The sequence below is a fragment of the Thermocrispum agreste DSM 44070 genome (assembly GCF_000427905.1).
GTDB classification, from domain to species: domain Bacteria; phylum Actinomycetota; class Actinomycetes; order Mycobacteriales; family Pseudonocardiaceae; genus Thermocrispum; species Thermocrispum agreste.
Genome location: NZ_KE386604.1, coordinates 825278 through 938279 on the forward strand (window position 1 = coordinate 825278; position 113002 = coordinate 938279).

The window sequence follows — 113002 nt, forward strand, 5'->3', positions numbered from 1 at the left end:
GGTCATCGCGCACAAGCATCCGCACTTCAAGATGCTGATCTTCCCGCTGCTGATCGGCGCGATCGTGGTCGCCGCCGCCATCTGGCTGGGGTTGCTGGCCAGTGACGCCGCCGCACCGTGGGACATGGTCGCGCTCGTGGCCATCGTCGCGGTGGCCGCCGTGCTGCTGATCTGGCTGGTGCTCACGCCGTTCGTACGCTGGCGGACCACGCACTTCATCGTCACCACCGACCGGGTGATCGCGCGCGAGGGCGTCATCAGGCGTACCGGCATCGACATCCCGATGGGCCGGATCCACAGCGTGCGGTTCGAGCACGACCTGGTGGACCGGATCTTCGGCTGCGGCACGCTGATCATCGAGTCGGCGTCCGAGGAGCCGCTGGAGTTCTCGGACATCCCGCAGGTGGAGAAGGTCCACACGTGGATCTACCGGCAGCTCAACGACAACCCGTACGACGACTACGACGCCGAGCATCCCGAGCAGGGTCAGCAGGGTACGCAGCGCCTGCCGCGCAGGGGGCGGTAAGCGTGGGCGGTGCGCGTGACGTCGGTCTGCCGTCCGTGCATCGGTCCGGGCGGCTGCCGGAGCGGGTCACGATCTGGGAGGTCGGACCGAGGGACGGGCTGCAGAACGAGAAATCGACCGTCGCCGTGGACGTCAAGCTGGAGTTCGTCCAGCGGCTGGCCGACGCGGGGCTGACCACCATCGAGACGACCAGCTTCGTGCACCCGAAGTGGGTGCCGCAGCTGGCGGACGCCGAGCAGCTGCTGGAGCGGCTGGAGCGCCGCGCCGGTGTGCGCTATCCGGTGCTGGTGCCCAACGAGCGGGGGCTGGAGCGCGCGCTCGCCGCCGGGGTCGAGGACATCGCGGTGTTCGCCAGCGCCACCGAGACGTTCGCCAAGCGCAACTTGAACAACACCCTGGACGGGCAGTTCGCGTTGTTCGAGCCCGTCGTCGCGCGGGCACGGGACGCGGGCATGCGGGTGCGCGGCTACGTGTCGATGTGCTGGGGCGACCCGTGGGAGGGTGACGTCCGGCCGGAGCAGGTCGCCGAGGTCGCCGGGCGGCTGTACGACATGGGCTGCTGGCAGCTGTCGCTGGGCGACACCATCGGGGTGGCCACGCCCGGGCACGTCGAAGCGGTGCTGGCCGCGGTCACCCAGCGCGTGCCGGTGGACGCGGTGGCGGTGCACTTCCACGACACCTACGGTCAGGCGCTGGCCAACACGCTGGCGGGGCTGCAGCAAGGTGTCACGACGGTCGACTCGTCCGCGGGCGGACTTGGCGGCTGCCCGTATGCGAAGTCGGCGACCGGGAACCTGGCCACCGAGGATCTGGTGTGGATGCTCGACGGTTTGGGTATCGAGCACGGGGTCGATGTGGACGCCCTTGTCGGCGTCAGCACGTGGATGGCCGAGCAGCTGGGCAGGCCGGCGCCTTCTCGCGTGGTGCGTGCGCTGGCCGAGTGAGCCCACGTCACGACCGAGGGTACGAAGATCACGCTGTTCGTGCTCGGGTCATTGATGGCTGGCATGCTCGTCGGCGGATCGATCTTGCTGCTCGTGGGGCTCGCACAGCACCACCGCATCGACGACGTCTACGTCGTCGGAATCGTGCCGGGAGTCGGCTGCGACGACGCACACGACGTGCATGTCCGGGTCGAAGACGGTGCCGTCCTGGACTGTCTGCCGTCGGCTGTGTCGTTCGCCTCCGGCCGGGTGCACGTCGAGGGCTTCATCGAGGCTCAGCAAGACCACGCGCAACCTGGTCAAGGAACTCGCCGTGGACGGGGCACCAGGTCGGAGCGGGCCAAGCTGCAGAGCGCGGTCGACGCACCGCCGCCACGATCCACCGGAACGACAGCCGTACGGGGAGCTGGGTCGTCCGGGAGAGACACTTGCCTGGATCGGCGCTGCGATGGTCTCCGTCGCCGCCGGGCGGTTCTTCGCCATTGCGCGGCTGGGCAGGCAGCGTGGCCGCCAGGTCCCGCGGCCTGGCACCGAGGTTCCAGCTGCGGAGTTCGGCCTGGTAGCGGGCGTGCGGGCGAAGACGTGGCCCGGCAGCGCCGTGCGCTCGATCACGATCGAGGGACGACGACGAATCGGTGGGAACCGTCCCGGGTGCGTTAGCGTCTAACCGCTTGCGCACCGCGCCGTACCCGGGTGCGGGGCGCCATGACCGACGCTGTGCTGCAGGACGCACTGGACCGGGAGGGCGCCGTGACCGAGTACCGAGCACGGGTCGACGAACTTCTCGGCGAGTATCGGCGCGGCCGCGAGCAGCTGGCCGGGCTGCACCGCACGCTGCGTTCGATCACCGCGACGGCGAGCACTCCCGACGGCTCGGTCAGCGCCACGGTGGGGCCCCGCGGCACGCTGACCGGACTGACCATCACCGAGCAGGCCTACCAGCGCTTCACGCCCGCGGAACTTGCCGAGCAGATCGTCCGCCTGGCCGGGCAGGCCGCCGCGTCGGCGGTCGCCAAGGCCGGCGCCGTGCTGGCGCCCGCGCTGCCGTCCGGGGTGGATCCCGAGGCGCTGCTGCTCGGCACCGGTGACCTCTCCCCGGCCGAGATCCGTGCCGGTGACGACCGGGCCGCCGAGCCGGCCGAAGGGGCGAGCCGGTGACCGCCGACCACGGTGCCGACGTCGAACGGCTCGCGGCGCGCGCCGCAGAGTTCGACGAGCACGCACAGCGCGCAAGAAACCTCGCCGACGACCTGCGCGCGGCCCTGGACGGTCCAGCCCCGTGGGGGAACGACGACATCGGCAGGCGGTTCGCCGACCAGCACGCCGATGCCGCCGAGCAGACCGTGCAGCGCCTGACGGACCTGAGCGCGAAGCTGGCTGACATGGGCAGCGCGTTCGCCAAGGCCGCACGGACGTATCGAGCCACCGACGGTGCGTCGGCGGACGCCGCGGACCGGATCAGGCACGGCCTGGGGGAGGGCTAGCGGCGTGGGTATCGAGCTTCCTGCGGAGCTGGCCGGCATCGCTCGGCGCGTCGGCGCGCACTGGCCGGAGGCCGACGAGGACGCGATGCAGAAGCAGGCCGACGCCTGGCGGGAAGCCGCGCGGGGACTCCGTTCGCTGGCGTCCGAGGCGGATGCCACCGCGGCCGCCGCCGTGGCCAGCATGACGGGAGAGGCGGCCGAGCAAGCGGCACGGGCCTGGTCGGAGTTCGTCGCACCGGACGCCGGGCTGCTGACCGGTACCGCTCGGGCAGCGGAGCAGGCGGCCGACCGGCTGGAGCACGCCGCGCGGCAGGTGGGCGCCGCGAAGGTCGAGATCATTCGGCAGCTGGCCGACGCCGCGCGCACCGAGGAGGCCGCGGCCGCTGCGGCCGACGGCGGGCATCCGGAGGCGCTGTTGACCGTGCGGAACCTGCATACCGCGGTCGCCGCGAACGTCACCGCGATCACCGAGTCGCTGGCCGGCGCGGTGGCCGACACCGCGCGTGAGGTGGATGCCTCGCCCGTGCTGGATCCGCTGACCGGGAGCCGTGGGCCCGGGTCGTTGCTGGCGGCGGTCAGCGGGGTGCCGGATGTGGTGTCCGGCTCGCTGGACGCCGTGGACCGCACGGCCGATCGCTGGACGGACGAGGCCGCCGACGCGCTCGACGAGCTTGCCGACTTCGACGACGGCCCGCTGGGACTCGTGCGTGATCGGGTTCCCGACGTGGCAGGCCAGGTGGCCGACGTTTCCGAACGGGCCGTCGATGTGCGCGACCGCCTCTCCGATGTGCCCGCATCGGTCGACGAGGTCGCCGACCGGGTCAGGGAGGCACCGGACCGGATCGGTGACGTGCACGACCGGGTCGCCGGCCGCGTCGCTGACGTCCTGCACGGCCGGGAAGTCGTCGATGCAGGCGAGCGTGCCGTTCCGGACGACGTCGTGTCGCGGGACGATGCCGGAGGGGGCCATGAGCCATCACACGGTGTCGAGCCCGGCGGTGGCGACGTGCCCACCCCGCCGATGGGGAATCAGGTGCCCGCGTGGATGAGCGCACCCACACCGCCGATGGGGTTCACCGCGCCGCATCCGCACCAGGGTCCTCCTGGGCAGACATCGCTCGCCGGGTTCGTGGAAGGCGTTTCCGCGCCTGGTCCGCCGCTCGTGCCGCCGGCAGGCGGGCCACCGCAACCGGCAGGCGGCTTCGGCAGCGCGCCGGTCACCGGCTTGGGCGGTCCGCCGTTGGCCGCGCCCGGGGCGGCACCGCCCGCGGGCGGGTATCCCGGCGTGGTGGGGGGCACCCCTGGCCAGCCAGGGCAGCAGCCGCATCCGGCGCAACCACCCGGCAGGCCGCCGGGAGGGGGTGCGCGTGCGGCGGACGGCAACGTCGCGAACCGTCCCGCCCCGCCCCCTGCAGGCTGGCAGGGACCGATCACCGGCCGGCCGGTGGCGCCGAACGTCCCCGCCACGGGGTTGAAGTCCGGCGTCGTGCAGCCGCAACCCGAGCCGCACCCCCGGCCCGGCCCGCCGCAGGAGCAGCCCGCGTACGGCACCCCGCGCAAGGACCGGGCCAGCATCGTGGCGCTGTTCCGGGTGCACATGTTCCCGCTCGGCCATCTGCCGGTGGCGTCCAGCAAGCCGAGCCGCCAGCTGCCGCCCCGGCGCCACGATCCGGACGAGTTCCTGTCCCGCTTCCCGCCGTACGACCACCCGAGGTCGTCGGTCTTCGACGATGCGGAGGTGCTGCCGGAACGGGCGGTCCCCTCGCCGGGCCTGCCGTGGGATCATCCCGCGCTCACGGCCTTGTTCGAGCGGTACGACCCGCTGGCGGGCATGGACTCGGACGAGTGGCAGCGTCGCTACCTGGTCGCCGACCGCGAGCCACCGGAGTACGCGTGGCCGCCTGCCGAGGCGTGCCCGGAGGGCTGCCACGAGCCAGGGGAAGCGGTGATGCTCGGCGAAGGCACGGTGATCGACCGCTTCGGCACGCCGCGGGGCCGGGTCTTCCACCCCGGCGGCACCGCTTATCGCCTGCGGTCCCTCCCTCCGCCCGGCCCGGACACCCGCTACCGGCGCTACCGGGTGCTGCGGCCGATGCCGGTGTGGCGCGGCACGGTGGCGCCGTGGTTCGGCCAGCCGGGCGGTGCCGAGCGCCTGCGCGCGGTGTATCCCGCGGACGACCTCGTCGTGCTCGGGTACCTGCGGGAGATCACCGACGAGCTCACCGGCGACGACACCGGGCAGGCCACCGGCGCGGGCGCGGCAGGTCAGGCCGGCGATCGAGTGGAAGCGAGCGGCGCCGCGAGCGAGGCCGCCGCGGCGGACACCGGCGCGGGCGGCGGCAGCGGGCAGGCGCCCGCGGAGCAGACGGAAGGCACGCGATGAACCTGGAGTCACTGGCCAGCTGGCTGGACGCGATCGGGGTCCCGCACGAGGTGATCTCGATCGGCAAGGAGGCGGACAACACGTGGTGCGTGCTGCGCACCGAGCAGGTGCAGCCCGCCGCCCAGCCCGGCGACCCGCAGCCGGCCGAGCAGACGGTGGTGACCTGGGAGGTGTTCTGGCGGGAGCACGGCATCCGGTACGACTGGGCCAGCTTCACCAACGAGCAGGTGGCCTGCCACTACCTGTTCGGGCGGCTGGCCTGGTCGCAGGTCGCCCGTGGCGCGGTGGGTCTGCTGCCGGAGCGGGACCCCGGCCGGTCACCTGTCGACCAGTCGTGACGCCGGGCACCGAGCACCGCAGGCCGGTGACGCGCAGGAGACCGGTGACGCGCAGGAGCGACGGGAACCGGGCACGCGGAACGACCTAACGGGAGAGGATCCGCAACGCCGCTTCGTGCAGCACCCCGTTGGTGGACAGCGCGTTGCCACCGTCGAACCGTTCGGCGCCGGTCAGGTCGGTGAACCGGCCACCGGCCTCGGTCACCAGCACCTGCACGGCGGCCACGTCCCACGGGTTCACGATCGGTTCGGCGGCGATGTCGATCACGCCCTCGGCGACCAGGCAATGCGACCAGAAGTCGCCGACCGCCCGGTTCTCCCAGCACGCCGCCACCAAATCGAGGTAGGCCTGCTTCGAGTGGTACTCGTCCCACGTGTTCAGGTTCGTCGTCGACACGTAGGCGTCCGACAAGTCGCTCACCTGGGACACCCGCAGCCGCCGCTCACCCGAGGCGTCGGCCACCCATGCGCCGCCACCGGCGTCGGCCCACCACCGGCGGGCCAGCATCGGCGCGGAGATCACACCGACCACCGGCACTCCGTCGTCCACCAACGCGATCAGCGTGGCCCAGACGGGCACGCCGCGCAGGAAGTTCTTGGTCCCGTCGATCGGGTCGAGGACCCAGGTGCGGCCGGAGCCGATCTCGCCGCCCCCTTCCTCCCCGGCGATGCGATCCTGCGGTCGTTCGGTGGCCAGCACGCCGCGGATGGCCTCCTCCACCGCGAGGTCGGCATCGGTCACCGGGCTGCGGTCCGGTTTGGTGCGCACGGTGAGATCACGTACCGAGTAGCGTGGAACGGTGATCGCGTCCGCGGTGTCGGCAAGACGCTTGGCCAGGTGAATGTCGTCGGCATACGGGCGTGTCACGGTGTGATCCTCGCATGGAGTAATCGGCAGGTCGCCGTATGGTAAAGACCGTGAGCAAGGTTCTTCTCGCCGAGGACGATCCTGCCATCGCCGAGCCCTTGTCCCGGGCGCTGGACCGGGAGGGCTACGAGGTCGAGGTCGTGACCGACGGCCCGAGCGTGCTGGAGGTGACCCAGCAACGGCCGGTGAACCTGCTCGTGCTCGACCTCGGCCTGCCCAAGATGGACGGCCTGGAGGTCTGCAGGCGGCTGCGCGCCCGCGGTGCCGAGCTGCCGGTGCTGATGCTGACCGCCCGCACCGACGAGGTGGACTTCGTGGTCGGCCTGGACGCGGGCGCGGACGACTACGTGGCCAAGCCGTTCCGGCTGGCCGAGCTGCTGGCCAGGATCCGCGCGCTGCTGCGCAGGCAGGCGCCCGAGGTGCTGGAGGCCAACGGTGTGCGGATGGACCTCGGTGCGCGCCTGGTCACCGTCGACGGGGTCGAGGTCCAGCTGGCCAACAAGGAGTTCGAGCTGCTGCGGGTGCTGATGAGCCGGGCGGGGCAGGTGGTCAGCAGGGAGGAGATCCTCGCCGAGGTGTGGAACGACCTGGACTCCAAGACCACCAAGACGCTGGACATGCACATCTCCTGGCTGCGCCGCAAGCTGGCCATCGCGTCCGGCGAGATCGACGGCAAGGGCGGTACCAAGCCCGCGCAGGCCACCGACACCGAGCGAATCTCCACCGTCCGCGGCGTCGGCTTCCGGTTCAACGTGGAGTGAGGCGACACTAGCGCCGTGCATCGCCGCATCCTGCTCGCCATCCTGTTGGCCGTCGCGGTCACGGCAGCGGCGCTGGGCATCCCACTCGGCTTCACCGCGTGGGAACTGGTGTCCAGCCTGGCGAAGGAAGACCTGGCCACCAGGGCGCAGCGTATCGCCAAGAGCCTGGACACCACCATCGCCGCCGGTGAGGTCATCGACACCCGGCAGGTTCGCCTGGCCATCCCGGACGACGGGTACCTGCTGGTGCGCGGGCAGGACGGACGCGAGTACCGGCATGGCACGAAACCGCGGGGCGACGTGCTGACCGAAACGGCGAACCTGGGTGGTGGCGGCCAGGTGCAGCTGACCATTCCCGCCGGCCCGGTGCGCACCAGGCAGACGCAAGTGACGCTCGCGGTGGTGCTGCTGGCCATCCTGTCGGTGGGCACCGGAATGGTGGTGGCGAGCGTGACGGCACGCAGGCTGGCCCGGCCGATGCGCAGCATCTCGGCCAGGGCGGCGCGGCTGGGCGCCGGGGACTTCCGGCCGGATTCCGCCAGGTACAGCATGCGCGAGCTGGACATGATCGCCGAGGCGCTGGACACCTCGGCGGAGGCCCTGTCGGCGTTGATCCGGCGGGAGCGGCAGTTCGTCGGTGACGTGTCCCACCAGCTGCGCAGCCGGATCACCGCGCTGCAGCTGCGGCTGGACGCGCTGACCGCGCACGAGGACCCCGGCGTGGTCGCGGAGGCGCGCGCCGCGCAGGACCAGGCGGATCAACTCACCGCCGCCTTGGACGACTTGCTGGCCGCGGCCCGCGCGGCGCGGGAAGCCGGGGCGGAGCCGGTCGACGTGGGCGCGCAGCTGCGCGAGATCGCCGACGAGTGGCGAGCGGTCTTCGCGGCAGGCAACCGAGGCCTGAAGCTGCGTGTCCCGTCCGGGTTGATCGCCAGGGCCACACCCGCCCGGCTGCGCGAGGTCGTCGGCGTGCTGCTGGACAACGCAATCAAGCACGGTGCAGGCACCGTCACGTTGTCGGCGCGCCCGGGCGACGGGAGCGTCGTGGTGTCGGTCAGCGACAACGGCCCCGGCGTGCCGGACGACCTCGCCCCGCACATCTTCGACCGCGGCGTGTCCGGGGTGGGCTCGACCGGTGTCGGCTTGGCACTGGCCCGGGCACTGGCCGAAGCCGACGGCGGGCGACTGGAGCTGGCCAGCCAGCGTCCGGCGACGTTCAGCCTGTTCCTGCTGGTGCCCAAGCCGACCGACGTGACCGAGCGGCCGCTGCGGAGCAGCAACCCGCGGTGAGCGCGGCCGTCACGGCAGGTCGTGGCGGCGGCCGCCGAGCTCGTCGGGAAAGACCCACTTCCGCATCGCGACGAACCGGAACACCATGGCCAGCAGCATCCCGACGATCGATCCGCTGGTGAAGTCGGCGACCTCCTGCACCCACCGCTCGACGTGCGGCACCTCGAGGTCGAGCACGTACCGCGACACCAGCAGCGGGATCAGGTTCACGACCAGCGCCACCCCGCTGACCAGGAAGAACAGCGCGGCCTCGTGGTGGCGTTCCCGCCCGCCGCGGGTGCGGAACGACCACTCCCGGTTCAGCACGTAGGAGACGATGGTGGCCACCACGATGGCGAACGCCTTGGCCGTGGTCGGCTTCTCCTCCAGCACGGTGAGCTTCAGCGCGTACCAGATGACGTTGTCGATGACGAACGTGATCGCGCCGACGACCGCGAACTTGAGCTTCTCCCGGTGCTTGATGAGCACGCCGCGCAGCGGCTCGGGCACGCGCGCGAGCAAGCTTTCGATCACGGTCACGGCTCACGACTCCCAACGAACGCCTGACGCGGGCAGTCTATGAGCCCGGTGGTGTGACGCGCGTTGGGCCGGGCGCAGGGTGGCCGACGTCTCGGCCACCGTTCCCTGACGTCCGTGCCGGCACCAGGAACGTCGCCCTGTACGACGAATCGGGTGCCGGCGCGTGGTCGAAGTCACCAGGGCAGCCAGCGGTCGAACAAGTCCGTGCCGTGACCGGAGCGCGGCTTGGGATTCGGGCGCTCCCACGTCGGCTGCCAGCCCGGACGGGACGAGCTCGGCGGCCGCGCCGGTGAGCTCGGCTTGGTGCTGCTCGGCCCGTCCGGCTTCAGCTCCGGCGGAGACGGCGGCCGGGAGCTCGGCGGCTTTGGGGGCGTGGGCCGCACCGGCGACGAAGGCTTGCCGGATGCGGCGGGAGCGGGAACCGTGGGCCGGGCCGGTGTGCCGGACTCGGCCGGTGTGGTGGTCCCGGTGCCAGGAACCTGCTGCGGGACCAGGTTGGGCACGCAGGCGAACAGGCACCACGGGCGGACGGTCTGCGACGCCCTGGCGTCCCCGATGCGCGCGGTGACGGTGACCGAGGCCGGGAAGCCGCTGTGCAGCAGCGGGACCAGCAGCCGGGCGCTGGTGCCCGGAGCCAGCGGGCGATGGCTGCGGCAGGTGGTGGCGCTCGCGCCGCTGAGGCAGTCGAAGCCCAGCGCCGACCAGTCGTCGACCAGCATCGGGTGGTCGATCGTGACCGTGGCTTGCTTGGTCGTCCGACCGGTGTTGGTCACCGTGGCCGAGACGTACCACAGGTGTGCGCTGACGTCGATCGCGACGCCGTCCTTGGCCTCGACCCGCACCGGGATGCGGATCTTCAAGGTCGTGGTGGTCCCGCTGGACACCGTGCCGGTGATCTGACCGTCCCGCACCGATTCGTCGGCCACCAGCCGGAACACCAGCGTCGCCGACGCCTGCGGGGCCAGGCCGTCGGGGGTGCGGCAGGTGACCTCGCCGGTGCCGCCCGGGCACTTCACCACGTCGCCGGGGGCGCTCGCCGCTGCCAGGCGGGGCAGGGCGGCCGACGTCGCCCCGCCGGGCGTGCCGCCCCCGCCCGGCTGGTCGACGGCCGAGACACCGCGCGGCAGGGTCAGCGTGACGGTCACCGGTTCGGACTTGCGTCCGCCGTCGTTGCGCACCGTGATCGGGAGGTCGGTCGGTCCGCCGCCCGGGACGAGCTCGATGCTGCCGCCCGGCGGTTCCACGGTGATGTCCGCGGGGAGCGGCTGCTCGGCCGGTGGCGGTTTGGGCCGGGGTGCCGGCGGTGGTGGCTGCGGAGAATCCGGTCGCGGCCCCGGTGTGGTCTGCGGCGCCGGCGGCTGCGGCTGCGGGCGTTCCGGTGGCGGTGCAGGCTCGTTCGCCTGGGGGGTGTTGTTCGGCGCCTGCACCGCGGGTGGTGTCGGCTGGGCCTGCGGTTGCGCGTGCGGAACCGGTTGGGGACCCCCGGAGGCGAGCGCCACGGCCACCGCCGCGACCACTGCCGCTCCGGACGCGCCGACGCCGAGCAACTGCCGCGGCGCGGATGCCGCGGCAGTTGCCGCGGCTCCGCCCGACGACGAAGCGGCCGCGACTCCGGTGGTGGCCGCGGCGGCGCCTGCCGTGGCGGCCGCGGCCTTCGCGGAACTCGCCAGCGCCAGGTAGCCGAGTGCGGCCCCACCCAGCACCAGCGGCGCGACGACGGCGCGCAGGGCGCCGTTGATGTCGGCCAGCTCCGCGGCGAGGGCGCGGCAGTCCGCACAGTTGTCGAGGTGGTTCTCGACCTGGGCGCGTTCGCGCTTGGACAACCCGTCGCGCGTCCACGCGCCCAGCCGATCGGCGGTGGCGCGGCACCGCTCCGCGGCCGTCTCGGTCAGGTGCACCTGCAGGTAGGCCTGCCGCAGCGCTTCCCTGGCCCGGTAGGCCAGCGCGGACACCGCGTTGGGGGACAGGCCGAGCAGCGGCGCGATCTCGGCAGGCGTCTGCTGTTCGATCTCGGTGTGCCAGAGCACCATCTGCCACCGCTCCGGCAGCCGGGCGAACGCCTGCGCGGCCATGGAGCGCTCCAGCCCGGCCACGGCGGTGTCGGAGAACGGGACGGTCAGCGCGCCGCCGAGCGCACCGGTGACCTCGGACATGTCCTCGTTGAGGTCGATCCGCTTCTCCCTGCGCGCCTTGTCGTAGGCGACGTGCCGCAGCGAGGTGAGCAGGTAAGCGCGGAACGCCGAGTCCGGGCCCTTGCCGGCGCGCAGCGTGTCCAGCAGCTTGGCGAACGCCTCTGCCACCAGGTCGTCGGCTTCGGCGTTGGACCGCGCCAGCTGTCGTGCCAGGTTGTACGCCGCGCCCACATGCCGCTCGTACAGCGTCCCGTAGGCGGAGGTGTTCCCGTTGCGCACCGCGGCGATCAACTCGGCATCACTGGGACCGTGCTGCTCGGTGCCCCCAGTCGGTGCGGTGGTCACGGGCCCTCCTTGTCCCCAGTCCTGCGGTGCGGTCCCAGTCAGGCGGCGCATTCCTCAGACGCCGTCCGCGCACCAGTGTGACGGACCTAAGTCGCTACGTCACCACGAGGCTGGCAAGCGTAACCGTGGGTAGCGCTGCGCTCCAAGGGCCGGTGGAGTGTCGCACCGGCTTCCGCGGTCACCCGGAACCGTGATCTATTAAATGGCGTCACAATCCGTGGCTGAACTCGTCACTCCGGTGGACGCGACAATGCCGGGGAAGGGGCGGCAAGTGACGGACGGGCCAACTGTCGGTGCGCGTTTCGCCGGGGCGGATGACCCGGGCAGGGAACAGCGGCCGGTGCTTCGGCCGCTCGACCTCGATCCCCGGGTGCTGCGGGCGCGCTGGCGCTCGGCGAGCCTTGCCGCCGGATGGCGCTTTCCCAGCGACTGGGGAGTGCCCGAGGTGGACATGGTGTGCGCGGCCTTGACCGCCGGGGGCGCGACCGAGTCGGTGCTGTCGGCGTTGGGGCGCGCACGGGCGGCCTCGGGGGCCGGCCTGGAGGAGACGTTGACGGATCTGGCCGCCCTGCACGCGGTGCTGGCCGGTTCCGACGGCGACGGGTGGGTGACGCCCGACATCGACGCCACCCCGGTGCGGCTGGTCCGCATCACCGCAACGGCCTGGGCCGAGGCCGCGCTCGACCGCCTGGCCAATCCGGAGGTCATCGATCCGCTGACCGGCCTGCCGACCGGCTCGTACCTGCGCACCCGGCTGGCCGAGGTGTACCGGGCGGCTGCCCGGACCGGGCGGCCGGTGCCCGCGACCCACCTGCTGATCGTCGCCACGGTCGACGCGAGCGCGATGACCGGGTGGGCCCGGCTGACCGGGATGATCCTGACCGCGGACGCGCTCCGGAAGGTGTTCGACGGCGGGGAGACGGTGGCCTGCCTCGGTCCGTCCACACTGGCCGTGCTGACCGGCCGGGACGACGAGCTGCCCCGCAGGATGATGGCGGCGCGCCGGGAGATCACCGCCCGGCTGTCCCGTGACGAGCAGCTGCACGGGCTGCCGCCACCGGCGTTGCGCATGCTGCGCTTCCCGCCGACGTTCGCCGAGTCGTGTGCGGTGTTGAGCACCGTCGGCCGGGCCTGATCCGCCACGCCCTACTCTTGCTGCGTGCCCACATCGCTGCAGCGTCGGCTCCGCGCCCACCGTGGCGCGGTGGTGCTGATCGGCCTGCTGGCCGCGCTGCCGCTGGCCGTCGGCGTCATCGGCTGGCTGGCCGGGTGGCCGCTGGGCATGGACAGCGTGGTGTACCGGGCGGGCGCCAACACGCTGCTGGACGGCGACCCGCTCTACGACACCCCGACGCTGCCCGCGTACGAGCCCGAGTGGGCGCTGCTGCCGTTCACCTACCCGCCTGCCGCGGCGCTGTTGTTCGTCCCGTTGGCCCCGCTGGCCATCCCGGTGGCCTGGGGCGTGCTGGGCGCGGTCTCGGTGTCGTGCCTGGCCGTCGTGGTGTGGCTGAGCCTGCGCGCGACCGGGGCGCGGCTCTTCGCCACCACGGCCACCGCCACGGCGGCGCTGACCGCGGCGGCGATCCTGCTCGAGCCGGTGTGGCGGACCATCTCGCTCGGCCAGATCAACCTGGTCCTGATGGCCCTGGTGATGGTGGACGTGCTGGTCGTCGGCGCGCGGGGCAGCCGCTGGGGCGGGGTGCTGATCGGCGTGGCGTCCGCGATCAAGCTCACCCCGCTGATCTTCGTCGCGCACCTGGTGTTCATCGGCCGGTGGCGCGATGCGATCCGGTCGGTGGCGACCTTCGCCGGGCTGCAGGGCGTGCTGCTGCTCATCAGCCCCTACGACGTCGTGCGTTACTTCACGCACGCGCTCGGTGACCCGGAGCGGATCGGGACCATCCACTGGTCGGACAACCAGGCGCTGAACGGCCTGTTCCTCCGGCTCACCGGCGGGGCGTCGTGGTCGTTGGCCGCGGCGATCGCCGTCGGTGCCGTGCTGGCACCGTTCGCCGTGCTGCTGATGCGCCGCTACCAGCTGCGCGGCGAGCCGCTGCAGGCGCTGCTGGTGACCGCGTTCTACGGGCTGCTGGTCTCCCCGGTGTCCTGGACCCACCACTGGGTCTGGGCGGTGCCGCTGCTGGTCGTGGTGCTCGCGCACGGCGGGCGCCGCCGGTGGTGGCCGGCGGTGGTGCTCACCGCGGTCTTCGCCAGCTATCTGCTGCTCATCCTGCCCGGCGGCCGGGACCCCGATCTCGGCTGGTCGGTGGTCGACCACCTGCTGGGTAATCTGTATCTCTACGTGCCCCTGGTGCTCGGCGGCCTGCTGTGGTCGCGACGGTAGGGTTTGGTCGTCATGGATGCGCACACGGGGCTGCCGATCGTCGGCATGGTCGGCGGTGGACAGCTGGCCCGGATGACCCATCAGGCGGCCATCGCCCTCGGGCAGTCCTTGCACGTGATGGTGGCGGGCGAGAGGGATTCCGCCGGGCTGGTCGCGGGCAAGGTGGTGCAGGGCGACCACACCGACCTGGATGCCCTGATGGCGTTCGCGTCCGGGGTCGACGTGGTGACGTTCGATCACGAACACGTCCCCAACGAGCACCTGCGTGAGCTGGTCGACGCCGGTGTGGTCGTGCGGCCGGGTCCGGACGCGCTGCTGCACGCGCAGGACAAGCTGCGGATGCGCCAGCGGCTGGCCGAGGCGGGGTGCCCGGTGCCCGCATTCGCGGCGGTGACCCGCCCCGACGACGTGCGGCGGTTCGGTGACCAGCACGGCTGGCCGGTGGTCGTCAAGGCCGTTCGCGGCGGGTACGACGGCCGGGGCGTGTGGATCCCGGAGACGCCGGAGGAAGCCGGCACGCTGGTGCGCGACCTGCTCGACGCCGGCACGCCGCTGCTGGTGGAGGAAAAGGTGCCGATGCGGCGCGAGCTGTCGGCCCTGGTCGCCCGGTCGCCGTTCGGCCAGGGGGCCGCCTGGCCGGTGGTGGAGACGGTGCAGCGCGACGGGATCTGCACCGAGGTGCTGGCCCCCGCGCCCGGCCTGTCGGCCGACACCGCGCACGACGCCCAGGAGCTCGCGCTGCGCATCGCGGCGGATCTGGGGGTGGTCGGTGTGATGGCCGTCGAGCTGTTCGAGACCGACAGCGGCGTGGTGGTCAACGAGCTGGCCATGCGCCCGCACAACTCCGGCCACTGGACCATGGACGGTTCCAGCACGTCGCAGTTCGAGCAGCATCTGCGCGCGGTGCTGGACTACCCGCTCGGCGCGACCGACCCGCTGGCCCCGGTGTGCGTGATGGCCAACGTGCTGGGCGCCGAGCAGCCGCCGGCGATGGGCCCGGACGAGCGGCTCCACCACCTGTTCGCCCGGTTTCCGTCGGCGCGCGTGCACCTGTACGGCAAGCAGGAACGGCCCGGCCGCAAGCTGGGGCATGTGAACTTCCTCGGCGACGACGTCGAGAAGCTGCGCGAGCGCGGCCGGCTGGCCGCCCACTGGCTGTCCCACGCCGTCTGGCTCGACGGCTACCAAGTGCACTGAAGGAGACCACTCGGATGCAGGCAGCTCAGCCGTCGGTCGGCGTGATCATGGGCAGCGACTCGGACTGGCCGGTGCTCTCCGCCGCCGCCGAGGCGCTGGACGAATTCGGCGTCCGTTACGAGGTCGGCGTGTACTCCGCGCACCGCACGCCGCAGCGCATGCTCGACTACGCGGCGAGCGCGGCCGACCGGGGCTTGCAGGTGATCATCGCCGGGGCGGGCGGTGCGGCGCACCTGCCGGGGATGGTCGCCTCGGCCACGGTGCTGCCGGTGATCGGTGTGCCGGTCCCGCTGAAGCACCTGGACGGGCTGGACTCGCTGCTGTCCATCGTGCAGATGCCCGCGGGGGTGCCGGTGGCCACGGTGTCGGTCGGCGGGGCGCGCAACGCCGGCCTGCTCGCGGTGCGCATCCTGGCCGCTTCGGATCCGGCACTGCGGGAGCGGATGGCGCAGTTCCAGCGCGACCTCGAGCAGAAGGTCCTGGACAAGGACGCCAAGCTGCGCGAATCGCTGAGCTGACCCACGGGCGGCAGGCGGGCGCGGGCGCTGCGCGTCCGGGCACGGCAGCGTGCGCGATTCCCGTGCCGGTGCAGGGTGCGGGCCAACAGGCACAGGCACAGTGCTGGGCGTCGAGCGGAGCCGCCGTGTTCTCCACCTGGCGTCCTAGCCGCCATGCATGGCGCGGGGCAGACCGCCAGTGGCGAACCCGTAGGCCGGATCATTGCCAGCCGCCATGCACCGTGGGGCCAGAGACAGTGCTGTGTCCGGGTAACGGCAGCGCCCCGCGTGAACCCCGGGCAGGGCGCGGACAAACGCAGCGCCGGGCGTCGAGGGTCGAGCAGGCCGGGTACTTCCCCGCCCGGCGCCCTAGCCGCCGTTGGACGGCCGGTAGGCCGGCGCCGGGAACCGCAGCCGAGCCGACCTCGCCCCGACAGCGGAGTCCGCCACCGCATCCATGACCGTCCGGCCCAGCTGGGCACGTGCCCGCACCGCCGGATGGTTCGTGCTGAAGTCGTCGTCGACCGCTTCACCGCCGGTGAACTGCCCGGAGGCGAACAGCGCATACGTCGCCAGCGGCGTGCCGTCCTGGCCGAACACCACGCCCGCCTCGTTGCGCCCGTCGGCGAACCAACCCGCTTTCGTGGCCACCCGCAGGCGCTCCGGCGAGGTCAGATACAGCCGGAACCCGTCGGTGAACGAGGTGAGCGAGCGCAGCACGGTGAGCAGGTACTGGCTGGACTTCGCCGACAACAGCTCCCCGGTGACCAGCTTGCGCAGCAGGGTGTGCGTCTCCCTGGGCGTGGTCTTGCCCAGGAAGAACCGGTTCGGGTTCTCCACCGGGACCACCTGGGTGTGCTCGAAGCCCTTGGCGCGCAGGATCTCGTTGAGTTCCGCCGCCGGGCACACCAGGCCACACAGCCGCACGGCGGTGTTGTCCGACACCGTCAGCAACGTGGCCAGCGCGTGGCCGAGGGTGACCGACGACGGGTAGGCGCCGTCCAGGCCGAAGATGCCGTCGGTGTCCCGGATGACGATGTCCTCGGTGACGTCCACCCGCTGGTCCAGGCTCAGCACGCCGCGGTCGATCTTGTCCAGTACCGCCACCGCGACGGCGATCTTGTTGACGCTGTATGCCTCGACGACCCGGTCCGGCTGATCGAGCACGACCGGTCGCACCGTGTCGCCGTCGGCGATCGAGATCATCGACGACCAGGTGCCGCCCGCCGCCTTGGTGACGCGGCGGTACGTGCGGGCGATGCGGTCGGCGGGGGAGGCAGCGGCGGTGGCTTCGGCTTGCGACCGGGCGGCCACCACTCCGGTGCCGAGCAGCGCCCCGGAAGCCAGCGTTCCCCCGACCCCGATGGCCTTGCGGCGCGACATGGCGAATCTCATCGACCTGGCCTCGTCTTCTCCTGACGCACCCTCGCCGGGTGCTCGTCGTTCATGATCGATTCGGTGGGTGCGGGCATCGTACCGGTGAGCAGCTTCACGGACACTTCCTAGGACGTCCTAGTAAATGGCGATTAACCTAAGGGGCGGCAGACCCCGACGTGGGTCGATGTGTGGCAACGGGAGGTCCAGGTGTCCGAGCTGTACCGGCTGGCCGACGAGCACGAGGAACTGCGTGCCGCCGTGCGGGCGCTCGCGGAGAAGGAGATCGCGCCGCACGCGGCCGATGTCGACGAGAACGAGCGCTACCCGGTGGAGGCGCGCGACGCGCTCACCATGGCCGGGTTCCACGCGATCCACATCCCGGAGGCCTACGGCGGGCAGGGCGCCGACGCCATCGCCACCAACATCGTGATCGAGGAGGTCGCCCGGGTGTGCGCGTCCTCGTCGCTGATCCCGGCGGTGAACAAGCTCGGCACCATGAACATCATCCTCGGTGGCTCCGAGGAGCTGAAGAAGAAGGTGCTCGGCGACGTCGCGGCGGGCGCGATGGCCTCCTACGCGCTGTCGGAGCGGGAGGCGGGGTCGGACCCGGCGTCGATGCGCACCCGCGCGGTCAAGGACGGCGACACCTGGGTGCTGAACGGCACCAAGTGCTGGATCACCAACGCGGCGATGTCCGAGTGGTTCACCGTGATGGCGGTGACCGACCCGGACGCGCCCAGCCCGGCGCGCGGCATCTCGGCGTTCGTGGTGCACAAGGACGATCCGGGCTTCACGGTCGGCCCGAAGGAGCGCAAGCTCGGCATCAAGGGTTCGCCGACCAACGAGATCTACTTCGAGAACTGCACCATCCCGGAGGACCGGATCATCGGCGAGCCGGGGCAGGGTCTGAAGCTGGCGTTCCGCACGCTGGACCACACCAGGCACTCGATCGGCGCGCAGGCGCTGGGGATCGCGCAGGGCGCCCTGGACGCGGCGGTCGCCTACGCCAAGGAGCGCAAGCAGTTCGGCAAGCCGATCGCCGACTTCCAGGCCATCCAGTTCATGCTGGCCGACATGGCCATGAAGGTGGAGGCGGCCAGGCACCTGGTGTACGCGGCGGCGGCCAAGGTGGAGCGGGGCGAGCCGGACGCGTCGTTCGCCTCCAGCGCAGCCAAGACGTTCGCCTCCGACGCCGCCATGCAGATCACCACCGATGCGGTGCAGATCTTCGGCGGCGCGGGCTACACGCGGGACTTCCCGGTGGAGCGGATGATGCGCGACGCCAAGATCACCCAGATCTACGAGGGCACCAACCAGATCCAGCGGCTGGTGATGGCCCGCTCGCTGCTCAAGTAGGAGCAGTCGCCCGGCCGGGCGCCGGTGGGCGTACCTGCCCGCGAACGGGGCTTGACGCAGGCGTCACTGCTCGCGGCAGGCTTGCGCGAGCAGTGGTCGCCCGCGCTTGCCGTCAGGCGAGCAGGTCGGCCGTGGTGCGTTCGGCGTCCCTGCGGGCGTCCAGCTTCGCGGGGTCGGCGTTGGTGACCTGCACGACGGACGCGCCTGCCGCCAGCGGTCCCAGCAGGCCCCGGAGCAGGCCGTCCGGCAGCGTCCACTCCAGTGTCGACAGCACCCTGCTTCGGCGGTCCAGGCCAGTCTTCTCGGCGTTCCGGCGAGCCGTGTCGAGTACTTCCTGCGCGCTGAGCCCCATCAGGGCAGGGGAGTCGCCGGGCACCGGCTCCAGCGGCATGAAGTCGTCGGCGCACGCCCGGGACTCGACCAGGTAGTCGAGGGCCGGTGGGGTGACTCCGCCGGGCACGCCCCGGCCCAGCGGATCCAGAGCGACGATCGCTTGCGGAGCAGCGACGTCATGATCCCCGGGTGGCAGGAACACCACGCGTGCGTCGTCGGCCTCGGTGACCACGTGCGCGCCGCACCAGAACGCACCGAGCAGCACACCCGCGGTCTGCCAGTGCGTGGGCAGCCGCACGCACACCGGATCACCGATCTCGACATCGAACTCGTCCACCAGCCAGTTGGCGGTTTTCGCCGCCCAGTTGGCCAGCGTGGCCGCGGACAGCTCGATGCGGGTCTGGGCGGCGTCGTCATAGTGCGTGAGCAATGGACGGGCGGACGCTGTCGACAGCAGCGGGTGGAGCAAGGACTCGGTGACGTTCACACCGAGCAGGCTATCCGGGCGCCGTTGCCCGGGTGGCCCGCCAATCCGTGGCAGGACGTGCGGCGTCAGATGGTGCCTTCTCGTGCCCGCCGCGTTCTGTGCAGTGGCGGCGTCGATCTTCCTGGCCGGTTGCTCGACGGCCGGGGTGGCGGCGATCCGGCGTCGAACCTCCGGACAACCACAACGTCCCGTGTCGATCGCCCTCAGCTGCCGACGGCCGCCAGCCTCCCGGGCTGACGGCGGTCTGCCGGAGTGCCTGGCGACGGACCAGCCGAGCGAATCCACCGATGCCGGGCCCTTCGTCACCGCGACCCCGCCCGCTTCGTCCGGCGCGTCAGTTGACGCAGGGCGCGCGGCCGCCGCTGATCGGCTCGCCCTCCTGGGCGGTGAGCACCCCCAAGGCCGCTCCCGGAGAGCTGCCGCCGCCCCGCGGTGCCTGGCTCGACGAAGCGCCGGGCGCGCTCGGCCCGCTCGAGGTGCCCGCCGGGTTCCCCTTCGGCCGGATGAGGTCGCGGACGAACGCACGCACCTTCTTCTCGTCGACCACCACGATGCTCTGCTTGCCGTCCGGGCTGCGGCCGTTGATGTTCTCCACCGGGATGGTGACGAACGTGACTTGCCGGGACGACAGGCTCTGTGCCTTCTGGGCGAACTCCAGGATGTCCAGGTCGGGGTCCAGCACCACGGACCGTTCGACGGCGTTCACCAGCCTGCGCAGCTTGCGGTTGTCGGTGAGCGTGTCGGTGGACAGCACCTTGTGCAGCGCCGACGCCAGGAACGTCTGTTGGCGGACGATCCGGTCCAGGTCCCCACGCGGCAGGTTCTTGCGCTGCCGGACGTAGGCCAGCGCCTCGCTGCCGCTGATGGTCTGCCGTCCGGCCCGGAAGTTGGCCCCGGAGTCGGCATCCGACGTGGCCGCGTTCAGGCACACCTCGACCCCGCCCAGCGCCTCGGTGAGCAGGTAGAAGCCCAGCAGGCTCACCTCGGCGTAGTGGTCGATGTGCACCTTGGTGAAGTCCTGCACCGTCTGGATGAGCGCCCGGCGGCCGCGCTCGTCGGAGGCCCGTTCGATCTCCTCGGCGGACATGCCGCCGCGCTGGTGCAGCCGCGCGGCCTCGGCCGCCTTGGCGACCCCGTACGCCGAGTTGATCTTCGCCTTGCCGCCGGTGGGCACGCGCACCCAGCTGTCCCTGGGCAGCGACACCGCGCGCGGCGGCCCGCCGTCGTGGGGGAACCGCACGATGATCAACGTGTCGGTGTTCACCCCGACGCTCGCCGTGGTGCGCAGCTTGGCCAGCATCTCGCGGGACAGCGGCTTGCCCTTGGCGTCGGTGCGGCTGTCCGACCCGACCAGCAGGATGTCCTCCGCGCCGTCGTCCTCCGGCGGCGAGTTGGGGATCTCGTCCAGCGCAGGCGTGGTGGTGACGTTGTCACGGAAGTCGTCCACCTTCAGGTAGGTGTACCCGGCCGCGACGACGGTGGCAGCAGAAATCACGGCCACCACCAGGTAGCCCACCCGCCTCGCCATCTTCATCATCACGCTCTAGTGAACCAGGCAAAACGCCAACGCGTGAACATACCCCTAGACTGTCGCGCGGTTGGAGGTATTGCATGCGGGTGGTCGTCACGGGCGGCGCCGGGTTCATCGGCTCGCACTACGTTCGGCAAGCACTGACCGGGGCCTACGACTCGCTGGCCGACGCACAGATCGTGGTACTGGACAGCCTGACCTACGCCGGCAACGAACAGAACCTCGCCCCGGTGAAGGACTCGCCGCGGCTGGAGTTCGTGCGCGGGGACATTCGCGACGGCGAGCTGGTCCGCGCGGTGCTGCGCGGCGCGGACGCGGTGGTGCACTTCGCCGCCGAGTCGCACGTCGACCGGTCGATCGTGGGCGCGGCCGAGTTCGTCTCGACCAACGTGCTCGGCACGCAGACGTTGCTGCAAGCCGCGCTGGAGGCCGAGGTCGGCCGGTTCGTGCACGTCTCGACCGACGAGGTGTACGGCTCGATCGAGCACGGCTCGTGGCCGGAGGACCATCCGCTGGAACCGAACTCGCCGTACTCGGCGTCGAAGGCCTCGTCCGACCTGCTGGCCAGGGCCTACTTCCGCACCCACGGACTCCCGGTGTGCATCACCCGGTGCTCCAACAACTACGGGCCCTACCAGTACCCGGAAAAGGTCATCCCGCTGTTCGTGACCAACCTGCTGAACGGCAAGCGGGTGCCGCTGTACGGGGACGGCGGGAACGTCCGCGACTGGCTGCACGTCGACGATCACTGCCGCGGCATCCAGCTGGTGCTGGACCGGGGACGGCCGGGCGAGATCTACAACATCGGCGGCGGCACCGAGCTGACCAACAAGGAACTGACCGGCCTGTTGCTGGAGGCGGTCGGCGCGGACTGGGACATGGTCGAGTACGTGCCCGACCGCAAGGGACACGACCGCAGGTACTCGGTCGACATCACCAAGATCAGCACCGAGTTGGGGTATCGTCCCGCGGTGCCGTTCACCGAGGGTTTGGCCGACACCGTGCGCTGGTACAAGGACAACCGCAGCTGGTGGGAGCCGTTGCGCAAACGTGCGGGACTGGACGAATGACGGCGCTGACGTTGCTGATCCCGGGCGGGACCGGGCAGCTGGGACGAGAGTTGAACAGGCAGGCACAGCAGGCGGGTGCCGATGTCCGCGCGCCCGGCCGTGCCGAGCTGGACGTGACGAGCGCGGGGCAGGTCGTCTCCGCCGTGCGTGAGCTGGCCGAGCACGCCCGGCGGCGCGGCGGCCGCCCGGTGGTGATCAATGCCGCCGCCTACACCGCGGTTGACGCCGCCGAATCGGCCGAACGCAAGGCGTTCGCGGTCAACGCCGATGGCCCCCGCCTGCTCGCCGCCGCCTGCGCCTCGGCGCAGGTGCCGCTGATTCACGTGTCCACCGACTACGTCTTCTCCGGCGAGTCCGACCGGCCGTACGAGCCCGACGACCCGCTGGGCCCGCGCAGCGCGTACGGCCGCACCAAGGCGGCAGGTGAAGTGGCGGTGCTCGCGTCCGGAGCCGATGCCTGGGTGGTCCGCACCGCGTGGGTCTACGGCGTGGGCGGCTCGAACTTCGTGCACACCATCGCCCGGCTGGAGCGGGAGAAGGAGACGCTGCGGGTGGTCGACGACCAGCACGGGTCACCGACGTCGGCGGAGGCGCTGGCAGGCGGGCTGCTGCAGCTGGCGGAGCGCATCGCCGACGGCCAGGGGCCCGAGCAGCGGACCCTGCACTGCACCTGCCAAGGCAGCACCACGTGGTTCGGCTTCGCCAGGGCGATCTTCGAGGAGCTGGACGCCGATCCGGAACGCGTGCAGCCGTGCTCGACGCAGGACTTCCCGCGCCCGGCGCCGCGGCCGGCCCGCGCGGTGCTGTCGCCGAGGTCGTGGCTGGCGGCCGAGCTCGACCCGATGCCGGCATGGCGCGAGGCGTTGGCTGCGTACGTGCGCAAGCACCGCGACGAGCTGCGGGCGGCCGAGTAGTGGCTATTTGCCCGCTGCCTTTCGGTAGGCCGCTACGGTCAGCTCCGCACGGCGGCGCCGGGGCTGGCCTGCGCGGTGCTGTCGCCGAGGTCGTGGCTGGCGGCCGGGTTCGACCCGATGCCGGTATGGCGCGAGGTGTTGGCTGCGTACGTGCGCAAGCACCGTGACGAGCTGCGGGCGGCCGAGTAGTGGCTATTTGCCCGCTGCCTTGCGGTAGGCCGCTACGGTCAGCTCCGCGCAGCGGCGCCAGGTGTACGTGGCAGCATGGGCTCGTCGCGCGACGGACGCCTCCGGGGTGCGCGAGTCCGCCACGGCCGCGTTCATTGCAGCTATGAGGGCGTCCACGTCGCCGTAGGGCACCAGGTGGGCGTGCCCGCCGGAGACCTCCCGCAAAGCCGGGACATCCGTGCACACGACCGGAACGTCGCACGCCATCGCCTCCAGCACGGGCAGCCCGAACCCTTCGTCCCGTGACGGCAGCACCAACGCGCTGGCCCCGGCCATCACGCTGCGCAGGTCGACGTCGGAGACGTATCCGGCGTGCAGCGAGCGCGGCGATGCCTCGAACGTCCCCGGCCCGACGTAGACCAACGGCGGCAGGCCGGGATCCGCCTGATGCGCCTTGGCCAGCCAGCGCAGCCCCTTGCGTGGGCCCGCCGCGCCCACGAACAGCACGTACTTGGACGGCAGCGACAGCCGCTGGCGCAGCCGCTCGGTCGGTGGCTGGGCGGCGAACCAGGACGGATCCACCCCCAACGGGGTGACCATGATCTTGTCGCGGTCCACCTCCAGCCGTTCCGCCACCTTGTCCGCCACCGCGGCGGTCGGCGTGCAGATCACCTTGGCCCGGCGCGCGCTGACCCGCACCAGCGCGGGCAGGTCGGGCTGGCCCGCCGACTCGGGGCGGTCGAGGAACGCCAGGTCGTGGATGGTCACCACGCCTGCGGCGCGCAGCGTGCCGGGCAGGACGAAGTTCGTGCCGTGCACGACGTCGGCGAACCCGGCGAACAGCTCCACCGGTGGGATGCGGCTGCGGCGCCACGCCGCCCGCAACAGGCGGGCGGGTACCGGCATCCCGGCGGCGGTCACGCCGTGCGGCAGCATCCGGCGCAGCTTGCGCCAGCCACGCACGGTGAATGCGACGCCGCGGGATCGCACCTCCGGCATGGACGCCAGCTCTTCGGTGAGGGAGAACGTGTAGCGACCGACACCGGTGCGCTCGCCGATCAGCGGGGTGCCGTCGAACAGCACCCGCAGCGGGGCCGCCTCCCGCTCGGCGGAGGATTGCGACGACTTAGCCACGTCTGACGACCTTACGAAGCCGCCCGGCCGCTCGTCGGCCGAGTTCGCGGATTCCTCCCGTGGCCAGGTACTCGCGCGCCAGCGCGACGTCCCGACGCAGCTTGGCCAGTCCGCGCGGCTGCGGTTCGGTGGTCAGGTCCGCCGCGCCGGGCAGCCGGTCGGCCGCGGGCCTGGGGTCGCGGCAGAACTCGACCAGCGGGCGCAGCACCTCCGGCCAGGTGAACCGCTGGGCCACCGCGGCGATCCGCTCGGTGCACGCCGCCGCGAACTCGGTGTCGTACAGGCACTTCTCCAGCGCTTCGGCCAGCGCCACCGGGTCCTCCGGCGGGACGACCACGCCCAGCTGCTCGGCGCGCACCAGGTCGGCGAACGCGTCGCCGTCGGTGGTGACGATGGGCAGCCCCGCCCACAGGTAGTCCAGCACCCTGGTGCGGAACGCGAACGTGGTCTCCACGTGCTGGTAGTGGGTGGTGACCCCGCAGTCGGCGTCCAGCAGCCAGTTCTGCCGCTCGGCGTAGGGCACCCAGTGCTGGTTGAAGAACACGTGCTTGCCGGTCAGCCCGAGCTCGTCGGCCAGCCGGACGGTGCGCGCGGCGATGGACATCTCCCCGACCTCGGGGTTGGGGTGCTTCATGCCCAAGAACACCAGGCGCACGTCGCCGCGCCGCTCGCGCAGCCGGTCGATCGCGCGGATCAGCGTGAGCGGGTCGAACCAGCTGTACACCCCGCCTGCCCAGATGATCACGTGGTCGGTGTCCGAGATGCCGTCGATGCTGGCCCGCAGCCCGTCACCGGTGCGCACCGGCGGCTGCTCCGGCAGGCCGAACGGGACCACGGCGAGCAGGGACTGGGTGGTGGGATCGGCGTCGTACAGCCGGGGCGACAGCCGGCCGATCGCCGCCAGATGCCCGAGCCACAGGTGCCGCTGCCGTTCGGAGGCGCACAGGAAGAAGTCACCGCGCTCCAGCTGCGCGTCGAGCACCCTGGTCACCCCGGCGACGTCCGCGGCCCGCCGGTCGTCCGGGGTGTCCTTGGACTGCTCGAGCAGCTCCAGGTGCATCGGGTCGTACAGGTCGCAGACCACGATCTTGTGCGAGTGCCGCTCCTTGAGCGCCGGAGCCATCTCCAGCACGTGGCCCTGCAGGACGACGATCTCCGCCCACTCGACGGGTTCGGCCAGGTCGCGGTGCCTGGCCTCGGAGACCCGGAACTGCCCGGCAGGCAGCTCGCCGAGCGCGTTCGCCGGGTTGACCGTGACCAGCCGCACGTCGTGCTCGGCGGACAGGATGCGGGCGATGTTCCACGCCCGGATCGCCGGGCCGGCCATCCGGCCGGAAAGCGCGTCCCCGGTGATCACCAGGACCTTGCGGCGACGGCCGAAGGCATCGGCGATGCCGAACGCTTCGGCGAGCACGTCGTGCGCGGCCAGGTAGCGGGGCAACGGGTAAGCCGGCTCGAGTGCGTTGCGCAGCAACGGCAGCAGGTCCGCATCGGTTCTCCGCCTGCTCGCCTGGATGCGCTCCCGGTCCTCGCGCAGCCCGGGCAGCTGCTCCACGAACTGGTCGACGGCCAGCAGACCGGCGAGCGTGCTGCGCGGGATCGGCACCGGCGAGGTCTCCGGCGGCGTCACCCCGGCGGCGAGGTCGAGCTGCGTCGGGTCGAGCTCGCCCCGGGCGGTGGCCCGGCGCACGGCCAACGCGAGCGCGGCGGGCAGCGCACGGGCCAGCGTGTCGTCCGCCAGGTTCTTGTACATGGCGGCCAGCGCGTTGCGCTCGAGCAGGAACGTCTCGCGGCCGGACTCAGGCTTGTCCAGCGCGTTCATCGTCCCGTGGTGCTCGTGGTAGGCCACCGACGACGGCTCGTAGCGCACCCGCCAGCCGAGCAGGTTCAGCCGCCAGCCGAGGTCGACGTCCTCGTAGAACATGAACATGCGCTCGTCGAAGCCGCCGACCTCGGCGAACACCGACGCGCGCACGAACATCGCCGACCCGGTGGCGAACAGCACGTCCTTGGCCCGCTCGTGCTCCTCGGCGGGCAGATCGGCCAGCGGGCGCCCGGCGTGCCGCTTGTAGCCCATGCCGAACCAGGTCAGCCCGGCGTCCACGAAATCCACGTGGGTGCCGTCGGCGTCGAGCACCTTGCTGGCCACCGCCGCCACCGTCGGGTCGGTCTTGAGTACGTCGACCGCGGCGCGCGCCCAGCGCGCATCGGGCCGCGCGTCGTTGTTGAGGAACGCCAGCACGCTGCCGTGGGCGTGCTCGGCGCCCAGGTTGCAGCCACCGGCGAAGCCACGGTTGGTGTCGGAGCGCACCACGCGCACCCCGGGCAGCCGCTTGGCGGCCGCGGTGAGCTCGTCGGCGTCGCTACCACCTGAGCCGTTGTCCACGCAGACGACCTCGAAGTCCGGGTAGTCCAGGTCGCCGGTGATCCGCTCCAGGCACCTGACGGTGTCGGCCGCGCGGCGGAAGTTGACCACGACGACCGAGAGCAGCGGATCGACCTGCGCCACGAAGGCTCCCTTCTTGCGGACGATGTCCGAAGATTAGCGGGAGCTCACTCCGCGACGGACGCCCGCACCCTGCTGGGGTCCGTGTCGCCGGGCCCCACCGTCTGCCGCCACACCGCGACCGCCCGGCCGCTCCCGTCGACGGCCAGCCCGACGCTCCACAGTTCGTTCTCCGCGGCCACCGTGCCCGGCCCCGACCACGTCCCGGACGGCGGCCGGAGCACCGCTTCCACCCGGTCGTCCGCGTCGGTCGTGCGGTTGACCAGCCAGACGACGTGGACGGTGCGGCCGTCGTCCACACCGATCTGCGGGGCCGCCCCTGCCGTCGTCAGCTGTTCCGGGGTGCCCCACGTGCCCGAGGCGGGCCGACCGGCCGCGGCCACCCCCGACTGGGTGGAATCGAGGTTGACCTGCCAGACGGCTGTCGCGTTCCCCTGCCCGTCCAGCACGCCTTCCGGCCGGACGGCGTTGCGGGTCTTGTCGGAGATCGTCTGGACCTGCGACCAGCCGCCGGAGGTTCGATGCGCTGCCTGCACGACCCGGACGGAGCTCCGCAGCACCCACAGCACCTGGACCGTGCTGCCGTCCTTGCCGGTCACCACGGCCGGCTGCTCGCCGTGCCTGCCCGCCCGGGACAGCGTCGTGGCCGTTTCCCACGCGCCGTTGCGGGTGGCGCGAGACGCCTTGATCCGGTCGATGCCCTCGCTGTCGGTGTCCTTCCACGCGGCGTGCGCAGTGCCCGAGAAATCCAGGGCGACCTCGTGCTGGCGGCCGGAACCGGCGATCGGCTGCGGGGTACCCCAGCTGGTGGCGCCCGCGTTCAGCCGCGACGACCGCAGCCCGTTGCGCTGATGCCAGGCCACGATCGCGTCCCCGTGCTTGTTGCTCGCCAGCCGTGGCCTGCTGACCCCGCCCGCCGCCGAGACCGCTCGCGCCGCGTCCCATGACCCGCCCGGGCGCAGCGTGGCCGCCATGACCCGGCGCCCGTCCGCGGCGGATGCCGTGGCGTTCTCCATCCACGCCGCCACGACGAGGCCGTCGGGGGCGGCGACGATCTGCGGCTCGTCGGCGTCGCGTTCCGGGTTGGACAGGGTCACCGGGGCCGACCACGAGCCGCCCGGCGCCCGTCGCGCCGCCTTGATCACGTCGATGTCGGCGGTACGGCGTTCCGCCCACACCACGGTCGCCGTGCCCGCGCCGTCGATGGCCGCTTGCTGCTGGCTGGCCACCCCGTCCGGGGCGGACACCGTCGCCGGTGGTGTCCACGACGCCGCCTGTGCGGGAAGCGTGGTGACCGCGCTCGTGGTGGTGACCACCGCCGTCACCACGGCCAGCCTGAATGCGATGCGACTGCGCGCTTGCGTCATCGACTGTCCCTTTCCGGCCGCCATGGGTGGCGGCCTCCGCCCTCGAGCAGTCCCTCCCGGCCGGTCGTGCCTGCCGGGCGGAACATCGTGCGCCTGCTGTGCTCAGCGGCCGACCCACGCGCGCCAGACCCGGCGCCGCGTGGCCGCGGTGACCCCCGCCGAGCGCAGCGCCCGGCGGGCCCGCAACGCGGCCGGCAGCATCCGAAGCGTCTCGCTGAGCACTCGTAAACGCAACGACGGACGGAAGTTCGGGGTGCGTGGAGCGGGCCGGAAGGGCAGCAGCGCAGTGATGGCGGCGAACCTGGCCAGCTCGGTGACCGCGACGCGCGCCGGGGCGCAGCGCAGCAGCATCACGAGCCGGTTCCGCTCGTTCCACCGGTGGAAATCCGGTGACCCGATGGCCGCGCTGGCCCCGTGCAGGTGCCGCACGGTGGCGTGCGGCACGGACACCACGCGCCACCCGCCCAGCCGCAGCCGCCACGAGGTGTCGGTGTCCTCGTAGTAGCAGAAGAAGTCGGCGGGAACGCCGCCGACGGCGCGCAGCGAGCTGGTGCGCAGCAGGGCGGCACCGCCGCAGAACCCGAACACCTCGCTGGTGACCGTGCTGGCCAGGTCCTGCCCGTACCCGAGCGGGGTCAGCGCGACGCCGACCGACTGCGTGCGACCGGACGGATCGACCAGGCGGGCGCTGGCCGCCGCCGCACGCTCGTCGCCGTCGAGCGCGTTCTCCAGCAGCGACAGCCATTCCGGGCTTGGTACGGCGTCGTCGTTGAGCCAGGCGACGTAGCGCGTCTTCACCAGGGGAAGAGCGGCGGCGAGAGCCCCGGCGTAGCCGGTGTTGCGGTCGAGGCGAAGCACTTCGGGACGGGCGGGATGCCCGGCGAGCAGTTCGGCGGTGCCGTCGTCGGAGGCGTTGTCGACCACCAGCAGCCGATGCGGTCGCTGCTGGGCGGACAACGCGTCCAGGCAGTCGCCGATGTGGGCAGCACCGCGCCAGGTCACGACCACCACGGTGGTCGACACTTCGGTGTCCGCCACGACCAGGAGAATAGGCGCATGCCGGAGCTGCTGGTGATCGCGGAGCAACTGTTCGCCCCGGTACCCGGTGGCACCGGCCGCTACACCGAGCAGTTGATCCCCGCGCTGGTGGCCACCGCGCCGAAGGGGTGGACCGTGGGCACGGTGGTGTGCCGCCATGCGGACGTCACCAGGGCGAGGTTCCAGGGCGCAGGCGAGCCCAAAGTGCTGCGGCTGCCGCGACGGGCCATGACGCTGCTGTGGCAGTACGGCGTGCGGTACTGGCCGGGTGGGCGGGACGTTGCGGCCGTGCACGCCCCGACCCCGTTCGCGCCGCCCGCCAAACCGCGGGGTGCTCGGCTGACCGTCACGGTGCACGACACGGTGCCGTGGACGCACCCGGAAACCCTCACGCCGCGTGGCGTTCGCTGGCACAAGTCGGTGATCGCGCGGGCATTCCGGGTGGCTGACGCCGTGGTGGTGCCGACCCGGGCGGTCGCCGACGATCTCCGGATGCGGGTCGGCGGCCCGGCACGCATCGAAGTCGTGCCGCATGCCGCCGCGGATCTGTTCGCCGATCCGCAGGCCGGCCACGCCCGGCCGTCCGATCTGCCCGGCCGCTATCTGCTGGCGGTCGGCACGATCGAGCCGCGCAAGGGCATCGACGTGCTGATCGGTGCCCTGGCCCGGCTGCGCAGCGCGGGGGAGGAGCCGCCGCCGCTGGTCCTGGCAGGCCCGCAGGGCTGGGGCGGGCTGGACCCGCTTGCCCTGGCCGAGCGGCGCGGCCTGCCCACAGGTGCCGTGCGGGTGCTGGGGGCGGTGCCGGACGCCGCGCTGGCGGGCACGGTGCTCGGCGCGACGATCGTGGTCGTGCCGAGCCGGGCGGAAGGGTTCGGCCTGCCGGTGCTGGAGGCCATGGCCGCCGGGGTTCCCGTGGTGCATTCCGACGTGCCCGCCTTGGTCGAGGTCGGTGGTGGCGCCGGCGAGGTGGTGCCCGCCGGGGATGAGGGCGCGCTGGCCGCCTCGCTCCGCAAGCTGCTCGGTGACCAGCGCAGGCGCGCGGAGATGGCGGCCGCCGGGCGCCGCCGCGCCGCGGAGTTCTCCTGGCAGCGGACCGCAGAAGCCTTGTGGCGGCTGCACACGGACGCAAGCGGATTTGCCGGTTCCTGACCACCGCAGGGAACGCTCGTCGTAGTCTTCGGATCATGCTGGCCGAGCCCAAGGTGCTCATCGACGCCACGGCCGTGCCCGCCGACCGCGGCGGGGTCGGCCGGTACGTCGATGCGCTGATCGCCGCGCTGGATGCCGACGGGGCGTCCCTCGTGGTGGTCTGCCAGGCCCGGGACGAGCACTTCTACGGCGAGATCGCGCCGAACGCCGACGTGGTCGCCGCGCCCGCGGCGATCGCCCGGCCGCCGGTGCGGCTGGCCTGGGAACAAGTGGGCTTTCCCCGGCTGATCGCCAAGCTGGGCGTCGATGTGGTGCACAGCCCGCACTACACCATGCCGCTGGCGGCCAAGGCGGCGTCGGTGGTGACGCTGCACGACGCGACGTTCTTCACCGAGCCGGTACTGCACTCGGCGGTGAAGGTCCGGTTCTTCCGGGCATGGACGTCGATCTCGGTGCGGCGGGCGGACGGCTGCGTGGTGCCAAGCGAAGCGACCGCGCGGGAGCTGGCCGCGGTCGCCGACGCCGATCTCGGCAGGCTGGCCGTGATCCCGCACGGCGTGGACACCGACAGCTTCCACCCGCCGTCGGACGAGGAAGTGCGCCAGGCGCGGGCCGCTGCCGGGCTGGGCGAGCAACCGTACGTGGCTTTTCTCGGGGCGTTGGAGCCCCGCAAGAACGTGCCCGCGCTGATCCGCGGGTTCGTGCAAGCCGTGCGCGACCGGCCCGATCCGCCCGCGCTGGTGCTCGCGGGTCCGCCGGGATGGGACGACCGGATCGCCAAGGCCCTCGCGGTGGTCCCGCCGCACGTGCGGGTGATCCGCGCCGGGTACCTGCCGTACCGGTGCTTGGCCGGGTACCTCGGCGGGGCCGAGCTGGTGGTGTATCCGAGCCTCGGCGAGGGTTTCGGGCTGCCGGTGCTGGAGGCAATGGCCTGCGGTGCCTGCGTGCTCACCACCCGGCGGCTGGCGCTGCCGGAGGTCGGCGGGGACGCGGTGGCCTACTGCGGGGTGGGCGCCGGCGACGTCGCGGCGGCGTTGGCCGAGCTGCTCGACGACCCGGGCAGACGAGCCGAGCTTGCCGCCGCAGCCGTGCTACGGGCGAAGGAATTCAGCTGGCGGGCCAGCGCACAACGTCATCGTGACGTGTACGAGCGGGCCGCCCGAGCCCGGTCGAGGAGCAGATGAGGCCGCCGAGAACAATGTCGCGCGTGACTGCTGCCAGTACCCGCTACGGCGACCGGGTCGCCGTGGTCACCGTGACCTACACCTCCGGCGACGTCCTGGAACGGTTCCTGGACACGCTGGTGAAGGCGTCGTCGCGCGAGGTCACCGTGGTGCTGGCGGACAACGGGTCGTCCGACGAGGCGCCGCAGCGTGCCGCCCGCGAGCGGGAGAACGTGCGCGTGCTGCCCACCGGGGGGAATCTGGGCTATGGCACCGCGGCCAACCGCGGCGTGGCCGAGCTGGACGATTCCTTCGGGTGGGTGGTCATCGCCAATCCGGACCTGGAGTGGGAGCCGGGGTCGCTGGACGAGCTGCTGGCGGCCGCCGAGCGGTGGCCGCAGGGTGGCGCGTTCGGCCCGTTGATCAGGGAGGCGGACGGGTCGATCTACCCGTCGGCGCGCAGCCTGCCGTCGCTGGTGCGCGGCGCCGGGCACGCGATCTTCGCCGACATCTGGCCGAACAACCCGTGGACCAAGGCCTACCTGCAGACGACCAGCCAGCCGAGGGAGCGCACCGCCGGCTGGCTGTCCGGGTCCTGCTTGCTGCTGCGCAGGCAGGCGTTCGAGGACGTCGAGGGGTTCGACGAGCGCTTCTTCATGTACTTCGAGGACGTCGACCTCGGTGAGCGGCTGACCAGGCGCGGATGGCTCAACGTGTACGTGCCGAGCGCCCAGGTGATGCACATCCAGGGGCACGCGACGTCCCGGGAGACCGAGGCGATGCTGATCGCCCACCACGACAGCGCCTACCGGTACCTGGCCAACAGGTACTCGCATCCGTTGCTGCGGCCGATGCTGTGGCTGTTGCGGCTGGGGCTTGCCGTGCGCTTGCGGATCGCCTTGCGCAAGCGCACGCGCTCATCGTGACTCCGCGTTCGCGGCCACGTGAGTGGCGGCCGGGGTGATCGCTCCGCAAGCGGCGGACCGTCGGTGGTGTGCGTGGCGAAACCTGGGTGAGCGGTTGACCCGGCAGGCGTCACGGGCAGTGGCCTACGACGATGCCCCCGGTCGCTGGGCCGCGCCGGGTCAGCCGTTCAGCCGGTCCGCGACGTTGGTGCTTCGCCGCCGTTGCGTGGTGGTGGGCAGCAGGTCGTCGGTGTGCTCCTCGACCACGATCTCGTCCTCGGCCTGCTCGCCGTCCGCCTCGCCTGCGTTGTCCGAACCGTCGGCACCGCCGGCCTTCCCGGCCTGCTGACCGGGCGCAGGGATCTGCGTGGTCGGTGTCGACTCGGCCAAGTAGTCCTCGTCCTGTTCGCGGATCTCCTCGTCGGTGAGGATCGTCGTCGCATCCGGATCCACCGTGGCCGCCTCGGCGCCGCGCACCACCTCGCGGGGGATCTGCTGGGTGCTGGCGGCGTCCATCGGAGAGATCGCGTTGTCCGGCGTGACGACGTACGCGCCCCGCTCCCGGGCCCGCTTGAGCAACGCCTCTGCCCTGGCGAGAGGGTCCATCCCCGACCTCCTGCTCGACGGGCGCCCAGACGGTGAGGTGGTGCGCCCGTGCACCCCTCAAGAGTAGGCCGTCCAGGTGATCTCCGGCAGGGAAATCACGCCGTATCGGCCCACGTGTCGCCCATTTGGTGCTCGTGCAAACGTTGTGGAGCGATTGTGTCAGGATCGCTGGCATGAGTGACCACCCCCCAGCCGCGCTCCAGGCGAAACCCGACCCCGGAGCGGATGCCGTGGTGCTGGTCGGCGGCAAAGGGACCAGGCTGCGGCCGCTGACGCTGTCCACACCGAAACCGATGCTGCCGACCGCGGGTGTGCCGTTCCTGTCCCACCTGCTGTCCCGGATTCGCGCGGCGGGCATCCGCCACGTGGTGCTGGGCACGTCCTACCAAGCCGACGTGTTCTCCGAGTACTTCGGGGACGGTTCGCGGCTGGGGCTGGAGCTGGAGTACGTGGTCGAATCCGAGCCGCTGGACACCGCAGGTGCCATTCGCAACGTCGCGCACCTGCTGCGGGCCGACGACGTCCTGGTGTTCAACGGCGACATCCTCTCCGCCGCTAGCCCGCTGGATCTGCTGGCCACGCACCGCGACACCGGCGCGGACGTCACGCTGCACCTGGTCAAGGTGGACGACCCGAGTCGGTTCGGCTCCGTTCCGACCGACGCAGACGGCCGGGTGACCGCGTTCTTGGAGAAGACACCCAACCCGCCGACCGATCAGGTCAACGCCGGGTGCTACGTGTTCCGCCGGTCCGTCATCGACGAGATCCCGGCCGGGCGGCCGGTGTCGGTGGAGCGGGAGACGTTTCCGCAGCTGCTGGCCGCCGGACGGCACCTGCATGCCCACGTGGATTCGTCGTACTGGCTCGACGTCGGCNCCCCCGCCGCATTCGTCAAGGGCTCGGCCGACCTGGTCCGGGGCATCGCACCGAGCGCGATGCTGACCGACGTGCCCGCGGAGCGCCTGGTGGACCCCGCCGCGTCGGTCGACCCGTCGGCCGTGGTGGACGGCGGATCGACGGTCGGTGCCGACGGGGTCGTCGCCGCAGGCGCGCGCGTGACCTCCTCGGTGCTGCTGGACGGCGTGCACGTGGCCGAAGACGCTGTGGTCGTGAACTCGGTGCTGGGCAAGGGCGCCGTCGTCGGACCGCGGACCGTGCTGCGCGGTGCCGTGCTCGGCGACGGGGCGCATGTCGGCGCGGACTGCGAACTGCTCGACGGCGTCCGAGTGTGGCCCGGTGTCGAGCTTCCGGACGGGGGCGTGCGGTTCTCCTCCGACGCGTGAACGGCCAGCCTCAAATAAGGCGTCTGATCTTTAGCTGCGTGTATGGTGTGCGCCTTCGAGGGCCAAGCCGAGCGAGCCTGACGTGTGTCAGGAAGCCGTGCATTAGCGTAGCTGTGGGCGGGGTTCAACTCCACCGAGCCGCGTCGATCTTGTCTGCGGCCTCGCTGACAGCCTGAACGATAGTCTGCAGGTGGGAAATTTTGTCGTCAAGTGACGTGAGTAAGTCGGCGGCATTCATCAGTGTAGAAGTGTGGTCGCCTAGATATTCTAATCTTCCAGCAGCTTCGCAAAGCATTGATGCATAATCGGGTAGATTTGAAAGAATGTCTGATGCGCTGTAGAGGAGACCGACTATGTCGGGGTCCAATGCCGGTGTTCCGTGCCTCAATTGATTGAGTTCGTCGAGTAATTCGCGCATCAAAAGTGCTGCATCGGCGTCGATCCTCTCGAGGCGTTCTAGCGTTTCTTTGATGCCACGATCGCGGTCCTTGATGGCTTGCGTGATGAGATCTACCAGCCTGTCCTCCGTGATCCCGCGCAACCCTCGGAGTGTGGCCACCTTCCCTTTTTCTCGGTCTCGTTTCCATTTCTCTAATAACTCGATAGGATAGCGTCTTGCCGCGCCGGGTTCGTCGATTGTCTTGTGGTGGACTGTGCAGAGGAATATCAAATTGTCGAAGGAGTTGCGCTCCTCGTCGGTCATGCTGGCGACGTACCGTTCTCCTCGTTGCTTTGCTGCTCGAATATGAGCAATCTCCAGGGCCAGCTTGAACTTCCCGTCTACCTTTCTAAGCAATGGTTCACCGCAGTCTGGCCAATAGCATGTTCCTCCGCTCAATAGCGTAATGCCGCTCGGTCGGCGCGAGAATAGTTGCGGGAGTTGGTCACAATGTCTCCTTTTTGGGTAAAGCTTATTCTTACAAGTAATACTAGCGAAAGAGAAAGCGTGTCCAATATTTGATTCGGGTTCCACTCAATTGGCCTGCCCCGGTAATCCGGGGCGGCGAGCTCGCTCGGTAGGTCTGCTACGGTGACTTGCCGAAGTGAGGCCGGACGATGTCACAGCGATGCCCCGGGGAGGGGCACTGCTATTGCACCGTATGGAAGGTCGCTGCGAGCGCTGATTCCGTCATCTACTCGCGGGCCAGGGCTGCCTGCACGATGCGCAGGGCTTCCGCGCGGTCGAGGCCGAGGCCGTCGATGATGCGCACGTATTCGGCTGCGGCTTCCGCTGCGCGCTGCCTGGCCGCGTTGCCCTGCGCGCTGACGAACGTGCCTGCCCGGCCGCGGGTGTCCACCAGGCCCGCCGCCTCCAGCTCTCGATAGGCGCGCGCCACGGTGTTGGGAGCGATGCCCAGGTCGGCGGCGAGCGCACGAACCGTAGGCAGTTTCGTGCCCGCCGGAAGCCGTCCGTCGCCGATCTGAGCCGCCAGCGCGCTGCGGACCTGTTCGAACGGCGGCACGGGGGAGTCCGGGTCGATGTGCAGCCGCAGCGTCATCCGGCACCAACCCCCGCGGCCCGGTGAGCGGCACGCACCGCAGCCAGCAACGGCAGCAAGTCCTCGCTCCCGTCCGGCAGCCCGTCCACCGGCCACCAGCGCAGGTCGTCCGATTCGTCGCTGCGCACCGGCTGTGCACCTGGCGGCGCCCAGGCAACGAACCGCACGTCCAGATGCCGGGTCGGCACGCCCAGCGAGCAGGTGATCGGATGCACGTCGAGGTGGACCGGCTCGGGCGCGAACCGCAGCCCGGCGATCCCGGATTCCTCGGCCGCCTCCCGCGCGGCCGCCGCGGCCAGCGATTCGTCGCCCGGCTCGCAGTGGCCGCCCAGCTGCAACCACCTGCCCACCCGCGGATGCAGGGTGAGCAGCACGTTCTCGCCGCCGTGGTCGAGCACCACCGCCGACGCAGTGAGGTGGCCGGCCGCGCACGAACGGGCACACGCATCGGGGCGTGCGGCCAGGAACGCCAGGTACGCCTGGCGCAGCGACTCCTGCTCATGCGTCGGCGGATGCCACGAACCGAGCAGGTCGACGGCGGCGGAGTGCAGGCTCACAGCTCGATCAATCCCTCCTCGTGCGGCCGCGGCGGCCGTGGCTGGGACAGGTCCCCTGCCTCCGGCGCCGGCCTGCCGATCGCGACCGCGCCGAGCGGATACCAGTCGTCGCCCAGGCCGAGCACGTCGCGGGCGGTCGGCGCGGCGAAGATCGTCGAACCGACCCAGCACGAGCCGAGCCCTTCGGCGGCCAGCGCCACCAGCAGCGCCTGCACGGCGGCACCACCCGCCACGGTGAACATAGTGTGCTCGCACGCGGCACGCCGCTGGTCGGGATACGCGTGCGCCCCCTCGGGCACCAAGAACGGCACGATCAGCTCGGGCGCACGGCGAAGCAGGTCGCCGCGCGCCAGCCGCTTCTCGATCTGCTGCGGCGTGAACCCGTCCCCTTCCAGGTCCGCCCGCCATACCTCGCGCATGGCGTCGAGCAACCGGGTACGCAGCTGCGCGTCGCGCAGCCACAGGAACCGCACCGGCTTGGTGTGATGCGGAGCCGGTGCGGTCAACGCCGCGCCGACTGCCCTGCGTACCGCATCGGGATCGACCGGCTCGTCGCTGAACGCCCGCACCGAGCGGCGCACCAGCACCGCCTGCTTGCGGCCCTCGGCCATCGCCTCGGCCGTCCCCAGCCGGAACAGGTCCTGCTCGGCGGGCCGGATCAGGTCCTGCGCGGACGACCCGTCGTCGACGATGGTCAGCCCGCGCACCACCGCCACCGGCACGCCGCGCAACTTGCCCTTGACCAAGTCCGCGGCCGCGGCCAGTTCGTCGGCCACCGCGACCTCGGTGACCTGCAGCTCGTTGCCGTGCGCATCGGTCTGCCCGGCGTAGGAGTGCAGCACCCGCAGCCCGGATGCGCCGATGGCGACGTCGGTTTGCCCGACCCGCCACGCGCGGCCCATGGTGTCCGTGATCACCACGGCGACTTCCACGCCAAGCCGTTCGCGCAGGCCGTTGCGCAGCGCCTTCGCCGAAGCGTCCGGGTCACTGGGCAGGACGGCGATCTCCCCGGTGGCCACGTTGGACGCGTCCACGCCGGAGGCGGCCTGCACGATGCCCAGCTTGTTCTCGGTGATGTGGGTCTGCCGGTAGGTGGCCAGGATGCGCCGCGATTCCTCCGCGACCAGCCGCCTGCGCACCGCCTCGCGCTGCTCGGCATCGCCGTCGACCCGGTGGATCATGCCTTCCACCTTGGAGAGCACCTTGCTGGTGACCACGACGACGTCGCCCGACCGCAGCCACGGCGCGGCCTGCGCGATGGCGCCGGTCAGATCGTCGCCGGGCCGGAACTCCGGCAAGCCGGTCACCGGCAGGATCTCCACCTTGTCGGCCGCGTGGTCGCCGGTGTGCTGACCGGCGGGTTCCCGGACGTCCCTGCTCATGGCCGCACCCCCGCCAGATCGAACGCCGCGCGCACCATGGCCGCGGTGGCATCCGGGCCGGACATGATCAGCGGCACGTCACGCACCTCGACTCCCGGGACGTCGGCGCGCTCGCCCTCGGCGATGAGCCACCCGTCGAGCAGCCCCTCGGCGGCGTCGTCCTTGCGTGCGCCGTAGTGGCGGCCCACCGCCTCGGCGGTGGTGTCCACCCCGATCGCGGCCAGGCAGGCGTCCGCCATCCCGCGCAGCGGCCGCCCGCCGATGATGGGGGAGACGCCGACGACCGGTGCCGACGCCGACCGCAGCGCCGCTTTCACCCCGGGCACGGCCAGCACGGTGCCGATCGACACCACCGGGTTCGACGGGGCCAGCAGGATCACGTCGGCACCGGCAATCGCCTCCAACACGCCCGGTCCCGCCTTGGCCTCGTCGGCGCCGACCGGGACGAACGCGTGCGCGGGCAGCTTGGCCCGGTAGCGCACCCACCACTCCTGGAAGTGGATCGCCCGCCGTTCGCCGGACGACGGCAGATCCACCACCACGTGGGTCTCCACCCGGTCGTCGCTCATCGGCAGCAACGTCACGCCCGGCCGCCACCGGTCGCACAGCGCCTCGGTGACCGCGGACAGCGGATAGCCGGCGCGCAGCATGCGCGAGCGGATCAGGTGGGTGGCGATGTCCTTGTCGCCCAGTGCGAACCAGTCCGCGTCCGCGCCGTAGGCCTTCAGCTCGTTCGAGACGGTCCACGTCTCGTCACGCTGGCCCCAGCCGCGTTCGGTGTCGCTGCCGCCGCCCAGGGTGTACATGCAGGTGTCCAGGTCGGGGCAGATGCGCAAGCCGTGCAGCCAGATGTCGTCCCCGGTGTTGACCACCGCAGTGATCTGGTGCTCTGTCTCGGTGTCCGGGGCGCCGACCGGAGGCAGGCCCAGTGCCGCCTTCACCCCGAGCAGGAAGCGTGCTCCGCCGACCCCGCCGACGATGACTGTGACCTTCACCCTGCCGATCCTCGCACGGCGGGCGAACCGGCGGGGCCGGTGGCGGGTCGGCAGCTCACTTCGCGGGACGCTGGCGGAAGACGAAGTACCGTTGCTGGTACGACCCGCATTCGCGGCAGAGGCGGTCGGCGGGCGCTCGGCCGATCCGGTCCGCCGGCTGTGCCGGGTGTGCTCCGTCGCATGCGCGAGCGTGAGACGGCTCACGAAGCGGGGCCGCGCCGGGCCGCCGCGGCGTTTCGTGGTGACAGGACATCGACCCGAGAGGTGCAGTTGACCTTGCCGAATCGGAGAGTGGGCGCGGCAGGGAAAGCCGACCTCCTCCCGCGAGAGTGTCGCGGTCGGCGTAATCTGCGGCTAACCCGGACGTGCCGCACTCCGCAGTGACTCAAGGAGAGCCCAGTGACCTACGTGATCGCCGAGCCCTGCGTCGACGTGCTCGACAAGGCGTGCATCGACGAGTGCCCCGTGGACTGCATCTACGAGGGCGAGCGGATGCTCTACATCCACCCGGACGAATGCGTCGACTGTGGTGCTTGTGAGCCGGTCTGTCCGGTCGAGGCCATCTACTACGAGGACGACGTGCCCGACGAGTGGGCGGCCTACACCCAGGCCAACGCGGACTTCTTCGAGAAGCTGGGGTCGCCTGGCGGCGCGGCGAAGGTCGGCAAGGTGGCCGACGACCCGCAGTGGATCAAGGACCTGCCGCCGCAGGGCGAATGATCCCGGGCGTGGCAGGGTGGGCCGACCGGTGAGCCGCCGCACGCCTGTAGCGTTGCCCGACTTCCCGTGGGACAAGCTGCGCCCGTACCGCGAGAAGGCCGCGCGGCATCCCGACGGGGTGGTCGACCTGGCCATCGGGACACCGGTCGACCCGGTCCCGGCCAGTGTGCAGGCCGCGCTGTCCTCGGTGGCCGAGATCCCCGGATACCCGTACACCTACGGCACGGCGGAACTGCGCGCCGCCGTGGTCGGCGCGCTGGCCCGAAGGCACGGGATCACCGGCGTAGATCCCGCGGCGGTGTTGCCGACGATCGGCTCCAAGGAACTGGTCGCCTGGCTTCCTCGCCTGCTCGGCGTGGGCGGCGGTGACCTGGTGGTGATCCCCGAGCTGGCGTATCCCACCTACGAGGTCGGGGCCGTTCTGGCCGGCGCGACGGTGCTGCGCGCGGACAGCCTGTTCGCCATCGGCCCGCAGCGGCCGGCACTGGTGTGGCTGAACTCGCCGGCGAACCCCACCGGCCGGGTGCTCGGGGTCGAGCACCTGCGCAAAGTGGTTGAGTGGGCTCGCGAGCGCGGCACGATCGTGGTGTCCGACGAGTGCTACCTGGCGCTGGGCTGGGAGACCGAACCGCTGTCGATCCTGCACCCGGACGTCTGCGGCGGTTCGCACGAGGGTCTGCTGGCGGTGCACTCGCTGTCGAAGTCGGCGAACATGGCCAGCTACCGCGCCGGTTTCGTGGTCGGCGACGTCGAGCTGATCCGGGCGTTGCACGAGGTGCGGCGGCACGCGGGCATGATCGTGCCCCGGCCGGTGCAGGAGGCGATGCGCGTGGCGCTGAACGACGACGACGCGCTGCGGGCGCAGCGCGAGCGGTACGCCAAGCGCCGCGAGGTGCTCAGGTCCGCGTTGCTCGGCAACGGGTTCTCCATCGACCACTCGGAAGCCGGCCTGTATTTGTGGGCGACCAGAGGCGAGGACGCCTGGCAGACGGTCGACTGGCTGGCCGAGCGCGGCATCGTGGTGGCGCCCGGCACGTTCTACGGTCCCCGCGGTGAGCAGCATGTGCGGATGTCGCTGACCGTCACCGACGAGGGCGCTCAGGTGGCCGCGGCCCGGCTGGCGTCCTGACCCGCCGACGGCGGCGCTGGACAGCCGGAGCGCGCCGACGGGCGGGAGGGGTCGACGCCGAAGTGGAACGCCGAGCGCCGGGCGCGGCGGCCCCAGGCCTCTCTGCGCGGCCACCGCGCCCCGCGCGGGCTCAGTCGTTGGCGTGCAGCGCGGCGTTGAGCTCGATCCCGGCTCCTTCGCGCCGCACCACTTCGACGGCGCCGGTCTCGGAGTTGCGGCGGAACAGCACCCCGGAAATGCCGGACAGCTCCCGCGCCTTCACCGTCGTGCCGTCGAAGCTCACCTTGGTGCCTGCCGTGACGTACAGCCCGGCCTCCACCACCGAGTCGTCGCCGAGCGAGATGCCGATTCCCGCGTTGGCGCCGATCAGGCAGCGCTTGCCGACCGAGATGACCTCCTTGCCGCCGCCGGACAGCGTGCCCATGATCGACGCGCCGCCGCCCAGGTCCGAGCCGTCGCCGACGACGACACCGGCCGAGATGCGGCCCTCGACCATCGAGGCGCCCAGCGTCCCGGCGTTGTAGTTGACGAAGCCTTCGTGCATCACCGTGGTGCCGGGCGCCAGGTAGGCCCCCAGGCGCACCCGGTCGGCGTCGGCGATGCGGACCCCGGTGGGCACCACGTAGTCGACCATGCGCGGGAACTTGTCCACGCCGTAGACGGTCACCGGGCCGCGAGCGCGCAGCCGCATCCTGGTCGCCTCGAACCCCTCCACCGGGCACGGCCCGAAATTGGTCCACACGACGTTGTTCAGCAGACCGAACACCCCGTCGAGGTTCTGCCCGTGCGGCGGGACCAGGCGGTGTGACAGCAGGTGCAACCGCAGGTAGACGTCGTGCGCGTCGGCGGGCGGGGCGTCCAGCCTGCCGATCGTGGTCCGCACTGCGACGACCTCGACGCCGCGGTCGGTGTCCGGGCCGACCAGCGCCGCGGCCGAGGCCCCCAGTGCGCTCTCGGCTTCCTCGCGGGACAGGCGCTGGGTCCCGGCCTCCTCGGACGCAGGCACCAGCTTCGGCTGGACGTACCAGGTGTCCAGCACCGTGCCGTCGGTGGTCACCGTGGCGAGGCCGACGCCGGTGGCGCCGGTGGTCTGCGGATCAGGCGGCAGCTGGCTCACTGAACGATCTCCTCGAGTTCGGCTTGCACATCCTTCACGGCCTGCGCGATCGTCTCCAGCGCGCGATAGCAGGCCGAGGTGGACTTCGGGCGCTGATTGTCGCAGCGACCCTGGTTGAACTCCCGCACCGCGCGGGTCATCTGGCGGCCCGGATCACGCAAGCTCTCGTGGTTGATCCGGCCTGCGGCGCTCACCGTGCGGGCGGCGTTGGCGATCTGCGTGACGTACTTCTCGCACAAGCGGGGCGCTTGGCCGCGCGGGTCGGTATGGCAGGTGTCCACGGCGAGGGCGCGGACCTTCTGCTGCAGCGACGGCAGGTCGACGGGTTCTTCCTCGGCGCTGTCGGTGCCACATCCGGCGAGCACGGCAACCACCGCGGCGGCACCGGCCACCAGGCGTCCTACGGGCTTCACAGCCACCACCGTAGTGCGCCGGTAGGGTTCGGCTATGCCCGAGTTGGACTTGCGTGCCGATCCGGTGGAGATCACCGCCGCCCTGGTGGACGTTCCCAGCGAATCGGGCCAGGAAGCGGCCGTCGCCGCCCTCGTCGAGGCGGCGTTGCGCAAGCACGCCCCGCACCTGGAAGTGGTGCGCGACGGCAACGCGGTGCTGGCTCGCAGTCGGCTCGGGCGGCCGCGCCGGGTGGTCTTCGCCGGCCACCTGGACACCGTGCCGGAGAACGGCAACCTGCCTCTGCGGCGGACCGGCAGCGGGCCGGACGAGGTCCTGCACGGCCTGGGCACGGTCGACATGAAGGCCGGGGACGCCGTCTTCCTGTCGCTGGCCGCCACCGTCACCGAGCCCCGGCACGACGTGACGTTCGTGTTCTACGACTGCGAAGAGATCGACGCCTCCCGCAACGGCCTCAACCGCATCCAGGCCAACCGGCCGGAGTGGCTGCGCGGGGATCTGGCCGTGGTCGGCGAGCCGTCCAACGCCGTCATCGAGGGCGGCTGCCAGGGCACGCTCCGGGTGCAGCTGCGCTTGGCCGGCAAACGGGCACACACCGCGCGGGCGTGGATGGGCACGAACGCGATCCACGCCATGGCCGAGCCGTTGCGCCGGCTGGCCGAGTACCAGCCCCGGCAGGTGGAGATCGACGGGCTGCTTTACCGGGAAGGCCTGCAGGCGGTCGCCGTCGAGGGAGGGGTGGCGGGCAACGTGGTGCCGGACGAGGCGACACTGACCATCAACCATCGGTTCGCCCCCGATCGCAGCCCGCAGCAGGCGCTGGAGCACCTGCGCGAAGTGTTCGACGGCTACCAGCTGACCGTGGTGGACGAGGCGGCCGGGGCGCTGCCCAGGCTGAGCGAGCCCGCGGCCGCGGAACTGGTCCGGGCCGCCGGGGGCAGGCCGGTGGCCAAACTGGGGTGGACGGACGTGGCCAGGTTCGCCGCGCTCGGCATGCCCGCGGTGAACTTCGGGCCGGGTGATCCGACGCTGGCGCACACCAAGGAGGAGCACGTGCGCGCGGCCGAGATCGGCAAGGTCGCCGAGGTGCTGCGGACGTTCCTGACCGGTCGCTGACTGCGCTGCGGGCCGGCACACCGGGTCACGGTCCGGTGGAGGCGCTACCCGGCGACGGCGGCCGCGAAGTTACGCTTCAACACCCTCGCACCCGACACCGCCGCCCGCCGTGATCACAGCTTTTCGACGGAGGAGAAACGCGTGGCAGAACCAGGCGCGAACGCTGAGTACACCTACCCCGAGCACCCGCGGGAGAAGCACAAGGGGCCGGTCGTGCTGCGCGGTGCACGGCGCCGCGAGGCGACCACCACCGACCAGCGGCTGCTGGACCAGCGCGGACCGTCGGACTGGGTGCACACCGACCCGTGGCGGGTGCTGCGCATCCAGGCGGAGTTCACCGAGGGCTTCGGCGCGCTCGCCGAGCTGCCCCGCGCGGTGACGGTCTTCGGATCGGCGCGCACCAAGCGGGACGAGCCGGAGTACGAGCTGGGCATGCGGATCGGCCGCGCGGTCGCCGAGGCGGGGTTCGCGGTCATCACCGGCGGCGGGCCGGGCACCATGGAGGCGGTCAACCGGGGCGCATCGGAAGCCGGCGGGCTGAGCGTCGGGCTGGGCATCGAGCTGCCGTTCGAGCAGGGGCTCAACCCGTGGGTCGAGCTCGGCGTGAACTTCCGGTACTTCTTCGCCCGCAAGACGATGTTCGTCAAGTACTCGCAGGCGTTCATCTGCCTGCCGGGCGGCTTCGGCACCCTGGACGAGCTGTTCGAGGCGCTGTGCCTGGTGCAGACGAAGAAGGTCACCAAGTTCCCGGTGGTGCTGTTCGGCACGCAGTACTGGGGCGGCCTGTACGAGTGGATCAAGAGCACGGTGCTCGGCGAGGGCAAGATCAGCCTCAAGGACATGGACCTGCTGCACCTGACCGACGACGTGGACGACGCGGTGCGCGTGGTGCAGGAGGCGTACCGGGCGTGGGAGGAGACCCACTAAACCCGAGTGCCGCGCCACGACGCGGCTCAGGACGGCGGAAACGAAGGCACGACCACTTGGTCGCTGGTGCAGGGAGGCATCGTGATCCCTCGCGGTCGTCACCCGTGCGGAGGCGCTCGGTTGTAGCGGATCACGCGCCGTCTGCGCGGACGTCTGGGGTAGTAGCGGCGGCGCGACCGGCTGTTGGGTCGTGGCGTGGCGCTGGCCAGTCGTACCGGCGGCTACTCGGTGGCGGCGAGCTCGTGGTGGATGTGCGCGAGCTGCAGGGCTGATTCGGCGTCCGGCAGCCGGAGAGCGGCGGTGACTTTGCTGTCGGTCACGCGGAAGATCGTCGCCCCGGTATCGGAGCCGCATCGCCCGGCCACTGGGCGTCCTGCTCGACGACCGCGAGACTGATCTTGTGCCACTTGCGAGGCGTCAGCCGGATGCCGGACCGTTGCACCCACCCGGCGAACTCGTCCGGTGTGATCCGCCGGCTCCGCGCGGTCCGAGGACGACGACCGGGTCACCGACGGTTTCGGCGGCACGGCGCAGGTCCCCGGCGTTCACCGCCTCGTACCACTGCTCGAGGGCGTACTTGAGTGCCGGCTCCATGGGAGCGAAGCGTACGCACCGCATGGGCTTTGCCGGTACGCGTGCTGCGGGTATCGGTGCAAGCGCGCCACGAACGCACCGTGGTTGCGGCGCGAAACTCCCCGCCCGGCGCCTGGCCAAGGCGCCCGGCCCGTCGGAGTCGTCTCGCAGTCGTCTCGCAGTCGTCTCGCAGTCGTCTCGTGCCTGTCTCGCGTCTATGCCGCGGCGGCTTCGTCCGGCCGCTTGTGGTAGCGGTCGACGTACTCCTGGTCGGACAGCTCGAGGATGGCGTACATGATCTCGTCGGTGACCGCACGGCGGACCGCCGGCGAGGACTCCAAGCCCCGGTAGCGGGAGAAGTCCAGCGGTTCGCCGAACCGCACCGTCACCTTCGCCAGGCGCGGGATGCGCTTGCCGACCGGGAGCACCTTTTCGGTGCCGATCAGCGCCACCGGGATCACCGGGGCGCCGGTGACCAGGGCCAGCTGCGCAACCCCGGTGTGCCCGCGGTGCAGTTTGCCGTCCCGCGAGCGGGTGCCCTCCGGGTAGATGCCGAACGCCTCCCCAGCTTCCAGTACCTTCCTGGCCGCGTTGAGGGCCTGCAGGCCGGCGTAGGCGTTGCCCCGCTCGACCGGGATGAAGCCGAGCGCGGACAGGAACGCCGCGAACATGCGGCCGCGCAGGCCCTTGCCGCGGAAGTACTCCGCCTTGCCGAGGAACTTCACCGGGCGCGGGGCGACGAACGGGATGACCCAGGTGTCGATGGCCGCACGATGGTTGGCCGCCACGATCAGCGGCCCGGTGCGCGGGACCCGGTCCGCTCCTTCGACGACCGGCCGGTAGACGAACCGGGCGATGGGCGCGAGAACATTCCGGATGATTTGCTGCAGCGCGCTGCGCGCGTCCATGACCACATCCTTTGCGGCTGAGGGGTACCCCTTCCAGGATGGCACGAACGGCGCCGGCGACCCACCGCCGAGGTGAGAGGTTACGGAGCGTTCACCGCGCTTAGCATCGCCGTTATGCAGCACGTGCAATTCGGCAGCCGCGTCCTGCCATCCGACCGCCCGTCGGTGATGGCCATCGTCAACCGCACCCGCGACTCGTTCTTCGACCGGGGGGCGACGTTCGAGGAGGCCGCGGCTCTGGCCGCGGTGGATCGCGCGGCCGCCGAGGGCGCGGACATCGTCGACATCGGCGGCGTGCGGGCCGGAGCGCACGGCGAGGAAGTGGACGTGGCGGAGGAGATCCGCCGGGTCGTCGGCCTGGTGGCCGCGGTCCGGGAGCGGCACCCCGACCTGGTGATCAGCGTGGACACCTGGCGGCACGAGGTGGCCAGGGAGGTGTGCGCGGCCGGCGCGGATCTGCTCAACGACACCTGGGGCGGTGCCGACCCGCGGCTGGCCGAGGTCGCCGCCGAGTTCGGGGTCGGGCTGGTGTGCTCGCACACCGGGGGAGTCCGGCCGCGCACCGACCCGCACCGGGTGCACTACGCCGACGTGGTCGCGCAGGTGGTGGACGAGCTGTGCGCCAGCGCCGAGCGGATGGTGGCGATCGGCGTGCCCCGGCACGGCGTGCTGATCGACCCCACCCACGACTTCGGCAAGAACACCTGGCACGGGCTGGCGTTGCTGCGGCACGCCGACCGGCTGGTGGAGACCGGATGGCCGGTGCTGATGGCGCTGTCGAACAAGGACTTCATCGGGGAGACGCTCGGCGGGTTGCCGCCGGAAGAGCGGTTGGAGGGAACCTTGGCGGCCACCGCCGTGGCGGCCATGGCCGGTGCACGTGTGTTCCGTGCCCACCAGGTGCGGGCCACGCGCCGCGTGGTGGACACCGTCGCGAGTATCCGCGGGGACCGGCCGCCGGGGCGGGTTCTGCGCGCGCTCGCCTGAGCCGTGCTGCTCCGAACACCCGGAAGTGGGCGGCTGCCCACACGGTCGCCGTGACGGATGCTGACTGCCGCGCCCGAGTTGCACTGTTCCGAGGCGAAGAAGAGGCGGGCTGCTGGCAGCCGTACCTGGGGCGTGCGTGAGCGCCTACCCCTTCGGCGCTTCCCACACCCTGGCAGCTGCGCCATGGGGGTCGTGTTGCACGTCGCTGCCGATGGCCTGGACCTGATCACTGGCAGCCGCGCCCGTGAGGGTTGTGCCCCGGCGTGCGAGATCACCGGCGAGGTGGTCCGCTGGCAGCCGCTCCTGTGGGGGCGTGCGCTTCAGCTGAATCACGTCTGTTCGAACGCACGGGCGACGCTGTCGATCCAGCGGGTCGCGCGGAGACGCGGGCGTGCTGCCCACGGCCGCCCGGTGAGCGCTTGCGATCCCTTTCGTCGGTGGGATGTGCCACGATCGGGGGCGTGGGAACAGCGCTGGTGTATCTGGTCGTGATGCTGCTGGTTGCGGCCGTGGTGTTCCTGCTCGCCTCGCTGGTGTTCGGGCGCGGGGAGGAGCTGGAGCCGCTGCCACCCGGGGTGTCACCGACGCGGTTGCCCGAGCGGGACATCACCGGCGCCGATCTCGCCCAGGTGCGGTTCCAGCCGGTGCTGCGCGGCTACAAGATGTCGGAGGTGGACTGGGTGCTGCAACGCGTCGGCGCGGAGCTGGACGCGCTGCGCACCAGGCTCGCCGAGCTCGATCCGTCGCAGGCGCACGGCTACCCGCACCCCGAGCGCGGCGACCAGCGGTGAACCACCGGATCCGGCTGACCATGGCGGTGCCGGTGGCGGCTCCGGTGTCGTACGTGTGGGCGGCGGTGACGGACTGGCCCCGGCAGTCGGAGTGGATTCTGGGCACGACGGTGCGGGTGGTCGCGGGCGACGGCCGCAGCGTCGGCTCGCGTGTGCACGCCTACACCGGATGGCGACCGTTCGGGCTGCTGGACACCATGCGCGTGACCGTGTGGGAGCCGCCGCACCGGGTCGAGGTGCTGCACGACGGCGGGCTGCTGCGCGGCCCCGGCCTGATCGAGGTGCAGCCGAGCGAGAACGGTTCGGTGGTGCGGTGGTCGGAGGATCTGGAGCAGCCCTTCGGCGCGGCCGGCGGCCTGGGCTGGCGAGTGGTGCGTCCGCTGGTGCGCGCCGGGTTCCGGCGTTCGCTGGCGACGTTCGCCCGGATGGTCGAGCGGGAGTGGGAGCAGCGGGAGCGCGATGACGGTGAGTGAGCCGGTGCGGTGCGCGTGGGCGACGACGCCGGACTACGTGGAGTATCACGACACGGAGTGGGGTGTTCCGCTGCGCGGTGAGCGGGCCCTGTTCGAACGGATGTGCCTGGAGTCGTTCCAGTCCGGGCTGTCGTGGCTGGTGATCCTGCGCAAGCGGGAGAACTTCCGGGCGGCGTTCGCGGGATTCGACCCGGAACGGGTGGCCGCGTTCGGTGAGGACGACGTCCAGCGGTTGCTGGCCGACCCCGGCATCGTCCGCAACCGGGCCAAGATCGAAGCGGCCGTCGCCAATGCCAGGGCGGTGGTCAACCTCGGCGAGCCGCTGGACGACCTGCTGTGGTCGTTCGCGCCGCCGCCGCGGCCGAACCCGGCGACCCTGGACGACGTGCCCGCCACCAGCCCGGAGTCCCACGCGATGGCCAAGGAGCTCAAGCGACGCGGCTTCCGGTTCCTCGGCCCGACGACGTGCTACGCGCTGATGCAGGCCACCGGCATGGTGGACGACCACGTGGCGGATTGCTGGCGCGCCGGTGCGAGCCGCCGCCTGCGGCAGGACGCCTAGGGGCGCCGCGACAGCCGCGGCCGCCGGTCAGTGCCGGCTGGCGGAGCGACTGCCGTGTTGTACTCCGTGGGCTGGTGGGCGGGCCGCGGGGCGCGCAAGCCCGCCTTCGGGCGGCGGCCACGAGGGCGCAGCCGCGACAAGCAGCTGCCGGGCAAGCCTTCGACGGCCGCCGCTGAACATCCCCTGTTCCGGTATCCACCGGTGCATCCTGCGTACGGCACCTGGATCGTTCTCGCGGTGGAGACCGGTGCCCGCAGATGCCACTCAGGGTGTCGCCGCCGCATGTGGTCACCGGTGCGCCGCTGCGTGTGGCGGCTGGTGGGTCGTCGTCGGCGGGCATGCGGTGGTGCCGGTTCGGAAGGTTCGCTGGCTTGGAGCCGCGGGGGGGGGGCGGACGGCGGTCGTCGACGGCACGGTGCGGGCGAGCCGATCCCGGAGCGCTTGCCGGGTAGGTGGGCTGGCGGGGCGTCGCAGTCGGGCACGCGGTGACCAGTGGGTCCCCGCGCCCCTCGTCAGGCCGTCCGAAGCCGATCATCTCGGGTCGGCGTCCGGGGCCGGTCCCCGCACCCCTCGTCAGGCCCCCGGGGGGAGGACCGGCGGGCTCTCGACGGCAGCCGATCCACGCACCCCTGGTAGGCCCCGGGGCCACTCGCACTACTTGCCGGTGAACCGTGGCCGGCGCTTGTTCACGAACGCGTCGACCGCTTCCCGGTGGTCGTGGGTCGCGCCCAGCCGGGTCTGCGCCGCCTTCTCGTTCTCCAGCGCTTCGTCCAACGTCGACGTGCTCGCTGCGATCAGCACCTGCCGGATCTCCCGGTACGCGGCCGTGGGACCGGCGGCCAGCTGGGCGGCCAGCTCCTGGGCCCGGGAAAGCACCGCGTCGTCGTCGACCACCTCGTTGACCAGCCCGATGCGCAGCGCTTCGTCCGCGCCGACCTTGCGGCCGAGCATCATCAGCTCCATCGCCCTGCCGAACCCGACCAGCCGCTGCAAGGTCCAGGACGCGCCGGAATCCGGGCCGAGGCCGACGCCGGCGAACGCCCCGGTGAACGACGCGCTGCGACCGGCGACGCGCAGGTCGCACGCGTAGCTGAAGGCCGCGCCCGCGCCCGCCGCGCTGCCGTTGACCGCGGCGACGGTCGGCTTGGGCATGGTCGCGAGCGCCCGCACGATCGGGTTGTAGTGCTCCTCGACGGTGCGCAGCGGAGCGGGGTCCTGCGCGTCGAGCAGCGCGATGTGTTCCTTGAGGTCCTGCCCGGCGCAGAAGGCCTTGCCCGCGCCGGTGAGCACCACGGCCCGGACGTCCTCCGCCGCGGCGGCCGCGACGAGCGCGTCACGCAGTGCCTCCTTCAGTTCCACGTTGAGCGCGTTGTAGGCCTGCGGCCGGTTCAGCGTGATCGTTCGAACGCCTGCTTGGTCGGACGTGATCAGCACTTCGCCTGCCGCCTGGTCGTGGACAGTGGACACGGCGCGCCTCCTGCGTTGGGTCGGTGAGTTACCTCCGGTGGAAGGCTAGATCAGCAATAGGGGAGAATAAGGCTCACACCCGGCGCAGCCCGCGTGTTCGTGGGCACACCGGTACGTGGTTGAAGACGGAGGGAGCACGCTATGGCGGCCATGAAGCCCCGGACCGGAGATGGTCCCCTCGAGGTGACGAAGGAGGGCAGGGGCCTCGTGATGCGAGTACCGCTGGAGGGCGGCGGCCGGCTGGTCGTCGAACTCACCGCCGAAGAGGCCAAGGACCTCGGCGCGGCCCTGCAAGAAGCCACCAGCTAGGCCACGTCGGCCAGCCGCGCGAGCGTGGCGCACGCCGCGGCGACCGTCGACACCCGGCGGCCGTGGTGGCCTGGGCTCGGTGCGGCCAGGAGGCGGAGCCGCCGCCTGCGCGCTGCGGTGCGCGCGGGCAGCCGCTTCGCCTCTTTCGTGCGCCGGGAAGTTTTCGTCGCCCGTCCCACCGCGGGCAGCAGGCTGTGCCGAGCCCGGCGCCCATCACGTCCGAAAGGAAGTGGATTTCGATCGTGCGCGTGCCCGTGCCCACGCTTCCCACCCGGCTGCCCGAGATCAGCGTCGCTGACCGGCAACGCCGGGGTGTGCCGGTGGTTCGACTCGTCCGGGCGGCCGACGACGAGGCCGACGCGGGCGACAGCACCGGCAGTACCGAGAATCCCGGCGCCGCAGGCGCCGCGTCCGGCGAGCCGGGGGAGGCGGGAGCGAGCGGGCTGTGGACCCCGCGTCAGGTGCCCGCCGAGTGGACGCCCGGCGGTGCGCTGACCGGGAAAGCGGGCGAGGTGCACGCGCTCGGCAACCCGGCGCGGTGGCTGCTGGGAATCGGCAGCGATCCGCACAAGCCGTCGGCGTGGCGGACCGCGGGCGGGGCGCTGGCCCGCGCGGTCGACGCCGATCTCGCCAAGCGCGCCGGTTCGGTGTCCCGCACGCAGCGTTCGCTGCAGGTCAGCTTGCCCGCGGACCTGCCGGAGGAGTGCGTGCGCGCGTTCGTGTTCGGCGTGACGCTCGGCGGGTACCGCTTCGCGGTCACCGGCGAACGGGCCAAACCCAGCCTGCACGGTGTCGTGCTGCTCGGTGCGCAGGAGCTGGCCGAGCAGGTGACCGAGGCGGCGCGGCTCGCCGCGGCCACGGCGCTGGCCCGCGACCTGGCGAACAGCCCGTCGAACGTCAAGGACCCGGCGTGGCTGGCCGGCACCGCCGAACGCGTCGCGCGGGACGTCCCCGGCTTGCGGGTGACGGTGCGCGACGAGAACTGGCTGGCCGAGCACAAGTTCGGCGGGATCCTGGCCGTCGGCGGTGGCTCCACCCGCCCGCCGCGGCTCATCGAGCTCGCCTACCGGCCACGGAACGCCTCGGCGCATCTGCTCCTGGTCGGCAAGGGCATCACGTTCGACACCGGTGGGTTGTCCATCAAGCCCGTCGACGGCATGCACCTGATGCGCACCGACATGTCCGGCGGGGCCGCGGTGATCGCCGCCGTGCGGGCCATCGCGCAGGCCAAGGTGCCGGTGCGGGTGACCGGCCTGGTCCCGGCAGCGGAGAACCACGTGTCCGGGTCGTCGTACCGACCGGGCGACGTAGTGCGGCACTACGGCGGCACCACGACCGAAGTGGGCAACACCGACGCCGAGGGGCGGATGGTGCTCGCCGACGCCCTCGCCTACGGCGTGGAGAAGTTCCGGCCCGACGTCGTGGTGGACGTGGCGACGTTGACCGGGGCGATCAAGGTCGCGCTGGGCCTGCGGCACGGCGCGGTGTTCGCCAACGACGACGAGCTGGCCGAGCGAGTGCGGTCGGCGGGGGAGCGGGTCGGCGAGGCGTGGTGGCGGATGCCGCTGATCGAGGACCACGCCGACGCGGTGCGCAGCGAGATCGCCGATGTCCGCCAGGCCCCGGAAGGACCTGGCGGAGTGACCGCGGCCCTGTTCCTCCGCGAGTTCGTGGGCGGGTTGCCGTGGGCGCATCTGGACATCGCGGGCGCGGCGCGCGCGGACAAGCCGTACGACGACGTGACCCCCGGCGGCACAGGTTTCGCCGCCCGGACTCTGGTGGAGTTCGCCGCCGGTTACGCGTAAGCGCCCGGGCTTCCGGTTCGAGCCCGGTTCTCAGGCGCGGGCAGGCACGTGCCTGCCGATCCCCGAGCGGTCCGTCCCGGGGCGTCTCGGGCCGCCCACGTGCTGCAGCACCAGGGAGTGCTGCAGCGCCGGTCCGTCCCCCGGGCGTCTCGGGCTGCCCAGCGCGGCTCAGACGGCGAGCCGCGCGGCGGCCAGCAGCCCGCTGCCCACCGGCAGCAGGGCGGGCATCAGCCTTTCGTCCAGCGCCACCGCCCGGGCGACTTCCCGCAGCGCGGTCGCTTCCGCGTCTCGCCGCGCCCGGTCGCCTGGCCGGTTGGGCTGGCTGAACACGTCGTTGAACGCGATCACCCCGCCGGGCCGGAGCAGCTGGACCCCTTGCTCGTAGTAGTGGACGTACTCGACCTTGGCGGCGTCCACGAACACCATGTCGTAGCCGCCGGTGGTCAGCCGAGGCAGCACGTCGACCGCCCGGCCGAGGATCAACCTGGTGCTGCCCGGCGGGAAGCCGGCTTCCCGGAACGTGGTGCGGGCGGCCCGATGGAACTCCGGCTCGATGTCGATGGAGGTCAGCACCCCGCCGTCGCCGCGGCCCGCCATGCCGCGGAGCAGGTACAGGCCGCTGACCCCGGCTCCGGTGCCCAGCTCCACGACGGCCTTGGCGCCGACCGTGGTGGCCAGGAACCGCAGCGCCGCACCCGTGGACGGCGCGACCGCGGGGCACCCCAGCTCCGCCGCCCTGGCGCGGGCGGCGAGCATCACGTCGTCATCCGGCAGGTAGTCGTCGACAGTCTCGGCGGCACTGGTCACTCGTGCAGGCTAGCGCCGCGGCCGGGCAAACCGGTGAAGGCACGGCGCAAGCGCGCAAGCCGAACACATCCGGCTGGCGCCGGTGACGGCAGGCCCGTCGTTCTCAGGCTGCTCTCAGCCGATTTTCACCAGGCTCGTAACGAGGGAGGTCACCCTGGACGACAGGGAGGAAGAACCGTGGGGGAGGCGTGGGCCGTGCACGATCCGGGAACTACCTCACAGATGGGAACAGAACACGACGATGCGGCGTTGTCCGAAGTGACAAGCCCGATGGAGGTGCCTCAACTGCACACGACCGCGACTGAGCAGGACGCCCGCATGACCTCTCCGGCCGGTGACGTCGCCGAGATCACCGAGGACGCGGCCTGGACGCCGCCGTCATGGGACGAGATCGTGCGCACCCATGCGCCGCGCGTGTACCGGCTGGCCTACCGCCTGACCGGCAACCCGCACGACGCCGAGGACCTGACCCAGGAGACGTTCATCCGGGTCTTCCGATCGCTGTCGTCGTACAAGCCCGGCACTTTCGAGGGGTGGCTGCACCGCATCACCACCAACCTGTTCCTGGACATGGCCCGCCGCCGCTCCCGGGTGCGCATGGAGGGCCTGCCGGAGGACACCGACCGCATCGTGGGCGACGACCCGAGCCCCGAGCAGGTCTACTCCAACACGCACCTGGATCCGGATCTGCAGGCGGCGCTGGACGAGCTGCCCCCGGAGTTCCGTGCCGCCGTGGTGTTGTGTGACGTGGAAGGCCTGTCGTACGAGGAGATCGGTGCCACGTTGGGGGTCAAACTCGGTACGGTTAGGAGCAGGATCCACCGAGGGCGCCAAGCGCTGCGTGCAGCACTGGAGCGGCGCCGAGCCGAGCGACAAAACGTGAGGTCGACAGCATGAGCGATGCCCGCCAGAAGCCGGGGCAGCGCCGTCCGCGGCGGTTCGGCCCCAGCGTGCGCTTGTCGCCGGGCTGGCAGTTGCCCGAGTCGCACCTGTTGCCGGACGCCATCGTCGCCTTCGTCGACGGTGAGCTGTCGGTGGACGCGCACGAACGTGCCGCGCGGCACCTGATGCGGTGCACTTGCTGCGCCGCAGAGGTCGAGGCGCAGCGGCAGGTGCGGGCCGCCATGCATGCGTGCGATGCGCCCAGCGTTCCCGCCGGCTTGCTGGCGAGCTTGTACTCGATCCCGAACACCACCGAGCTGTCCGTCATGCCGGACAACCTGGCGGTGGACTCGTCCGGCAGGCTGGTCGCCGTGCAGCGTCCCGAGCAGGCAGCCAGGCTGGGCGCGAGCAAACCGCTCGGGTCGTCCGCTCCGCTCGGGTCGGATCCCGGCATCGGCGGCCGCCGTGGCCGTCGTGCGGTGCAGGGCGCGGGCGTGGTGATGTCCGGACTGATGCTGTCCGCGCTGGCGTTCGCCCTCGCCGTGGAGGAGGACGACGAGCCGGCGCCGAACCGGGTGACGCCGCCGCAGGCGGTGCAGGAGGCCGCCCGCACCTCGACAACCGCGCCGAGCAGCGCTCCGAACGTGGTTCAGCTGGGCGTGCAGCAGCGCTGAGCGGGAATCCGCGGCGAGAGCGACCAGCGTGCCGGTGGTTCTCCCGCTGTTCCAACGCCGACTTCACCGACGCCCCGGCACACTGAACACTGATGGCGGACAATCCCTTCGAGCCCCAGCAGGGCGATCCGGAACGCGGCGGAGGCCCGCGGCTGCAGCCGCGCGGGCTGGAGCGGCCCCCGGTGGATCCGCATGCCGCCGCGGTGTTCGGCCGTCCGGCGGGCGTGACCGGTCCGTTCGACGAGGAGTACCGTCGCCGCGCCGTGCAGGCCGCGGAACGCCCCGGCACGAGGCCGGCCCCTCCTCCGCCGTCGTTGGCGGAGGCGTTCGGCCCTACCCCGGACGACCGCGGCGTGGTGCTGCAGCGCCCGCCGGATGACGAAGGCGAGCAGGACGAAGCCACGTATCGGCCGACGCGGAAGACGCTGTGGGGCAAGCAGGATGATCCGTGGCGCAACCCCGGCTCACCGGTCGCGTTGAGCGAGCCCGCATTGCGCGAGGACGCGGACGACGAGGACGACAGGCCGCAGCGGCGTCGTGCTTCGGCGCTGTCGCTGAGCGAGATCGTGCTGGGTGGCAGGCTGCGGCGCAGCGCCGCCGTGGTGTGCGTGGTGGTGGTCCTGCTGGTGGGCGCGATCGGCGGTGCGGTCGGTTGGTACATCGCCGACCAGAGCAACGAGCTGGGCAAAGAGGTCACGCTGGCGCAAGTGGGCTCCGGCAAGCAACGCCCGCCCGGCTCGGTGGCCGCGACCGTGCAGGAAGTGGTTCCCGCGGTGGTCTCCATCGAGATCCGGACCGGGTCGGCCGGCGGCGTCGGGTCCGGTGTGGTGATCGAGGAAGACGGCTACATCATCACCAACGACCACGTGGTGGCGCCCGCCGCCGAGGACGACGACGCGAAGCTCACCGCGGTGTTCACCGACGGCACCCGCGCGCCGGCCAAGATCGTCGGGCGGGACCCGAAGACCGACCTGGCGGTCATCAAGGTCAACGTGCGCAACCCGACCGTCATCCGGATCGGCAAGTCGGCCGACCTGGCACCCGGTGATCCGGTGATCGCGGTGGGCTCGCCCTTCGGGCTGGAGAACACCGTCACGGTCGGCGTGGTCAGTGCGGTCAACCGGCCGATCAGCGCGCCGAGCGAAAGCGGCGAGGGGACTGTCGTCTACGACGCGATCCAGACCGACGCGGCGATCAACCCGGGCAACTCGGGGGGTGCGCTGGTGGACGCCCGTGGCGCATTGGTCGGCATCAACTCGCTGATCCGCACGGTGAGCAACGAACGCCAGGAAGGCGGCAGCATCGGCCTCGGCTTCGCCATCCCGGTCGACCAGGCCATCAAGATCGCCGAGGCGCTGATCGCCGACGGCAAGGTCGCGCATCCCGAGCTGGGTGTGCAGGCCGCGTCGGTGGCGGCCAACACCTCGGAGGGCGCCCGGGTGCAGAACGTGGTCCCGAACAGCGCCGCCGACCGCGCCGGGATCAGGGAGGGCGACGTGATCGTCCGGGTCGGCGAGCGCATGGTGCGCAACGCCGCCGAGCTGACCGTGGCGGTGCGAGCGCACGAGGTGGGTCAGCGGGTGCCGATCAAACTGGTGCGGGGCGGACGGGAAATCGTCACGACTGCCAAACTGGGGTCGGACGATCCGAACGCCGGCCGCTAGGCTGGTGCTGGCTGGGCAGCCACCTTCTGCGCAAGGACGGTGCGTCGATGTTCGAGAGTGTGAGCTGGGGCGAAGTCCTCGTGCTGATCGTCGCGGCGTTGTTCATTCTCGGCCCGGAGCGCCTGCCGGAGGCGATGTCGTGGGTCGGCCGCACGGTGCGCAAGGTGCGGGAGTTCGCCGTGGGGGCGCGAGAGCAGCTCCGCCAGGAGATCGGGCCGGAGTACGAGCAGTTCCGCCAGCCCATCGAGGACCTGCGCCAGCTGCGCAACTTCAACCCGCGCCGGATCGTCACCCAGCACCTGTTCGACGGGGACGACGACCCGCTCGGCCTCAACGAGACGGTGAATCACATCAACGGCTCGTCGACGCCGAAACCGCAGCGCAGGGAGATCGAACCGTTGAGCCCGGGGGAGAAGCCCCCGGTCGATCCGGATGCCACCTAGGAGGGCGGGCTGGCTGATTTGCCGGGTGGCGGGGCGGTTGCCGGGCTGCTGGGCGGTGGGACGGTTGTCGAATCGGGCGTGGGCTGGTTCGCGGCGCTGATGCCGCAGCGCGGGTCGATTGAACCGTTGTGTCTGGGGGAGAAGTCCGCGGTCGATCTGGATGCCATCTAGGAGGGCGGGCTGGCTGGTCTGTCGGGTGGCGGGGCGGTTGCCGGGTTGCTGGGCGGTGGGACGGTTGTCGAATCGGGCGTGGGCTGGTTCGCGGCGCCACCAGACACGGACAGGTTCGCAGCGTCGGATGCGTGCCCCGGGCCATCGCCGGGGTCGTTCGTCCGTCAGTCCGCGCCAGATCTTTGCGCTCGGCACCTTGCCGCCGGGCAGGCGAGCCCCGCCCGCTTGCCGGACACCGCGCCCGAGTGCCGGATCAGCGCCGCCCGGCCGGTGTCACGTTGAGCATCATCCCGGCCAGGCCGCGCGCCCGCACCGCCAGCTTCTCCGCCGCGTTCCGCAGCACCTGGGCCGCCGGGGCATCCGGGTTGGCCAGCACGATCGGCGTGCCGTCGTCGCCGTGCTCACGCAGTTCCGGGTCCAGGGGAACCTGGCCGAGCAGTGGTACCTCCGCCCCGATCGACTGCGACAGCGAGTCGGCCACCCGTTGCCCACCGCCGGAGCCGAACACCTCGATGCGTCGGCCGTCGTCGGTCTCCAGCCACGACATGTTCTCGATGACGCCCGCCACCCGCTGCCGGGTCTGCAGCGCGATGGCGCCCGCCCGCTCGGCCACCTCGGCGGCGGCCTGCTGCGGGGTGGTCACCACCAGGATCTCGGCGTTCGGGATCAGCTGGGCCACCGAGATGGCGATGTCACCGGTGCCGGGCGGCAGGTCGAGCAGCAGCACGTCCAGGTCGCCCCAGAACACGTCGGCCAGGAACTGCTGCAGCGCGCGGTGCAGCATCGGCCCGCGCCACACCACCGGCGTGTTGCCCGGGGTGAACATACCGATGGAGATGACCTTCACCCCGTGCGCCTGCGGCGGCATGATCATGTCCTGGACCTTGGTCGGCCGGTCGCTGGTGCCCAGCATGCGGGGGATGGAGTGGCCGTAGATGTCCGCGTCGACCACGCCGACCGACAGCCCGCGCTGGGCCATCGCCGCCGCCAGGTTGACCGTCACCGAGGACTTGCCGACGCCACCCTTGCCGGAGGCGACGCAGTAGACACGGGTCAGCGAGCCGGGCTGGGCGAACGGGATGAGCGGGTCCTTGGTGTCGCCGCGCAGCTTGCGACGCAGCTCGGCGCGCTGCTCGTCACTCATCACGTCCAACTCGACCCGGACGTCGCGCACGCCGCCCAGCTTCCGCACCGCCTCGGTGGTGTCGACGGTCAGTCGGTCCTTCATCGGGCACCCGGCGACGGTGAGGTAGATGCCGACCGTCACGGTGCCGTCGGAACCGACCCGCACGTCCTTCACCATGCCGAGATCGGTGATCGGCTTGCCGATCTCCGGGTCCTTGACGCCGGAGAGGGCCCTGCGGACGTCGTCGTCGCTGGGCAGCTGAGTGCTGGTCATGGGCCCATGCTACGAGTCGGGCGTAGCATCGAGGCCAGGTGGTGAGATGGACGTCATCCTGTACGTTCTCATCGGCCTCGTAGTGCTCGCCGGCGTGGCCGCCACTGGCCTGCGCACCGTCCAGCAGTACGAACGCGGGCTGGTCTTCCGCTTCGGCCGGGTCCACCGCGAGCCGCGGGAACCGGGATTGAGGTTCGTCGTCCCAGTCGTCGACCGCATGCGCAAAGTCAGCATGCAGGTGGTCACGTTGCCGATCCCGGCGCAGGACGGCATCACCCGGGACAACGTCACGGTGCGGGTGGACGCGGTCGTCTACTTCAAGGTGATCGACCCGGTGCGAGCGGTGGTGAGCGTGGAGGACTACCGCTTCGCGGTGTCCCAGGTGGCGCAGACCTCGCTGCGCCGGATCATCGGCGAAAGCGACCTGGACGACCTGCTGTCCAACCGGGAACGGCTCAACCAGGGCCTGGAGCTGATGATCGACAGCCCGGCGCTGGACTGGGGCATCCACATCGACCGAGTGGAGATCAAGGACGTCGCCCTGCCCGAAGGCATGAAGCGGGCCATCGCCAGGCAGGCGGAAGCGGAACGCGACCGGCGGGGCAGGGTGATCGCCGCCGAGGGTGAGCTGCAGGCGTCGGAGAAGCTGGCGCAGGCCGCGCGCCGGATGGCCGACACGCCCGCCGCGCTGCAGCTGCGGCTGCTGGAAACCGTGGTCGAGGTGGCCGCCGAGAAGAATTCCACCCTGGTGCTGCCATTTCCGGTGGAGCTGGTGCGATACCTGGACGCGCGCACCGCAACACCCGGCGGGGAAACGAAATCGGACCGTGATGAAGCGGCCGTCCGGGCGAATTTTCCCGGCGGGGGCGAATGAACGAAGATTGCCTGCTCCAACTGCTGGTATGCGGTCGGGGGAAAATGGCCACGCCGGGAAAAGTAACGCATGCATAACCATTGCCGAACGCTTGTTGCGCAGGCGGCGGCGTCGCTTCGGGCTGCGCGGGCAGGCGTTAGACCGGTCACTCACCCGCGCCGACGGCTTCTCGGCACGCGGTCACGGATGGATACTGCACGGTAACCAACCGGGAGTTGTCCCCAGCAGGTTCGAGCCCGAAGGAGTGCCATGGCCCGTCTCGCCCAGACCGCCGGCCTGACCGACGTGCAGCAGGAGATCCTGGCGACCGTCCGGGACTTCGTGGACAAGGAGATCATCCCGCACGCGCAGGAACTGGAGCACTCCGATACCTACCCGGCGGACATCGTCGAAGGCATGAAGGAGATGGGCCTGTTCGGCATCACCATCCCCGAGGAGTACGGCGGGCTGGGTGAGTCGCTGCTGACCTATGCGCTGGTCGTGGAGCAGATCGCGCGCGGGTGGATGAGCGTGTCCGGCGTGATCAACACGCACTTCATCGTGGCGCACATGATCAAGCAGCACGGCACCGATGAGCAGAAGAAGCACTTCCTGCCGAAGATGGCCACCGGGGAGATCCGCGGCTCGTTCTCGATGAGCGAGCCCGACCTCGGCTCCGACGTGGCCGCGATCAAGACCCGGGCCAAGCGCGACGGCGACGACTACGTCATCGACGGCACCAAGATGTGGCTGACCAACGGCGGCACGTCCAACCTGATCGCGCTGCTGGTCCGCACCGACGAAGGCGCGGAGAAGCCGCACCAGAACCTCACCACGTTCCTGGTGGAGAAGCCGGAGGGCTTCGGCGAGGTGGCGCCGGGCCTGACCATCCCCGGCAAGATCGACAAGATGGGCTACAAGGGCGTCGACACCACCGAGGCGGTGTTCTCCGGCTACCGGATCGGCGCGGACAAGATTCTCGGCGGGGTGCCGGGCAAGGGCTTCGCGCACATGATGGACGGTGTCGAGGTCGGCAGGGTGAACGTGGCGGCCCGGGCCTGTGGCATCGCCATCCGGGCGTTCGAGCTGGCCATCCAGTACGCCCAGGAGCGCACCACGTTCGGCAAGCCGATCGCGCAGCACCAGGCGATCGCGTTCAAGCTGGCCGAGATGGCCACCAAGGTGGAGGCGGCGCACCTGATGATGGTCAACGCCGCGCGGCTGAAGGACTCCGGCCAGCGCAACGACGTCGAGGCGGGCATGGCCAAGCTGCTCGCCTCGGAGTACTGCATGGAGGTCACCCAGGAGGCGTTCCGCATTCACGGCGGCTACGGCTACTCCAAGGAGTACGAGATCGAGCGGCTGATGCGGGAGGCGCCGTTCCTGCTGATCGGCGAGGGCACGTCGGAGATCCAGAAGACCATCATCAGCCGCGGCCTGTTGCGCGAGTACCGCAACCACTGACCCCTCCCGAGCGCCCCGCCCGGCCGCGATCGCCGGTGTGGCGTGCGCGGCAACCGCTGACACCCGGCTGACCGCTCGCACCTCCTCGGCCGGTACGGCAGGATGGTGGGAAGCATCCAGGCAGCAGCGAGTGGGGCGGCGATGAGCGAACAGGCTTCCGGCCGGGACCGGGCGCGGATGCCTCGGCTGCCCACGCCGCCGACCGGCTGGCCGATCGGCTCCTACGACACCTACCAGGGCGCCCAGCAGGCGGTGGACTACCTGGCCGCGGACGGGTTCCCGGTCGGTGACGTGACCATCGTCGGCGTCGACCTGATGCTGGTCGAGCGGGTCATGGGGCGGCTGTCGTGGGGCAAGGTGCTCACCACCGGCGCGCTGTCCGGCGCGTGGTTCGGCCTGCTGGTCGGGCTGCTGCTCGGCGCGTTCGGCAGCAGGCCGGGCCTGAGCGCCGCCCCGGTGCTGGTCGGCCTCGGCGCCGGCGTGCTGTTCGGCACGGTGTTCGCGGGCATCAGCTACGCCATGACCAAGGGCAAGCGCGACTTCTCCTCGGCCAGCCAGCTGGTGGCGGGCCGGTACGACGTGCTGTGCCTGCCGCGGTCGGCCGAACGCGGCCGGGATTTGCTCGCCAAGCTGGCGCTGGGAACGGGGGATCGCCCGGCAGGCGTCGACGAAGAACGAAACGACTGAGGTTTGCCGTCGAATTTGCCGCGGGTGCCGTGCGCTGGTCCTGTTGTCGCAATTTCGGTGCCGATCGTGTCTAGACCGTCTACCTATTCCTGCGAAACACTTGCGGACGGTGATCGCCAGGAATAAGTTCCCCTGTGCCCGGATCGATCCAGCAACGCGGTCCGGGTTCCGATCTGACGCACGTTGCGGTGCGAGCCCGGGCCGCCCTACCGGGCCCCGGTCGCACTGCGTGCGGCACGGGAGAAGGAGGAACCGGTGCGCCGAGATCGCACACGCACCCGAGCGGCGGCGATGGCCGGGTCATTGCTGACCGCGGCGGGGGTGGTGGCTGGTTGCAGCTCGGAAGCTGACAACGTCGTAACGCTGTACTACGCGTTGGAGCAGTATGTGCCGCACATCGTGGCGACGTGTAACGAGGAAGCCAACGGCGAGTACCAGATCGTGCATCGCCAGTTGCCACGAGACGCCGACGGACAGCGTGAACAGATGGTGCGCAGGCTCGCGGCGGGTGACACCGACCTGGACCTGCTCGGCCTGGACGTGACCTGGGTCCCCGAGTTCGCCGAGGCCAAGTGGCTGGCCGAATGGACGGGCGAGGACAAGGCGTCGGTCGAAGAGGACACGCTGGAAGTGCCGCTCAAGACCGCGACATGGGACGGCAAGCTGTACGCGGCGCCCATGAACACCAACGTTCAGCTGCTCTGGTACGACAAGTCGCTCACGCCGGAGCCGCCGAAGACGTGGGAAGAAATGATCGAGATGTCCCGCGATCTGAAGGCGCAGGGCAAGCCGTACCAGATCCTCTACACCGGGGCCCAGTACGAGGGCCTGGTGGTGGCGTTCAACAGCCTGGTGAACTCCGCGGGCGGCCAGGTGCTCAGTGACGACGGCACCGAGGTGACGCTGGACGACAAGGCCAGGCGGGCGCTGGAGATCATGCGACAGATGGTCGACGAGGGGCTGAACAGCCCGTCGCTGAGCAACGCGCAAGAACAGCAGGTGGTCGACTCGTTCTCGCCCGGCGACAGCCAGGCCGCCTTCCAGATCAACTGGCCGTTCGTCTACGCGGCGACGCGGGACGCGAAGTCGCCGCGGTTCGAGAACCTGGCGTGGACCACGTACCCGGGGGTGGGCGACAACCCGGGCCGGGTGACCGTCGGTGGCTTCAACATCGCGGTCAGCGCCTACTCGGAGAAGAAGGACCTGGCGTTCAAGGCCGCGCGCTGCCTGCGGCAGGCCAAGAACCAGAAGTACGCGGCGATCTGCGGTGGTGTGCCGCCGACGCTGGAAAGCCTGTACAAGGACGAGGAGCCGATCGCGCCGTGCGACGGTGACACCAGCGGCAAGCGCCAGTCGATGGTGGACGCCTACCCGATGCGCGACGACATCCTGAAGTCGCTGAAGACGGCGGCGGTCCGGCCGCTGACCCCGGTGTACCAGAACCTGTCCACGGTGACGTCGAAGATCCTGTCGCCACCGGGATCGATCGATCCGCAGGCCACCCTTGAGGAGCTGCGGGAAGAGCTGAACAACGCGGTCCAGTCGCAAGGGGTGCTGCCATGACGACACAAGGGCCCAACCCGGCCGAGACGGCCGCTGGTTCGACCGCCGTCGCCGAGCCGGCGGAGGACGCCAAGCGCGGTAACGGCAAGAAGAACGGCAAGTCGGCACTGAGCGAGGGCAAGCGGGCCGAGCGCAGGCTGGCCTGGCTGCTGTGCGCGCCCGCGGTGATCGTCATGGTGGCGGTGACCGCATGGCCGATCATCTACTCGCTGTGGCTGTCGCTGCAGCGCTACGACCTGCGGTTCCCGGACGACACCGAGTTCGTCGGGCTGGACAACTACGTGGCGGTGCTGTCCAGCGGCTACTGGTGGACCGCCTTCGGCGTGACGCTGGCGATCACCGTCGTATCGGTGGCCATCGAGCTGGTGCTCGGCATGGTGCTGGCTTTGGTCATGCACCGGGCGCTCGTCGGCCGCGGCCTGGTGCGCACGGTCTCGCTGATCCCGTACGGGATCGTCACCGTGGTGGCGGCGTTCTCCTGGTACTTCGCCTGGGACCAGGTGTACGGCTACTTCACCGGGCCGGACGACGCGCCGCTGACCCAGACCATCCCGTCGCTGCTCATCATCGTGCTGGCCGAGGTGTGGAAGACCACGCCGTTCATGGCGTTGCTGCTGATGGCGGGCCTGGCGCTGGTGCCGGACGACCTGCTGAAGGCGGCGGCGATGGACGGGGCGAACGCCTGGCAGCGGTTCACCAAGGTGATGCTGCCGGTGATGAAGCCCGCCATCCTGGTCGCGCTGTTGTTCCGCACCCTGGACGCGTTCCGCATCTTCGACAACATCTTCGTGCTGACCAAGGGGCAGAACGACACCTCGTCGGTGTCCATGATCACCTACAACAACCTGATCAAGGGGTTGAACCTGGGCATCGGCGCGACCATGTCGGTGCTGATCTTCATCTCGGTCGCGATCATCGCGTTCGTCTTCATCAAGCTGTTCGGCACGGCTGCCCCGGGCAGTGACACCGAGGGGAGGCGCTGACATGGCGATCCTGCAGAGTCCGGCAGGCAAGAAGACCGCGTGGACGCTGGTCGACATCTTCGTCATCGTCTACGCGCTCTTCCCGGTGCTGTGGATCCTGTCGTTGTCGCTGAAGTCGTCGGAGACGCTGGCGGACAAGAGCTTCTTCCCGACCGACATCAGCTTCGAGCACTACGAGACGATCTTCTCGGCCGACGTCAGCCTGTTCATCCGGCCGCTGATCAACTCGATCGGCATCTCGGTGATCGCGACGCTGATCGCGGTGGTGCTGGGCACCATGGCCGCCTACGCCATCGCCCGGCTGGAGTTCCCCGGCAAGCGGGCGCTGGTCGGCGTCTCGCTGCTCATCGCGATGTTCCCGCAGATCTCGCTCATCTCGCCGCTGTTCGAGATGGAGCGGGCGCTCGGGCTGTTCGACACGTGGCCGGGCCTGATCCTGCCGTTCGTCACCTTCGCGCTGCCGCTGGCGATCTACACGCTGTCGGCGTTCTTCCGGGAGATCCCCTGGGAGCTGGAGAAGGCGGCGAAGATGGACGGGGCCACCCCCGGCCAGGCGTTCCGGAAGGTGATCGCTCCGCTGGCCGCGCCCGGGGTGTTCACCACGGCGATCCTGGTGTTCATCTTCTGCTGGAACGACTTCCTGTTCGCCATCTCGCTGACCTCGACCGAGAACGCCCGCACGGTGCCCGCCGCGCTGGCGTTCTTCACCGGGGCCTCGCAGTTCGAGACGCCGACCGGCTCGCTGTCCGCTGCCGCGGTCATCATCACCATTCCGATCATCGTGTTCGTGTTGTTCTTCCAGCGCCGCATCGTTGCGGGGCTGACCTCGGGTGCTGTGAAGGGGTAAGTCATGGCTGAGATCGTTCTGGACAAGGTGACCAAGCGTTACCCGGACGGCGCCCTCGCGGTGTCCGAAGTCAGCATCGAGATCGCCGACGGCGAGTTCATCATCCTGGTCGGCCCGTCCGGCTGCGGGAAGTCGACCACGCTGAACATGGTCGCCGGGCTGGAGGACATCACCAGCGGTGAGCTGCGCATCGACGGCGAGCGGATGAACGAGAAGGCGCCCAAGGACCGGGACATCGCCATGGTGTTCCAGTCGTACGCGCTGTACCCGCACATGACGGTGCGGGAGAACATGGCGTTCCCGCTCCGCCTGGCCAAGGTCGACGAGGCCACCATCAACCAGAAGGTCAACGAGGCGGCGGAGATCCTCGACCTGACCGCGCACCTGGACCGCAAGCCCGCCAATCTGTCCGGTGGTCAGCGGCAGCGGGTGGCCATGGGCCGCGCGATCGTGCGCAACCCGAAGGCGTTCCTGATGGACGAGCCGCTGTCCAACCTGGACGCCAAGCTGCGGGTGCAGATGCGCACGTCGGTGTCGAAGCTGCAGAAGCAGCTGGGCACCACGACGCTGTACGTCACGCACGACCAGACCGAGGCGATGACGCTGGGCGACCGGGTCGTGGTGCTGCGCGGCGGTCACGTGCAGCAGATCGGCTCGCCGCAGTACCTGTACGACAACCCGGCGAACCTGTTCGTGGCCGGCTTCATCGGTTCTCCGGCGATGAACTTCTTCCCCGGCCAGATCGCCGAGGGCAGCGTGCGCAGCCCGCTGGGCACGGTGCCGCTCCCGGACCGGCTGAAGCAGGCCGTGCAGTCCGGGTCCGGGCAGCGGGACGTCATCGTCGGCATCCGGCCGGAGCACTTCGAGGACGCCTCGCTGATGGACGACGCCTCGCGCGAGCGCGGCGGTCTGATCACGGTAAAGGTGGACGTGCTCGAGTCGATGGGCTCGGACGCGTACGCGCACTTCACCGTCGACCAGGGTACTTCGATCGATTCCGCCGAGCTGGCCGAGCTGGCCGCAGACTCCGGCCGCACCGACACCGGGTCGGACACCGGGTTCACCGCGCGGTTGTCCGCGGCCACCAGGGCCAAGGCCGGTGAGTCGATCGAGCTGTGGTTCGACACCGACAAGCTGCAGCTGTTCGACCCGTCCTCGGGGAAGAACCTGGTGGAGGTCTGACACGCCCGGAGCTGCTTGGGAGGTCTGACACGCCCGGCGCTGCTTGGGAGGTCTGACACGCCCGGCGCTGCTTGCGGAAGAGGGCCCGGTCCGCTCGCCTTGGCGGCCTGTCTGCCGTTCACATGTCCAGGGCGACGGGCCGGGCCCCGCCGCGATCGTCGGCGGCGGGCGCCACGGAGCCCCACCAGTGATGTCGCCGGGCCTGGCGTGTCGTGGCCTCGGCGGGCCGCTCACCGGGCTGGCCCATTCAGCGGCCTGCCGGCACCTGGTCGTGCCCCGGTGCGTGGCTGTGAGGTGACGTGTCCGGGTGCCGATCCCCGAGCCGTCAGAACCGGGCCAAGTCCTTGATTCGCTGCCAGGTCGAACAGGTCCTGTTCGCCAGGCGTTGTCGTGTCTCCTCAGCGATGCGGCGAGTGGTGGCGCGGACTCGTGACTGCTTGGTTGATCGGCATCACCAGGGGAAGGTCGACGAGGTCCACGATGCGTTGGATCCGCTCGCGGACCGAGCCGCCGACGACGCGGTACGGAATGCCTAGTTCGTCGAGCGTGGCGACGAGCAGTGAGTCGGACGATCGGCGGAACTCCTCGGACACCGGCCGGTGCCCGTCGGACTTGCGGGGAACTCGACCGGCAGGTGGACGTAGGCGTCGTAGGTCCGTTTGGCGCGCGCTTTGCCGACGATCCCGTAGAAGTCCAGGTACTGCGCATACCATCGCCGGTAGGGCAACCCGGCAACGCTGCGCGCCGTGCGCCGGCTCCGGCAGCGCTCGGCGCCCGGCCGGATGCACCGCCCGGTGGCCGCTGGTCCGGTCAGTCCTTGGTGAGCAGTGTCTCGATGACCTCGTCGTCCCAGCGGTGGGTGCGCATCAGCCGGTAGCGCTTGGACGCCATGGCCAGGTACGCCTCGGTGTCGGTCATGTCACCGATCAGGTCCGCGTCCCGCAGCAGCCGTACGGCGGGCAGATACTCCTCCGCGTACCAGCGGTTGGCCACCGTCTCCCGGTCCAGCAACTGGCCTTCGTCCTGCATCAGCCGGAAACCCCACGCCTCGACCGCTTCGCCCAGCTCGGCGTACTGAGCCGGGTCGGACAGCTTCATGTCCGCGCGGGCTTCCGGGATCAGCGGCACGCGCTCGGCGAAGATGCGGTGGTAGTCCTTGACGATCAGGTCGCCGCGGTAGCGGATGCCGTCGGCGTCCAGCACCGTCTCCACCTCGGTGACGTACGCCTCGATCTCCTTCAACCCCAGCGCGCACGCCACCGACACGCGGTGGTGACCGTCGCTGACGAAGTGCAGCTCGCCGACCCGGTAGACCTCGATCGGCGGGATCGGCTCACCGCGCCGGTGCGCCGCGGCCAGCCGCTCCCAGCGGGCGCGCACCCGGCTGCTGGTCGGCCGGAACCAGCGGTCGAAGTCGCGGGTGCGGTCCACGCTGCCGACGATGCTTTCCAGCCGGATGACACGCAGCCCGAGGCGGCGTTCCCCCTTGCGTCCGAGCGCCTCGACCACCTCGTCGAACGGCAGCATCACGTTGACGTCGTCCGGCTCGCGGCGCAGCCACGCGGCCAGCGCGGCACGCACCTGCTTGCGGCGGGCGCGCAGGAAGTCGTTCTCGGCATCGGCCTTCGGGAAGCCGGTGGTCCTGCTCATGAGATCTCCGCGGAGTGCTCAGCTGGTTCGAGATCGATGATGTGACTGCCGACGACGTTGCGCACGGTCGTCGTGCCGAGTATGTGGTCTTCGACGCGCTGGCCGTAAGGGTGGATGTGGCCGTGCAGCAGCCAGCGCGGGCGCAGCCGGCGGACGACGTCGTGCAGGCAGTCGAACCCCTGGTGCGGGTCGTCGTCGCCGTCCCCGACGCCACGGGGCGGGCTGTGGGTGAGCAGCACGTCCACCGGCCCCCTGGCCCGCCGGACCAGCCGCCGCGCCCGCCGGGCGGCCTGCTGCTGGGTCCACTGGTTCGGGCCGCCGGAATAGCGCACCGACCCGCCGAGCCCGGCGATCCGCAACCCGGCCGCGGTGACCACCCTGGTGTCGGCGTTGGCCCAGCCGCGCGGGCCCGGCCAGCGCTCGGGGAAGCCGGCGCGCACGCTCAGCCCGGCGTGCAGCGTGTAGCCGCCGAGCTCCCGGTCGTGGTTGCCGGGCACCATGACGGCAGGCACCTCCAGCGCGTCGACCAGGAACTCCAGGTAGTCGAACGGCAGATCCCCGGCGGACAGCAGCAGGTCGACTGAACCGACGCGGCCGACGTCCGACCAGAGTGCGTGGTCGACCTCGTCGGCGACCACCAATGCCCGTGCCATACCGCCAGGTTACGGGGCCCTCACAGCCAGCGGTTGCGTCTGAGCCGGAAGTACAGGGTCAGACAGACCACGGCGATGAGCAACAGCACCGCCGGATAGCCGTACCGCCAGTGGGTCTCCGGCATGAAGTCGAAGTTCATCCCGTAGATCCCCGCGATGGCGGTCGGCACCGCGATGATGGCTGCCCACGCGGTGATCTTGCGCATGTCGGTGTTCTGCTGCAGCGTGATCTTGGCCAAGGTGGCGTCCACCAGCGTGGTGAGCATCTCGTCGAATCCGGCCACCCGCTCCGAGACCGTGGTCAGGTGGTCGTCGACGTCGCTGAAGTACGACCGCACCTGGTCCGGCACCAGCTTGCTGTAGCCCTGGGCCAGCCTGCGCAGCGGTGTGGCCAGCGGCAGCACCGCCCGGCGCAGCTCGAGCACTTCGCGCTTCATGAAGTAGATCTGCTCGGCGGTGACCAGCGAGTCCGGGGCGAACACCTCGGTCTCCAGGGTGTCCACGTCCTCGGCCAGACCGTCGGTGACGGTCATGTAGTCGTCCACCACGTGGTCGGCGATGGCGTGCAGCACCGCGGACGGCCCGAGCGCCAGTTGCTCCGGGTCGTCCTCCAGTTGCTTGCGCACCTGACCGAGCTCGGCGTGTTCGCCGTGCCGGACGGTGATGATGAAGTCCTTGCCCAGGAACGCCATCAGCTCACCGGTGGCCACGATCTCGTTCGCCGTGGTCGGTGACGAGTGCTCGACGTAGCGGACCGTCTTGAACACCATGAACAGGGTGTCCTCGTACCGGTCCAGCTTGGGACGCTGATGCGCCTGGACCGCGTCCTCCACCGCCAGCTCGTGCAGCTCGAACGTGCGGGCGATGGCGGCCATCTGCTCTTCGGCGGGTTCGTACAGCCCGAGCCAGACGAAGCCCTCTCCGGTGGCGCGCACCTCCGCGATCGCGTCGGTGTGCGTCCACCGCCCGGGCTTTCGCCGCCCGTCGACGTAGACCGCGCAGTCGACGATGCACGAGTCGAGTGGCGAGGTGGCACGCGGCTTCACTGGGCCGTGGACGGTCCTGGCGCGGGAACGCAACGCGCTGAGCGAAGGAATCGCGGGCATGAGGAACTCCTGCCAGGTAGAAGGGACTGGCTTTGCGGCACGGGACTATCGCCAGTACTCACGGGTTCCTCACCTCCTCGCGTTCGTGGCTCCTCCTGGGTGGGCCGGTCGAGCGTGTCGAGGCTCTCGTTGACCAACAAGCACCAATGATCGAGGGTACTCCAACAGTGGTACTGCGTGCTCATTTCCCCCGATGAGGAGGCCGAAACAGTGCAGTTCGGGCGCTACTACGAAGAGTTCGAGGTCGGTGACGTCTACAAGCACTGGCCGGGCAAGACGGTGACCGAGTACGACGATCACCTGTTCTGCCTGCTCACCATGAACCACCATCCGCTGCACATGGACGCCCACTACGCGGAGAACACCACCGACTTCGGCAAGAACGTGGTGGTCGGCAACTACATCTACTCGCTGCTGCTGGGGATGTCCGTGCCCGACGTCTCCGGCAAGGCCATCGCCAACCTCGAGGTGGAATCGCTGCGGCACGTGGCCCCGACCTTCCACGGCGACACCATCTACGGCGAGACCGAGGTGCTGGACAAGACGCCGTCGAAGTCGAAGGACGACCGTGGCGTGGTGTACGTGGAGACCCGCGGCTACAAGCAGGACGGCACGGTGGTGTGCGTGTTCCGCCGGAAGGTGATGGTGCCGAAGCGGTCGTACGGCGAAGCGCGCGGTGGGGAGCAGCCGGGGAGGCCGGAACCTCGTGACTGACGACCCGCTCGCGGTCGTCCGGCAGCGGCTGCGCACGTTCGCCGAGGCCGAGGCGCAGACCTCGCCGCTGTACGCGCACTTGGCGGGCCAGGCCGCCGAGGACGACGAGGTGGCGGGCTTGTTGCTGGCCGCGCCGCTCAACCACGCGCGGCCGACGCTGCTGCTGGCGGCGGTGCACCGGCTCCTGGCGGCCGCGCCGGTGCACCCGCTCAGCCGGTACTACCCGACGATGGGGGGTTTCGACGGGGTCGACGACCGGACGTGGCCGTTGTTCCGGTCCTTCGTGCTGGAACGGGCCGACGAGGTGCGTCGGCTGTGCGCGACCCGGTTCACCCAGACCAACGAGGTGCAGCGGTCGGCGCTGCTGTATCCGGCCGTCGCCGCGGTCGCGAAGCGGGCGCGCTCGCCGATCGCGCTGCTGGAGGTGGGCACCAGCGCGGGGCTGCTGCTGGGGTTGGACCGCTACCGGTACGAGTACTCGTTCCGGGCGGACAAGTTCACCGCCGGACCGGCCAAGGCGGCGTTGAGCCTGAGCTGCGCGGTCGACGGTGACGGGTTCACCCAGCCGCCGAAGAAGCTGGCCGTCGGCGCCCGGCTGGGGCTGGACCAGGCCCCGGTCGACCTCGCCGACGAGGAGCAGTTCGCCTGGCTGGAGGCATGCGTGTGGCCGGATCAGCTGGAACGGGTGCGGCTGCTGCACACCGCGGCCGCCGTGCAGCGCCGGGATCCGCCCGAGCTGATGACCGGTGACGCGGTGGACGACCTGTCCGCGGCGGCAGGCAGGCTGCCCGGGGACCTGCCGCTGGTGGTGCTGACCAGCCACGCCACCACCTACCTCGAGCGGCCGCGCCGCGAGCAGTTCGTCGCGACGCTGACCGAGCTGGCGCGGCAGCGTCCGCTGTGGTGGGTGGCCAGCGGCCCGTACGAGAGCGGCATCGACCTGGTCGTGCCCGGCCGGGACGAGCTGAGCTACCGCGCCAGCGGGCTGAGCACGTTGGCGGTGACCGAGTGGGTGGACGGGCAGCCGCGTGGGCGGGTGCTCGCCCAGCACGCGCACCACGGCAAGCGAATGACCTGGCTGGGCTGACCGGGGCCGGGGCATCTTTCCGGCGTGACTTGACCGTCGCGGGGTGGCTCGGCGGGCCCGTCGGCTCGGGTCGTGTGGGGTGAAGGGCTTCGGTCTTCGTCGCAAGTTGGCTCGGCAGGTCCGTCGGCTCAGTTCGCGCCCGAAGCGCCGGCTTCCTCGGCGCACCGCCGTTCGCAAGGTGGTCTCCCCGGCTCGGATCGAGCACCGAGCGTGGCCCGGGGCTGGCCGCTCCTCGGCTCGTGTGGATGGGGGATGCCCAGTGGTGGTGTGCTCGTTCGTGTCGTCTGCCTGCGCGGACCGGCGAGGCCGTCTGGGCTCGCATCGATCGCCGGGGCCGGCCGGAGGCCTTCTCGGCTCGCATCGACCGCCGGGGGCGGCAGGCAGGGCGGATTGCCCGGCTCCTGGCGACCATCGGCGGCGGTCCGGGCCGTCCGTCTCCTTCGGCTCGCCGGCCAACCGCCACGGCCTGGAAACATCGCGCCCGGGGTGACCTGCCGAGCAGCGGCCCGTGGCGCAGCATGCCCGCACTGGAAGGACCGTTCCCGGGGGGTGACCTGACCTGAACGGGGTATCCCCGGCCGGATGAAATTGTGGGGTCCGTTCCGCCGCCGGACATGCCCGGTCGGGCATTTCTCGCTGTGGGATGGCTCTCGCGTCAGCGGGGAAGGGCATTCCAACCACGGAGGGTGTCGGTCAGTTGCTCCACCAGAGCGCCCTCCTGCTCGAACCGGGTGTATTCCTCGGCTGTGACCCAGCGAACATCGGCGGCATCATCACCCGGGCGGAGCAGTCCGCCGATGACCGAACAGAAGTAGTCGTGGATCTCGAATTCGCCGCGCACCACGACGCCGGCCAGCGCGCCGCAAGTCACCTCCAAACCGGTCTCTTCGCGCAGCTCACGGGCCACCGCGGCGGCGTCGGACTCCCCGGCCTCGACCCTTCCCCCAGGCAGGGACCACTTTCCCGGCGACGGCGGGTGGCCGCGCTTGATCATCAGCAGCCTGCCGCGCGCGTCGTGCACCACCGCGCCGACGCAACGCACTGTGGGCTTTTTCGCGGCCATAGCCACAGAGAGTAGTGAAGCGGTAGCATGTCCGGCGGGGCTGGCCCGTCTGCGGGACTTCCCTTGCGGAATACCGCACCTGGTGCGGTATGAACGAACCGGTGACGTGAGCGACGAGTAGACGGGATCTGATCGCCAGTGAACGCGAAGAAAATAGCTGCTGTGACCGGGATCCTGCTGGTGCTGTTCTTCGTGATTTCGCAGCCCGGTCAGTCCGCGGCCATGGTGCACAACATCCTGGGCATGCTGCAGGACGCGGCTGAGTCGTTGATCGCGTTCGTCAGCAACGTCGTCAACGGCTGACGCAGGGCACGCGCTTCACCATGCTGCTGGCTCCCCGGGATCCGGACGAGTACCTGCTCGACACCGAGCGACGGGTCATCCGCGTTCGCCGGCATTGGGCGGTCCTGCTGTGGGACACGTTCGAAAGCGCCGCGCTGCTGGCGATCACCATCATGGTGTCCTACCTGCTCCCGCCGTCGGAGCTGATCCAGAGCGCGCTGTGGTACGTCGCGCTGGCGGTGGTGCTCCGGTTCGCGTGGAAGGTCATGGAGTGGTGGGTGGAGACCCTGGTGGTCACCGACAAGCGCTTCGTGCTCACCCGCGGCATCTTCACCACCAAGGTGCTGATGATGCCCATCAGCAAGGTCACCGACCTGACCTACGAGCGGCCGTTCATCGGCCGCATCCTCGGCTACGGCACGGTGATCGTCGAGTCGGCCGGTCAGATCCAGGCGCTGAACAACATCGACTTCATCCCGCATCCCGAGGAGTTCTACGACTCGATCTCCGAGCTGGTCTTCGGCGACAAGAAGGCCCAGGCCCAGCGGTTCTCGATGATGAAGGCGCAGCGCGCGGCGAAGGGCAAGCGCCCGGTCGGCTGACCCAGCCGTCCCGCCGCACACCGGCCGCCACCTGCATCGGCGCCGCCCTGGCCGGTCGGGCACACTCGACAGGTGCGCATCGATCTCCACACCCACACCGTGCTGTCGGACGGCACGGACACGCCGCGTGAGCTGATCCAGGCGGCGGCCGCGGCGGGCCTGGACGTCCTGGCCATCACCGATCACGACACCACGGCCGGGTGGCAGGAGGCGGTCGACGCGCTGCCGTCCGGCATGACGTTGATCCGGGGAGCCGAGTTGTCCTGCGTCAGCACTTCGGAGCAGGGCTGGCCGATCAGCGTGCACCTGCTGGCGTACCTGTTCGATCCGGACGCGCAGGCGCTGGTCGCCGAACAGCGACGGCTCCGGGCGGAGCGGCGGGAGCGGCTGCGCCGGATGGCCGAGCGCATGGCCGCGGACGGCCTCCCGATCGATCCGGAGGCGGTGCTGGCGTCGCTGCCCGCCGACGGCTCCGCGGGTCGGCCGCACCTGGCCAGGGCGCTGATCGAGGCGGGCTTGGTGAGTTCGGTGAGCGAGGCGTTCGACAAGTACCTGGGCAGCCGGGGCCGGTACTACGTGCGGCGGGCGGACACCCCGGTGAGGCGAGCCGTCGCGATGATCGCCGAAGCCGGCGGGGTGACCGTGCTGGCCCATCCGTGGGCCTACTCGCGCGGCCCGACGGTCGGGGAGGACGTCATCGCCGAGCTGGCGGCGGCCGGCCTGACCGGGATCGAGGTGGATCATCCCGACCACGATCCGGCCACCAGACAGCGCCTGCGCGGGCTGGCGGCGGAGCTGGGCCTGCTGACCACCGGGTCGAGCGACTACCACGGCGCGAACAAGCCGACGCCGATCGGCGCGGAGACCACCGACCCGGAGGTGTACGAGCAGCTCGTTGCGCGTGCGACCGGCCGCCCTCCGGTGAGAGGCTGAGTCGTGTACTTCGATCTCGAGGTTTTCACGTCCGCGCTGATCACCCTGCTGGTCATCATGGACCCGCCGGGCACGGTGCCGGTGTTCCTCAGCCTGACCGGCCGCAAGCCCCCGGCGGCACGGGCCAAGGCGGCGCGTCAGGCGGTGCTGATCTCGCTGCTGGTCATCACGCTGTTCGCGGTGGCCGGGCAGGCCATCCTGGCCTATCTGGGCATCGGCATCCCCGCGTTGCAGGGCGCAGGCGGCCTGCTGTTGCTGCTGATCGCGCTGGACCTGCTGACCGGCCGGGAAAGCGCCCAGCCGCGTCCGGCCGACGACGTGAACGTGGCGCTGGTGCCGCTGGGCACGCCGCTGCTGGCCGGTCCGGGCGCCATTGCGGCGACCATCGTGTTCGTCCGCGAGGCGGAGGGCCACCTGGGTGCCTACCTGGCGCTGGCCGCGGCCATCCTGCTGGTCCACGTCGGGCTGTTCCTGTGCCTGCGGTTCGCCGGTGGCCTGATCAAGCTGCTGCGGGAAAGCGGCATCACCCTGCTGGCCAAGATCGCCGGTCTGCTGCTGGCCGCCATCGCCGTGCAACTGGTCGCCGAGTCGATCCGCGGGTTCATCGCCGGTGGCTGATCACCGACCGCACGCGGGGGCAGCGCTCCGGCTGAGACTAGCCTGACGGGTATGAGGGCGGATGAGGTGGTGGTGAGCAGGCCGCGCCGGGATGCCGCCGGCGTCGCGCGATTTCTCACCGGGTCATTGGCCGCCGGCCTGGTCGCCCTGACCGCGGTGCTGGTGGTGGCGGAGTGGGTGACCGAGGCCAACGGCCTGGATGGGCCGGGTGCGGGCACGATCACGGGCCACGCGGTCGCCTCGTTCGCCGCCCTGGTTGCCGCGGTGGTGGCGGATCGTCAGCGAGGGCGGATCGTCGCGGCGGCGTTGGCGGTGGTCGTGGCCGTCGTGGCCGCCGTGCTGTGGTTCTACTGGCTCACCTGAGCGGATCACCCGGTACGCGAGCGGGTGCGGCCGCGCGTCAAGGCTGGCCGATGCATCACCGGAACGCAACCAGCGTGTCGCCGCGCTGCTCGAGCAGCACCGGACCGACCCGTCCCAGCCGCACCGGCCCTTGGTAGTCGCCTCGGTCGACGGCGATCGTGTTGGACGCCACGCCGGTTCGCTCGTCGATGACGGCGACACCGCCGTCGATCGGCACGACGACGCTGCCCGCCCACAGCACCCCCGTGCCGCGGGTGTCCGGCAGTGTCCACCGGGGCTGCAATGTCGTGGCGTCCAGCGCGAGAGTCGCCGACCCGGTGTCCCACAACACCGACGAGACCCCGTTGGTGGTCCGGGGCGTCCCCGCGTCGTGCGCGGCCAGCAGCTCGTCCGCCGGCATGGTCAGGCGGTACTGGTGCACCAGCTTGCCCGGCTTGGCGTAGATCAGCATCTGACGCGAGTGCGGCAGGACGACGGCGGCACGGGGCTCGTCGTCCCGCGCCACCGCGACCACGCGGCCGTCCGGCCCGGGCAGTTTGGCCGACAGCAGCACCTTGGGCTCGTCGGTCCTGTTCTCGCCGTCCTTCTCGTTGGTCGTGCCGATGACGGTCAGCCAGTCGGCCCGGTCACCCGCGCAGCGCTCGGTGACGGCGATCTTGCCCACGGCCAGGGTCATGGAGTTCAGCACGCAGTCGGCGCGGGGCGGGCGGGCCGGATCGGGTGTGCATCGCCGCTCCTGCTCCGGCGGCGGCGACGTCTCCACCTGCCCGCCACCGGACTCGCTGGTGGCGGTGCAGCCGGGCGGATGCTGCCGGTTCGGCTCCACCGGTGTCGGCACCCGCCCGTACTCCATCGTCCGGATCAGCTCCCTGCTCCAGACGTTGAGCAGCTTCCGGCCGGTGGCCAGCACGTGTGTTCCGTCGCTGAGCAGGCGAGTGCCGAACTCGGCGTCGCCGTTGCGTTGGGCTCGCAGCCTGCCGGTGGTGATGTCGAACCGGGACACCTCGCTGCACCCGGCCGACTTGCTGTGCACGACGACGACACTGCCCCAGGCTTCGGCGACCGTGCACAGCGGGAGGTCACGCGCGTAATGCCAGCGCTCGCGCCCGGTTTCGGCGTCCCGCCCAGTGACTTCGCCGTCGGCAGCGGTGACGACCGTCGAACCGTGGGCGACCGGGACCACGGTGGCCGGGCTGGGGGCCCGCCACGCCTCGGTCAGCCGTTCCGGCGGCTGCGCCGGCTCGGGAAGCGCAGGCACCGGCCGCGCCGTGGAGCGGCTGGTGGCCCTGCTGTCGCTCTGCGCCCACACCACCGCTCCGACGACCACGACGAGTACGACGATGATCGCCGCGGCGATCCTGTCCCGCGGACGTGTCCACGGCGAACGGGTACCGGTCCGCTTGTGCGGCTCGCGCGAACCGGGCACGAGTCAGGCGTCTCCGCCTGCTGACGTGGTAGCGCTGCTGCGGCGGCGACGCCGGCGGCGGCGCGTGCCGGACGGTTTGCCCGGCGCCGAGCTGGCCGGCTCGTCCGAGCGCGCTTCCGGCGCCGTCTGAGCCTGGCCCGCCGCCGTGTCGGCCTGCTGCTTGCCTGCCGATGCCGAGCGGCCGCTACGGGTGCGCTTGCGCGAGCGCCGCTTGCCCGGCGACTGCGACCGCGGGCCACCAGCGCGCTTGCCGCCGAAGTCCTCGGCCTCCTCCGCGGCCAGCCCGGCGCGGGTGCGCTTGGCCAGCGGCAACCGCCCGGTCGCCTCCCGCGGGATGCCCAGGTCGGTGTACAGGTGGTCGGACGTCGAATACGTCTCCACCGGCTCCGGGATGCCCAGGCCGAGCGTGTCGGAGATGAGCCGCCAGCGCTGCTCCTCGTCCCAGTCCACCAGCGTCACCGCGACACCGGCCTTGCCCGCCCGGCCGGTACGGCCGATGCGGTGGATGTAGGTCTTCTCGTCCTCCGGGCACTGGTAGTTGATCACGTGGGTGACGTCGTCGACGTCGATGCCACGGGCCGCCACGTCGGTGGCCACCAGGACGTCGATCTTGCCCGACCGGAACGCGCGCAGCGCCTGCTCCCTGGCCGACTGGCCGAGGTCGCCGTGCACCGCACCGGCGGCGAAGCCGCGCTCGGTGAGGTCGTCGGCGAGCTTCTGCGCGGTGCGCTTGGTCCGGGTGAAGATCATGGTCAGCCCACGGTCCTTGGCCTGCAGCACCCGCGCGATCAGCTCCGGCTTGTCCAGCGCGTGCGCTCGGTAGACGAACTGGGCGGTGCGTTCGTGCACCGCGCCCTGGTCGACCTCCTCGGCACGGATGTGCGTCGGCTTGTGCAGGAACGCGCGGGCCAGCGTGATGATCGGGCCAGGCATGGTGGCCGAGAACAGCATCGTCTGCCGCTGCTCCGGCACCATCTGCAGAATCCGCTCCACGTCCGGCAGGAAGCCGAGGTCGAGCATTTCGTCGGCCTCGTCGAGCACCAGCGCGGACACCTTGCCCAGCACCAGGTGCCGCTGCTCGGCCAGGTCCAGCAGCCGTCCCGGGGTACCGACCACCAGGTCGACGCCCTTCTTCAGCGCCTTGATCTGCGACTCGTACGGCCGCCCGCCGTACACCGCGAGGGTGCGGACGCCGAGGTACTTGCCTGCGTCGTGCAGGTCGTGCGTGACCTGCAGGCACAGCTCGCGGGTCGGCACCACCACCAGCGCCTGCGGTGTGCCGTCACCCGGCAGGGTCAGCCGGTTGAGGATCGGGACACCGAAACCGAGTGTCTTGCCGGTCCCGGTGCGGGCCTGCCCGATGACGTCCTCGCCGGCCAGTGCCAGCGGCAGGGTCAATTCCTGAATGGCGAACGTGCGCTCGATGCCCGCTTCTTTCAGCGCCCGGACGATTTCCGGCTTGATGTCGAACTCGCTGAATTTCGGTGCCTCGGGCCGCACCGGGGCGCCGGCACGCAGCGGATGGGAAGTATCGCTCTCGTCGACACCGGCCTCGCTGTGCTCCAGCGTGACGGGGTCGGTGGGCCCGGGGGCATCCGGCTGTTCGGATCGCTCGCCAGGCGTGTTCGTCATGGTCAGCGTGATCGCCTCTCTCGATGTTCCAGCGCGCACAGCTGACGGTGGGAATCCCCAATGTGCCGATCGGGACACGACCGGCATCGGCTCGCGTGCACGCACAGTGCCTCGATATCGCTCGATGTTCCGCGAAACCGCACGCCCACGAACAGGTGGTGGCGCGCGTGATGCGATATCGCTCTCCAGGTGCAGTCTACCGGCCCAAATCGGCGTTAGGGTCTAAACATGACCGACGGCACCGACCAATCGGCCAACTCCGCGACGGAGAAGACCGACGAACAGCGAGGTACTCAGGCTGCCAAGGAGCCGCTCAGCGAGGGCGTGGTGGACCTGCTCGGCGTGTTGGCCTACGGCGAGCTGGCCGCGTTCGACCGGCTGGCGGAGGACGCCAGGGGAGCGCCGACGTTGACCGGTCGCGCCCAGCTGTCCGCCATGGCGGCCGCGGAGATGTCGCACTACCAGCTCATCGAGCGTTACCTGGCCGAGCACGGGGTGTCCGTGGAGGACGCCATGCGGCCGTTCGTCAAGCCGCTGGACGCCTTCCACGCAGGCACCCGGCCGAAGACGTGGCTGGAATCCCTGGTGAAGGCCTACGTCGGCGACCAGCTGGCGGCCGACCTGTACCGGGAGGTCGCCGACTGGCTGGACCCCGAGACGCGGGAGATCGTGCTCACGGTGCTGGCCGACACCGGACATTCGGCGTTCGCCGAGCGTGAGGTCACCGCGGCCATCGAGGCCGATCCGAAGCTGCGCGACCGCCTGGCGCTGTGGGGCCGGCGCCTGCTCGGCGAAGCGCTCACCCAGTCCCAGTACGTCGCGGCCGAGCGTGACGGGCTGGCCGAGCTGATCATCTCCGGTTCCGGCGACATCTCGGGCATCGCCGCGCTGTTCCGCCGGATGCAGCAGCGGCACCACAAGCGGATGCAGGCGCTCGGCCTCGGCTGACGCGCCCGCCCGGCGGTGGGATAGCCTGGCAGGAGAGCGGACGCGTCCGCAGAGGCTGTGCAGGAGGCATGGGTGGAGATCAAGATCGGCATCGATGAGTCGCCCCGCGAGCTGGTGGTGTCCAGCAACCAGACGCAGGAGGAAGTCGAGAAGCTGGTCACCGAGACGCTGGACAAGGGCGAAGGCCTGCTGCGGCTGTCCGACGAGAAGGGGCGCACCTACCTGGTGCCGTCCGACAAGATCGCCTACGTGGAGATCGCGCCGACCGACACGCGCCGGGTCGGGTTCGCGGTCGTCGAGCCGACGAAGGACGCCAAGGACGCCAAGTAGTGCCGCGAGTGCTCACTCGGCGGCTTTCTCGGCACCTGTGGCCGCGTCGCCACGGGTGTCGCGCATTTTGATCACCTTGTTCAGTTCGAGCGGCTTGTTCGGGTCGACCGTGTGACCGTGCTGGCGCAGCACGCCGTCGATCGCTGCCCAGATGATCTGCGTGGTGTACTCCACCACGGCTTCCTTGCTCATCGACTGGCGTTCCAGCCACCATTCCCCGATGTTCTGCACCAGCCCGACCACGCCGTGCGCCCACGGCTCGGCGGCGCCGGAGTCCATGCCGAACGCGCGCATGTAGTCGCCGAGCACGGCGGTCACCGCGGTGGCGATGAGCCGTTTGTCCTCCTGGGCGATGGCGGTGCTCGGCGAGTCGGCGGCGTGCGGCGGCGGGTGCACCAGCAGCCGATACAGGTTCGGGTACTCCTCCACGGTGCTGAAGAAGGCGTCGATCGCCCGCCGGATGCGCGGCACCGGGGCCAGCTCCTGGTTCAGCGCGGGCATCAGCCGGTTGAAGAGGATCTCGGTCCCGCGCTGGCCGAGCGCCACCAGCAGGTCGGCCTTGTCGGTGAAGTGCCGGTACAGCACAGGCTTGGTGACCCCGGCCTCGGCGGCGACGTCCTCCATGCCGAAGTCCGGCCCCTGCTTGTCGATGACCCGCAGCGCTGCCTCGACGAACTCCTTGCGGCGCTCGATGCGGTGCCGCCGCCAGCGGTCGCGCCGGGCGTCGCCCCGGTCGGCCCGGCCTCGTGCGCCCTCCTTGACACCGTCAGCCATGCCGGTCACCATACCGCGAGGTAACTGTTACCGTTCGTCACAGTAAGTTCGGCGAAGGGGCGGAGCGCGTGAGCCTGGTGGAGCCACAGCGCCGGTGGCTGCCGGCGGCGTCCAGTGCAGGGATGGAACGGGTCGACCGGTTCACCGCCGGTGACGGCACCCGCCTGCTGGTCCGAAGCAGCGGGCCGAGCACCGCCCCGGTCACCGTGGTTCTGGTGCACGGCTGGACGCAGCACAGCGGCTGCTGGGACGGCGTGTGCGCGCTGCTGCCCCCGGATGTCCGCGTTCTCCGCGTCGATCTGCGCGGTCACGGCGGTTCGGACCCCGCACCCCCAGGCACGCGCACCCTGGAGCAGCTCGCCGACGACGTGGCCGAGGTGCTGGCTGCGCGCACCTCGGGGCCGGTGGTACTGGTGGGCCACTCGATGGGCGGGATGACGCTCATGGCGCTGGCCGAGCGGCATCCGCGGCTGGTCGCCGACCGGGTGGCCGGGGTGGCTTTCGTGGCGACCTCGTCCGGCAACATGCACCGCATCACGCTGGGGCTGGGCGGGGTGCTCGGCCGCACCGTGCCACGGGCCGAGCCCGTGCTGCGTGGATTGCTGGAACGCCGCGAGGACGGCTCGTTGCCCGCGGTGCCGCAGCTGATCAGTCCCGTGGTGCGGTGGCTGGCGTTCGGCAAGCGGGCCCGCTGGCAGCACGTGAACGACACGGCGCGGGCGGTGCTCGCCGCCCATCCGGCCACCGTCGGCGGGTTGCTGGACGCGATCTTCGCGCACGACCGGACCGTGGTACTCGGCGCGCTGCGCAGCATTCCGACAGTGGTGCTGGCCGGTGACCGGGATCGGCTGTGCTCGGTGGAGCACGCCAAGGTCATCGCCGAGCAGCTGCCCGGGACCAGCTTCGTGCTCTACCCGGGGGCCGGGCACATGCTCATGCACGAGCGCACCACCGACGTGGCACGAAGCCTGATGTCGTTGATTCGTGCTGCGGTCCCCGCGGCCTAGCCGGGCCGTCCGCGCCACGGTCCCCGCGGCCTAGTCGGGCCGTACGCGCCGCGGTGTCCGCCGGTGGGCGACGGCTTGGGGCCCCTGGCGAAATCGTCGGGCCCCCTGCTGCTCAGTGCTCGGCCTGGTGCTGCAGTGGGAAGCCGCCGCCGATGCCACGCCACGCCAGCTGCGCGATGAGCGCGACCGCTTCGTCCCGGTCGATCGCGGTGTGGTTGTCCTGCCAGTAGCGCGCACTGACCTGGCTCATGCCCACCAGCCCGGACGCCAGCAACTGCGCCTTGGCCGGTGGCAGGCCGGCGTCGGCGGTGATGGTGTCGGTGATCGCGTGCACGCACGCGGACATGGCCCGCTCGACCGCCGCCTGCACCGCGGGCTCGCCGCGCAGATCGGACTCGAACACCATCCGGAACGCGCCGCTGTCCGCGCTGACGAAGTCGTAGTACGCGGCCACCGCGTTGTACACCCGCTGCTTGTTGTCGGTCGTCGACTTCATGGCCTTGGTGACCTCGGCGACCAGCTGCTCCACGTTGTCCTCGAGCAGCGCGATGTACAGCTCGAGCTTGCCGGGGAAGTGCTGGTAGAGCACCGGCTTGGAGACTCCCGCCCGCTCGGCGATCTCGTCCATCGCGGTCGCGTGGTAGCCGTTGGCGGCGAAGACGTCCCTGGCCACCGAAAGCAGTTGTGCCCGGCGCTTGCGTTTGGGCATGCGCACCCCGCGCTTGAGCTGAGCGAGGACGCCGGTGGCCTGCGCGTTCGTCGTTTCCGTCATGGCCGGCCTTCCGCATGTCGTGCGCTGTGTCGCGCGTTGTCGTCGGTAGCTGCAGGGGCGGATCTCGCCGCTCCCGACAGTACCCGCCAGTAATACCCGTGGTGCAAGCCGCGCCGGGTCGGCTGACCAGCGGTGCGTCAGCTCTGCCCGTTGGCGCAGCGGTCGTGGCGTACGCCATGCTTGGTGCCATGGCTGATCCGGGAGTGGCGGGCGGCGGCTACGACTCCGCCTGGGACGACCTCGAACTGCCGGAGCTGGACGAGCACCTGCCGCCGTGGCCGGGCACGGTGGAGGAGTCCGGTGGCGTGCGGCTGCACGTCCGGCGGACCGAACCCGAGCTCACCCCGGACGGCGCGCCGACCGCCGTGTACGTGCACGGGCTCGGCGGCTCGTCGACGAACTGGACTGATCTCGGCCGCCTGCTCGCCCCGTGGGCCCGCGGCGTCGCCGTCGACCTGCCGGGTTTCGGGCTCTCCGAGCCGGAGGACGGTTTCGACTACAGCCTGCGCGCCCACGCCGACCGGGTTGCCCGGTTCGTGCGCGGCTTCGGCGACGGACCGGTCCACGTGCTGGGCAACTCGATGGGCGGCGCGATCGCCATCCTGCTGGCTGCGCGGTGGCCCGAGCTGGTGCGCTCCGTGACGCTGGTCTCGCCCGCGGTGCCGGACCTGCGGCCGAGCATCAAGCGGCTGTCCGACCCTCGGCTTGCGCTCGCCTACCTGCCGGTGATCGGGACGCGTGCCCGGCAACAGCTGATCGCGATGACCCCGGAGCAGCGCGTGCGCCAGGTGATCGAGCTGTGCTACCACGACCCGTCGCGGCTGCCGCCGCACCGCCTGGCCGAGATGGTCGAGGAGTACCGGCAGCGCAGCGGCCACGCCTGGGCGGTCACCGCGATGGGGCGGTCGACGCTCGGCATCGTCCGCGACTGGGTGGCCAGGGGCCCGCGGTCGTTGTGGCGGGCGCTGGAGGAGATCACCGCGCCGTCGCTGGTGGTCTGGGGCGAGCGGGACCGGGTGATCAGCGCGCGGAAGGCGGTGCGGACCGTCCGCGCCCTGCGGCGTGGCAGGCTGTTGATGCTCCCGGATACTGGACATGTAGCGCAGATGGAGCAGCCGCGGCGGGTGGCGCAAGCCACCGTGGAGCTGTGGCGTGAGGCGGAGGCCGGACGATAGGCCGACAGGGTGACGACGATGATCGGGATGTCAGCCTGTCGGCGCAGGATTCGATACGCGATGTGGCAGGCTGTAAACCGTGGGTGAGCGTGTGACGAACGGGCCGCGGAGCGCACGGCTTCGCAGGTCACAGCCACCCGATCGCACGTCGGGCGGCATTCCGCGGTATCGCCCCGGTGGCAGGCGGATCGCCGCCGAGCCGTTGGAGGCTTCCTGGAAGCCGGGCGAACCCGCCCGGCGGAGTTCCCGGTCCCGGTCCCGTCCCCGGTCCGGGCCGGCCAGCTGGGTCAAGAAGTACGGCTGGCGGATCTACGCGCTGCCGATTCTGCTGGTCGTCACCGTCCTGGCGGTGCTGGACGCGCGTGACGGTGCGCAGCCCGGGCCGGCAGCTGCGCCGCCGCAAGGGCTGGCAGCGGGCGCACCGTCCGAGCCCGAGGGGCCGAGCGCGACGGAGACCCCGGTCAAGCCGGTGGACCTGCGCATTCCGACCGCGGAGCTTCCTCCCGGCGGGAAGTACACCGAGAAGGGCCGGGGCACCTGGCGGGTGGTGAAAGGCTCCAGCCCGCCGGTCGGCAAGCGGGGTGCGCGGCTGCTCAAGTACACCGTCGAGGTGGAGAACGGCCTCGACCCGTCCAGCTACACCGGGGACGACGCGTTCGCCCAGACCGTCGAGGCCACCCTGGCGGATCCGCGGAGCTGGATCGGCAGCGGCGAGGTGCGCTTCCAGCGGGTGGACGACCCCGCGAAGGCCGACTTCCGGATCAGCCTGACCTCGCCGCGGACCACCCACCGGGCGGACATCTGCGGGTTCCAGATCAGATACGAGTCGTCGTGCTACCAGCGCCGGATGGACCGCGTGATCATCAACCTGGCGCGGTGGGTGCGCGGCGCGAAGGCGTTCAACTCGGACATGACCGCCTACCGGCAGTACGCCATCAACCACGAGGTCGGCCATGTGCTGAACAACGGGCACGTGGGCTGCCAGCGCAACGGTGCCCTGGCGCCGGTGATGATGCAGCAGACGTTCGGCGTGGCCAACAACTACGTGGCCAAGTTGAACAAGGCGGACCCGACGAACTATGCCGCGGTGCCGCGGGACGGGAAGGTCTGCAAGCCCAACGCGTGGCCGAATCCCGGGGCGCAGTGACGCCGGGGCTGTCGCTTGCGTGCGACGCGGCGCAGTCGCCGACGAGGGTGGCGTGACCGCCCTTACGGCCGGGATGCGGGAATGCGGGATGCCACGCCGCTGTTGTTCCAGAGTGTGGACGGTGACGTCATGATGTGGACGGACGCTGGCAGTGCGAGGACTATCGACGTCAGACGGCACCGCACAACCGACGTGGCGTGAACCTGGAGGTCGAATGTCAGGCAGCCTGCCGCCGCTGGTGGAGCCCGCGGCCGAGCTGACCAAGGAGGAAATCGCCCGCTACAGCCGGCACCTGATCATCCCGGACGTCGGGGTGGACGGGCAGAAGCGGCTGAAGAACGCGAAGGTGCTGGTCATGGGCGCCGGCGGGCTGGGCAGCCCCGCGCTGCTGTACCTGGCTGCCGCGGGTGTCGGCACGCTGGGCATCGTCGACTTCGACACGGTGGACGAGTCCAACCTGCAGCGGCAGGTGATCCACGGGCAGTCGGACGTCGGCAAGCTCAAGGCCCAGTCGGCCAAGGAGTCGATCGCCGAAGTCAACCCGTTCGTCACGGTCAACCTGCACACCGAGCGGCTGACCAGCGAGAACGCCCTGGACATCTTCTCCGGCTACGACCTGATCCTGGACGGCACGGACAACTTCGCCACGCGGTACCTGGTCAACGACGCAGCGGTCATCCTGGGCAAGCCGTACGTGTGGGGCTCGATCTTCCGGTTCGAAGGCCAGGTGTCGGTGTTCTGGGAGGCCGCCCCGAACGGCAAGGGCGTCAACTACCGCGACCTGTACCCGGAGCCGCCGCCACCCGGCATGGTTCCGTCCTGCGCCGAGGGCGGCGTGCTGGGTGTGCTGTGCGCGTCGATCGGGTCGATCATGGTCAACGAGGCGATCAAGCTGATCACCGGGATCGGCGAGCCGCTGCTCGGCAGGCTGGTCACCTACGACGCGCTGGAGATGCGCTACCGCGAGGTGAAGATCCGCAAGGACCCGGAGACGCCGAAGATCACCGAGCTGATCGACTACGAGACGTTCTGCGGTGTGGTGTCGGACGAGGCGCAGCAGGCGGCGCAAGACAGCACCATCACGCCGCACGAGCTGAAGGCCATGTTCGACTCGGGCAAGGAGTTCGAGCTGATCGACGTGCGGGAGCCGCACGAGTACGAGATCGTCCGGATCGAGGGCGCCAAGCTCGTGCCGAAGGACCGGATCCTGTCCGGGGAGGCGCTGGCCGAGCTGCCGCAGGACAAGCCGATCGTGCTGCACTGCAAGTCGGGTGGCCGGTCGGCGGAGGCGCTGGCGGCGCTGCACCGCGCCGGCTTCTCCGACGCGGTGCACCTGGGCGGCGGGATCCTGGCCTGGGCGAAGCAGATCGACCCGAGCCTGCCGACGTACTGAGCACGAACCCGGGGCTCGAGTCCGCGTCCCGACCTGGGGGCCGGACTCGAGCCCTTTGGCGTGCCGTTCTGGGGAATCCTCCAGCTTCTGGCGTTCCTGGTGGGCGCAGGGCGCGACTTGTCCAGCATGGGGCGGTACTGCAGCTGTCCGGCCGGTGTGCGCAGGACCCGAGTCGTGGTGTCCTGACGGACGCCGTGAATATCGACTTGCAGTCGGCACGAGTGGGCTGTGACCTGACCGGCCCAGGCAGGGGATGAGGCATCTCCCCGGTGGCGGGTCGGCATGCGCCGCCCATTGGGGTGGCAGGTTGCGCCCAATGGAGTCAGGGACCCGCGGGCGGCGGAGTGTCACCCGGTGGAGTGAGAATCGAGCGCGTTAGTCTGCCGCCGTGCCGGTCACTCGTGAGCGTCCTCCGCTGCGTGTTTGCGCTGCATTCAACGTCGATCCCGAGTCGTTGCGGCCGCTTGCCGACGGGTCGGGCTGGCGGGGTGACGGTGTGGTGCTGCGGCCTGCCACCGACTCGGTGGAGGCGGTTTGGGCGGCGCGTGCGCTCGGTTCGATCGTGTTGCCGGATGTGCGGATTGCGCGGCCGTCGCGGGCCACCGATGGGCGCGCGATCGTGGGTGGCTGGATGGCTTACCGCTTGGCTGCGGGATCCGGTGACGAGGTGGCCGAGGAGCGGCCGTCGGTGGAGGAGATCGTGCTGGTGTCGGTGAAGCTTCACCAGGCGTTGATCAATGTGCCGCGGCCGGACTTCATCGACAAGCGCACGGATGTGCTGGCGCGTGCCGACCGGGTGGCTTGGGGCGAGGAGGAGGTGGAGCTGGACGAGGCGAACGGTGGCCGGTGGTTCGAGATCCTGGCTGGGGCGGCTCGGGAGACGAAGTTGCCCAATCAGGTCGTGCACGGCAGCTTGTTCCGCAGTGTGCGGCTTGCTGGGGATCGGGTGCCTACTGTGTTCGACTTCCGGCCGTACTATCGCCCGGCGGAGTGGGCTACGGCGCTGGTGGTCGTGGACGCGGTTGTGGCCAATGCGGCGGGGGCCACGCTTATCCAGCAGTGGTCGCATCTGCCCGACTGGCGGCAGATGCTGCTCCGGGCCACCATGTTCCGTCTCGCTGCGCACGCCCTGGACCCGGAAAGTGCGGGGGAGGAGACGTTGGACGGTCTCCGCCGAGCAGCCGTCCTTGTCGGTGAGGTCTAGACCCGGTCGGCAAGTCGGGGACCGGCTGGCGCTGCGGTGCGGTGACACCTCGTCGTGGGTGGTCCAGGGGTGGGTGTCCGGGGTGTGAAGTGTTCGGAAAGTGGCACCACGCGCGCGGTCTGTTGCTACCGTAGGCCACGGACCAGCGACACGCAGCGTCTGGAGGGGCCGCGATGACCGTCGGGATGTTCATGGAGAAGGCCTGGGCCGAGATCCTGGACTACCTCGACCTGGAGCGGAAGAAGTACGGCGGTTCGACGCTCCTCGACAAGGTCTACCTGCACGCCACGGGCAAAGGCTTCCGCTTCCCGGACGATGCCACGGCGCAAAAGATGGTCGATACTTTCAAGGAACGGGAAAAGAGCATCAGGGCTCGCGCCTACCTCATCGACACTTTGGAGTCCTGTATCAATCAAACGTTCTCTTATGATGAGACAAGTGAATCTTATCGTAAAACAGCTTTGACGTCGGTGGCGGCCCTTCGACAACTTAATGATTCGGCGCTGCGATACACCCAGAACTACATCGAGAAGATTGAGGCGGCCAGAAAGCGGTACGCTCAGCAAGAGGAAGCGGCAGAGAACGACGCTCGTGGTATAGCGAGGTAGGTCTGTTGAGCGTTCGTGCACGGCATTGGTCAGTGGTCGCCCTGCTGGCGGTCGTATTCATCATGACCGCGTGCAGTGGCGAGGAGCGAGGTACTCCGCGTCCCGCGAACACGGCGTCTTCCGGGTCTGTGGCACCCGGGGGCTCGGAGTCGCTTGACTATCCGAAGGTGCAGACCCCGCTTGATCCCACTGCTTATCTGCAGAACCCCTGCGAGCTTGTCCCGGCGGCTGTTCTCGAGACGCTTGCGCAATTCGACCCAGGGGAGCCGGACGTCGACAGCCCCGCCGCCCAGAAGATGATCGGTCCGCGATGTACCTGGGTTTCCAGCGATGTGGGAGGGCCGACGATCGGCGTCAGTATCAATACAGTGCGCAGCGAACTCATCGCGGACGGCTCTGGGGGGCTGGAAGCTGAATATCGCTCCAAAGCCAATGGCAGGATCGATCATCTGGAGCCTGTGAGCTTGCCCGGGCATCCCGGGAACCCGGCGGTCATCGCTGCTCAATCCAGTGAGCTCGACCGTGGGTCGTGTCCAGTGACGGTTGGCCTGAGTGATGAGTTGACTTTTACTGTTCGCATGATCCACTCGGCGGATCCGTCGGCTGCTTGTGACGGTGCTCAAAAGGTGGCGGCCGCAGTGCTCGACACATTGGCGGGGGGTAAGTGATGGAACTCACTGGTGAGAAAATCTATGAGATCTTCATGTCCGGAGACATCACCCCGCTCGAAGCTGCGCGCCAGGTCATCGAGGACCTGGTCGAAAAGTTCCGCGAGGAGGTCAAGGAGCTCGACGACTCGCGCAGGCAATTGCTGACGTATTGGGAGGGGGACAGTGCAGAAGCAGCCGGTCGCGGTGTCGAGCCGTTGATTCAAGCGCATTCCGAGAGTGCTCCGTTGATCGCCATGGCGAACGACTCGGTGTACCGGCAGGAGGAAGGCTACAAGTGGGGGAAGCGGTCGGTAGAGCCGGTTCCACCCGAGCCTGAAGAGCCGAGTCTGTTCGCTCGTGGGGTTGCGGCGATCGTGCCGGGTGTTCCGGACCCGGATGTCCCGTACCGCAAGGCATTGGCGGCGCATAATGCGGCCAGTGAGAACAACGTGCGGGTGATGGAGCAGTATCGCGACCTCACCGTGGACAACACCGACCTTCTGCCGAAGGACTACGGCATCATAGAGGACGATGGTGCTCCGATCTACATCGGTCGCACCGAGACGTCCAGCAGCGGCGGAAGTGCCACCATCAGCACCCCGACCCTCGGCCAGCCTGGTTACACCGGTTCGATGCCCGGTCCGGGGATCGGCTCGGTTGGTTCCGGCCCGAACCTGTCCGGAGGTGGTGGGTCGATCGGTGGGCCCGCGCCGAGCCCGGTGCCGCATCCGGCGACGCCCGGCCCGACCACCGGTATCGCTGCGCCCGTCACCGGTCCCGGCGGTGGCGGCCCCGGTGGCGGAGGAACCCCAGGTCCGCGACCGGGTGGTCCGGTTGTCGCGCCCGTCGGTCCGGCGGGCGGAGGTCAGTCGAACGATTCCCGCAGGCCGCCCCGTCCCGGTGCAAGGCCGCCGGCGGGCAGCTCGCGTGCGGGCGCGCGGATGACGACGGGTGGCTTGGGTCGTACCGCCGGCGGAGCGTCAGGGGGTGCACCTGGAGCGGGCAGGACGCCCACCATCCTCCGTGGTGGTGCGGCCGCCACGGCTCGGTTGACCGGCGGCACGGCCGGCTTGCAGGCGGGCAAGGGTGCGGGCGTCCTCGGTGGCGGCGGCCCCGGGTCTGGTGCGGGTGGTGCTGCGGCGGCCCGCGCTGCGGCGAGCGGCGTCGGCGCTCGCCCCGGCATGGGCGGCGTCGCCGGCGCGGCCGGCCAGCGTGGCAAGGGTGCCGAGGACTCCGAGCACAAGGACAAGTACGCGGTCAAGGAAGAGTTCGACGAAGGCCTGAAGGTCGAGTACGACGAGCTGGGCGCCAAGACCATCGACGAGACGACGGGCCACACTGTCATCAACCCGGTGATCGGTGCGGCGCCTGAAGCGCCGTCGTCGCGGCAAGTGAAGCCGCACACCCAGTACAAGGACAAGGACGCCTAGGACGTGTACGGTCCGATCCTGACCGCCTCGCCCCATGCCCTCGAGCTGGTCGCCGAGTGGGAACGAGCCGGCCGGCTCAACCCGGTCCTGCGGCCGGTGGCGGTGTTCTACGGTGACGGTGACGCACGCCCCGATCCGGCCAAGGAACTCGCCGACCGCGGTCTGCTGGAAAGCAAGAATCGGGCCGTGGATGCCGTCCTCGACGTGCTTCCTGCCCTGTGCGAGCCGTCGCTGGAGTACGTGGCGGACTTCCGGGTCGAGGACAGCAAGTACACCGCCCTGGCCGCCCGGAAGAACCGGAGCGGAGTGCTCGCGGTGCGGGAGCGCAACCAGAAGGCCGGCACGGACATCGTGCGCTTCCGTGAGGTCGACCCCGACGACCTCATCGGCGCTCTGCTCGACCTGCTCGAGCTGCAACCCGGCAGCGGCCCCCTGGTGAGCGTGAACCTGCACGACGTCAAGGAGGCGAACGAGCGCGGGGCCGTGGCGCCGGTGAGCTTCGAGCACCAGCAGCTGCGGTCCTTCATCCAGCGTCCCCAAGCCGGTCCCGCCATCGAGATCGTGGTGGGAGTCCGCGACGACAGCGGCAAGGTGATCCACACCGAGCGGCCGCTGCACATCGCCGCGCTGGACTGGGGTCACTTCCTCACCTACACCGTGGGCGAGGGACGGGACGAACGCTTCTACGGCGGCCCGGCCACCGCCGACCACGTCCGCAAAGCGCTTGCCGACCTGAAAGCCACCCTTACCCAGCCGGCGTTCTGAACCCAGCCCGAACGCTGACTGGCCACCCACGGGTGTGGGCGCGCGAGCACCGCGCTAGGCGAAGCCGACGGTCGCCTGGTCGAGCCCGCGGGCGCGTGCCGTCCGCGTCGCCTCGGCCTCCAGCTCGCTCACGTCCGGCCGGTGCCTGCCGGTCAACGGGCTGACCGTCACCTCCAGCCGCTGCCCGCGGGCCCGAGCGCGCCACGTGGCCACGATCTCGCCGTCGGCCACCACCACCCCCGGGTTGCCGAGGATCCGCCACACCTGCTTGTGATTCTCCTTCTCCGGCACCAGGACCGCCCGGTCCCGTGCCTGGAGCAACGGGTCGGCCGGAGGAAGCAGCCGCACGAACGAGGGCTCGGCGGGGCTCTCCAACGCCGGAAGCGCGTCCTCGGGCAAGTACGCGGTCTTCCCGTCGACGTCGACCGCGGCAAGCCCGTCGGGCCACATGCGCTTCGCCACCGACTGCGTCGTCCCCAGGAAGCCGGACGCTTCGGCCGGGGTCGCCGGGCCATGCACGCGCAGATACTCCTCGATGACCCGCCTGCCGGTCGCCGGATCGGGCTCCCTCGTGACGTCCTCCCACCCGTCGATCGGGGTCAAGGTGGCCGGTGAGACGTCCGGTTCGAGCCGGACACCCGCACGCAGCGTGGCCAGCCGCATCAGCTGCTCGTGGATGTGCGTGGCTTGACATCTCCGGCACCAGCGGACCAGTCCGGGTGGCAACACCTTGGTCACCGCCTCGCTGGCCGCGCCCTTGGTCATCGTGGCCCCAACGACCTCGCGCAGCCGCTCGGCCGCCGTCGTCAACGCTTCGGTGACCGGCATCCCGGCCTCAGCGACGTCCCGGCGCTGCCACGCCATTCTGGCCTGCGCGTCGCCGTCGTCCAACGGCACCAGCGACTGGGCCACCCACGGAAGATCGGCGGCATGGTGCAGATGCGGAGCACCACGGTGCGACCACGCCAGCGTCAGTCGGCGGCCCGCAGCTCCTCGGCGAATCCCGCACCGGCGAACCGTTCAGGGTCTCCCGCGAGCCGGGTGGCCAGCGCCAGGCGGGCAGCCACCTGCGAGGCATCCTGCACCCCCAACCGCAGCACGGCGAGCTTTCCCGGCTCGTCGTGCGGGCGATGCAACTCCTGAGCGGCGATACGGAACGCCAGAACCTGCTGGCGGTCGACGTGCAACACGGTGGCTCCCGGTGGTCTCAGCCGAAAACGGGCTCGAAGGTGTAGTTCATCGTCTGCGACGACCCGGAGGTCGTGCCACTGCCGGTCATCCCGGTGAGCTCACCGGTGGCGGAACCAGGCACCACGGTGAACGTGCTGCTCACGTGGTGCGTGGCGGCCGAAATGCGGTATTCGTGGCGCACGATGAACGAGCCCTTCCTCCCCTCCACTGTGCCCTCGATCCGCTCCAAGGCGAACGACGTGCTGTCGCCGTCGTCACCGGTCTCGGCGTAGTAGAGCAGAGCGTCGGCGATCGACGCGCCCTCGATGAGCCCGGCGTACTCGTACGTGGCGTGGGCATGAGCGACTCGTGGCGTGCCCTTGCTGCCGCTGACGATGTGCTCGTCCCAGGTCTGCACGGTGAGGGTGTTGTCGGTCATGAGCTCATCGTCCGCTCATTTCCTGACAACTTCTGTCATGTTTTCTGGGAGAATTGCCGACATGCGCGCCAGCCGGCTGCTGTCGGTGCTCCTGTTGCTGCAGAACCGGGGCAGGCTCACCGCTGAGCAACTTGCCCAGGAACTCGAGGTGTCGGTGCGCACCGTGTATCGCGACATCGACGCCCTGTCAGCCGCGGGTGTCCCGGTCTACGCCGAGCGCGGACGCTCCGGTGGCATCCAGCTCGTCGGCGGTTTCCGCACCAGGCTGACCGGACTGACCGAAGCCGAGGCACAGGCGCTGGCCCTGTCCGGCCTGCCGGACGCCGCAGCCGAGCTGGGACTCGGCGCCACGCTCGCGGCCGCTCAGCTCAAACTCAGCGCGGCGCTGCCGCCCGAGCTCCGGGCGCGCGCGAACACCGTTGCCCAGCGTTTCCACCTCGACGTGCCCGGCTGGTTCCACGACGTGGAGAGCCCGCCGCACCTGGCCGCGGTAGCCGATGCGGTGTGGAACGAACGCGTACTGCGTATCCGGTACGTGAAGTGGGGCAGGCGAGAAGTCGAGCGGACGGTCGAACCGCTCGGGCTGGTCCTCAAGGCCGGCCAGTGGTATCTGGTGGCGCGGGTCGGCAACACGGCGACCACCTATCGTGTCGGGCGGATTCAGTCGGTGGAAGTCCTCGGCCAGTTCGATCGCGACCGGGTGGCCGCCGGCTTCGACCTCGCGGAGTTCTGGTCGTCCTTCTCCGAACAGTTCGAGCAGCGGCTCTACCCACGCACCGCGCGCGTGCGGATGTCGAAGCTGGGGCGCGCGCTGGCACCGGTGTATCTCGGCGCGGTCGGGCAGAAGGCCGTGGAAGAGGCCGAGGCCGCAGGCGCCGATGTCGACGCCGAAGGCTGGCAGGAAGTGGAGCTCCCGGTCGAACAGGGCAGGTCGGCGATCGGCGAACTGCTGCGCTTCGGACCGGAGATCGAAGTGCTCGAGCCCGCCGACCTGCGTGCCGAGCTGGCCGAAGCCGTCCGCCGCATGGCGGCCGCCTACGACTCCGGCTCGGCGGGCAGCCAGCGATAAGTGCGCATGTCGACGCGCTGCCGGTCGGCCAGCACCCCCTCGGCGCGCAACCGCTCGAGCTGCTCGCGCCGCAGATGCGGGGCAGGGGTGCCGTCCGCCCGGAGCACCCGGTGCCACGGCAGGTCATGACCGTCTTCCCGCAGCACCCTGCCGACCAGCCGAGGCGTCGAAGCGCCCGCGACGGCCGCGACGTCGCCGTAGGTGCTCACCCGGCCAGGAGGAATGCTCGCCACGACGTGCCTGATGCGCTCGTGCAGCTCCTCGTCCACGAGCCGAGCCTACGGCCGGGCACCGACCTCGGACGTACCCGGAGTGTGCTCCGGACACCGTCGGCCCGGCATGGTTCCATCAACTCATGCCCGACCCCCACCTGCTCGCTGAGCCCGGCATGCCCAGCGCCACGGGTGGACCGGCGCCGACGCTCGTCAGAGCGGACCGAGCGCGGCCGGCCGGCTGGCAATGGGACGGCGAAGCCCAGCAGCTGCTCGACGGCCGCGAAGGGTTCGTACGCGTCGTCGGCGGCCCCGGCACGGGCAAGACGTCGCTGCTGGCCGAGGCGGCCGCTCGGCGCATGCTCGACGACGGGCCGGACCGTGTGCTGGTGCTGACCAGCACCAGAAAGGCCGCCGAGGCCCTTCGCTCGCAGATCGCCCGCCTGTTGACCCACCTGTCCGGAGAGCAAGCCTCCGCTCCGCGCGCGGTCCGGGAGCCGATGGTGCGCACCGTCCACTCCTACGCCTTCGGCGTGCTGCGTGCCCAGGCAGCCGAGGAGGGCTCGCCACCGCCGCGCCTGTTGTCCGGGCCGGAACAGGATGCCGTGGTCCGGGAACTGCTCGCGGGTGATCTGGCGGACGCCATGGACGGCCACGACAGCTACTGGCCCGAACGGCTCAGGCCGGCCCTGACCGTTCCCGGCTTCGCCGAGGAACTACGGGATCTGCTGATGCGGGCAGCCGAGCGGGGGCTGAGCCCGGAAGACCTGGTGCGCCTCGGGCGCCGGAAGAAGCGCGACGAATGGGTCGCCGCGGGGACGTTCTGGCAGCAGTACGAGCAGGTCACCCGTTTGCGCGCGGCCGGAGGCAGTGCGCTGGCGGTGCCGCCTGCCGCCGCGTACGACGCCGCGGAGCTGGTGACGGCGGCATTGCTGTCGCTGATGGACGACGACAAGCTGCTGGCTCGGGAGCGCGAGCGCATCCGGCATCTGTTCGTGGACGATGCGCAGCACCTCGCCCCGTTGCAGTGGCGGCTGATCCGGCTCATCGGCACCGGCGCGAAGCAGTTCGTCGTGGCGGGTGACGCCGATCAAACGGTGTTCTCCTTCCGCGGAGCCGAGCCGGTCGAGTTCGTCGAGGCCGACCCGGACGGCAAGCACACCGTGACGCTGCGGCAAGGCAGGCGGATGGCGCGTTCGGTGCGTGAGGCCGTCGCGCGCCTGGCCGAGGCGGCGCCGCGGCCGCACCGGGTGCCCGACGTCGCGCCGGATCAGCCGGACCTGGGTGTCGCGGTCCGCCTGTTCCGGTCCCCGGCCGCGGAAGCGGCATGGGTCGCCGACCAGCTCCGCCGGGCCCACCTCGTCGACGGCATTCCCTGGGACGAGATGGCCGTCGTCGTCCGGTCTCCCGGCCGGACCTTCCCGGTGTTGCAGCGGGCACTGCGATGGGCCGGAGTGCCCATCGCGTCGGCCGCCGATCACCTGCCGCTGGCGCGCAACCCCGCCGTCCGCCCGCTGCTCACCGCACTGCGCGTGGTCGCCCACCCCGAGCAGCTGACCCCCGAGCTGGCCGACGAGCTGTTGTCCTCACCGCTCGGCGGCGCGGACCCGCTCGCGCTGCGCAGGTTGCGGCGCGGCCTGCGCCGCCTCGAGCTGACCACCGGCGGCGACCGGTCCAGCGACGAGCTGCTGGTCCAGGCCATCCGCGACAACGACCCGCTCACCGCGCTGGCCGACAGCGAAGCGGGCCCGCTGCGCAGGCTGGCTGCGGTGCTGTCGGCAGGCCGTGCCGCGATCGACCGCAAGGCCGACGTCGAGCAGGTGCTCTGGGACATGTGGCAGGCCTCCGGGCTGCAGCAGCGGTGGCTGCGGCTGTCCGAGCGGGGCGGATCGCTCGGCCGCCAGGCGGACGCCGAGCTGGACGCCGTCGTCGCGCTGTTCCACGCCGCGGCGACGTATGCCGACCGTCTCCCGCAGGAAGGGGTGGACGGGTTCGCCGACTACCTGTTGTCGCAGCGGATCGCCGGGGACAGCCTGGCGCCGTCGGCGGTGACGTCGGCGGGGGTGGAGCTGACCACGGCGCACGGTGCGGCCGGGCGCGAGTGGACCGTCGTCGCGGTGCCGGCCGTGCAGGAAGGCAGCTGGCCCGATCTCCGCCCGCGCGGTTCGCTGCTCGGCGTCGAGCGGTTGGTCGACGTGCTGTCCGGGGTCGACGCCGACACGGTTTCCGCGATCGCGCCGGTGCTGGCCGAGGAACGGCGCCTGTTCCACGTGGCCTGCAGCCGGGCGCGCAGCCGGCTGCTGGTCAGCGCGTGTGCCGGAGACGACGAGCAGCCGTCCCGCTTCATCGACGAGCTGGGCGTCGAACCGGTGGAGGTGACCAGCAGTGCGGGGCAGGCCGTGCAGCGGCCGCTGGTGCTGTCCCGGCTGGTCGGCGAGCTCCGTGCCGCCGTCTGCGACGAGCAGGCCGATCCCGGGCGCCGCCGCAGGGCGGCGCGGCAGCTGGCCCGGCTGGCGGCCGCCCGCGTGCCCGGCGCGCACCCGGACAGCTGGTACGGGTTGGCCGAACCGTCCACCGACAGGCCGCTTGCCGGGCCGGACGAGCAGCTGACCGTGTCCCCGTCGACCGTCGATCTGCTGGATCGCTGCCCACTGCGGTGGCTGTTGGAGCGGCACGGCGGCACCGACCCCGCGCAGCTGGCCGCGGTGACCGGCTCGCTGGTGCACTGGCTGGCGCAGCGAGCAGCCGACGGAGCTACGGTCGAGCAGCTGCGCAAGGAGCTGGACACGGCGTGGCGCAAGCTGGACGTGGGCGCGCCCTGGTTCGCCAGGCGCGAGCGCGAGCGGGTGCACCACATGCTGGACGCCTTCCTGGAATGGTTGCGGCGCAGCCGCGACCAGCTGACCGAACTGGCCGTGGAGTTCGACATCACGGTCGAGTTGCCCCCGGCGGCCGACGGCGTGCAGCGGGTACGCATCCGCGGGCGGGTGGACCGGCTGGAGAAGGACGGTTCGGGGCGCCAGGTCGTCGTCGACATCAAGACGAGCAAGTCACCGGTCAGCGCCCAGGAGGCGGCCGAGCACACCCAACTGGCCACCTACCAGCTTGCGGTGTGGCTCAGCGGCGGTGAGCCCGGCGGCGGCCAGCTGCTGTATCTGGCCAAACCGGACAAGAAGACCGGTGCCGGGAAAGTCGTCAGCCAGCCGCCGCTGGACGAGCAAGGCAGGCAGGAGTGGCTGCATCGGGTTCGGTCCGCAGCCAGGGCAGGGGTCGGCCCGGTGTATGTCGCCAGGGCGAGCACGGACTGCGGCCGCTGCCCGGTCCGGGCCTGCTGCCCGCTCCAGCCCGAAGGCAGGCAGGTGCCGTCATGACCACGTCGACCACGTCGCCGCGGCTCCGGGCACAGGCCAGCCCGGAGCGCATCGCGGAAGCCCTCGGCCTGCCGAGGCCGACCCCGGAGCAGGCCGCGGTCATCGCTGCTCCTGCCGAGCCTGCCCTGGTGGTGGCCGGTGCGGGTGCAGGCAAGACCGAGACCATGGCCGCACGGGTGGTGTGGCTGGTGGCCAACGGCTACGTCGCGCCGGAGCGGATCCTGGGCCTCACGTTCACCCGCAAGGCCGCACGTCAGCTCGGCGAGCGCGTGCGGGCCCGGCTGCGGCGGCTGGCCGGCTCCGGCCTGCTCGACGAGGTGGACCCGAGCGGCGGGATCAAAGCCGCACTGGTGGCGGGCGAGCCCACGGTGCTGACCTACCACGCCTACGCCGGACGGCTGCTGTCCGAGCACGGCCTGCGGATTCCGGTGCAGCCGGGCGTCCGGCTGTTGTCGGAGACGGCGTGCTGGCAGCTGGCGCACAAGGTCGTGGCTTCGTGGGACGAGGACCTGGAGACCGACTACGTCCCGCAGAGCATCACCGAGCAGGTTCTGCAGCTGGCCGGGGAACTCGGTGAGCACCTGGTGGACGTCGACCAGCTGCGCGCCTACACCGAGTGGCTGACCGACCTGATCCTGAACGCCCCGCGCGCCAAGGGACAGCGGGCGCAGCTGCGGTCCGACCTGCAGCGGATCGTCGACCAGCAGCGGCTGCGGCTCCGGCTGCTGCCGCTGGTGGAGGAATACCGGCGGCGCAAGTTCGCCGAAGGAGCGCTCGACTTCGCCGATCAGATGGCGCTGGCCGCGCGGCTGGCCGCCGAACACCCCGAGGTGGTGGAGATCGAACGACAGCGCTTCGGCGCGGTGCTGCTGGACGAGTACCAGGACACCGGGCACGCGCAGCGTGTCCTGCTCCGCGCACTGTTCGGCGCCCAGCCGGGGCGCACGCCGCAGCCGCCGCCGATGCCGGTGACCGCCGTCGGTGACCCGGTGCAGGCGATCTACGGCTGGCGCGGTGCCAGCGCGGCCAACCTGCCCCGATTCACCAGCGACTTCCCGCGCTCTGGCGGCCGCCCCGCGGCGAAGTACGGCCTGCTGACCTCGTTCCGCAACCCACCGCAGGTGCTGGCCCTGGCCAACGCGGTGTCGGCGCCGTTGCGGGCGAGCAGCGGCGCCGGGGAGTTGCGGCCGCTGCCGAGCGCCCCGCGCGCCGATGTCCGATGTGCTCTCCTGCCGAGCGTCGGCGCCGAACGCGCCTGGCTCGCCGAGGAGATCGCGGAGCGCTGGCACGCCGCCACCGCATCCGGATCGCCGCCGACCGCGGCGGTGCTGGTCCGCCGCAGGGCGGACATGGCGCCCATCGCTGCCGAGTTGCGAGCGCGCGGGGTTCCGGTCGAAGTCGTCGGCCTCGGCGGGTTGCTGGCCGAGCCCGAGGTGGCGGATCTCGTCGCGACGTTGCGGGTTCTTGCCGACCCGCTGGCCGGGAGTGCGGCCGCGCGATTGCTCACCGGTGCACGGTGGCGCATCGGCGCGGCCGATCTGGCCGCCCTGTGGCGCCGGGCCAGGGAGCTGGCCGCGGTGCCGGAGGGCAACGAGGACTCGGCGCTGGACGCGGCGGTGGCCGAGCGGGCGGAGCTGACCGGCCTGGTCGACGCCATCGACGACCCCGGCCCGGCCGAGCGCTACTCGGCGGAGGGCTACCGGCGCATCACCGCGCTGAGCCGCGAACTGGCCGGCCTGCGCTCGCGGCTGGACCAGACGTTGCCGGAGCTGGTCGCCGACATCGAGCGCACCATGCTGCTCGACGTGGAGGCGGCCGCCCGGCCGGGCAGCGTCGGCCGGGTTCACCTGGACGCGTTCGCGGACGTGGTCACCGAGTTCGCGGAATCGTCCTCGTCGCCGACGTTGTCGGCCTTCGTCGACTACTTGGCCGCGGCCGAGCACGCCGAGGACGGTCTGGAACCCGGCGAGGTCGTGGTCGCCACCGATCGGGTGCAGATCCTCACCGTGCACGCGGCCAAAGGCCTGGAATGGCAGCTGGTGGCGGTGCCGCATCTGGTCGAGGGGGTGTTCCCCGCGAAGCGGCGGGGTGGTTGCTGGCTGACCTCGGTGACCGAACTGCCCGCCGCGCTGCGCGGCGACCGGATCGACCTGCCGGAGCTGCGGCTGCACGGCGGCGAGGACCGCAAGCAGGTGGCCGAGGCCATTCAGCGCCACCAGGAAGATTTCGCCCAGCGGCACGCCGACGAGGAGCGCCGCCTGTGCTACGTCGCGCTGACCAGGTCCGAGCACACGTTGCTGCTGTCCGGGCACTGGTGGGGCGAGACCGCCAAGAAGCCGCTCGGGCCGTCGGTGTTCCTCACCGAGGTGGCCGACAAGCTGCGCGACGACCCGTCACGCGGCTCGGTGGTCGAGTGGGCGGAACGGCCGGACGAGGAGCAGAACCCGTACCTGGCGCAGACGCGCGAGGCGCACTGGCCGGCCGACCCGCTGGGGCAGCGGCGGGAAGCGGTGGCCACCGGGGCGGCGATGGTGCTGGAGGAACTGGCCCGGCTCGACGCCCAGGACGAGGCCGCAGATCAGGTCCCCGGTTCCGAACACGGCCCCGACGACGATCCGGAGAGCTGGGCCGCCGACACCGACGTGCTGCTGGCCGAGCGCGCTCGCGGCCAGCAGGAGACCACCCGGGTCGTGCTGCCCGACCACATGTCGGTCAGCCAGCTGGTCGACCTGGCCGCGGACCCCGGCGCGCTGGCCCGCCGGCTGCGCAGGCCGCTGCCGCAAGCGCCGAACACGGTGGCCAGGCGCGGCACCGCCTTCCATGCCTGGCTCGAGCGCCGGTTCGGCGTCGCCCGGCTGCTGGACTTCGACGACCTGCCCGGTGCCGCCGACACCGATGCGGAGGCCGATGCCGACGCCGAGGCGCTGCGGGAAGCCTTCGAGCGAAGCGAATGGGCCCATCGCACGCCGTACGACGTGGAGGTGCCGTTCGTCTGCGAGGTGGACGGAGTACTGCTTCGCGGGCGCATGGACGCCGTGTTCGCCGATCCGGACGGCGGGTGGACGGTGGTCGACTGGAAGACCGGGCAGATGCCACCGGAATCCCAGCAGCGGGCGCTGTCGGTGCAGCTGGCCGCCTACCGGGTGGCTTGGGCGTCGCTGAACCGGATACCGGTCGGCAAGGTCCGGGCCGCGTTCCACTACGTGCGGTCGAACCGCACCGTGCGCCCGGTGGACCTGCTGGACGCCGACGGGCTGCGCGACCTGCTCCGCTCGGTGCCCGCCGCCGGCGATGCGTGAGCGGCAACCGCCGCGGCCTGCGATGGTGAAGGTCGCGGCGAATGGGGGCTGAGAATCCGATGCCGATCTGGAACGATCGTGGCGTGCGATCGGGTGCGGGCGAGGTGAGCTCGATGTCGGCGACCGTGCGCGGTGTGCTGCTCGCAGCGGTTGTCGGCTTCGTCGTGCTGTTCGTCACCGGCTCGTACGGGCACGAGGTGTTCGCCGAGGAACCGGTCGCCGAGCGAGTGGTGCCCGCCAAGGTCGTCGAGTCCACGCCGTGTACCGAGCCCAACCCCACCGAGAAGGTCACCGTGACCCTGGGCGAGGAGCAGCGGGACGCGACGCTGTCCGCGTGCGGTCACGAGAAGGGGGAGAAGCTCAACGTCGTGGTGCCTGCGCAGGTTCCGCTCGGCGCGCTGACGGTGCGCAGCGCGCAGACCGTCACCGGGTTCGACAGCGTGCGGAGGTCGATCGGGCTGGGGTTGATGAGCCTGGCGTGCATGAGTGGCGGGCTCTACGCCTGGCTGGTCACCCGCAGGCGGCGCCGAGCCCGGTAGGCCGTCGCAGGCCGCGTGGGCCGTCGGCACACGGTCAGCTGACCTCGCTTGCCGGAGCCTTGAACGTGTTGCAGTCGGTCAGCCGGTTGTCCAGCGCGCCCTTGCGCCACCACTTCGCGTAGTTCTCGTTGCTGCCGTGGTCGTGGCCGCCGGACGTGTCGTCCCCGCGGGTCTCCTGGTCGTGCCAGGCCCGGTCGTACATCTGCCGGTCGATCGAGCCGCCCCGGTCCACGTGCGAGCCGAGGAACAGCCCGGAGAAGCACTGCGCCTGCAGCTCCTTGCGCCTGCTGATCTCCTGCGCGCGAGCCGTGCCCTCGCCCGCCTGGTAGATCTGCCGCCACGCCGCGTCCATGATCCCGGCCAGCTCCTGCACGTGGTGGCCGTACTCGTGGGCGATCAGCGCCAGGTACACGCCGGGGTTGTCCTGGTACTGGTCCAGCTGCAGCCCGGCGAACGGCAGGAACAGTTCGCCCTCGCAGTAGTAGGCCGCGGTCTGGATGCCGACCTCGATGGTGCCGCAATCGCTGGCGAAGCTCTGCCCCTCCGGGAAGTACAGCCGCGGTGGGGTGAACGGCAGGCCCAGTTCGCGCAGCACCGGCTCCCACGCCCGGTCCAGGCACCGGGTCGCGGCCCGGAAGAACCGCTTGGCGGTCGCCTGCGAGTTGTCCCACTCCGGCAACCGGCAGGCGTTGTTCGGCAACCCGAGGCCCGGCGTGGTCACCAGCGGGTGGTCGGCGAGCTTGATGATCTTGCGCGGCGGCTCGGCCTCCGGCCCGGCGGTCTGGTTCGACCCCGCCGCGCCCGCCCCGCCCGGCTCCCGCTTGCGGGCATGCTGCGCGGCCGGCGAGTGGTCGTCGGAGCCGAGCACGTCGACGAGCATGATGATCCCGCCCGCCAGTGCTGCGATGATGGCTGCGCAGACGGCGACGACGACCAGCCGATGGACACGGTCCGGCTTCCCGGTCAACTCGGATCCGTCAGGCTCCGGCATGGTGGTGGAGCATACGGCAGCGTCCCGACGCGTGACGTCCATGGGCACGCACCGGGGTGATCCAGGTACGTTGGCAGGTACATCGGCGCAGCGAGAAACCGCAAGATGCGAAGGAGAACCGTGGGGCAGATCGAAAAGTTCACCATCGACAACGGCCTCCGGGTGGTGCTCGCGCCGGATCGAGCCGCGCCGGTGGTGGCGGTGAGCGTGCACTACGACGTCGGCTTCCGTTCCGAGCCGGAAGGGCGCACCGGTTTCGCGCACCTGTTCGAGCACCTGATGTTCCAGGGCAGCGAGAGCTTGGAGAAGCTGGCTCATTTCCGGCACGTGCAGGGCAGCGGAGGGATCTTCAACGGGTCGACGCACCCGGACTACACCGACTACTACGAGGTGCTGCCGAGCGCGGCGCTGGAGCGCGCGCTGTTCCTGGAAGCCGACCGGATGCGGGCACCGAAGCTCACCGCGGAGAACCTGGCCAACCAGATCGACGTGGTCAAGGAAGAGATCCGGCTGAACGTGCTCAACCGCCCCTACGGTGGCTTCCCGTGGATCTGGCTGCCCCCGGTGCTGTACGAGACGTTCCCGAACGCGCACAACGGCTACGGCGACTTCGTCGACCTGGAGCAGGCGACGCTGGACGACTGTGCCGAGTTCTTCGACACCTACTACGCCCCGTCGAACGCGGTGCTGACGGTGGCCGGGGACTTCGAGGTCTCGCACGCCAAGGACCTCGTGGTCAAGCACTTCGGTGACGTGCCTGCCCGGCCGCGGCCGGAGCGGCCGTCGTTCGCCGAGCCCCGGCCGGAGACCGAGAAGCGCGGCACGCACGTGGACAACCACGCCCCGCTGCCCGCGCTGGCCATCGGCTACCGGATGCCGGACCCGATCGGGGAGCTGGACGCCTACCTGGCCCACCTGGTGCTGGCCGGTGTGCTGACCGACGGCGACGGCTCCCGCCTGGAGCAGCGGCTGGTGCACAAGGACGGCCTGGTCACCGACATCAGCGCGGGCGCGGGCCTGTTCGGGCCGTTCGAGGCGCGGGACCCGGACACGTTCTCCATCACCGCGATCCACCCGGCCGAGGTCACCGACCGGCAGGTGCTGGACGCGGTCGACGACGAGCTGGAGAAGCTGGCCGCGACGCCGCCGACGGCCGAGGAGCTGGCCAAGGTGACTGCGCGGTGGAAAGCGAACCTGCACGGCGAGCACGACAAGCTGATGTCGCGCACGCTTGCGCTGGGCTCGCTCGAACTGCTCTACGGCGACGCCGGGCTGATGTACGAGCTGCCGGAGAAGTTCGGCGCGGTGACCCCGGAGGACGTCTCCGCCGCCGCCAAAGCGCTCCGGCCCGATTCCCGTGCCGTGCTTCTGGTGCAACCCCGGACCCAGCAGGAGGACCAGTGACCGTGGCGAAGTCGTACCGCAGCGCCGAGGAGATCGGCCGCACCACCCTCGGCCCGCGACCGGTGCCGGAGCTGGGCGAGCAGCGCCCGGCGGCCGACCTGGCGTCGGTGGACACGGTGCTGCCGAACGGACTGCGGGTGCTGGCGGTGCGGCACGCCAGCGTGCCGACGGTGGAGCTGCGGCTGCGCATCCCGTTCGGCGGCACCGACCCGCTGCACTCGGCGCGGGCGGAGGTGCTGGCCGAGACCCTGCTGACCGGCACCACGCGCCGGGACCGGGTGGCGATCGACACCGAACTGGCGCTCATCGGCGGCGAGCTGGGCACCGCGGTCGACCCGGAGCGGCTGTCGGTGTCGGGCAGCTCGCTGGCGGAAGGCCTGCCGACGCTGCTGGACGTGCTCGCCGACGTGCTGATCGACGCCACCTACCCGGACAACGAGGTGGCCAGGGAGCGGGAACGGCTGGCCGAGCGGATCGCGGTGGCCCGCACCCAGCCGCGGGTGATCGCCAGGGAGGCCCTGCAGCGACGCCGCTACGGCGACCACCCGGTGGTGCGCGAGATGCCCGAGGCCGAGGACGTGGCCACCGTGGATCCGGACGCGGTGCGTGCGCTGCATGCGGCCGCGGTGCTGCCCAGAGGGTCGGTGCTGGTCCTGGTCGGCGATCTGGACCCGGAGAAGGTGGTCGACGACGTCGTCGCCGCGGTCGGGGGCTGGTCGTCGGAGAAGGAAACCACCCCGTTGCAGCCGCTTCCGGACGTGCAAGGTGGCGACGTGCTGCTGGTCCCGCGTGCCGGTGCGGTGCAGTCGCAGATCAGGCTGTCCGCTCAGGCGGTGCCGCGCACCGACGAACGGTATGCCGCGTTGCAGCTGGCCAACCTGGTCTTCGGCGGGTACTTCTCCTCGCGGCTGGTGGAGAACATCCGGGAGGACAAGGGCTACACCTACGGCGCGCACTCCGGTTTCGAGTTCACCGGGGAGACCGCGACGTTGGACATCGACGCGGACACCGCGTCCGAGGTGACCGCGGCCGCACTGATGGAGACCCGGTACGAGCTCACCCGGCTGCGGGTCGTCCCGCCCAGCGAGGAGGAGGTCGCCGCGGTGCGCCAGTACGCCGTCGGCTCGCTGCTGATTTCCACGTCGTCGCAGACCGGGCTGGCCTCGCAGCTGGCCGCGCTCACCGGGGTGGGGCTCGGGGTCGACTGGCTGACCGGCCACCCGCAGCGGCTGCAGCAGGTCACCACCGAGCAGGTGGTGGCGGCGGCACGGGAGTTCTTCGCCCCCGAGCGGTTCACCGGCGTGGTGGTCGGTGACCCGGACGCGCTCACCGACGGACTGGCGGCACTGGGAGGAGTCGTCCTGCCGTGACCGCGGGCAGCACCGAGCCGTTCCGGCTGCACAGCGTGCCCGCGCTGGCGCGGGTGACGGTGGATCGGAGCGAGTGGCTCCGGCAGGACCGCGATGCCCTTCGCGAAGGGTGGCCGACCGCTCGGGTGCTGGTGCTGGACAAGCGTGGCCGCACCCCGGTACTGGAGGACGACGGCCGTCTGGCGCTCCGCAAAGCCATGGACATCGCGCCGGAGCCACCGGAGGGTGCGATCTTTCTCGGCCGGTCGCCGGAAGCCGACTACTGGGCGGTGCTCGACGTTCCGGAACCCGAGGGGCAGGTCGTCGAGGTGCCGGGCCGTTTCGGCGTGGCGGTGACTCACATCCTCGCCGACGGGGAACGATGGGTCGGCCTGCGTGAGTACGGCGACGATCTCGACGACACCGGGGCGGGCCTGTTCACCACCGCGCTGGCCTTGCGCAGCTGGTATCGGCGCGCCGCGCACTGCGCCCGGTGCGGCGCTGCGACGGAGATCGTCCACGCCGGCTGGGCCTCGCGCTGCACCGGATGCGGCCGGGAGGAGTATCCGCGCACCGATCCGGCGGTCATCTGCCTGGTGCACGACGACGTCGGCGTCAACGGCGAGCGGGTGCTGCTGGCCCGCGGGGCGGGCTGGCCGGCGGGAGCCCGGTCGGTGCTGGCCGGGTTCGTCGAGGCAGGTGAGTCGCTGGAAGCCTGCGTGGTCCGGGAGATCAGGGAGGAAGTCGGCATCACCGTGCGGGACGTGCGTTACCTCGGCAGCCAGCCGTGGCCGTTCCCGCGGTCGATCATGCTCGGTTTCGCCGCCCGTGCCGATCGGGACGCCCCGCTGAAGCTTGCCGAAGGGGAGATCGAGACGGCGCGCTGGTTCACCAGGGACGAGATCCGGGACGCGTTCGCCAGGGCGGACCGGCCGCCGAAGGAGGGGGACGCCGAGCTCCGGCTGCCCACCAACTCGTCCATCGCCCGGTTGATGCTGGAGTCGTGGGCGGCCGCGGAGCCGTGAGAATGCGTGCCCGCAGACGACCCGTGCTCGGCGCGGTCGTGCTGCCGGACCGTCAGCGCGAGGTCGCGTTCGTGGTGTCCGCACCGCTGGCGCCGGCCTCGCCGGAACTGGCCCGGTGCCCGCGGGTTGCGGGCTGTTCGCCGCCTGGTGCGGCCTCGGCGCCTTCGCGTGCCTCGGTGGTTTCGCGTTCTCCGGTGTCTTCGTCGTCCTCGGCCAGCATCTCGGCCACCGTCTTCCGTCGTGGCCGCTGACCGGCTTCGTGCAGGGCGCCGCCCGGCTTCAGCTCCCGCCACGTGAAGTACCCCCAGCCGACGAGCGCCATCACCCCGAAGGCGATCCACTGCATGCCGTAGGACAGGAACGGACCGGACTCCAGCTGCGGCAGCGGCAACGGCTCCAGCGCGCCGGGCTGGTTGCGTTCCAGCTGGAAGTAGCCGGGCCGGAAATCCAGGCCGGTGGCCCGCTCCGCCACCGTGGAGCCGACCCCGTAGACGTGCAGCTGTTCGCCGCGCGGCTCGGCAGGCCGGGTCGGAGGCTCGTCGATGCGCGCCCTGGCCTGGACGGTGACCCGCCCTTCCGGCACCGGGGGGAACTTCGCGAACTGTGCATCGTCCCCGGGTTCCACGTAGCCGCGGTCGATGAGCACCAGCTCCCCGTCGTCGGTGCGCAGCGGGACGAGGATCTCGTACGCGGGTTGGCCGTTGACCGTGCGCAGCCTGGCGACCAGTTCGTGCTCCGGCAGGTATTCGCCGGTGATGGTCACCCGGCTCCACTGGGTGCGGGAGTCCGGCGCGGCCCCGCCGGGCAGCACCTCGGCCAACGGGCGCGGCGGTGCCTCCAGCGAGGCTTGCAGCGCGTCGTTGGTGGCCTGGCGCTCGTCGTGCCTGCCCAGCTGCCACGGCGCGAGCAGCGTGAAGCAGGCAGCGGCGAAGGCGAAGACGGCCACCGTCAACGCCAGCCAGCTGGGCTGCAGCAGGAACCTCAACCGCACGATTCCACCGTACGGCTCAGGCCAGCGCGAGTGTCCGCCGGGCGGCGGCCTCGGCCTGCGCCGCGTACCCGCCGCCGAACAGCACCGTGTGCACCAGCAGCGGAAACAGCTGATGCATCGGCGTCCGTTCCTGCCATCCGTCGGCCAGCGGGGCGCCCGCCTGTGCAGCCGCTTCGGCGTACGCGGCCAGGATGACGGTCAGGTGGGGAGCGCCGAACAGCTGCAGCATGGCCAGGTCGGTCTCCCGGTGCCCGCCGTGCGCAGCGGGGTCGATCAGCCACGCGCGCCCTTGGGAGAAGTGCACGTTGCCGCTCCACAGGTCGCCGTGCAACCGGGCGGGCGGCTCCGCTGCGCTTTCTTCTCCGGCGGCTTCCCGCAGCACGTCGCACGCCCGGGAGATCACCGCGGCCTGTCCGGAACTCAACGCCCCGCTGTCGCGCGCCTGCCGCAAGTACGGCTCGACGCGCAGCTCGGCATAGAAGGTGGCCCAGTCCTCGCGCGGCTCGTTACGCATGCGGGCCCGCCCGATCCACGCATCGGCCGGACCTCCCGGCGGGGGGCAGCCGAATGCGTCCGCGCCACGCAGATGCAGCGCTGCCAACCCGGCGCCGAACTCACGGGCAGCCGCCTCGGTCGGGCTCGACGGCGGCAGGTACTGCGTCTGCAGCATGTCGCCGTCTACGGCGTGCACCTCCGGCACGGCCACGTCACCGGATTCCGCCAGCCAGCGCAGCCCGGCCGCTTCGGCCTGCGCGCTGGGATCGCGCTTGACCACCACGCGACGCCCGTCGGGCAGCTGTTCCACCCTCACAGTCGCTCGCGCACCCAGTCGATCAGTCCCGGCATGGCCGCCTCGATCATCTCCAGCACGTCGGTGAAGCCGTCGTCGCTGCCGTAGTACGGATCCGGGACGTCGGCGTCGTCGCCCGCGGCGGGGTCGAACGACCGCAGCGTGCGAATCCGGGCGTGGTCCTCGGTCATCCGCCGCAAGCTGCGCAGATGCCCGGAGTCCAGCGCCACCAGCAGATCCGCGGACAGATGCTCGGGACCGACCTGTGCTGCGGTGTGCGTGATCGGGTAGCCGTGTTCCTTCAGCACCGCGACGGCCCGTGGGTCGGCGGGCTCGCCGACGTGCCACGAACCGGTCCCGGCGCTGCTGACCCGCACCCGGTCGGCCAGGCCCACGCGGCGCAGGTGCTCGCTGAACACCGCGGCGGCCATGGGGGAGCGGCAGATGTTGCCGGTGCAGACGAAGACGACCGAAAGGCGCGCGTCACGATCTGGCATGCCTGCCAGCCTAGAGAGTGGTCCCGCCGCTGGGCGGCGTCGCCTGCACGGATGAGGCCGCGGGCACACGGGTGGTGACCAGGCGGGCAGCCGTCGCGCCCCCGGGGAGCGGCTGTGCGAGGATCGCCGGCATGCCGAAGGTCCGTGAACTGATCGGAGTTCTGCAGGCCGCCTACCCCCCGGAGCTGGCCGAGGAGTGGGACGCGGTCGGCCTGGTGTGCGGCGACCCGGACGACGAGGTGGAGCGCGTGCTGGTGTGCGTCGACCCGGTCCGTGCCACCGTGGCCGAGGCTGAACAGCTCGGTGCCCAGCTGATCGTCGCGCACCATCCGCTGCTGCTGCGCGGGGTGAACTCGGTGGCCGCGGACACCCGCAAGGGCTCGCTGGTGCACCGGATGATCCGCAACGGCATCGCGTTGTTCTGCGCCCACACCAACGCGGACGCGGCCAACCCCGGGGTGTCCGACGCGCTGGCCGAAGCCATCGGGCTGACCGAGCTGCGCCCGCTGAACACGCACCCGCTGGCCACCCCGGAGGAGCCGGTCGGGATCGGCCGTATCGGCGAGCTGCCGGAGGCGATGACGCTGCGGGAGTTCACCGCCCGGGTGGCCGCCGCGTTGCCGCCGACCGAGCCGGGAGTGGTGGCCGCCGGGGATCCGGACCGGGTGATCAGGACCGTCGCCGTGTCCGGCGGCGCGGGGGACTCCTATCTCGGAGTGGCCACCGCTGCGCGTGTCGATGCGTTCGTCACCGCGGATCTGCGGCACCATCCCGCGAGCGAGCACCTCGCGGACGGCGACGTGCCCGCGCTGGTGAACGTCACGCACTGGGCCAGCGAATGGCCGTGGTGCGAGCAGGCGGCAGGCGTCATCCGGGCGGCGTGCGAGGGTACCGTCGAAGTTCACGTCTCGCGGCGCAACACCGACCCGTGGACGATCCGCGGAGCGGCAGGCGAGCAGGGAGGATTGGCGCAGTGAAGGTTGATCCGGCGACACAGGCCCGGCTGCTCGAGCTGGCCGAGCTGGACGGTGAGCTGGACCGCGTCCGGCATCGGCGCGAGAATCTGCCCGAGCAACAGGTGCTGGACGAGCGCGCGGCCGCGTTGCGGTCCGCGCAGGACGCGCTGGTGCAGGCTCAGATGCTGGCGTCGGATCTGGACCGCGAGGTCAAGCGGCGGGAGCGGGAGATCGAGACGGTGCGGGCCCGCGCCGACCGGGACCGCAAGCTGATGGAATCCGGCTCGGTGTCCGCCAAGCAGCTGACCGACCTGGAGCACGAGATCGGCACGCTGCAGAAGCGGCAGCAGACGCTGGAGGACGACCTGCTCGAGCTGATGGAGCAACGGGAAGCCGTCGGCATCAACGAGCGCAAGTCGGGCGAAGCCGTGGCGGCCGCCGAGCAGGAGGTCGCCGAGGCGCGCGCCGCCGTGGAGTCCGCGCAGGCCGAGCTGGCGCGGACGGAGGAGAAGTGCGAGGCGGAGCGGGCGAAGCTGCGCGAGGAGCTGCCCGCGCAGCTGGTCGAGCGGTACGACCGGGTGCGGCAGGCGCGCGGCCGAGGCGCCGGCCTGCTGCGCGCCCGGCGCTGCGGGGCATGTCAGCTGGAACTGGACCGGGTGGCGCTGTCCAAGGTCAAGGCCGCGGCCGACGACGAGGTCGTGACGTGCGACAACTGCGGCGCGATCTTGGTGCGCACCGCCGAATCGGGGTTGTGACCACGTGCAGGTGATCGTCGAGGCGGACGGCGGGTCCCGCGGCAACCCGGGGCCCGCTGGTTACGGTGCTGTGGTGCTGGACGCCGACGGCCGGCGGGTGCTGGCCGAGCGGCAGGGCGGCCTGGGGGTGACCACCAACAACGTCGCCGAGTACACCGGGTTGATCGAAGGCCTGCGGGCCGCGGCCGAACTCGGGGCGACGCGGGTGGACGTCCGGATGGACTCCAAGCTGGTCGTCGAGCAGATGTGCGGCCGGTGGAAGATCAAGCACCCGGCGCTGCAGCCGTTGGCCGGGCAGGCGCGGCAGCTCGCGGCACGGTTCGACGAGGTGACCTACCAGTGGGTGCCGCGGGCGCAGAACGCGCGTGCCGACCGGCTGGCCAATCAGGCCATGGACTCCCAGTCCGCGGGAGGGTCCGCGCGGCAGGAGAAGCGGCGGCCCGAGCCGGAACAGACCATGATCCCGCTGGAGACGGCCTCCACCGAGGCGGATTCCCGGCCCGCGCCTGCGCAATGGACCGGCGCGCAAGGCGCACCGACGCGGATGTTCCTGCTGCGGCACGGCGAGACGGCGATGTCGCTGGAGCGCCGGTACAGCGGGCGGGGCGACGTGCCGCTGACCGACCACGGCCGGGCGCAGGCGCAAGCCGCGGCCAAGCGATTCGCCGCCATGAACCCCGCCAGGTGGCGCACCGGCGAGGACGCCCCCGACGGTCCGGTGCCGGTGATCAGCTCGCCGCTGTCCCGGGCGGTGGCCACCGCCGAACAGGTCGCGGCCGCGCTCGGCTCGACCGTGGAACAGCATCCCGGCCTGCTGGAGACCGACTTCGGGCAGTGGGAGGGCCTGACGTTCGCCGAGGCGGCCGCGCGCGACACGGAGCTGCACGCGGCCTGGCTGGGCGACACCTCCGTCGCCCCGCCCGGCGGGGAGAGCTTCGACGTCGTCCACGGGCGGGTGCGCCGGGCACGCGACGAGCTGCTCGCCCGCTACGGCGGCCGCACGATCGTGGTCGTGACGCATGTCACGCCGATCAAGTGCCTGCTGCGGATGGCGCTGAACGTGGGGCCGGAGCTGATGTTCCGGCTGCACCTGGACATCGCTTCCCTGTCGGTCGTGGAGTTCTACCCGGACGGGCACGCCTGCGTCCGGTTGGTCAACGACACCGCCCATCTGGAGTAGCCCGGCTCGGCCTGTTCGGTGCAGCGGCCGGTGCGCCCCGCGGCGGGTGGCCGGACGCTCGGTCGGTCCGCGACACGGACCGGAATGAACCATCCGGACGCCCGGCTCGTACTCTGAGGTAGCGGACGAGTTGGCAGGGCGGCCGCGGCCGGGAGCGCTCCTCCCGGTCGAGGAAAGTCCGGACTCCGCAGGGCAGGGTGGTTGCTAACGGCAACCCGGGGTGACCCGCGGGACAGTGCCACAGAAAACAGACCGCCTGGGCCCGGTGCTCAGGTAAGGGTGAAACGGTGGTGTAAGAGACCACCAGCGTCCCGGGTGACCGGGGCGGCTCGGTAAACCCCACCCGGAGCAAGGCCAAGAGGGCGCCCACCAGGGCGCCTGCGCGAGCGACAGGGCGGCCCGTCCTGCTCGCGGGTAGGCCGCTAGAGCCTGTCGGCGACGGCAGGCCCAGATGGATGGCCGCCACCCGAAGTACACCTTCGGGTACAGAATCCGGCTTACATGCCAACTCGTCCGCCCGCTACTCTCCGTATCGGATTCGGTACTGGCGAGGTGGTGAGACAGGTGGGCGACGGCATGTCGCGGCGGGCACCGCGCGGCCCGCTCGCGGGAGGAGGTGCTGCTCCGATCCAGTGGTTTCCGGGCTCCGATGCTGATGGTGGCGGTGTGGTCCGCACTATTGAATGCGGCCTGAGGGTCGTCACAATGCAGTGATGACGAGCAGCTCGAGCGGGCCGACGACTTAACAGAACGGGATCGGAAGGCTACCTTAGGTGACGGAACTGGCGACCCTGACGACCTGGACCGGCAGCGGGGCACGTGCGATGCTCCGCTTGGACACACTCCTCGCACTACGGAGTTCACGATGAGCACCATGACCACCCTGGCCGACGTGGTAGCGCAGGGCAAGGAGATCAGCACCGGCGGGCTGCAGCTGTGGCTGCAGGAGAACGTCGTTCCGTTGCTGCTGCTCGCCGTGGCCGTACTGCTGCTGTGGATCGGCGGAGGGAAGGGCGACAACGCCGGTGTGATGCGCCGGGTGGGCGGCGTGGTGGTCGCGCTGGCCATCATCGGGTTCGCGGTGTCCGGCGCCGGGGTGGACATCGGAGAGTGGCTCTCCGGTCTGTTCACGGGCTAAAGCAGGGATCTGAGTGCGCATACGAACCGACGACGAGGTGTACCGAGTCGACGCGGTGTGGCTCGGGCCGCCCAAGGCTACCTTCCCCTGGCGTGCGCGCTACGTCGCCTGGGGCGTGGGGGCCGTGGTGTTCCTCCTGGTGCTCACGGCCGAACGGCAGCTGGGCATCAAGTTCGGGTTCTTCTCCACGGCGTGGGCAGTCGTCATCACGATCGCGATCACCCGGCTGATCACCTCGCGCATCGGGCACGAGCGCCCGTTGGGATCCGTGCTGGTGATGGCGTTCCGCGAGCTGAACACACCACGGGAGCGGGTGTCCGGGGAAGGCGGCGCGGTCAGCGCGAGCAAGGTGCGGGTGCGTGCCGAGCGCCCGCGCCCGCGGCCCAAGACCGCCCGGCGTCCCGCGGCCCCGGTCTCGCACCGCGGGCCGGTACCCGCGACCCAGTACCACTACCACCGTCAGCAGTCGCACTATCCGCAGTGGGGTCAGCAGCAGATGTGGGCAGGGAGGTAGCGCGTGTTCGGCCGCGGCAAGAGGCAAGGGGGTGACCCCGGGCAGCCGGCGCCACGGCAGCGCTCGGGCGGCAAGTCCGGGCGCAGACATACCGCGCGGCGCAAGAGCAGCCGGCTTCCGGGTGAGGCGCAGATTCCCGCCTACACCCCGTCGATCGCAGCCCGCAGTATCGACGGGCATCTGGTGCGCACGTCGACAGAGATCTATGCCTGGTACCGGCTCGCCCCGCAGCGGTGGTCCTTCCGGTCGGACGCGCAGCGCCGGGACCTGATCGCGGCCATCGCCGGCCAGTACGCCGAACTGCAGGGACGCTGGCTGCACCTGCGCGTCACCACGCGCCCGTACCCGATCCGCATGTGGGCCGAGGCGCACGTGCACAACGCGATCAACCGGCTGCCGGACGTGCCGGGCGCGCTGTCGTTCGACGACTACCTGATCGGCGAGCAGCAGCAGGTGCTCGGTCGCTCGATGGCCGAGAAGGAGGTCTACCTCGGCGTCCAGGTGCAGACCCGCAGCACCGTGGACCGGGTGGTGGAGCGCACCGCGCCGCTGCTGCGCAAGATCCTGCCGGAGGCGGTCGACGCCGAGCTGATCGCGCTCGATTCCGAGATCGAGCACCTGGACCAGATCATCGGCGGCCCAGGGCTGGAAGGTCGGCCGGCCACCGCGGCGGAGATGTCCTGGCTGATGCACCGGTCGTGTGCGCTGGGCTTGCCCGCGCCGCGCAGCATGCCCGCCGTCCCGGGCACCTCGTGGGAGCCGGAGGACCTCGCCTCGTTCACCGATGCGGCGGACTTCTACGCCGAGCCGTATGCGCCGACGCTGACGGTGCGCGGCCGCACCGGGTCCAACGCCGGGGTGAGCAGCCATGTCGTGGTGCTGACCGTCGGGCAGATGCACGGCCTGCAGATCCCGGAGGTGGACGACCCCTGGGTGCAGCACGCCGACCGGCTTCCGGTCCCGGTCGAGTGGTCCGCCCGGATCTACGTGCGCAGGCCGGAGGAGGTCGCAGGCGAGCTCGGCAGGCAGATGAACAAGGTGCGCTCCCAGGTCAAGCACTACACCGAGGAGCACGAGCTGGAGCCGCCGCAGTCGCTGGCCCGCCAGGCGTCCCGGGTGCTGGAGATCGACGACGAGATGACCTCCGGCTTCACCGCGCTGGCCACCAGGGTGTACTCGTGGTGGCGGCTGGCGGTCTCCGGGCAGACCGAGCGGGAGGCGCTGCGGTACGCGCAGCAGCTGCTCGAGCTGTACAAGCCGAAGATCGCGATCGAGCACCCCGAGGCGCAGTACGCGCTGGCCAGGGAGTTCATCCCCGGCGAGCCGATCGCGTCCAGTGCGTACAAGCGGCGCGGCTCGGTGGTGTGGGCCGCCGCCGCGGTGCCCACGGCGACCGCCGAGGTCGGTGACCGGCGCGGCATCCTGCTCGGCGAGACGTGCACGGCCACTCGCCGCCCGGTGGCGTGGGACCCGTGGATGGCCCAGGAGGTCAGGGACGGGTCCGGGTTGACCGCGATGGTGGCCGGCCTGGGTGGCGGGAAGTCGTTCCTCGGCGGCGGCATCGTGTACAAGACGCTGCGGTCCGGGGCGCACTGGACGATCCTGGACCCGTCCGGTCC

112 protein-coding genes and 1 other RNA gene (2 of these 113 cut by a window edge) are annotated in these 113002 nt (G+C 71.0%); 72 read left to right on the forward strand and 41 right to left on the reverse strand.

Annotated features, from left to right (window positions below; all coding sequences use genetic code 11):
* Positions 1-526, forward strand: partial view of a PH domain-containing protein gene (locus tag YWY_RS0118720; protein ID WP_028848873.1) — the 3' portion only. 38 nt of this gene lie to the left of the window's left edge; only the last 526 of its 564 coding nucleotides appear in the window; its start codon lies beyond the left edge, outside the window; the stop codon is at positions 524-526.
* Positions 527-528: 2 nt separating this feature from the next.
* Complete coding sequence (locus YWY_RS0118725) at positions 529-1470, forward strand: hydroxymethylglutaryl-CoA lyase (protein WP_038045540.1); 942 nt, start codon at positions 529-531, stop codon at positions 1468-1470.
* 48 nt (positions 1471-1518) lie between these two features.
* Here YWY_RS0118725 and YWY_RS0118730 read toward each other — a convergent pair whose 3' ends face one another.
* The gene (locus YWY_RS0118730; RefSeq protein ID WP_156899362.1) at positions 1519-1773 is read right to left on the reverse strand and encodes a hypothetical protein; all 255 of its coding nucleotides are present in this window, start codon (positions 1771-1773) and stop codon (positions 1519-1521) included.
* 402 nt (positions 1774-2175) lie between these two features.
* Between YWY_RS0118730 and YWY_RS22850 the strand changes: the two genes are divergently transcribed.
* Genes YWY_RS22850 through YWY_RS22865 form a run of 4 tightly spaced genes read left to right on the forward strand, consistent with a single transcriptional unit; the run spans position 2176 to position 5675 of the window.
* Positions 2176-2628, forward strand: coding sequence for a YbaB/EbfC family nucleoid-associated protein (locus tag YWY_RS22850; protein WP_245566728.1), 453 nt, complete (start codon positions 2176-2178; stop codon positions 2626-2628).
* Positions 2625-2954: a hypothetical protein gene (locus YWY_RS22855; RefSeq protein ID WP_038045541.1), complete on the forward strand. Its 330-nt coding sequence runs from the start codon at positions 2625-2627 to the stop codon at positions 2952-2954. The genes YWY_RS22850 and YWY_RS22855 overlap by 4 nt, the downstream gene beginning before the upstream one ends.
* 4 nt (positions 2955-2958) lie before the next feature.
* A complete protein-coding gene (locus YWY_RS23455) occupies positions 2959-5337 on the forward strand; it encodes a TNT domain-containing protein (RefSeq protein ID WP_051310421.1) in 2379 nt (792 codons plus the stop codon).
* Entirely contained in the window at positions 5334-5675 is a 342-nt protein-coding gene (locus tag YWY_RS22865; protein ID WP_051310422.1) for a hypothetical protein, read from the forward strand. The genes YWY_RS23455 and YWY_RS22865 overlap by 4 nt, the downstream gene beginning before the upstream one ends.
* 85 nt (positions 5676-5760) lie before the next feature.
* On the opposite strand, the gene hisN is transcribed toward YWY_RS22865, so the two are convergent.
* A complete protein-coding gene (hisN, locus tag YWY_RS0118755; RefSeq protein ID WP_028848876.1) occupies positions 5761-6543 on the reverse strand; it encodes a histidinol-phosphatase in 783 nt (260 codons plus the stop codon).
* 38 nt (positions 6544-6581) lie between these two features.
* Here hisN and YWY_RS0118760 point away from each other — a divergent pair, with 38 nt between their 5' ends.
* Entirely contained in the window at positions 6582-7304 is a 723-nt protein-coding gene (locus YWY_RS0118760; RefSeq protein ID WP_038045543.1) for a response regulator transcription factor, read from the forward strand.
* A 15-nt stretch (positions 7305-7319) separates the two neighbouring features.
* Positions 7320-8594: an ATP-binding protein gene (locus YWY_RS0118765; RefSeq protein ID WP_028848878.1), complete on the forward strand. Its 1275-nt coding sequence runs from the start codon at positions 7320-7322 to the stop codon at positions 8592-8594.
* 9 nt (positions 8595-8603) lie between these two features.
* Here YWY_RS0118765 and YWY_RS0118770 read toward each other — a convergent pair whose 3' ends face one another.
* On the reverse strand, positions 8604-9113 hold the full coding sequence (locus YWY_RS0118770; RefSeq protein WP_028848879.1) for a GtrA family protein: 510 nt from the start codon (positions 9111-9113) through the stop codon (positions 8604-8606).
* A gap of 173 nt (positions 9114-9286) precedes the next feature.
* Entirely contained in the window at positions 9287-11590 is a 2304-nt protein-coding gene (locus YWY_RS22870; RefSeq protein ID WP_084609357.1) for a sigma-70 family RNA polymerase sigma factor, read from the reverse strand.
* 340 nt (positions 11591-11930) lie between these two features.
* Between YWY_RS22870 and YWY_RS0118780 the strand changes: the two genes are divergently transcribed.
* The 4 genes from YWY_RS0118780 to purE are packed head-to-tail and all read left to right on the forward strand — an operon-like array spanning position 11931 to position 15649.
* Entirely contained in the window at positions 11931-12725 is a 795-nt protein-coding gene (locus tag YWY_RS0118780) for a GGDEF domain-containing protein (RefSeq protein WP_084609358.1), read from the forward strand.
* 24 nt (positions 12726-12749) lie between these two features.
* Positions 12750-13934 carry a glycosyltransferase 87 family protein gene (locus YWY_RS22875; protein WP_156899366.1) on the forward strand — a complete coding sequence of 395 codons (1185 nt, stop codon included), beginning with the start codon at positions 12750-12752 and terminating at the stop codon, positions 13932-13934.
* 12 nt (positions 13935-13946) lie between these two features.
* Positions 13947-15131, forward strand: coding sequence for a 5-(carboxyamino)imidazole ribonucleotide synthase (locus YWY_RS0118790; RefSeq protein ID WP_028848881.1), 1185 nt, complete (start codon positions 13947-13949; stop codon positions 15129-15131).
* A 14-nt stretch (positions 15132-15145) separates the two neighbouring features.
* Positions 15146-15649, forward strand: a complete 504-nt coding sequence (purE, locus tag YWY_RS0118795) for a 5-(carboxyamino)imidazole ribonucleotide mutase (protein ID WP_028848882.1) — start codon at positions 15146-15148, stop codon at positions 15647-15649.
* A 348-nt stretch (positions 15650-15997) separates the two neighbouring features.
* Here purE and YWY_RS0118800 read toward each other — a convergent pair whose 3' ends face one another.
* Complete coding sequence (locus tag YWY_RS0118800; RefSeq protein ID WP_028848883.1) at positions 15998-17011, reverse strand: serine hydrolase; 1014 nt, start codon at positions 17009-17011, stop codon at positions 15998-16000.
* 210 nt (positions 17012-17221) lie between these two features.
* On the opposite strand from YWY_RS0118800, the gene YWY_RS0118805 reads away from it, so the two are divergent.
* On the forward strand, positions 17222-18361 hold the full coding sequence (locus YWY_RS0118805) for an acyl-CoA dehydrogenase family protein (RefSeq protein ID WP_028848884.1): 1140 nt from the start codon (positions 17222-17224) through the stop codon (positions 18359-18361).
* 112 nt (positions 18362-18473) lie between these two features.
* Here the strand turns inward: YWY_RS0118805 and YWY_RS0118810 are convergent, their stop codons facing one another.
* Positions 18474-19181: a TIGR03089 family protein gene (locus YWY_RS0118810; protein WP_028848885.1), complete on the reverse strand. Its 708-nt coding sequence runs from the start codon at positions 19179-19181 to the stop codon at positions 18474-18476.
* 334 nt (positions 19182-19515) lie between these two features.
* Entirely contained in the window at positions 19516-20718 is a 1203-nt protein-coding gene (locus YWY_RS22880; RefSeq protein WP_084609360.1) for an LCP family protein, read from the reverse strand.
* A gap of 74 nt (positions 20719-20792) precedes the next feature.
* Between YWY_RS22880 and rfbB the strand changes: the two genes are divergently transcribed.
* The gene (gene rfbB / locus YWY_RS0118820) at positions 20793-21782 is read left to right on the forward strand and encodes a dTDP-glucose 4,6-dehydratase (RefSeq protein WP_028848886.1); all 990 of its coding nucleotides are present in this window, start codon (positions 20793-20795) and stop codon (positions 21780-21782) included.
* Entirely contained in the window at positions 21779-22696 is a 918-nt protein-coding gene (gene rfbD / locus YWY_RS0118825; RefSeq protein ID WP_028848887.1) for a dTDP-4-dehydrorhamnose reductase, read from the forward strand. Before rfbB ends, rfbD begins: the two co-directional genes overlap by 4 nt.
* Before the next feature lie 192 nt (positions 22697-22888).
* On the opposite strand, the gene YWY_RS0118835 is transcribed toward rfbD, so the two are convergent.
* The 4 genes from YWY_RS0118835 to YWY_RS0118850 all read right to left on the reverse strand — a co-directional run bounded on the left by YWY_RS0118835 (position 22889) and on the right by YWY_RS0118850 (position 28909).
* A complete protein-coding gene (locus YWY_RS0118835) occupies positions 22889-23998 on the reverse strand; it encodes a glycosyltransferase family 4 protein (protein ID WP_245566729.1) in 1110 nt (369 codons plus the stop codon).
* Entirely contained in the window at positions 23991-26507 is a 2517-nt protein-coding gene (locus YWY_RS0118840) for a glycosyltransferase (RefSeq protein WP_028848889.1), read from the reverse strand. The genes YWY_RS0118835 and YWY_RS0118840 overlap by 8 nt, the downstream gene beginning before the upstream one ends.
* A gap of 44 nt (positions 26508-26551) precedes the next feature.
* On the reverse strand, positions 26552-27871 hold the full coding sequence (locus YWY_RS0118845; protein WP_156899367.1) for a hypothetical protein: 1320 nt from the start codon (positions 27869-27871) through the stop codon (positions 26552-26554).
* Positions 27872-27973: 102 nt separating this feature from the next.
* Complete coding sequence (locus YWY_RS0118850; RefSeq protein ID WP_245566730.1) at positions 27974-28909, reverse strand: glycosyltransferase family 2 protein; 936 nt, start codon at positions 28907-28909, stop codon at positions 27974-27976.
* A gap of 18 nt (positions 28910-28927) precedes the next feature.
* Here YWY_RS0118850 and YWY_RS0118855 point away from each other — a divergent pair, with 18 nt between their 5' ends.
* The 3 genes from YWY_RS0118855 to YWY_RS0118865 are packed head-to-tail and all read left to right on the forward strand — an operon-like array spanning position 28928 to position 32147.
* On the forward strand, positions 28928-30058 hold the full coding sequence (locus YWY_RS0118855) for a glycosyltransferase family 4 protein (protein ID WP_028848892.1): 1131 nt from the start codon (positions 28928-28930) through the stop codon (positions 30056-30058).
* A 35-nt stretch (positions 30059-30093) separates the two neighbouring features.
* Positions 30094-31242, forward strand: coding sequence for a glycosyltransferase family 4 protein (locus YWY_RS0118860; RefSeq protein ID WP_156899369.1), 1149 nt, complete (start codon positions 30094-30096; stop codon positions 31240-31242).
* Between the two features lie 14 nt (positions 31243-31256).
* Entirely contained in the window at positions 31257-32147 is an 891-nt protein-coding gene (locus YWY_RS0118865; protein WP_028848894.1) for a glycosyltransferase family 2 protein, read from the forward strand.
* Between the two features lie 159 nt (positions 32148-32306).
* Here YWY_RS0118865 and YWY_RS0118870 read toward each other — a convergent pair whose 3' ends face one another.
* Entirely contained in the window at positions 32307-32732 is a 426-nt protein-coding gene (locus tag YWY_RS0118870; protein WP_028848895.1) for a hypothetical protein, read from the reverse strand.
* Between the two features lie 173 nt (positions 32733-32905).
* Here YWY_RS0118870 and manB point away from each other — a divergent pair, with 173 nt between their 5' ends.
* Positions 32906-34015: a mannose-1-phosphate guanylyltransferase gene (manB, locus tag YWY_RS0118875; RefSeq protein ID WP_051310424.1), complete on the forward strand. Its 1110-nt coding sequence runs from the start codon at positions 32906-32908 to the stop codon at positions 34013-34015.
* A 124-nt stretch (positions 34016-34139) separates the two neighbouring features.
* On the opposite strand, the gene YWY_RS24245 is transcribed toward manB, so the two are convergent.
* The 5 genes from YWY_RS24245 to cofD all read right to left on the reverse strand — a co-directional run bounded on the left by YWY_RS24245 (position 34140) and on the right by cofD (position 38448).
* A complete protein-coding gene (locus tag YWY_RS24245) occupies positions 34140-34988 on the reverse strand; it encodes an HNH endonuclease (protein ID WP_342665129.1) in 849 nt (282 codons plus the stop codon).
* A gap of 160 nt (positions 34989-35148) precedes the next feature.
* A complete protein-coding gene (locus YWY_RS0118880) occupies positions 35149-35514 on the reverse strand; it encodes a GntR family transcriptional regulator (protein ID WP_038045545.1) in 366 nt (121 codons plus the stop codon).
* Positions 35511-36071 carry an NUDIX hydrolase gene (locus YWY_RS0118885; RefSeq protein WP_028848898.1) on the reverse strand — a complete coding sequence of 187 codons (561 nt, stop codon included), beginning with the start codon at positions 36069-36071 and terminating at the stop codon, positions 35511-35513. The genes YWY_RS0118880 and YWY_RS0118885 overlap by 4 nt, the downstream gene beginning before the upstream one ends.
* The gene (locus YWY_RS0118890; protein WP_051310425.1) at positions 36068-37453 is read right to left on the reverse strand and encodes a coenzyme F420-0:L-glutamate ligase; all 1386 of its coding nucleotides are present in this window, start codon (positions 37451-37453) and stop codon (positions 36068-36070) included. Before YWY_RS0118890 ends, YWY_RS0118885 begins: the two co-directional genes overlap by 4 nt.
* Entirely contained in the window at positions 37450-38448 is a 999-nt protein-coding gene (cofD, locus tag YWY_RS0118895; RefSeq protein WP_028848900.1) for a 2-phospho-L-lactate transferase, read from the reverse strand. The genes YWY_RS0118890 and cofD overlap by 4 nt, the downstream gene beginning before the upstream one ends.
* Before the next feature lie 399 nt (positions 38449-38847).
* Here cofD and fdxA point away from each other — a divergent pair, with 399 nt between their 5' ends.
* Positions 38848-39168, forward strand: a complete 321-nt coding sequence (fdxA, locus tag YWY_RS0118900; protein WP_028848901.1) for a ferredoxin — start codon at positions 38848-38850, stop codon at positions 39166-39168.
* A 28-nt stretch (positions 39169-39196) separates the two neighbouring features.
* On the forward strand, positions 39197-40297 hold the full coding sequence (gene dapC / locus YWY_RS0118905; RefSeq protein WP_028848902.1) for a succinyldiaminopimelate transaminase: 1101 nt from the start codon (positions 39197-39199) through the stop codon (positions 40295-40297).
* Positions 40298-40427: 130 nt separating this feature from the next.
* On the opposite strand, the gene dapD is transcribed toward dapC, so the two are convergent.
* Positions 40428-41414 (reverse strand): 2,3,4,5-tetrahydropyridine-2,6-dicarboxylate N-succinyltransferase, encoded by a 987-nt coding sequence (gene dapD, locus YWY_RS0118910; RefSeq protein WP_028848903.1) that lies wholly within the window; start codon positions 41412-41414, stop codon positions 40428-40430.
* Complete coding sequence (locus YWY_RS0118915; RefSeq protein ID WP_156899373.1) at positions 41411-41806, reverse strand: hypothetical protein; 396 nt, start codon at positions 41804-41806, stop codon at positions 41411-41413. The genes dapD and YWY_RS0118915 overlap by 4 nt, the downstream gene beginning before the upstream one ends.
* Before the next feature lie 55 nt (positions 41807-41861).
* Here YWY_RS0118915 and dapE point away from each other — a divergent pair, with 55 nt between their 5' ends.
* Positions 41862-42941, forward strand: coding sequence for a succinyl-diaminopimelate desuccinylase (dapE, locus tag YWY_RS0118920; RefSeq protein ID WP_028848905.1), 1080 nt, complete (start codon positions 41862-41864; stop codon positions 42939-42941).
* A 141-nt stretch (positions 42942-43082) separates the two neighbouring features.
* Positions 43083-43868 (forward strand): LOG family protein, encoded by a 786-nt coding sequence (locus tag YWY_RS0118925; RefSeq protein WP_028848906.1) that lies wholly within the window; start codon positions 43083-43085, stop codon positions 43866-43868.
* 417 nt (positions 43869-44285) lie between these two features.
* Here the strand turns inward: YWY_RS0118925 and YWY_RS24475 are convergent, their stop codons facing one another.
* The gene (locus tag YWY_RS24475; RefSeq protein WP_211227665.1) at positions 44286-44462 is read right to left on the reverse strand and encodes a hypothetical protein; all 177 of its coding nucleotides are present in this window, start codon (positions 44460-44462) and stop codon (positions 44286-44288) included.
* Between the two features lie 194 nt (positions 44463-44656).
* A complete protein-coding gene (locus YWY_RS0118940) occupies positions 44657-45349 on the reverse strand; it encodes a lysophospholipid acyltransferase family protein (protein ID WP_038045547.1) in 693 nt (230 codons plus the stop codon).
* Between the two features lie 114 nt (positions 45350-45463).
* Between YWY_RS0118940 and folP the strand changes: the two genes are divergently transcribed.
* The 4 genes from folP (at position 45464) to YWY_RS0118960 (ending at position 48162) form a co-directional block, all read left to right on the forward strand.
* Entirely contained in the window at positions 45464-46336 is an 873-nt protein-coding gene (gene folP, locus YWY_RS0118945) for a dihydropteroate synthase (RefSeq protein WP_028848908.1), read from the forward strand.
* 461 nt (positions 46337-46797) lie between these two features.
* Complete coding sequence (locus YWY_RS0118950; protein ID WP_028848909.1) at positions 46798-47127, forward strand: DivIVA domain-containing protein; 330 nt, start codon at positions 46798-46800, stop codon at positions 47125-47127.
* Positions 47124-47600, forward strand: a complete 477-nt coding sequence (locus tag YWY_RS0118955; protein ID WP_028848910.1) for an SRPBCC family protein — start codon at positions 47124-47126, stop codon at positions 47598-47600. Before YWY_RS0118950 ends, YWY_RS0118955 begins: the two co-directional genes overlap by 4 nt.
* On the forward strand, positions 47587-48162 hold the full coding sequence (locus YWY_RS0118960; RefSeq protein ID WP_028848911.1) for a DNA-3-methyladenine glycosylase I: 576 nt from the start codon (positions 47587-47589) through the stop codon (positions 48160-48162). The genes YWY_RS0118955 and YWY_RS0118960 overlap by 14 nt, the downstream gene beginning before the upstream one ends.
* A gap of 654 nt (positions 48163-48816) precedes the next feature.
* Here the strand turns inward: YWY_RS0118960 and YWY_RS0118965 are convergent.
* Positions 48817-49629 (reverse strand): enoyl-CoA hydratase-related protein, encoded by an 813-nt coding sequence (locus YWY_RS0118965; protein ID WP_028848912.1) that lies wholly within the window; start codon positions 49627-49629, stop codon positions 48817-48819.
* A gap of 141 nt (positions 49630-49770) precedes the next feature.
* On the opposite strand from YWY_RS0118965, the gene YWY_RS23880 reads away from it, so the two are divergent.
* On the forward strand, positions 49771-49938 hold the full coding sequence (locus tag YWY_RS23880; protein ID WP_005443666.1) for a DUF3117 domain-containing protein: 168 nt from the start codon (positions 49771-49773) through the stop codon (positions 49936-49938).
* 242 nt (positions 49939-50180) lie between these two features.
* Positions 50181-51743: a leucyl aminopeptidase family protein gene (locus YWY_RS0118975; RefSeq protein ID WP_028848913.1), complete on the forward strand. Its 1563-nt coding sequence runs from the start codon at positions 50181-50183 to the stop codon at positions 51741-51743.
* Positions 51744-51911: 168 nt separating this feature from the next.
* Here YWY_RS0118975 and YWY_RS0118980 read toward each other — a convergent pair whose 3' ends face one another.
* Complete coding sequence (locus YWY_RS0118980; protein ID WP_084609390.1) at positions 51912-52499, reverse strand: O-methyltransferase; 588 nt, start codon at positions 52497-52499, stop codon at positions 51912-51914.
* A 321-nt stretch (positions 52500-52820) separates the two neighbouring features.
* Between YWY_RS0118980 and sigE the strand changes: the two genes are divergently transcribed.
* The 4 genes from sigE to tatB all read left to right on the forward strand — a co-directional run bounded on the left by sigE (position 52821) and on the right by tatB (position 56213).
* Positions 52821-53447: an RNA polymerase sigma factor SigE gene (gene sigE / locus YWY_RS0118985; RefSeq protein WP_028848915.1), complete on the forward strand. Its 627-nt coding sequence runs from the start codon at positions 52821-52823 to the stop codon at positions 53445-53447.
* On the forward strand, positions 53444-54106 hold the full coding sequence (locus YWY_RS0118990) for an anti-sigma factor family protein (protein WP_245566732.1): 663 nt from the start codon (positions 53444-53446) through the stop codon (positions 54104-54106). Before sigE ends, YWY_RS0118990 begins: the two co-directional genes overlap by 4 nt.
* A 92-nt stretch (positions 54107-54198) precedes the next feature.
* Complete coding sequence (locus YWY_RS0118995; RefSeq protein WP_084609361.1) at positions 54199-55770, forward strand: S1C family serine protease; 1572 nt, start codon at positions 54199-54201, stop codon at positions 55768-55770.
* Between the two features lie 47 nt (positions 55771-55817).
* On the forward strand, positions 55818-56213 hold the full coding sequence (tatB, locus tag YWY_RS0119000) for a Sec-independent protein translocase protein TatB (RefSeq protein ID WP_028848918.1): 396 nt from the start codon (positions 55818-55820) through the stop codon (positions 56211-56213).
* A gap of 424 nt (positions 56214-56637) precedes the next feature.
* On the opposite strand, the gene YWY_RS0119010 is transcribed toward tatB, so the two are convergent.
* Positions 56638-57783, reverse strand: coding sequence for an Mrp/NBP35 family ATP-binding protein (locus YWY_RS0119010; RefSeq protein ID WP_028848919.1), 1146 nt, complete (start codon positions 57781-57783; stop codon positions 56638-56640).
* A 46-nt stretch (positions 57784-57829) separates the two neighbouring features.
* Here YWY_RS0119010 and YWY_RS22890 point away from each other — a divergent pair, with 46 nt between their 5' ends.
* The 7 genes from YWY_RS22890 (at position 57830) to YWY_RS0119045 (ending at position 65362) form a co-directional block, all read left to right on the forward strand.
* Entirely contained in the window at positions 57830-58657 is an 828-nt protein-coding gene (locus YWY_RS22890) for a slipin family protein (RefSeq protein ID WP_038045549.1), read from the forward strand.
* A 249-nt stretch (positions 58658-58906) separates the two neighbouring features.
* On the forward strand, positions 58907-60100 hold the full coding sequence (locus tag YWY_RS0119020) for an acyl-CoA dehydrogenase family protein (RefSeq protein ID WP_028848920.1): 1194 nt from the start codon (positions 58907-58909) through the stop codon (positions 60098-60100).
* A gap of 141 nt (positions 60101-60241) precedes the next feature.
* On the forward strand, positions 60242-60787 hold the full coding sequence (locus YWY_RS22895; protein ID WP_038045552.1) for a YflT domain-containing protein: 546 nt from the start codon (positions 60242-60244) through the stop codon (positions 60785-60787).
* A gap of 291 nt (positions 60788-61078) precedes the next feature.
* A complete protein-coding gene (locus YWY_RS0119030) occupies positions 61079-62350 on the forward strand; it encodes an ABC transporter substrate-binding protein (RefSeq protein ID WP_051310426.1) in 1272 nt (423 codons plus the stop codon).
* Positions 62347-63333 carry a carbohydrate ABC transporter permease gene (locus YWY_RS0119035; protein WP_028848922.1) on the forward strand — a complete coding sequence of 329 codons (987 nt, stop codon included), beginning with the start codon at positions 62347-62349 and terminating at the stop codon, positions 63331-63333. The genes YWY_RS0119030 and YWY_RS0119035 overlap by 4 nt, the downstream gene beginning before the upstream one ends.
* A gap of 1 nt (position 63334) precedes the next feature.
* Positions 63335-64180: a carbohydrate ABC transporter permease gene (locus YWY_RS0119040; protein WP_028848923.1), complete on the forward strand. Its 846-nt coding sequence runs from the start codon at positions 63335-63337 to the stop codon at positions 64178-64180.
* A gap of 3 nt (positions 64181-64183) precedes the next feature.
* Entirely contained in the window at positions 64184-65362 is a 1179-nt protein-coding gene (locus YWY_RS0119045; protein ID WP_028848924.1) for an ABC transporter ATP-binding protein, read from the forward strand.
* Positions 65363-65760: 398 nt separating this feature from the next.
* On the opposite strand, the gene YWY_RS23460 is transcribed toward YWY_RS0119045, so the two are convergent.
* The 4 genes from YWY_RS23460 to YWY_RS0119065 all read right to left on the reverse strand — a co-directional run bounded on the left by YWY_RS23460 (position 65761) and on the right by YWY_RS0119065 (position 68771).
* Positions 65761-65955 carry a hypothetical protein gene (locus YWY_RS23460; protein WP_028848925.1) on the reverse strand — a complete coding sequence of 65 codons (195 nt, stop codon included), beginning with the start codon at positions 65953-65955 and terminating at the stop codon, positions 65761-65763.
* Between the two features lie 217 nt (positions 65956-66172).
* Positions 66173-67012: a ParB N-terminal domain-containing protein gene (locus YWY_RS0119055; protein ID WP_028848926.1), complete on the reverse strand. Its 840-nt coding sequence runs from the start codon at positions 67010-67012 to the stop codon at positions 66173-66175.
* Positions 67009-67665, reverse strand: coding sequence for a metallophosphoesterase family protein (locus YWY_RS22905; RefSeq protein ID WP_038045554.1), 657 nt, complete (start codon positions 67663-67665; stop codon positions 67009-67011). Before YWY_RS22905 ends, YWY_RS0119055 begins: the two co-directional genes overlap by 4 nt.
* Positions 67666-67685: 20 nt before the next feature.
* Positions 67686-68771 (reverse strand): magnesium and cobalt transport protein CorA, encoded by a 1086-nt coding sequence (locus YWY_RS0119065; protein ID WP_028848927.1) that lies wholly within the window; start codon positions 68769-68771, stop codon positions 67686-67688.
* Positions 68772-68981: 210 nt separating this feature from the next.
* Between YWY_RS0119065 and YWY_RS0119070 the strand changes: the two genes are divergently transcribed.
* Positions 68982-69485, forward strand: a complete 504-nt coding sequence (locus YWY_RS0119070; RefSeq protein ID WP_028848928.1) for a MaoC family dehydratase — start codon at positions 68982-68984, stop codon at positions 69483-69485.
* Positions 69478-70572: a DUF2332 domain-containing protein gene (locus YWY_RS0119075; protein WP_028848929.1), complete on the forward strand. Its 1095-nt coding sequence runs from the start codon at positions 69478-69480 to the stop codon at positions 70570-70572. The genes YWY_RS0119070 and YWY_RS0119075 overlap by 8 nt, the downstream gene beginning before the upstream one ends.
* A gap of 655 nt (positions 70573-71227) precedes the next feature.
* On the opposite strand, the gene YWY_RS0119080 is transcribed toward YWY_RS0119075, so the two are convergent.
* Positions 71228-71635 carry an NUDIX hydrolase gene (locus YWY_RS0119080; protein ID WP_028848930.1) on the reverse strand — a complete coding sequence of 136 codons (408 nt, stop codon included), beginning with the start codon at positions 71633-71635 and terminating at the stop codon, positions 71228-71230.
* A gap of 162 nt (positions 71636-71797) precedes the next feature.
* On the opposite strand from YWY_RS0119080, the gene YWY_RS24325 reads away from it, so the two are divergent.
* The 5 genes from YWY_RS24325 to YWY_RS0119105 all read left to right on the forward strand — a co-directional run bounded on the left by YWY_RS24325 (position 71798) and on the right by YWY_RS0119105 (position 74433).
* A complete protein-coding gene (locus YWY_RS24325) occupies positions 71798-71938 on the forward strand; it encodes a hypothetical protein (protein ID WP_169725256.1) in 141 nt (46 codons plus the stop codon).
* Positions 71939-71961: 23 nt separating this feature from the next.
* Positions 71962-72519: a PH domain-containing protein gene (locus YWY_RS0119090; RefSeq protein ID WP_028848931.1), complete on the forward strand. Its 558-nt coding sequence runs from the start codon at positions 71962-71964 to the stop codon at positions 72517-72519.
* Between the two features lie 72 nt (positions 72520-72591).
* Positions 72592-73452 carry a PHP domain-containing protein gene (locus tag YWY_RS0119095; RefSeq protein WP_028848932.1) on the forward strand — a complete coding sequence of 287 codons (861 nt, stop codon included), beginning with the start codon at positions 72592-72594 and terminating at the stop codon, positions 73450-73452.
* A 3-nt stretch (positions 73453-73455) separates the two neighbouring features.
* Entirely contained in the window at positions 73456-74070 is a 615-nt protein-coding gene (locus YWY_RS0119100; RefSeq protein WP_028848933.1) for a MarC family protein, read from the forward strand.
* 51 nt (positions 74071-74121) lie between these two features.
* Positions 74122-74433, forward strand: a complete 312-nt coding sequence (locus YWY_RS0119105) for a hypothetical protein (protein ID WP_051310427.1) — start codon at positions 74122-74124, stop codon at positions 74431-74433.
* A gap of 55 nt (positions 74434-74488) precedes the next feature.
* On the opposite strand, the gene YWY_RS22910 is transcribed toward YWY_RS0119105, so the two are convergent.
* Both YWY_RS22910 and YWY_RS22915 read right to left on the reverse strand, forming a co-directional pair.
* Positions 74489-75859, reverse strand: coding sequence for an Rv3212 family protein (locus tag YWY_RS22910; RefSeq protein WP_051310428.1), 1371 nt, complete (start codon positions 75857-75859; stop codon positions 74489-74491).
* Between the two features lie 3 nt (positions 75860-75862).
* Entirely contained in the window at positions 75863-77491 is a 1629-nt protein-coding gene (locus YWY_RS22915) for a DEAD/DEAH box helicase (RefSeq protein ID WP_156899375.1), read from the reverse strand.
* 228 nt (positions 77492-77719) lie between these two features.
* Here YWY_RS22915 and YWY_RS0119120 point away from each other — a divergent pair, with 228 nt between their 5' ends.
* Entirely contained in the window at positions 77720-78439 is a 720-nt protein-coding gene (locus YWY_RS0119120) for a ferritin-like fold-containing protein (RefSeq protein ID WP_084609364.1), read from the forward strand.
* A gap of 72 nt (positions 78440-78511) precedes the next feature.
* On the forward strand, positions 78512-78769 hold the full coding sequence (locus YWY_RS0119125) for a DUF3107 domain-containing protein (protein ID WP_028848936.1): 258 nt from the start codon (positions 78512-78514) through the stop codon (positions 78767-78769).
* A gap of 12 nt (positions 78770-78781) precedes the next feature.
* Here the strand turns inward: YWY_RS0119125 and YWY_RS0119130 are convergent, their stop codons facing one another.
* Positions 78782-79543, reverse strand: a complete 762-nt coding sequence (locus tag YWY_RS0119130; RefSeq protein ID WP_245566733.1) for a TetR/AcrR family transcriptional regulator — start codon at positions 79541-79543, stop codon at positions 78782-78784.
* A gap of 122 nt (positions 79544-79665) precedes the next feature.
* Here YWY_RS0119130 and YWY_RS0119135 point away from each other — a divergent pair, with 122 nt between their 5' ends.
* Positions 79666-80550, forward strand: a complete 885-nt coding sequence (locus tag YWY_RS0119135; protein ID WP_028848938.1) for an alpha/beta fold hydrolase — start codon at positions 79666-79668, stop codon at positions 80548-80550.
* 112 nt (positions 80551-80662) lie between these two features.
* Here the strand turns inward: YWY_RS0119135 and YWY_RS0119140 are convergent, their stop codons facing one another.
* A complete protein-coding gene (locus YWY_RS0119140; RefSeq protein WP_028848939.1) occupies positions 80663-81322 on the reverse strand; it encodes a TetR/AcrR family transcriptional regulator in 660 nt (219 codons plus the stop codon).
* 188 nt (positions 81323-81510) lie between these two features.
* On the opposite strand from YWY_RS0119140, the gene YWY_RS0119145 reads away from it, so the two are divergent.
* The 8 genes from YWY_RS0119145 to YWY_RS0119180 all read left to right on the forward strand — a co-directional run bounded on the left by YWY_RS0119145 (position 81511) and on the right by YWY_RS0119180 (position 89694).
* On the forward strand, positions 81511-82497 hold the full coding sequence (locus tag YWY_RS0119145) for an alpha/beta fold hydrolase (protein ID WP_051310459.1): 987 nt from the start codon (positions 81511-81513) through the stop codon (positions 82495-82497).
* A gap of 79 nt (positions 82498-82576) precedes the next feature.
* The gene (locus tag YWY_RS22920; protein WP_245566734.1) at positions 82577-83644 is read left to right on the forward strand and encodes a DUF3152 domain-containing protein; all 1068 of its coding nucleotides are present in this window, start codon (positions 82577-82579) and stop codon (positions 83642-83644) included.
* 214 nt (positions 83645-83858) lie between these two features.
* Complete coding sequence (gene moeZ / locus YWY_RS0119160) at positions 83859-85037, forward strand: adenylyltransferase/sulfurtransferase MoeZ (protein WP_028848941.1); 1179 nt, start codon at positions 83859-83861, stop codon at positions 85035-85037.
* Positions 85038-85425: 388 nt separating this feature from the next.
* Positions 85426-86241, forward strand: coding sequence for a TIGR02569 family protein (locus tag YWY_RS0119165; protein WP_028848942.1), 816 nt, complete (start codon positions 85426-85428; stop codon positions 86239-86241).
* Positions 86242-86414: 173 nt separating this feature from the next.
* The gene (locus YWY_RS0119170) at positions 86415-86849 is read left to right on the forward strand and encodes a hypothetical protein (RefSeq protein ID WP_028848943.1); all 435 of its coding nucleotides are present in this window, start codon (positions 86415-86417) and stop codon (positions 86847-86849) included.
* 62 nt (positions 86850-86911) lie between these two features.
* Positions 86912-87517 carry a DUF3558 domain-containing protein gene (locus tag YWY_RS23885; RefSeq protein WP_245566752.1) on the forward strand — a complete coding sequence of 202 codons (606 nt, stop codon included), beginning with the start codon at positions 86912-86914 and terminating at the stop codon, positions 87515-87517.
* Between the two features lie 35 nt (positions 87518-87552).
* Positions 87553-88929 (forward strand): hypothetical protein, encoded by a 1377-nt coding sequence (locus YWY_RS0119175; protein ID WP_156899379.1) that lies wholly within the window; start codon positions 87553-87555, stop codon positions 88927-88929.
* Between the two features lie 3 nt (positions 88930-88932).
* Positions 88933-89694, forward strand: coding sequence for an ESX secretion-associated protein EspG (locus YWY_RS0119180; protein ID WP_028848945.1), 762 nt, complete (start codon positions 88933-88935; stop codon positions 89692-89694).
* Positions 89695-89748: 54 nt separating this feature from the next.
* On the opposite strand, the gene YWY_RS22925 is transcribed toward YWY_RS0119180, so the two are convergent.
* Genes YWY_RS22925 through YWY_RS0119190 form a run of 3 tightly spaced genes read right to left on the reverse strand, consistent with a single transcriptional unit; the run spans position 89749 to position 91303 of the window.
* Positions 89749-90696: a winged helix DNA-binding domain-containing protein gene (locus YWY_RS22925; protein WP_342665131.1), complete on the reverse strand. Its 948-nt coding sequence runs from the start codon at positions 90694-90696 to the stop codon at positions 89749-89751.
* Positions 90666-90884 (reverse strand): hypothetical protein, encoded by a 219-nt coding sequence (locus YWY_RS24745; RefSeq protein ID WP_245566735.1) that lies wholly within the window; start codon positions 90882-90884, stop codon positions 90666-90668. Before YWY_RS24745 ends, YWY_RS22925 begins: the two co-directional genes overlap by 31 nt.
* 17 nt (positions 90885-90901) lie before the next feature.
* Positions 90902-91303, reverse strand: a complete 402-nt coding sequence (locus tag YWY_RS0119190; protein ID WP_028848946.1) for a DUF3224 domain-containing protein — start codon at positions 91301-91303, stop codon at positions 90902-90904.
* A 61-nt stretch (positions 91304-91364) separates the two neighbouring features.
* On the opposite strand from YWY_RS0119190, the gene YWY_RS0119195 reads away from it, so the two are divergent.
* Positions 91365-92372: a helix-turn-helix transcriptional regulator gene (locus YWY_RS0119195; protein ID WP_028848947.1), complete on the forward strand. Its 1008-nt coding sequence runs from the start codon at positions 91365-91367 to the stop codon at positions 92370-92372.
* Here the strand turns inward: YWY_RS0119195 and YWY_RS0119200 are convergent.
* Positions 92339-92641 carry an MGMT family protein gene (locus tag YWY_RS0119200; RefSeq protein WP_028848948.1) on the reverse strand — a complete coding sequence of 101 codons (303 nt, stop codon included), beginning with the start codon at positions 92639-92641 and terminating at the stop codon, positions 92339-92341. The two genes, YWY_RS0119195 and YWY_RS0119200, sit on opposite strands and share 34 nt — an antisense overlap.
* A gap of 86 nt (positions 92642-92727) precedes the next feature.
* Between YWY_RS0119200 and YWY_RS0119205 the strand changes: the two genes are divergently transcribed.
* The 3 genes from YWY_RS0119205 (at position 92728) to YWY_RS22930 (ending at position 99793) form a co-directional block, all read left to right on the forward strand.
* The gene (locus YWY_RS0119205; protein ID WP_245566736.1) at positions 92728-95955 is read left to right on the forward strand and encodes an ATP-dependent helicase; all 3228 of its coding nucleotides are present in this window, start codon (positions 92728-92730) and stop codon (positions 95953-95955) included.
* Positions 95952-99254 (forward strand): ATP-dependent helicase, encoded by a 3303-nt coding sequence (locus tag YWY_RS0119210; RefSeq protein ID WP_051310429.1) that lies wholly within the window; start codon positions 95952-95954, stop codon positions 99252-99254. The genes YWY_RS0119205 and YWY_RS0119210 overlap by 4 nt, the downstream gene beginning before the upstream one ends.
* 113 nt (positions 99255-99367) lie before the next feature.
* A complete protein-coding gene (locus tag YWY_RS22930; RefSeq protein WP_156899381.1) occupies positions 99368-99793 on the forward strand; it encodes a hypothetical protein in 426 nt (141 codons plus the stop codon).
* A 34-nt stretch (positions 99794-99827) separates the two neighbouring features.
* Here the strand turns inward: YWY_RS22930 and YWY_RS0119220 are convergent, their stop codons facing one another.
* Positions 99828-100784 (reverse strand): neutral zinc metallopeptidase, encoded by a 957-nt coding sequence (locus YWY_RS0119220; protein ID WP_051310431.1) that lies wholly within the window; start codon positions 100782-100784, stop codon positions 99828-99830.
* Positions 100785-100904: 120 nt separating this feature from the next.
* Here YWY_RS0119220 and YWY_RS0119225 point away from each other — a divergent pair, with 120 nt between their 5' ends.
* The 3 genes from YWY_RS0119225 to nudC are packed head-to-tail and all read left to right on the forward strand — an operon-like array spanning position 100905 to position 104562.
* Complete coding sequence (locus YWY_RS0119225) at positions 100905-102188, forward strand: M16 family metallopeptidase (RefSeq protein WP_028848952.1); 1284 nt, start codon at positions 100905-100907, stop codon at positions 102186-102188.
* Positions 102185-103558 carry a M16 family metallopeptidase gene (locus YWY_RS0119230; RefSeq protein ID WP_425426147.1) on the forward strand — a complete coding sequence of 458 codons (1374 nt, stop codon included), beginning with the start codon at positions 102185-102187 and terminating at the stop codon, positions 103556-103558. Before YWY_RS0119225 ends, YWY_RS0119230 begins: the two co-directional genes overlap by 4 nt.
* Positions 103555-104562 carry an NAD(+) diphosphatase gene (gene nudC, locus YWY_RS0119235; RefSeq protein WP_028848954.1) on the forward strand — a complete coding sequence of 336 codons (1008 nt, stop codon included), beginning with the start codon at positions 103555-103557 and terminating at the stop codon, positions 104560-104562. Before YWY_RS0119230 ends, nudC begins: the two co-directional genes overlap by 4 nt.
* 52 nt (positions 104563-104614) lie before the next feature.
* Here nudC and YWY_RS22935 read toward each other — a convergent pair whose 3' ends face one another.
* Genes YWY_RS22935 through YWY_RS0119250 form a run of 3 tightly spaced genes read right to left on the reverse strand, consistent with a single transcriptional unit; the run spans position 104615 to position 106840 of the window.
* A complete protein-coding gene (locus YWY_RS22935; protein WP_084609366.1) occupies positions 104615-105553 on the reverse strand; it encodes an SURF1 family cytochrome oxidase biogenesis protein in 939 nt (312 codons plus the stop codon).
* Positions 105554-105569: 16 nt separating this feature from the next.
* Complete coding sequence (locus tag YWY_RS22940) at positions 105570-106364, reverse strand: fructosamine kinase family protein (RefSeq protein WP_425426148.1); 795 nt, start codon at positions 106362-106364, stop codon at positions 105570-105572.
* The gene (locus YWY_RS0119250) at positions 106361-106840 is read right to left on the reverse strand and encodes a low molecular weight protein-tyrosine-phosphatase (protein ID WP_038045559.1); all 480 of its coding nucleotides are present in this window, start codon (positions 106838-106840) and stop codon (positions 106361-106363) included. The genes YWY_RS22940 and YWY_RS0119250 overlap by 4 nt, the downstream gene beginning before the upstream one ends.
* A 131-nt stretch (positions 106841-106971) precedes the next feature.
* On the opposite strand from YWY_RS0119250, the gene YWY_RS0119255 reads away from it, so the two are divergent.
* From YWY_RS0119255 to YWY_RS0119280, 7 genes are all read left to right on the forward strand, one after another.
* On the forward strand, positions 106972-107817 hold the full coding sequence (locus tag YWY_RS0119255; RefSeq protein ID WP_028848956.1) for a Nif3-like dinuclear metal center hexameric protein: 846 nt from the start codon (positions 106972-106974) through the stop codon (positions 107815-107817).
* Entirely contained in the window at positions 107814-108551 is a 738-nt protein-coding gene (locus YWY_RS0119260) for a zinc ribbon domain-containing protein (RefSeq protein WP_028848957.1), read from the forward strand. The genes YWY_RS0119255 and YWY_RS0119260 overlap by 4 nt, the downstream gene beginning before the upstream one ends.
* A 10-nt stretch (positions 108552-108561) precedes the next feature.
* Entirely contained in the window at positions 108562-109731 is a 1170-nt protein-coding gene (locus tag YWY_RS0119265; protein ID WP_028848958.1) for a bifunctional RNase H/acid phosphatase, read from the forward strand.
* A 126-nt stretch (positions 109732-109857) separates the two neighbouring features.
* An RNA gene (gene rnpB, locus YWY_RS23465) (RNase P RNA component class A) lies at positions 109858-110247 on the forward strand.
* 349 nt (positions 110248-110596) lie between these two features.
* The gene (locus tag YWY_RS0119270; RefSeq protein WP_028848959.1) at positions 110597-110869 is read left to right on the forward strand and encodes a hypothetical protein; all 273 of its coding nucleotides are present in this window, start codon (positions 110597-110599) and stop codon (positions 110867-110869) included.
* A gap of 13 nt (positions 110870-110882) precedes the next feature.
* Entirely contained in the window at positions 110883-111383 is a 501-nt protein-coding gene (locus YWY_RS22945; protein ID WP_084609367.1) for a hypothetical protein, read from the forward strand.
* A 3-nt stretch (positions 111384-111386) separates the two neighbouring features.
* A protein-coding gene (locus YWY_RS0119280; protein WP_028848960.1) for an ATP-binding protein crosses the window boundary here: on the forward strand, positions 111387-113002 show its 5' portion. Its footprint extends 1324 nt past the window's final position; 1616 of the gene's 2940 nt are visible here — the first part of the coding sequence; it begins with the start codon at positions 111387-111389; its stop codon lies beyond the right edge, outside the window.

What these genes read in the sequence shown, in the direction of transcription:
- YWY_RS22850 (WP_245566728.1), top strand. Translation starts at nt 2,176, where the DNA reads ATGACCGACGCTGTGCTGCAGGACGCACTGGACCGGGAGGGCGCCGTG.
- YWY_RS22865 (WP_051310422.1), top strand. Translation starts at nt 5,334, where the DNA reads ATGAACCTGGAGTCACTGGCCAGCTGGCTGGACGCGATCGGGGTCCCG.
- YWY_RS0118760 (WP_038045543.1), top strand. Translation starts at nt 6,582, where the DNA reads ATGGTAAAGACCGTGAGCAAGGTTCTTCTCGCCGAGGACGATCCTGCC.
- YWY_RS0118790 (WP_028848881.1), top strand. Translation starts at nt 13,947, where the DNA reads ATGGATGCGCACACGGGGCTGCCGATCGTCGGCATGGTCGGCGGTGGA.
- purE (WP_028848882.1), top strand. Translation starts at nt 15,146, where the DNA reads ATGCAGGCAGCTCAGCCGTCGGTCGGCGTGATCATGGGCAGCGACTCG.
- YWY_RS0118800 (WP_028848883.1), bottom strand. Translation starts at nt 17,011, where the DNA reads ATGTCGCGCCGCAAGGCCATCGGGGTCGGGGGAACGCTGGCTTCCGGG.
- YWY_RS22880 (WP_084609360.1), bottom strand. Translation starts at nt 20,718, where the DNA reads ATGATGAAGATGGCGAGGCGGGTGGGCTACCTGGTGGTGGCCGTGATT.
- rfbB (WP_028848886.1), top strand. Translation starts at nt 20,793, where the DNA reads ATGCGGGTGGTCGTCACGGGCGGCGCCGGGTTCATCGGCTCGCACTAC.
- rfbD (WP_028848887.1), top strand. Translation starts at nt 21,779, where the DNA reads ATGACGGCGCTGACGTTGCTGATCCCGGGCGGGACCGGGCAGCTGGGA.
- YWY_RS0118845 (WP_156899367.1), bottom strand. Translation starts at nt 27,871, where the DNA reads ATGACGCAAGCGCGCAGTCGCATCGCATTCAGGCTGGCCGTGGTGACG.
- YWY_RS0118855 (WP_028848892.1), top strand. Translation starts at nt 28,928, where the DNA reads ATGCCGGAGCTGCTGGTGATCGCGGAGCAACTGTTCGCCCCGGTACCC.
- YWY_RS0118860 (WP_156899369.1), top strand. Translation starts at nt 30,094, where the DNA reads ATGCTGGCCGAGCCCAAGGTGCTCATCGACGCCACGGCCGTGCCCGCC.
- YWY_RS0118865 (WP_028848894.1), top strand. Translation starts at nt 31,257, where the DNA reads ATGTCGCGCGTGACTGCTGCCAGTACCCGCTACGGCGACCGGGTCGCC.
- YWY_RS0118870 (WP_028848895.1), bottom strand. Translation starts at nt 32,732, where the DNA reads ATGGACCCTCTCGCCAGGGCAGAGGCGTTGCTCAAGCGGGCCCGGGAG.
- YWY_RS0118880 (WP_038045545.1), bottom strand. Translation starts at nt 35,514, where the DNA reads ATGACGCTGCGGCTGCACATCGACCCGGACTCCCCCGTGCCGCCGTTC.
- YWY_RS0118890 (WP_051310425.1), bottom strand. Translation starts at nt 37,453, where the DNA reads ATGAGCAGGGACGTCCGGGAACCCGCCGGTCAGCACACCGGCGACCAC.
- dapE (WP_028848905.1), top strand. Translation starts at nt 41,862, where the DNA reads ATGCCCGAGTTGGACTTGCGTGCCGATCCGGTGGAGATCACCGCCGCC.
- YWY_RS24475 (WP_211227665.1), bottom strand. Translation starts at nt 44,462, where the DNA reads ATGGAGCCGGCACTCAAGTACGCCCTCGAGCAGTGGTACGAGGCGGTG.
- YWY_RS0118940 (WP_038045547.1), bottom strand. Translation starts at nt 45,349, where the DNA reads ATGGACGCGCGCAGCGCGCTGCAGCAAATCATCCGGAATGTTCTCGCG.
- folP (WP_028848908.1), top strand. Translation starts at nt 45,464, where the DNA reads ATGCAGCACGTGCAATTCGGCAGCCGCGTCCTGCCATCCGACCGCCCG.
- YWY_RS0118960 (WP_028848911.1), top strand. Translation starts at nt 47,587, where the DNA reads ATGACGGTGAGTGAGCCGGTGCGGTGCGCGTGGGCGACGACGCCGGAC.
- YWY_RS23880 (WP_005443666.1), top strand. Translation starts at nt 49,771, where the DNA reads ATGGCGGCCATGAAGCCCCGGACCGGAGATGGTCCCCTCGAGGTGACG.
- YWY_RS0118980 (WP_084609390.1), bottom strand. Translation starts at nt 52,499, where the DNA reads ATGCTCGCCGCCCGCGCCAGGGCGGCGGAGCTGGGGTGCCCCGCGGTC.
- sigE (WP_028848915.1), top strand. Translation starts at nt 52,821, where the DNA reads ATGGAGGTGCCTCAACTGCACACGACCGCGACTGAGCAGGACGCCCGC.
- YWY_RS0118990 (WP_245566732.1), top strand. Translation starts at nt 53,444, where the DNA reads ATGAGCGATGCCCGCCAGAAGCCGGGGCAGCGCCGTCCGCGGCGGTTC.
- YWY_RS0118995 (WP_084609361.1), top strand. Translation starts at nt 54,199, where the DNA reads ATGGCGGACAATCCCTTCGAGCCCCAGCAGGGCGATCCGGAACGCGGC.
- tatB (WP_028848918.1), top strand. Translation starts at nt 55,818, where the DNA reads ATGTTCGAGAGTGTGAGCTGGGGCGAAGTCCTCGTGCTGATCGTCGCG.
- YWY_RS0119010 (WP_028848919.1), bottom strand. Translation starts at nt 57,783, where the DNA reads ATGACCAGCACTCAGCTGCCCAGCGACGACGACGTCCGCAGGGCCCTC.
- YWY_RS22890 (WP_038045549.1), top strand. Translation starts at nt 57,830, where the DNA reads ATGGACGTCATCCTGTACGTTCTCATCGGCCTCGTAGTGCTCGCCGGC.
- YWY_RS0119020 (WP_028848920.1), top strand. Translation starts at nt 58,907, where the DNA reads ATGGCCCGTCTCGCCCAGACCGCCGGCCTGACCGACGTGCAGCAGGAG.
- YWY_RS22895 (WP_038045552.1), top strand. Translation starts at nt 60,242, where the DNA reads ATGAGCGAACAGGCTTCCGGCCGGGACCGGGCGCGGATGCCTCGGCTG.
- YWY_RS0119030 (WP_051310426.1), top strand. Translation starts at nt 61,079, where the DNA reads ATGGCCGGGTCATTGCTGACCGCGGCGGGGGTGGTGGCTGGTTGCAGC.
- YWY_RS0119035 (WP_028848922.1), top strand. Translation starts at nt 62,347, where the DNA reads ATGACGACACAAGGGCCCAACCCGGCCGAGACGGCCGCTGGTTCGACC.
- YWY_RS0119040 (WP_028848923.1), top strand. Translation starts at nt 63,335, where the DNA reads ATGGCGATCCTGCAGAGTCCGGCAGGCAAGAAGACCGCGTGGACGCTG.
- YWY_RS0119045 (WP_028848924.1), top strand. Translation starts at nt 64,184, where the DNA reads ATGGCTGAGATCGTTCTGGACAAGGTGACCAAGCGTTACCCGGACGGC.
- YWY_RS0119055 (WP_028848926.1), bottom strand. Translation starts at nt 67,012, where the DNA reads ATGAGCAGGACCACCGGCTTCCCGAAGGCCGATGCCGAGAACGACTTC.
- YWY_RS22905 (WP_038045554.1), bottom strand. Translation starts at nt 67,665, where the DNA reads ATGGCACGGGCATTGGTGGTCGCCGACGAGGTCGACCACGCACTCTGG.
- YWY_RS0119065 (WP_028848927.1), bottom strand. Translation starts at nt 68,771, where the DNA reads ATGCCCGCGATTCCTTCGCTCAGCGCGTTGCGTTCCCGCGCCAGGACC.
- YWY_RS0119080 (WP_028848930.1), bottom strand. Translation starts at nt 71,635, where the DNA reads ATGGCCGCGAAAAAGCCCACAGTGCGTTGCGTCGGCGCGGTGGTGCAC.
- YWY_RS0119105 (WP_051310427.1), top strand. Translation starts at nt 74,122, where the DNA reads ATGAGGGCGGATGAGGTGGTGGTGAGCAGGCCGCGCCGGGATGCCGCC.
- YWY_RS22915 (WP_156899375.1), bottom strand. Translation starts at nt 77,491, where the DNA reads ATGACGAACACGCCTGGCGAGCGATCCGAACAGCCGGATGCCCCCGGG.
- YWY_RS0119120 (WP_084609364.1), top strand. Translation starts at nt 77,720, where the DNA reads ATGACCGACGGCACCGACCAATCGGCCAACTCCGCGACGGAGAAGACC.
- YWY_RS0119130 (WP_245566733.1), bottom strand. Translation starts at nt 79,543, where the DNA reads ATGGCTGACGGTGTCAAGGAGGGCGCACGAGGCCGGGCCGACCGGGGC.
- YWY_RS0119135 (WP_028848938.1), top strand. Translation starts at nt 79,666, where the DNA reads ATGGAACGGGTCGACCGGTTCACCGCCGGTGACGGCACCCGCCTGCTG.
- YWY_RS0119140 (WP_028848939.1), bottom strand. Translation starts at nt 81,322, where the DNA reads ATGACGGAAACGACGAACGCGCAGGCCACCGGCGTCCTCGCTCAGCTC.
- YWY_RS0119145 (WP_051310459.1), top strand. Translation starts at nt 81,511, where the DNA reads ATGGCTGATCCGGGAGTGGCGGGCGGCGGCTACGACTCCGCCTGGGAC.
- moeZ (WP_028848941.1), top strand. Translation starts at nt 83,859, where the DNA reads ATGTCAGGCAGCCTGCCGCCGCTGGTGGAGCCCGCGGCCGAGCTGACC.
- YWY_RS0119170 (WP_028848943.1), top strand. Translation starts at nt 86,415, where the DNA reads ATGACCGTCGGGATGTTCATGGAGAAGGCCTGGGCCGAGATCCTGGAC.
- YWY_RS23885 (WP_245566752.1), top strand. Translation starts at nt 86,912, where the DNA reads ATGACCGCGTGCAGTGGCGAGGAGCGAGGTACTCCGCGTCCCGCGAAC.
- YWY_RS0119175 (WP_156899379.1), top strand. Translation starts at nt 87,553, where the DNA reads ATGTCCGGAGACATCACCCCGCTCGAAGCTGCGCGCCAGGTCATCGAG.
- YWY_RS0119190 (WP_028848946.1), bottom strand. Translation starts at nt 91,303, where the DNA reads ATGACCGACAACACCCTCACCGTGCAGACCTGGGACGAGCACATCGTC.
- YWY_RS0119195 (WP_028848947.1), top strand. Translation starts at nt 91,365, where the DNA reads ATGCGCGCCAGCCGGCTGCTGTCGGTGCTCCTGTTGCTGCAGAACCGG.
- YWY_RS0119205 (WP_245566736.1), top strand. Translation starts at nt 92,728, where the DNA reads ATGCCCGACCCCCACCTGCTCGCTGAGCCCGGCATGCCCAGCGCCACG.
- YWY_RS0119210 (WP_051310429.1), top strand. Translation starts at nt 95,952, where the DNA reads ATGACCACGTCGACCACGTCGCCGCGGCTCCGGGCACAGGCCAGCCCG.
- YWY_RS22930 (WP_156899381.1), top strand. Translation starts at nt 99,368, where the DNA reads ATGTCGGCGACCGTGCGCGGTGTGCTGCTCGCAGCGGTTGTCGGCTTC.
- YWY_RS0119220 (WP_051310431.1), bottom strand. Translation starts at nt 100,784, where the DNA reads ATGCCGGAGCCTGACGGATCCGAGTTGACCGGGAAGCCGGACCGTGTC.
- YWY_RS0119250 (WP_038045559.1), bottom strand. Translation starts at nt 106,840, where the DNA reads ATGCCAGATCGTGACGCGCGCCTTTCGGTCGTCTTCGTCTGCACCGGC.
- YWY_RS0119255 (WP_028848956.1), top strand. Translation starts at nt 106,972, where the DNA reads ATGCCGAAGGTCCGTGAACTGATCGGAGTTCTGCAGGCCGCCTACCCC.
- YWY_RS0119270 (WP_028848959.1), top strand. Translation starts at nt 110,597, where the DNA reads ATGAGCACCATGACCACCCTGGCCGACGTGGTAGCGCAGGGCAAGGAG.